The organism is Pantoea sp. UYEF8, from assembly GCF_040546285.1.
Classification (GTDB): domain Bacteria; phylum Pseudomonadota; class Gammaproteobacteria; order Enterobacterales; family Enterobacteriaceae; genus Pantoea; species Pantoea brenneri.
This window is the reverse complement of the sequence record NZ_JBEPNM010000014.1, coordinates 1-113,457: the sequence shown is the minus strand read 5'-3', so window position 1 is coordinate 113,457 and position 113,457 is coordinate 1. Positions and strand designations below refer to the sequence as shown.

The following is a 113,457-nucleotide window of genomic DNA, read 5'->3' as shown; positions in this document are numbered from 1 at the left end:
GGCGCAGCGATAAGAAGCGGCCGATGGTCTACTCTTTTGCGGTTTACTGGATGATCCTGACGCTCGGCCCGCTGCTGGCGGGCGCCAGCCTGGCCATCAGTTCCTATCTGCTGTCACTGCGCTGGATAAACGCCACCGGCGTGACCAGCCTGGTCGATCAGGTACTGCGCATCTTCCCGTTACTGCTCTCCTGGTTCGCCTTCTGGCTGCTCTACAGTATCGTTCCTACCCAACGGGTGCCGCCGCGCGATGCGTTGATTGGCGCGCTGGTGGCGGGCGCGCTGTTTGAGCTGGGTAAAAAGGCTTTCGCGCTCTATGTTACTATGTTCCCCTCTTATCAGCTGATCTACGGCGTACTGGCCGTGATCCCGATTCTGTTCCTCTGGGTCTACTGGACCTGGTGTATTGTGTTGTTAGGTGCGGAAATTACTGTCGCATTAGCCGACTATCGTCAGTTAAAACAACAGCACAGAGAAAAAGAACGCGAGGAAACATGATTGCATTGATTCAACGCGTGCAGCGCGCCAGCGTCAGCGTCGATCACGTGGTGACAGGTGAAATCGGTGCCGGATTACTGGTGTTACTGGGCGTGGAAAAAGGCGATGACGCACAGCGTGCGGAACGTCTCGCAGAACGCGTACTGGGTTATCGCATCTTCAGTGATGAGCAGGGCAAAATGAACCTGAGCGTCAAACAGGCAGGCGGCAGCGTGCTGGTGGTTTCGCAGTTTACCCTGGCGGCGGATACGCAAAAGGGGATGCGTCCCTCGTTTTCCGGCGGCGCGGAACCGGCGGAAGCTGAACGCCTGTATGAGTATTTCAGCGACTGCTGTCGTCGGCAGGGTATCACCACTGAAAATGGCCGCTTTGCTGCGGATATGCAGGTCGCGCTGGTGAATGATGGTCCTGTAACGTTTTGGTTGCAGGTGTGAGATCGTCAGCCGAGCGGCAAGGGATGAGCCACGCAAGCTCCGAACGAGAGAAACATTTTATGTATCATCTTCGCGTGCCCCAGACGGCGGAAGAGCTGGATATCTATTACCAGTTCCGCTGGGAAATGTTACGAAAACCGCTGCGTCAGCCGCAGGGTTCCGAGCGGGATGCCTGGGATGCCTTAGCCCATCATCAGATGGTGGTGGATGAACAGGGGCAGCCGGTCGCGGTAGGACGTCTGTATATCAATGCCGACAATGAAGCGGCGATTCGCTTTATGGCGGTCCATCCCTCGGTACAGGGCAAAGGTCTGGGTACGCTGGTGGCGATGACGCTGGAGTCGGTGGCGCGTCAGGAAGGGGCTAAGCGCGTTACCTGTAGCGCGCGTGAAGACGCCGTCGCCTTTTTCGCCAAGCTGGGCTACGTCAACCAGGGTGAGATTACCGCTCCACAGACCACGCCGGTACGCCATTTTCTGATGATCAAGCCGGTGGTGACGCTGGACGATATTCTGCATCGCGCCGACTGGTGCGGTCAGCTGCAGCAGGCCTGGTACGCGCATATCCCGCTAAGCGAAAAAATGGGGGTGCGCATTCTGCAGTATACCGGCCAGAAATTTATCACCACCATGCCGGAAGCGGGCAACCAGAATCCGCATCAGACGCTGTTCGCGGGCAGCCTGTTCTCTCTGGCGACGCTCACCGGCTGGGGATTAATCTGGCTGTTGCTGCGTGAACGTCATCTTGGTGGCACCATCATTCTGGCGGATGCGCATATTCGTTACAGCCAGCCGATCAGCGGTCGTCCGGGCGCCATCGCCGATCTCGGCTCGTTAAGCGGCGATCTCGATCGTCTGGCGCGAGGCCGTAAAGCGCGTGTGCAGCTTGAAGTGGAGCTGTTCGGGGATGAAGAGCGCGGGGCGGTGTTTGAAGGGGTTTACATCGTGCTGCCGGCCGATCCTGACGGACCGCTGGAAGAGGGCGGTTCCGGCGCGCGGATTAACTGATGAACAGGGCCGGTAAAACCGGCCCTGTTTTGTTATCGCACCTGACCAGCCCGCAGGGTCTGCTGTAACTGCTGGCTGTCGGTGGTCACCGACAAACTGCCATTGGTGGTCGGCCGCAGCGGCTGACCGGCTTTTAACGCGGCATTCAGCTGCAACTGCAGGTTGCTGTCACCGGTTAACGGCAGCGCCGGCCATCCCCAGTTCTGCAACACATTCACCGGCACGGCACGGCCCGTCAGCTGTAACGCCAGCGGACGATCGGGTTGCTGGCCAACTGTCGCATGCCCTTCCAGCAATCCTTTATCGCTGAAAGCACTTAGCTCAGTTACCTGAATCTGCTGCGGGTCAGCACTCAGCGTAATCGAAGGATGACGCAGATCGGTGCGATTAAAGGTCGATTCCGCCGCATTCAGGCTCAGTTTACCGGACCAGATGCCCCACTGATGCTGACGAGCCAGCAACAGGTTCTCGCCGCTGCCATCCAGCGACGTCAGCTGGAAAGGAAACGCCGGGTTAATATCGATAATCAGATTACGGTTTGAGGTGAAACGCGTCACCAGCACGCTGTCGAGCCAGTCAGGCAGGGGTGCCTGCCAGCGATCGCGCCAGTTCTGCGGCAGGGTATACTCCAGCCCGGCGACGGCAAGGGTCTTCAGCGTCAGGCGTTTATCGGCGCGCGACCAGTCACCCTCAGCCCGGATCACACCGTTGACCCAGCGTGAACTGAACTGTGTCAGCGCGATACCCTGCGGAGAAAAGTCCAGATTGACGATCGGATCGTTAAGCTCCAGCCCGCCGTTAATAAAGTTGCTGGCATTCAGCGCCAGCGAACCGTCATTGCTCTGCCAGTCATTGCCCTGCCAGTTAAGATTGCGCAGGGTCAGATCAAGATCGGTCACCGCCCAGTCAGGCCCCTGCAGACGCGCATCGGTAACATCCAGCCGGGTAATCGCAATCGACGGTACCGCGTCTGCATTACGCAGAAACTCTTTCAGGCTGCTGGCGGTCTGCAGGCGAATATCATTCAGCCGCAGCTGGTTAATTTTCCAGTTGCCCTGCGCGTCACGCTCGCCGTTGCCGGTCATCGAGCCTCGCGCCAGGTCGGCACCGACATTGTTGAACACCATCCGGCCCTGCGAGACGCTTCCCTGAATCAGCACATTTTCGCCGGGCACCTTATTCAGCGTCATGCTGCCTGCACTCATCTGGAAGCGGGCATCACGGCCCAGCATATCGCTGGCGGTGGGTTTCCACGGCAGAATACCGCCGTTCACCTGCTGTGCGAACAGCGGCAGCGCACTGTTGGGGCTGTCGATACGCATGTTGTTGAGTTGCAGGCGCTGAGCCTGAATCGGCAACGCGCTTGTGGGCGTCAGGTTGGCCAGATTAACTTCGCCGTCACGCAGTTCGATGCTGCTGAAGTGCAGCGGATCGCTGAACTGCACCAGTGCCAGGCCCAGATCAACGCGTTTTGCCACCAGAACTGCAGGCTGACCATCGTGACCAAAGCTGAAGTCATCCAGAATGACGTGAGAGGGTGAGGAGAAGTTGTGCTCAATTTTACTCAGGGAGAGATGCCACTCCGTTTTGTCGCTCACCCATCGGCTAAACCAGCCTGCACCCCACTGTGTTTGCAGCAGCACATAGATCACCACCAGGATGAACAGCAGCAGCAAAAGTAAGGTGAGGAAAAACTTTCCAAGAAATTTCATAGCATCCTTCCCGAGTTAAATCCGGTGAGAGGTTGTTATGCCTGAATTACCGTTACAGCTCAACAGCCTGGATGTAAATCCGACTAAATAGCAGACGGGCCGAAGCCCGTCGTGAGCCTTACTTCTCTTGCGGAAAAATCAGGTTAAGCACGATAGCGGTAATCCCACCCGCCGCAATGCCGGAAGAGAGCAGGGTTTTCAACCACTCAGGCGCAAATTGCAGGATCAGCGGCTGCTGCGATACGCCCAGTCCTACCGCCAGCGACAGCGCGATAATCATAATTGCGCGACGGTTGAGCGGCTCGCGTGACACGATGCGCACGCCGGAGGCGGCGATGGTACCAAACATCACAATGGTGGCACCGCCCAGCACCGGCTCAGGAATATGCTGCACCAGTCCACTGACCGCCGGGAACAGGCCCAGCACAATCAGCATCAGCGCCACCACAAAACCGACGTAGCGGCTGGCGACGCCGGTTAACTGGATGACGCCGTTGTTCTGGCCGAAGCAGGAGTTGGGGAAGGTGTTGAACAGCGCTGACACGCAGGAATTAAGGCCGTTAGCCAGCACGCCGCCCTTCAGACGCTTCATGTAGAGCGGACCGCTCACCGGCTGCTCGGAGACATCCGACGTCGCGGTGATGTCGCCAATGGTCTCCAGCGAGGTCACCATAAACACCAGCATCAGCGGAATCAGCAGGTTCCAGTCGAAGCCCAGCCCGTAATAGAGCGGCGTCGGCACCGCAATCAGCGGTTGATCGGCTGGCGTGCTGGCGGCGGGCAACATATTCAGCGCCCAGGCCAGCAAATAGCCGACCGCCATCGCGATTACCAGTGAGGCGACGCGCAGATAGGGATTTTTCTGGCGATTCAGCAGCACGATCACCAGCAGCACCGCACCTGCCAGCAGCAGATTTTTCGGGGCACCAAAACTGTGGTCGGCGATGGCGCTAAAGCCGCCGCCAATCGACGTCAGTCCGACCTGAATCAGCGACAGACCAATAATCATCACCACGATCCCGGAGACCAGCGGCGTAATAATCCGGCGCGCCAGATGCAGAACGCGTGACAGCACCATCTCAGTACAGGAGGCGACCATCAGCGTGCCAAACAGCGCCGCCATCATGGCAGGCACATCAGCACCGCCATTTTTCAGCGCCATCCCGCCCATAATCAGCGGCGTGACGAAGTTAAAGCTGGTGCCCTGAATCGATAACAGGCCTGAACCCACTGGTCCCCAGGTTTTGATTTGCAGCAGCGACGCCACGCCCGACGCGAACAGCGACATGCTGATGATGTGCTGGGTATCCTGGGCGGGCAAGCCCAGAGCCTGACAAATCAGCAGGGCAGGAGTGATCACGGCAACAAACATGGCTAACAGATGCTGACCGGCGGCGAACAGCGTTTGCGGCAGCGGTGGGCGATCTTCAAGACGATAGATCAGTTCACTGTGATGGGTAGAGGGTTGATCTGGCTGCGGATTGGTGGACATCTTCTACTGTTCCCGAAAAATAGTGTGGCGATTGTAATCATCCGCCGGCTAAAAGCAATCGTTTGCCCGGCGAGGATAAAAAACGCCGATCAGACGTTGGTGTAACGGGTGTTCTCCGGCAGCCAGCGTTCAATCAGGGCGCTGGCCTGTTCCGGATAGTGCTGGTGGATATGTCGCGCCACGCGCTGGACTTCAGGCACCATCGCCTGGTCACGCAGTAAATCCGCCACTTTGAACTCGGCGTTGCCGGTCTGGCGGGTGCCCAGCAGCTCGCCAGGCCCGCGAATCTCCAGGTCAAACTGCGCAATCACGAAGCCGTCATTGCTGTCACGTAACACCTGCAATCGCTTCTGGGCGGTTTTGCTCAGCGGGGCTTTATAGAGCAACACGCAATGCGAGGCAACCGCGCCACGGCCGACCCGTCCGCGCAGCTGATGCAGCTGCGCCAGGCCTAACCGCTCCGGGTTCTCGATAATCATCAGGCTGGCATTGGGCACGTCTACGCCCACTTCGATCACCGTGGTCGCGACCAGCAGTTGCAGCTGATTGGCTTTAAACGCCTGCATCACCGCCTGCTTTTCAGCCGGTTTCATCCGGCCGTGTACCAGACCGATATTGAGGTCGGGCAGTGCGGTTTTGAGGGCTTCCCAGCTGGCTTCCGCCGCCTGCGCTTCCAGCAGGTCCGACTCTTCAATCAGCGTACAGACCCAGTACGCCTGACGGCCTTCGCGACAGGCATGTTCGACCCGCGCAATGATCTCATCGCGGCGGGTATCGGGAATGGCGACCGTGGTAACCGGTGTGCGTCCCGGCGGCAGCTCATCAATCGTCGAGGTATCGAGATCGGCATAGGCGGTCATCGCCAGGGTGCGGGGGATCGGTGTTGCCGTCATGATCAACTGATGCGGATGGAAGCCCTGTTCCTCGCCCTTTTCCCACAGCGCCAGGCGTTGATGGACGCCAAAACGGTGCTGCTCGTCGATAATCACCAGCGCCAGACCGTTAAATTGCACCTGCTCCTGGAACAGCGCATGGGTGCCGACCACCATGGCAACCTGTCCGCTGGCAATGGCATCCTGCTGAGCCTGACGTGCTTTTCCTTTCTGTTTTCCAGCCAGCCAGCCGACTTCAATCCCCAGCGGCGCAAACCACTGGCGGAAGTTGCTGGCGTGCTGTTCAGCCAGCAGTTCAGTCGGGGCCATCAGGGCGACCTGTTTACCGTGCGCAATTACGTTCAGCGCTGATAATGCCGCCACCAGCGTTTTACCGGAGCCGACATCTCCCTGCACCAGCCGCATCATCGGGAAGTCATTGGCCAGGTCATGCTCGATCTCTGCCACCACCCGCTTTTGCGCGCCGGTGGGCGAGAACGGCAGCGCGGCCAGCAAGCGATCGCTCAGATCATGGCGCGCCGGCATCGGCAAGGCGTAATAGCGCTGCGCACCGGCGCGTACCGCCAGCATGCTGAGGTTATGCGCCAGCAGCTCTTCCAGAATCAGACGCCGCTGTGCCGGATGGCGACCGCTCTCCAGTTCGCTCAGTTTGAGATCGGGGGGCGGACGATGCAGCGTGCGTAGCGCATCGGGCAGGCTGATTAAGCCGCCGCTCAGCTCCTGAGGCAGCAGCTCGGCAATCGGGCAACTCTCCAGCAGCGTCAGCGCCTGATCGGTGAGATTACGCAGCGTAGCCTGTCGGATGCCTTCAGTGGTGGGGTAGACCGGCGTCAGCGTCTCCTCCAGCGCCACATTGCTGTGTTCGCCCTGGATACGGTATTCAGGATGGATAATCTCGGCACCGCGCTGGCCGCGTTTGATCTCACCGTAGGCGGTAACGCGACGTCCCGGTGCCAGGCTGTTTTTCATGCCGGCATTGAAGTTAAAGAAGCGCAGAGTCAGCACGCCGCTGCCATCGCTGATCTGACACACCATCATCCGGCGGCGGCCAAAAGTAATGTCGGAATGCAGCACTTCGCCTTCTACCGTGGCCCAGATACCGGGCAGCAGATCATCAATGGCGTAGAGTTGGGTACGATCTTCGTAACGCAGCGGGAGGTGAAGCAGCAGATCCTGAATGGTGTGCAGGCCAATTTTGGCCAGCTTTGCTGCCTGGCTGGCACCGACGCCGGTCAGGGTACTGAGCGGAATGGCATCCAGCAGGCGGCCTTTCATCTTTTACTTTTACCGGTTGATTGCATAGTGGCCCACCAGTTGGCGTCAGCTTCAATGTCACCTTCGGCGTTGATGCGCGGATAAGGCAAGCCTTTCTGCCGGGCGACGCGCGCCAGCACCGGAAAACCGCCTTCGAACAGCAGACGCTGCTGCTCATCCTCATCCAGCAGGCTGTAATCACGCTGGTAAAGGCCGGCGTTCTGCCGTTGGCGCTGGGCTTCATACAGGATCAGGGCGGAGGCCACCGAGACGTTCAGCGACTGCACCATACCGACCATCGGAATAATAATCTGCTGATCGGCCAGCGCCAGGGCTTCATCGGTAATGCCGGTTTTTTCCTGACCCATCAGGATGCAGGTGGGGCGGGTATAATCAATCTCGCGGAAGTCGACGGCGTCGGCTGACAGATGCGTGGCTAAAACCTGCATCTTCTGCTGTTTAAGCTGTGCTACGGCGTCGCCAATCGTGCGATGCGTCACCACCTTTACCCAGCTGTTGCTGCCGGCAGAGGCGGACGCCTGGGTGCGCATCCGCTGGCTCGGCCAGACCGCATGCACTTCATGAATGCCCACCGCATCGGCGGTGCGGATCACTGCGGAGACGTTATGTGGTTTATGCACCTGCTCCATGCAGACCGTGAGATCGTGCTGGCGCAGCGCCAGCATCGCCTGAATTCGGGCAAAACGTTGATCGTTCATGCACTAATTACGGTTACGGTGAACTTTGATCACATCCGGCATCACGCGAATTTTACGCATGATATTGGCCAGATGGACGCGATCGCGGGCGGTCAGACGGATAAAGGCGCTGTAAACCCGGCCATCGCGCTCTTCGGTGTTCAGGCTCTGAATGTTAGAACCGGCAGTGTTAATCGCCGCCGTCAGGTTGGCCAGCGCGCCCTGATGGTTAAACATATCGACCTTAATTTCGGCCACAAACTCCTGCTCAGTCACTTTGTCCCATTCAACCGGCATGAATTTTTCCGGCTCTTTCTGGTAACCGCGAATATTTCGACAGGATTCGTGATGCACCACCAGGCCTTTGCCGGGACTGACGTGCGCAACAATCGGATCGCCGGGAATCGGTCGGCAGCATTTGGCGAAGGTGATCAGCACGCCATCAGCGCCTTTGATCGGCAGCTTGCCGCGTTTGCTGTTGCTAATCGCTTTGCTGTCAGCCTGCAGCAGATTTTTCGCCACCACCACGCTCATCGCATTGCCAAGACCAATCTCCGCCAGCAGATCATCCAGCGAGGTCAGCTTCATGCGATCCAGCTCCTGCCTGATATTCTCAGGTGGGATTTCCGCCAGTTTACGACTACCGCCCAGCGCATGGCTCAGCAGGCGACGGCCCAGATTGACCGAGTCTTCGCGTTTGAGGTTTTTCAGTAACTGACGGATTTTGGCGCGGGCTTTGGAGCTGACGACAAAGTTAAGCCAGGCGGCGTTAGGTCGGGCGCCCGGTGCGGTGATGATCTCAATCGTCTGGCCGCTGGCCAGTGACTGCGACAGCGGATAAGGCTGGCGATCGACACGAGCGCCAACGCAGGCATGGCCAATATCCGTGTGCACCGCATAGGCGAAATCCACCGGCGTGGCGCCTGTCGGCAGCTCAACGATGCGCCCTTCAGGCGTGAAGACGTAGATCTCATCAGGGAAGAGATCGGACTTCACGCTTTCAATAAATTCAAACGAACTGCCGGCGCTCTGTTGCAACTCCAGCAGGCTTTGCAGCCAGCGCTGAGCACGAATCTGTGCCGTGGTGCCACTTTCGCCCGCCTGTTTGTAAGCCCAGTGCGCAGCGACCCCCATTTCCGCCATCTGATCCATATCCTCGGTGCGAATCTGCACTTCAACCGGCACACCATGTGGACCGATCATTGAGGTATGGAGCGATTGATAGCCGTTCGCTTTGGGGATGGCGATGTAATCTTTGACCCGGCCCGGACGCGGCTTATATAAGCTGTGCATCTGGCCCAGAACGCGATAGCAGGTATCCAGATCTTTCACGATAACGCGAAAGGCATAGATATCCATGATCGAGTGAAAACGCTGCTCTTTCAGCGTCATTTTGCGGTAGATCGAGTAAAGATGCTTTTCACGACCGCTGACGCGGCAGGGAATGCCCGCTTCCTGCAGACGGCCATCGATCTCAGAAAGAATCTTCTGGATCATCTCTTTACGGTTACCGCGTGCCGCCTTCACCACCTCTTTGATCACCCGATAACGGTTCGGATAAAGAGCTTCGAAACCGAGTTCTTCGAGTTCTGTTTTGAGGTGATGAATACCCAGACGATGCGCCAGAGGACTGTAAATTTCCAGCGTTTCCAGCGCGATACGGCGACGTTTATCCGGGCGTAATGCGCCGAGGGTGCGCATATTGTGAGTGCGGTCAGCCAGCTTGATGAGAATGACGCGGATATCCTGCACCATCGCCATAATCATCTTGCGGAAGTTCTCTGCCTGAGCCTCTTTCTTGTCGCGGAATTTCAGCTTATCCAGCTTAGAAACACCTTCGACCAGCTCCGCAACGCTCTTACCGAAGAGTTGTTCCATATCCTGGTAAGTGGCGGGCGTATCTTCGATTACGTCATGCAGCAGCGCGGCCATCAATGTTTCATGGTCGAGCTTCATTTCCGCCAGAATACAGGCCACGGCAACCGGATGGGTGATATAAGGCTCACCGCTGGAGCGTGTCTGTCCCTCGTGGGCATCACGTGCGACAAGGTAAGCTTGCTGGAGGCGCTTGATATGCTCCTCTGGCAAGTATTTTTCAATCAGTTGATTGAGGCTTTCAAACAGATACAAGGGTGACCTGCAGGTGGCTGTTAACGACGACCTTCAGCGATAGCGGTAACGGCCTGTAATTCAGCGGCTTCCTGCTCTTGCTGTTCCTGACGATCACGCACATCTAAAATCTGATTGGTGACCAAACCTTCTTCGATTTCGCGCAGAGCGATAACGGTAGGTTTATCGTTCTCTTCCGGAACCAGCGGATCTTTGCCGCCTACCTGCATCTGACGTGCACGACGTGCAGCGACCAACACCAGGTCAAAACGATTACCAACTTTTTCTACTGCGTCCTGAACGGTTACGCGTGCCATAGGTGTGCTACTCCACAGATGAAGAAATGACTGGGCATCATACTGAAACTGAATTCAGACTGCCAACAGTTTGCTGATTAAAGCATCATGACGCGCCTTCTGACGCGCCATACGCAGACGTTCTGCGCGAATAATGGTTTTCAGATCGGACAGCGCCAGATCAAAATCATCATTCACAATTAAATAATCATATTCGGCATAGTGACTCATTTCCGCCACGGCCTGTGCCATGCGGCGGGTGATCACCTCTTCGCTATCCTGGCCACGGCCGCGCAGACGGCGATCGAGCTCTTCTTTCGAAGGCGGCAGGACAAAAATACTCCGGGCGCTGGGCATTTTGGCGCGAATCTGCTGCGCACCCTGCCAGTCGATGTCGAGAAATACGTCAACACCGGTCGAAAGAACCTGCTCAATAGCCTGGCGTGAGGTGCCGTAATAATTGTCGAAAACTTTAGCATGTTCGAGGAAAGCGTCTTCCGCAATCATCTTCTCAAATTCATGTTTTTCAACAAAAAAATAGTGTTCGCCATGGGTTTCACCCGGCCGCATGCCGCGGGTGGTGTGCGAAACAGACACCTGCGTATCATACAACGGCTGGGTCTTTAACAGAGCCTGAATCAGGCTGGATTTACCTGCGCCGCTGGGAGCAGAAACAATATAGAGCGTGCCTTGAGCCATGGTTTTCTTGAATTGGTTAAAAGCGGAGTCGATTTCCTGCACAGTATACACAGCTTCCCGGCGCCACGCAGCGTTTGCGCAGCGGCAACGGCTAAACTTTTGCGCGTTGCTGCGCAAATCAGTGTCGACTGAACGTAATGAGTGACGGATTACGCGGCGATCTGTTCCGGATTGGATCACTGTCTCTGGCTGACGCTTACGTCTCTGTGTTGAATGACGCAAAACGTCAGGAGACACATTATGAAAGGATTTGGCGGATTGCTGGTTGCTCTTTTGATTGCGGTGATGCCCGCTTACAGCGCGATGTGTCCCGCCTGGACGCCGGCGCGTGCAGCGACTGAAATCGGCCAGCTGCAGCAGCAACTTCAGCACTGGGATCAGGCTTATTATGGGCAGGGCCTTAGCGCGGTCAGCGATAAGGATTACGATAATCTGCAGTCGCGCCTCAACCAGTGGCTGCACTGCTTCCGCTCTCCCCAGGCAGGTTACGCGGCGCAGCTGCCTGATAACGGTGAGCATCTGCATCCTGTAGCCCATACGGGGGTAAAAAAGCTGCCTGACAAACTGGCGGTGGCCTACTGGATGCAGGATCGCCACGATTTGTGGGTCCAGCCCAAAGTGGATGGGCTGGCGGTTTCACTGGTCTATCGCGATGGCCGTCTGGTTTCACTGTTGAGTCGTGGCGATGGGTTGCGCGGTGAGGAGTGGCTGAATAAAGCCGCCCTGATTCCTGCCATTCCCCAACGAATAAACAGCGATCGCGCGGAGATTGTATTGCAGGGAGAACTGTTCCTGACGATGACCGATCACCATCAGGCGGAGGACGGCGGTAAAAACGCTCGCTCAAAGGTCGCCGGTGCCATGATGAGTAAACAGCCTGTTCCGCTGTTATCGCGCCTGAATATTTTTATCTGGGCATGGCCGGACGGCCCGGCGCAGATGCGCGATCGGCTGGCACAGCTGAGTCAGTGGGGACTGGGCATGGCCGCGCAGTGGAGTCAGCCGGTCAGGGATGAAGAACAGGTCGCGAGCTGGCGTGAGCGCTGGTTTCATGACGGGCTGCCGTTTGTCACGGACGGCGTGGTGATTCATCAGACGTCACGGCCTGCCGGCAAAAACTGGCGACCCGGAGAGGGAGAATGGGCGGTTGCCTGGAAATACCAGCCGCCTGAGATCGCTACCGAAGTGCTATCGGTCGATTTTCCGATTGGCCGCACCGGGAAAATCGCGGTGGTACTGAATCTGCAGCCCGTTCAGCTGGATGATAAAACGGTCAGGCGGGTGAATATTGGCTCGCTGCGTCGCTGGCGGGAAAGCGACGTTATTCCAGGCGATCAGGTGATTGTGAGCCTGGCCGGCCAGGGGGTACCCCGGCTGGATCGCGTTATCTGGCGGGTAGTGGAGCGTCAGTACCCGCAGCCACCCGACGAAACGCGTTATTCCCCGCTGAGCTGTTATCGCTTTAGCGCCGCCTGTCAGAAGCAGATGCTGGCGAAACTGCATTGGCTGAGTCGAAAGTCGGTGCTGAATATTGCGGATGTGCAGCGCAATACCTGGCTGAAGTTGCTGGAAAGCGGCAGCATGCCGCATCTGTTTTCCTGGCTCACCTTAACGCCTGAACAGATCGCTATGGCGGCAGGCATCTCTTCCGTGCGTGCCGGACAACTCTGGCACCGTTTCAATCTGACCCGCCAGCAACCGCTGCGACGCTGGATTAGCGCACTGGGCGTTTCACTGCCCCGCAAAGCCGCGGATGCGCTGCCCGATCAATACTGGGACGACCTGATACAACGGGATGCGGCGGCATGGCAAACTTTACCGGGCGTCGGCGCTGCGCTGGCTCAGCGCCTTGTCGACCAGTTTCACCATGCTGGGCTGCAATCACTGATCGCCTTTTTGCAGCAGCAGGGCATTCCTGCCGCCTCAGTGTTCCGGGTGGGGATAGTTGAAAATCGGCAGGCCGAGGCGGAAACGCAGCGCCAGTAAACGGGCAAAAAAACCGAACAGCAGCGTAATGATGATCACCGCTTCGTGCGCCAGCGTGGTTTTCAGCAGCAGGATGTACATCCAGCCTGAAACGAAGGCGATACCCGCATACAGCTCTTTCTGAAACACCAGGGGAATGCGGTTGCAGAACATATCGCGCAGAACGCCGCCGAATACGCCGGTAATTACGGCGCTGATGGCGGCAATAATCATTGCATGACCGGAATCCAGCGCAACCTGAGCGCCAATAATAGAGAAAACCACCAGGCCAAGCGCATCCAGTACCAGGAACACTTTGCGCAGATGCGTCATTAACGGCGCAGTAAAGGTAGTGATCACCGCAGCAGCGGCAACAATCATGATGTATTCGGGATGTTTAACCCAGCCCAGCGGATAGTGACCGAGCAGAATATCGCGAACTGAACCGCCGCCAATCGCGGTGACTGAGGCGATGATGATGACGCCGAACAGATCCATCTTACGGCGGCCAGCAGCCAGCGCACCGGTCATGGCCTCGGCGGTGATGCCGATGATGTAGAGAACAGTCAGTAACATAGCAGGCTCCAGTTAGACGGCGGCTAGGCTAAGGTATAGCGTAATAAACGGCGACTGAGATTTTATGGTGTCAGGCAGTTGGGATTAGCTGAGTTTATGGGTGCGCCATGTAAAATCAGTTATATCAGCTGAGTGGCTGGAGGCGTGTCCCGTGATGGATAAGAAAAATTCATCAGCCGTAATCCACCGAGCGAGCCGTTATCTCTGCGGTTCACTGAACCCGACGTAGCAGGCTGTACGACAGAGGTCTCTGTCATCCTGCTTCAATCTGAAATAGCGGTGAAGAGCGGACGCTGCGTTCTGGCGCATATCGGTACGCTGACTGCGATGAGTACGGTTGAGAACGGGAAGGGCGTGCCTGAATGGTAAAGCGGGAATCCGATACGACGGCATGAGCCTGGTTTATTAATGCCCGACAGCGGGTGCAGGGATTTTATAACGTCATCCGTGGGTCTGCAGGTCAGCGAGAACGATTATTCTTAGCCGCGGAATAATACCGTACATTAAAAAAAGAAAAAGCGTGCTGGTTCACAGCACGCCAACGCATCCCTGAGGATGCTCAGAGCCCACCATACAGACTTGCTTTATTATTTGTTTCTTGCACGAATCTGAGAGAATTTTTTCAGGCTAAAACGGTATTCCGGTTGGAACCATGAACGACCATAGTAGCAATAAATCAGCATGCGAATTGATGCCATCGCCAGATAACCCCAGATTGCGCAGAGTACTGAGGGAGTCAGCCAGACGGTAAATAAAGTGACGCTCAGCCCGGCTAATACCGAAGAGGTTTCAGCAAATGCGATACGGGTATATTGTTTTTCACGTTGTAATATTGCACGGTACTGCTGGCCCTGGGGGATAATAATAAACACCACAGACACCATCTCCAGCATTAAAGCCAGTTCAGGCTGATCAAACATCCGATTAAGCAGATGGCTGCTGACAAATAACAGACCAAACACCGCTGCACCCATCAACATATTGCCCCAATACAGGATCGAGAGATCGTTGATAGAGAGCATACAACGGCGGATTATCGTATTCGAGAAGCCCCGATCGGCCAGGGTATCGATAGCCAGTAACGCCAGCACTGCAATGGCCAGCAGGTTCAGTTCATTTGCCTGCAGAATTTGCGCCAGTAAAGAAAGCTGCAACACGCCAATGCCAATAATCTTAATCGAAGAGAGGAGAGACCATTTTGCGCTATTCAGACTGCTTTCACGTATTGCCATAATATGCTCGTTAGAGTAGAGGTACTCTGTGAGAATTAAATGTTCGTGTAACGGCAATGAGGTTGCTGTGACACCGTTAGTTAGTGCAACTTTTCCGGCCGAAGTCCTGAAATACCTTGCCAGGCTTGCCATGTTATTATGGATTCAATCAAATGATGCTCGGATAAAAAATAGATATCCCTGGAATATTCGCGGTTTCGTGTCATGGCGGAATCTCCCGCTGTTAATAAGAAGTCCGCCAGATCACGAATAAATCCTGTTGTAGTTTTATATTCTCCTGCCAGCATCCTGCCGGCAATCTCAACAAATTCTTTTTCTGATAACAAAGGATAGGTCGAGCGGTCCATGTCTTTTTTCCTGCTTTATCATTATGGGTATTGCTGTGTGTGGAGTGATTTATACATTGTTTTATTTAAATTAACACCATAAGAAAACTCTGATAACGCGACCGCAGGAATTAATGGTTTCACTCTATGCATGATAAATATTAAATACCTGACAGCAGCGTAATAAATATTTATTAAGGATTAATGTATATCACCGGCAAAGGATGCGACGGGTGTCTGAAAAAACGGCATGAAATCAGGCATTGCAAGGGAGATTGTGGTGATACTGCCAGGAGTTTTCCTGGCGACAATGCTTAAGAATAACTGTTGATAGATTGATAAACAGTACAGGTAATCAGCTAAGGGCTTTATGCTTTTTGACGCAATATTTTTGTATTTTTTTTCATTAACGGCCAGCCTTAAATACAGCAGAAAAAACGCGCTAACTCCTTGATTTACTGAGTCAGCAATTGATTGAGCTTTTCGAGATCTTTGCTAACCCATTCAATATCCTGCTTAAATTTTTCTTCTGAGGTTAATGGCTGGCGGTAGACCGTCACCACCACTTCGGCACCCTGTTCGTTAGCGATCACCCGCATCGGCATATAAATCTCCTTGCCAAAGCCGGTGTCAATCCAGTGATCCATTACGCCAAACGGATTATGGGGAGTGAAGCGAATCTTCACCGTGCCTTGTGGTCCTTTGGCGCGCCAGCGATTTCCTTCAGGTTCGAAGGTGCTGCTGGTTAAGCCGGATGCCCATTTTGGAAAGAACTCGGGTTTCCAGATGGTTTCATACAGATCTAACCAGTGTCGTGGAATCGTCAGGCTCAGAGTACGAGAGGAGAGCATGTTACCTCCGGCAGGGTAGTGGAAAAGGGCATTAAAGCATGCGGCTACGCCAGGTAAAATGTTGCGACGACAGAAGTGTGGGGTGAACAGGGTTTCGTACAAACCGCAGGCAACAACGTGGGCTGTTGCCTGCGATGCAATCAGATGAAATTGCCGCGCGCGGAAACGGCGTGTTGCTCTGCATCACCCTGTTCATGGCGCAGGATAAACGCATCTGATTGCGCCATCACCGCACAGCTGTGGTTCGGGAAGATGCGCACTAAGCTGCCGACTTCAGGGCGGTGCTGCGGACAGAGCAGAAAACCATGCTCTTCGGATAGTTTGGCGATTTCATAGGTCTTGCCGATTGCATCAACCGCGATGCCGAACCCGCTGGCGTTGGTGCCGTGAGGGCCTTTATCTGAACTCAGCATTTTCGAGCCGGCATCTATAATCGCGAAATGCTCGTTTACCGCCACTACCCGGCTGATCACACTCAGCGCCAACTGGTCGACCCGGCTCAGGCCGAGGCGGCAGGCGGTAAGATCGAGCAGTGCATAATTGCCGGGACGGATTTCATCAATGCCGGGAGCAACATTAGCTGCCAGCGCAGTGGGGGTGGAACCGACAGAGATCGGACAGTCGGTAAAAACCGCAGCCTGAAGCGTCGCCTGTAGCTGCTGCATCAACGCCGCCTCCTGGTGGGCAATCTCCGCGATGGCTGCCGGGTTGCCGGCGCCATAGGCGTGGCCGGCATGAGAGATCAGCCCGGCAAAACGTAATCCTTTCTCTCGCAGCGCCTGTGCAATCACTACGGCCTGATCGGTATGCGGATTAACGCCGATACGATGTAATCCGACGTCAACTTTGATCGCCACTGACAGGTCGCAGTCGGGTTGCTGTTGCCTGGCATCCGCAATAGCCGCAACGCCCTGTAGCGTATCGGCAATCAGGGTGATTTTCGCCTGATGCTGTACCGCCAGGCGCAGTAGTTCTGCCACGCTCTGCGCCTGCACCACCGGATAGGCCAACAGCAGATCACGAATGCCGCCCAGAATAAAACTGACACCTTCACTCGGTTTAGAGACCGTTACGCCCCGGGCACCCAATGCCAGCTGACGCCGGGCAATCCAGACGCTTTTGTGGGTTTTGATATGAGGACGAAATGCGACGCCGGCTGCATCAGCCTTGCGCTGCATCTGTTGCAGGTTCTGCTCCAGACGTGCTGCGTCTACTTCGATGTAAGGTGTCAGGCGGTCATCAATCAGTGGGCGCTGCCACTGCTCAGCGGTATTGATATCCATATGATATTTCAACTCTGGCTTGCGGGTGAGTATTCATCATTCCTCAAATAGAGGTCTGATGCCAGCGCGTCATTCAAAGCTAAGAGCGTGGGAGTCATGCAGTGAGACGCGGGAGAAAAGGGAGGGGTGAGCGGAGGTTGGCTGCGAGATAAAACAACAAAGCAGGCGCGGGGCCTGCTTTGGGATCGGACTCAGACGTAGAGTGATGCTTCACCCGGCGGACGGGTTTTAAAGCGGCGATGCAGCCAGAGGTACTGTTCTGGTGCGCGCAGAATCTGGTTTTCGATCACCTTATTCATATAGGCAGCCGCAGCCGACTCGTCGGTGTGAGGATAATTTTCCAGCATCGGTTCGATAATCAAATGGTAGCCATCGTTACCAGGATTACGGATCAGCATAATCGGCACCATTGCCGGTTTAGCCAGACGCGATAACACGAAGGTGCCGTTGGTGGTTGCAGCTTTCTCCACGGCAAACAGCGGAGCGAAGGTGCTGCCTTTCGGGCCGTAGTCCTGATCGGGCGCAAACCACACTGATTCACCCTGCTTCAGCGCATGCACCATACCGCGCAGGTCGCGGCGATCGATCATCGCTTTATTAGAGCGCATCCGGCCTTTGGTCTGAACATACTCCATCGCCAGATTATTGTGTGGACGATACATCGCCATCATTGGCTGACACAGACCACTGATGCGACCGCCCAGTTCCAGCGACATAAAATGCACGCCAATCAGCATCACGCCACGCTTTTCATTCTGCGCAGAGTGTAAATTTGCCAGACCGGAGACGGTAAACAGGCGTTTGACCGCGCGATCGGACCAGAACCAGGCAATGCCGGTTTCGGCCAGCGCCATGCCCAGTGAAGCAAAGTTGCCCGCGATCATTCGCTCGGTTTTCTCTTCACTGATACCGGGGAAGCAGAGTTCGATGTTGCGACGGGTAATGCGCTCGCGGCGCTGCAGGAAATGACGGGAAATTTTACCGGCACCGGCACCAAGGCGCATAAGAACAGGGTAAGGAAGCTGAACCAGCAGCCAGAGTATTCCCAGGCCGAACCAGGTAAACCAATAACGCGGATGCAGCAGCGAACTGCTAAATTTTCCGGTGTTTTTCATTACTAACCTTCATGAGATAAATGGATGTATCGCATAAAGAACACTTCCATAAGTCTCCAGGCGGTACAGCTGTACTGATTTCGACCAACACTTTATCAAAAAGTGCCTTGAAAGACAGGTAATACCAGGAATCTACAGGATTGACCTGTTTCATGGATCGACGGGAAAAGGGGCTAAAAAAAGAGGTTTTAGGAAAAATAATAATTGAATTCAGCCAGTTAATCGAAACGTAGATAAAAATTTTTCCATGAATTTTTGGGCTGGCAGAACAGTCTGGAAATTATTATTTATCTAACTTTACGTAATTATTACGCGGATAGCGCCGAAAAAGTGACCAGCAGGCAAAAAGGCGTTATCGGCTTTTGAGGCAGATCGCTTAAAGGAAACAAAGCGCCCCGGCGGGCGCTTTGATAAGGGAAACGTTACTCGATATTCTGAATCTTCGTATGGTTTCATTTATATGTTGATGATTTTTATGATATTTAATTTTATTTTGTTTTTATTGGTACAGGTTTTGGTACGCGGAATTTTGGTAATGCTTGAGTTTGGCCATTTTGAATATGATGCTGTCAAAGGTATGTTCTTTCAATATGCAAGATTTTTTCAAAAAATCTCAAGCTTTTCTGATTAGGGCCTAGGCTAGGATCTTTGATCACAAGAGTCTTTTTATCCTAGCTCAATGGAAAAAAATAAAAATTGCTTTTTTATTAAAAATACACCCAAACAGTACGTCCAAAGAAAATAAATTCTTTTAACGAGATAATCTAAATGAGCAGGATACAAACATGCAAGTCATCCGTTTTTATAGATAACTTATTGATATTAATTGATTTTTTACTGTATGAAATAAAAAGCCAAGCTTTATCGCTTGGCTTTTCATTAATTGGCGATGAAGAAATGCTCAGATTTATGAGGCCAGTACATACCCTCTACTGAAGTGTAGACCTTAAAACCATGCTTTTTCAGCAATGGTTGTAGTTCTGCGGTGCGATCTTCAGAAACAGAAATTATCGGGCAGTTATCAAAGCGTTCTAAAGATAGACGCATCATATCATCTGCCAGCCCTTGCTCTCGCGCATCAGGGTGAACAAAAAATGTACAAATCTTGTTCTCATCTGACGATACTTTGAGCAGAGCGCATCCATAAACTCGATTCCCATCGTGCGCCACTATAGCTTGACGTTTACCTTCGCCCATTTGACGTACGAAAGTGAAATTAAGCCAAGCCTCAAAATTCGGATATAAGTACGAGACAGGCTTAAGAAAACTACGCATACGCAGTTTTGAAAAACGGGCGGCGGAGAACGCATCCTCAAAAAGGATGTCAACTTTATCTTGCTTTTTCAGCCAGATAGCTCTTTTTTGGTTCATTTCAAACCTCCAACCGTTCCATATGTGACGATACCATTTTAAACAATCTTGCTTTAGATTCGGTTCGTACGTTAAGCATTATATGTTATTTAAAAAACCAGTCACTCAATTTATTCGCAAAAACACTCAAAATGAGAGCAATCACGATGCTTCTCAGTATGATAAACAAGGAGTAGCGCGGATATCGGAATTTAGCAAAGGCTGAAAAGTTATTCAGTCGTTTAGGAGTGCTGCTTACGCTGTCGGGGTTGATAGGTTTTTCTATCTCTTTCCAGTGAAAAATCAACATCTTAGGGACTTTTTGGATAGGCTTAAGATGCTTGGTTTGAAGATATTTCTTCCACAAATCCCCTTCAAGAAAGCGGCACCGCGAATAGCCCTTGTCAGACATAACATATTCTGACTCAACTTCTCTGATTATGAAAAAATGTACAGCATTTAGAGGGACTTTTTCAGTTAAAAAGCAGTTTATACTTTCCGGTGTATTGCGCACTTCGTTTATTCTGAAGTCAATTACTTCAACTGTTTCCTCTGTAGTGAGGAGGAAGCGGTCTGAGGGCTTATAGTATGTTGAAAGTGCTTTTTTGTTTGCACCTTCTAAAATCAATCTGAATCTAAAATACCCGCTGGTTTTTTCTTTTAAGTCAAAATTGCTCAAAGGAAAGCTAATAATAGTACCCTCATCCTCGACATTATGAAGCTCAACACCGTTACCAAAGGAATTGGAATTTACTAGCTCAATATTTGTGAAAAAGCGTATTTCTTCACCATCAGAAAAGGTTATGTCAGAGTGATGATACCTACTGTCACTAAATGTGATGTTTTTTATTTCGGTGTTAAAAATAGCTGAAAGTAATAATACGTCATTGGCAACTTTTAGCCCCATCTGACTATCGTAGCTATTTTCATGAATAATAAATGGAATGTAAATGTTAATTCTAGAATCAATGTTTTTGAATTTAACCCCAATATCTAAAAATGAGCTTGCTTCTCTTTCTTTTAAAAAGCTCGATATATATTTGAATGGTTTTTTTATCATTCCCCATAACATGGGTATGTACTTTATTGGGTAAACCCATTCATTCTCACCTGAAGCTTCTTCCTTGCGAATAATCTCTTTGCTATTAAGTAACCAATAATTGAAATGTAGCTCCAAATGCTGTTTTTCTGTAATTGGATTCATACCTACATCAGGAAGCGGGCCAACAAAACGATTAAGCCAATCATTACAATTCTCACAACATTGGTGAGCTGTGCTGGAGTTGAAGAGACTGTGGCCACAATTTTGACAAGAACCGTGTGTAGAGGATACGTTCTTGGCATCACCAGTCCATACTGCTAAGCTTTTTGCCATGTGAAAATCCACGAAGATTAAGATGGTTAAGATGATTTTATTGAGTGTTAAACCCTTTTATCTCGACAAGATATTAAATTGCAAAAAAATCATCGAGTTAAGAAAGAGAGTGGGCGTTGCATTTCAACCCAACACTAAAATTTATCTTTATGCTTCGTCACCTGTCAAGGCAATTGTTGGTACCGCCAGCTTGAAAGCGGTGGCAAAAGTCCCCTTAGATGAAGCTACTAATGAAAAAAATGATATTTTTAATAAAGCGTGTATAAGCCAATCTGATTTCAATGACTATTTTTTACACGCTGATTTCTGTTATTTCCTTCACCTTGAATCTGTCAAAAGAGCGATTTCACCAGTCTCTTTAAAAACATTACGCTCAATGGGTATTACTCCACCGCAATCATTTTGTTATCTGGTAACGGAAAATATCACAGCAATTGATAGTATTTTGGAGGGTAAATGATAATTGGCGTGTTTGGTATTCCAGGTGTTGGTAAAACTACTTTGTGTAATAAAGTTTCAGATGTATTGCCGGAAGTGCAGGTTTATAGCGCCTCTCAATTGATTAAGATGTTCGATGGTGAGATTTCATATAATAAATTATCTCGGGACAAAGTGAATTCCAACCAAATTAAACTCATCTCTGTAACTAGAGAGTTGAAAAAAAGAGTGTCTTGCTCTTCATATATATTAGATCTCCATAATATTATCGAGACTGAGTTTGAAGATGTTTATATCCCTAAGTGGGTTTTTGAAAGTTTAGGGCTTGATAGGGTGATTTTCTTATATAAATCGCCTTTTCAAATCTTAATGCAAAGAAGCCTTGATCAGAAAGAAAGGTCATTCAAAAATCTTGAAGAGTTAAAGAAGTTACAACTGAAAGCCTTAGATTATTTTAGGGAGATATTTCCTGATGAAATTGCGAAGGTTTTATTTCTTAGTAGCTTAACCATCGGCGAAGCGACTAATGTTCTTTATAAGGAAATTGAGTCTTATCTAACGTAATAAGACATCCTTGGCGCGCAATGCTATCCCCGCCACGCCTGCCCGCTTAACGTATCGCTTTTCATGCAAGTGCAAGTACAAGCTCAGACCGCGTCAGTACTGGCCGTGGTCATACTTCTGACCTGCATCTTTTTCATGCAAATCCATGCAGCTCTTGCATGCATCACTATTTATACTCGTCACTGTGTAGAAAATCTTTAGCTTTGCGCACAAAAATCCCCGCCAGATGGCAGGGATTGAGCAGAATTTTGGTTCAGTGCCGGAAGGCGCTTCCGTAGCGTCCCAGCGTATGCGGCTGGCGCTGAGGCGGCGGGGGAGGCGGCGCCTCGCAGGTTTCTGGTAGCGGCGGTGCGGTAATCACCTTTGTAATGCTCTCGCTGGTCTTGAACGCACATGAGCAGTCGAGATTGGTACACTGATGATAACGTTCCTTAACCTGTTCGGACATATAGCGGCTCGATTTGGCGTGCGCCGGGCTTTTGCAGTACGGGCAGTGCATCATGACCGGTTCTCCTTCTGCTGTATTCCTTCATGCTTTTCCTTACGCACCTGCATCAGCTTCTGGACGGCGGCCGGACTGTTATACAATTGCATATCCACACCGGTCAGTGCGGGGCGATAAATGCCAATTTCCGAGAGCACCGGCTCAGTATTCATATCCAGTCGTGCGCCCTCCGCCTTATTGGTCAGCAGCTTCCCGACTTCACGTGCGAGTATCACTTCCGGCTCTTCATGCTGCGGGTCGGTATGGCGTCCATGGTCATTGAGCCTGAGCGACAGCAGCTTCAGCCGGATGGCGCGTATCAGGGTTGGGCTGACGTTGCGCATGGCGGCCTCCCACTGGCCCTCAACATACTGCGTAAAAGCCATGTTGTGTGCGTTAACGTAAGCGCGGCCGGTATGCACGGCTGCTATCATCTCCCCCTCATGCTCGAATTCCAGCTCCTTAATCAGGCCGGTAAACTCTTCAGCCAGCTCGCGACTGGCGATGCGCTGGCTGTGCTCGGCGCGAAGCTCCGGCGTAATCGCTCCACGCAGGTCACGAAAACGGGTGCGCCAGTTCGTTTCTGCTTCCTTCCCGTTCTCAATGGCTGCCTCTCGCTCTTTTTTGCTGCGGGCAATGGCGGTCGTAATGTCGTTGATTTTCAGCATCTGCGCCGTGTGGGCGGCTCTGGCTTCGGTCAGGCGGGTGACGGCGGGGCTTTTGTTCTCGCTCATGATAATTCTCTCTCTGTAAAGGATGTTTGTATTCTGCCGTGGCCCAGCGGACAACGCCTGCTTTCCCCGTCTGCTCATGGCTCAGCAAACAAACCCGATGGCCCGCCAGGAAAAAGGCTCTGAAGGGGGTGTCGCCTGCGTCTCTGTCGGCAGCGGGGTGTAACAGAGGTAACACGGGTTACATCGATGTTTTAAAAGCGTTTTAAGAAAATAGTTCTGTGTAACAACACGGGTTACAACGGGTAACAGATACGGTGTTACACCTGTTACCCTTTTGCTTTTATGGGGTGTAACAGCGCCAGCGCCCGGCTGACGCGGTTGTTACACCTGTTACCTCTGTTACCCGTAAGAAATAAGACTCACGCGTATTAACCCGGCACCTCGCTGTTAAAGACGTAGAGCCTGCGCACGTTCATCTCTGGGGGGCGAATGCTGGTCTGTAGCTTGCCGTCGTTGGCCGCCAGCAGGTAACCCTTGTCCGCACAGAGTCGCGCCACCTTACGCGGGTCAAAGCCCCGGCAGATCTCCTTCCAGCCCGACGGCATGACGTAGAAGGTGGTCACCGTTTCCCGGCCCTGCGCGGCGTTGCCTTTCTCCACCCTGCGCCAGCCCACCATGTTGCCAGGGCGGTTGCGCTCGTCGTGCCAGTCGGCAAAGCGGCTGTACTGATTGGCGGTGAAGAACGTACGCACCTGCTCCAGCGCGGCCATGTCTTCCTGGTTGGCCGTGTGTCCCCGGTCTTTCAGCCAGGCGTTAAGGCAGACCCGCGTTGCCCGCAGCGCTTCGCCCTCCGGCCAGCCGGTGATACCCATGCGCGTTGCCAGCTCTCCGGCCATTGCTACAAGGGCAAAACGGTTGACCGCGCGACCCACCTGGTTGCCCGCGTCCTGCGGCGCCAGCGCGGCGGTGTATTCTTTCATCAGCGCCTTTGCCTGCGCCGTCAACCCGTTCAGGTCAGCGGTCAGCGCCTTCAGCCACTCGCGGAACGGCGAGCCGTAGTAGCTGGCCGTGGCCCACTCCAGATGCTCCGCCAGCGCTTTGCCGCTTTCAAAACCGTGCAATTCCTCAAACACGCCGAACTTACCGGAGTCGCTGGGTATCTGTATCATCCTGACCTCCATCCCGGCGAAGGTGCGCTCGCCCGCTTTCGCGGCGTGCTCCGTCAGTGACAGCTCGCCCGTGGAGAGGAACAACAGCCGCCACTGCTTGCGGGTGCGCAGTTCGCCGTCCGTTCCGGCCCGCCCTTTGCCCTGACCGTTTGCCAGCATGTAGGCAATATTGCCCGCCTCGCGTCCGTCCACCTCGCGGATTTCATCGAGCATCATCGCCGCGTCGTTGCGGCGGCTGGCGGAGCCTTCCAGCGAGTTGCCGGTAGCTCGCCACGTCTGCCAGTAGTCCGGGCCGCCGCATACCGAGGTGGCCGCCTTCATAGTGGTAGTTTTGCCGTCGGTGGATTCGCCCTTCAGGTGGTAGCCGCCGCCGTCCATGCCAATCAGGCGCAGCAGCGGCGCGGCAAAGGCCAGGCTCACCGCAAAGGCCACGCGGGAGTTGCCGGTGCAGTAGCGGGAAACATGCTCGCGCCAGTCTCCGATCGTACCCGCCACCCGGAAGTCGCGTCCCTGCACCGAAGTGGTCTGAAGAATCACGCTCTCCGCGTGCTCGCCGTTCACCTCGTCCTGCAACACGTAAACCTGCCCGTGCCAGCCGGTACGGCTTACACAGGTAACACGCCGCTCCGGCTTGCACAGCGAGATGTATTCCATCAGACGGGCGCGGGCCTCGCCGGTAGTGCTGATGTATGAGAGGCCGTTAACCAGCAGCACCCGGCGCAGCTCCTCGCCGCTGCCGCTGAGCATCTCCATCGGCATCGCCCACTTGCGGCGCTCACCCCAGGTATCCTCCCACTCCAGCAGGCGACCGAAATTGCCGCCGTCGGCGTCGCAGGTAATTGCAGTCACGCGCAGCGGGTTGCAGATTTTCACGTTCTGGATTTCCGTTTCGCCGTTACGCTGTACCTGCTTTTCATACCAGAGGTAATCCTGGGTCAGCCGGAACCCCTGCGGCAGACGCGTGCGGCCCTCACCGCACATCACCAGATTATTACGGAAGGCTTCACGGGCACGGGTCACACCGTACTCCCGGTGAAAGTCGTTCCAGTCGGCGCGAATCTCGCCCGGCGGCAGCGTTATCCAGCCACCTACTGCCTTCGCCGCCTTTTCCGCGAACGCCTTACCGGGATTGTCGCCGCCATCCTGAAAGTCGTTGTCCCCGGCGAGAATAATTTTTACCTCCGGCCAGCGGGCGCGCAGTGCCTGCGCAACGTTCGGCAGGTTCCCGGCTGACACGGCCGCCACCACGTACCCGGCGGTCAGCTGGCTCACGGTCAGCGCCGTGGCCCAGCCTTCGGTAATCACCGCCTGCACCGGCGGCTCTGCGGGCAGCGGGGCGATCGTCACGAACGCGCCTTTCATGGTACTGCCCGGCAGCAGGCTTTTTTCCCCGCCGGGCGCTATCAGCTGCGCACCGGTTATCGTACCGTCCGTGGTCATCAGCGGCAGCAGTACCGAACCCGCCGGGAACGTTGTGTCGCTGATGCGCTGCGCCCTGCCGGTCAGCGTGACCGGATGGCCGGGAAAGCCTTTTGCTCCCAGATAAGCGCTCTCGCCGTTGTGGCTGTCTGTCAGCAGCGCCTTCACCGCGGCGGCCATGTCGCGTTTCGGGGCTTTTTCCCTGGCAGGCTTAACTGGCATGTCCTGCACGTCGCGGAACTCCAGCACTTGCGCCACAGCCTGTGCCGCTTTCTTCACGCCGTCGCCCGTGACCCGTTTTACCAGGTCAAGGCCATCGCCGTTGCCGCAGTGGCTGCAAATCCACGTCCCGCGCCCCTCGATATCATCAAAGCGAAAGCGGTCGTCTCCGCCGCAGTGCGGGCAGGGGCCATGGCGCCCGTTGTCCGGCACCGTAATGCCCAGCAGCGGCAGGATAACCGGCCAGCGGCCCCGTGCGGCCGTGACAATCTGTGTCACAGTCATAGCTCCCCCTTACCGGACGTACAGCGAAACGCCGGTATCACAAAAATCATCGAAGGCCGCCGGTAATACCTGATACAGCTCCGTCATCACCTGCACGCCGCGATCGGTGAGTACCGGTGGCATGGTCAGCAGCTCCGACCTGACCATGTCGCTCATGAGCGCCAGCGCAGCCGCCGCGCCCTGCGCCTCGCCGTACTCGTTCACCATCATGCTTTCAATATGCAGGGCCACGGCCATTTCGATGCGCTCTACCGACAGCCTGTGCGGCCCCAGAATCTCGCTGCCTGTGTCAGCCAGCACCTTTGCCCGCCAGGCTGAAGCGATGGCGCGACGGTACAGGGCGGTGGTCAGCTCCGCCGGAAAAACCGATACGTGATGGCTCATATCTTTGCCTCCGTCAGCGGAGCGCAGTGGCGCGCTACCTCTTTCAGGTCGGCGTACAGATAGTCCATCAGCGCGGCCACGCCCGGCACGCTGCCGCCGAACGGCAGGCCGTCATTTTGCGGGTGCTGCGCAAACAGCTGTTGCAACAGGTCACAGGCATCTTTGGCCCGCTCCAGTTTCTCGAAAGCGCTTTCCGGCATGCCGTAGGCGTAAAAACGGCGGTTTAACGGCAAGGGGCAGCCCTGAGCAGCATGCTGCCCGTTTGGTGTGTTCATGGATAACTCCGTTACTGAATGTGGTTAAGGCTTACAGAAAGCGTGAATAGTGATCGGCGTCCGGCTCCGGGCGCGGATTGATAAGCCTCTCCCGGTAACGCACAAACGTCACGGATGGATGAAGATACAGAGGGCCGGCACCGCCTTCACCGCCAGCTGCGGCTGGCTGCTGACGGGGAGGCGCAGCAATACGTCGATAACACGCCTCAAACCACGCCAGCGGGCCGGAGGTAAGCTGCCCGTCGCTGTCATAGCGATACAGCACCTCATGACTGAACTCCGGATTGACGGCCGTTACGGTAAACGGGGCCGCCGTCAGGCGGATGATACTGACCGTCCAGCCCTGCTTGTGCTGCCAGCGCTCGCCGGGTTGCGGATACTCACGCATGACGACCTCCCCGGCACGGCAGACGACCAGCAAAAAACAGCACGTAATCGGCGACCAGACGACGGCGGGCGCTGCGCTCGTCGTTCGCCGTTACCCGCAGCATCACCGGACGGCAGGAGCGCTGCGCACGGTTGATTGCGGCAAAGATCCAGGTACACTTTGATGTAGCCATGTATGTGACTCCCAAGTTCATTTGTGGTCAGGCTTTGTGAGGTATTGCGAGTACCTTACAGAGCCGCTTGTTTTCATATGCTTTGTTGTATAAGGTACGTACCTTATAGTGCTTATTAAAGTAAAAGGTACGTACAATGTCAAGAGCAAAAGATCGCACTCCTAAAACTGGCGGCAAGTCGCCGACCTTCCAGATCCGCATTAACCCTGAACTAAGAGAGCAACTCGATCTCGAAGCAGCCAAAGACCAAACTACACTCGGTAACTGGTTTAAAGAGGTTGCCAGACAAGAACTTAAGCGTCGTGGTATTGAACCTAAAGGATGATGTTTTGCGGTGACTCGTCGCCGCATATTTATCAATGCGCACGCTGTTGGCCTATCCATTCTTTTACCTCCTCGGCGCGCCAGGCAGTAATACGAGCGGAAATTTTTATTGGCTTTGGAAACGATCCAGATGCAACCCGCCTCCATAGCGTTGCTGATGAAAACGGCAGGCAATGCATTAACTGTTTTTGTCTGACAAACCCGGTTTCGGGGATGATTCCGTAGGGCGTTTGATTCAAAGCAGGATCTCCTATCTCATTGATTACTATTGAGGTGGAATGAGACTAACGGAGATACATTGATGTATTCCACTGAAAATGGAATTCCATTAAGAAAATTAAAATTCCACTAAAAAAAGTGAATTCCGCCGATTCATTACTGTTAAAGAGGTAAGGGTGAAAGTTTTAAGCTTATGATTTATAAGTGCCTTATTTGAAAGGGGGTTATATTGCCCTTCATTGCCCCTCATTACCCTTTATATACGCATAGGTTCAACATTAATGGCTAATATTGGCAACTGAAAGGCTAATGTTGGCAACTGAAAGGCAAATGTAGGCAATACAAAGGCATTGTTTGGCACATTTCGATATCGGACATGATGCCAAGGCATTCTGAAGCCAGGCGCTATAGCATCATTACTCGTCATAGAGTGAGGTAAGCGACGTCCGCAACTTGTCGTAAAAAGAAGATTTACCCATCCCCTTTTGGCTTATGCCGTTTGATTCTGCATAGTCGCTTAATAGCTTGTGCAAAGGCTCAATGCTTGGAGAACCGGCTTTATTAATCCACTTCGTTGATCCACTGGCTGATTTCTCCATAGCAAGATTGATTGCGAGCAAACCTATAATCTTATGAAGCGATGCATTTTCCTCATTTTTTTTATGGGCGCCACGCTTATCCTGAGCATTTTCTTTAGCGATTAGAAGTGCTTTTTCGCCACCACACTGGAAAACGAGTGCTTCTCCATATCTCTTATATATTTGACTTAGGGATTGAACGCATCTTTCTACCAGAACAGCTGGAGTTACATCTTCCTCAAGAAGGATAAAACAGGATGAGAAAAGGATGGTTGCCTCTATGGGGCAATTAGTCGCGATAGGTTTTGGATAAAATAGATCCAATTCCTTTTGCTTTCCTTGCGATTTAAGGAAAGCATATAAATTCCTGTTAACCCTAACAAGATAATCACAATAGGCCCCAATGATGCGGGTTTTATCTTCCGGTAAATCATCGTTTCTGATGTTAGGATCAACATTAGCTAATGCCCTTGCTAACTCCTTTATTTCAATTTGAGGGTAGTGAGTAAGCCTTTCAATGGCGCTACCCTTTGAGAAACTAAAATGCATTATACTGCCGCCTCTATTTTAGCCAGAAAATCAGCCATTTTATCTAACGCCAATTTCCTTTCATTAAAGTAATTATGTCGGTTGTAGATACCTTCAACGCCTTTGATTCGATGGTTAAGGCAACGCTCTGCCACCACTGGGTCGATACCTAAAAAGGCCAGATGTGTTCTGGCGGTTCGCCTGAAGTCGTGGATAGTAAAGCTTTCAACTCCCTCCATATGCGGTTTAAGCTTTGCCAGCGCTACGGGAAGGGTGCTTTCTGCAATATGAGGTATCATCCTGTTCTGCATCTTTCTTGCAGGGAGAACCCATTCACTGCCTAAAGAGAGTTGCTTTAGCTCATTCAGCCAAACCAAAGATAATTTAGGGAGAGGAATATCTAAATTATCGCCATTTTTAGTGTTCTTTAAATACCAGACACCTTCTTCAAGGTTAAAATCTTCCCATTTAGCTGAACACAGTTCCATTTTCCTACAGCAAAGAAGTAAAAGTAACTTAAAAGTTATTTCATTCTGTCGGCTAAAGCCTTTAGCTATTTTCATCGCGCGGAAAAGTAACGTAATTTCTTCTTCTGAAAGAAAACGATCTCTGGATTTTTCCTGCCCACCTGCATCATTATTATCAAAGGCTGCTGCTGGGTTAACACTTAAATAGTGACGTTTTATGCCATAGTTAAATATGCGCTTTATCCAACGTAAAACATCATTAGCGATAGTTGGCGCGCCTCGTTGAACAATGCTCTGCAACATCATATCAATATCCCCAGGCTTAACGTCTTCTACCTTTATGTTGCCTATGTGAGGATTAATATCTTTTTCAATGCGCCTGCGAAGAATATCGGGGTGTTTCCAGCGTCCAACAATTTGTTTCTCGTAGTACTCAAACGCAAGGTCAGAAACACGACGAGCATTCTTTTCTTTCTCGATCTTAGCAAGGGTAGAGGCCTTACGCTCCTGCTTCTCTCCGGCGACGTCATAGCCTAAAGCGACTCGTGCCGATAGCTCTCTGGCTCTTTCACGTGCTTTTGCAAGAGACAGGTCACCATAAGAACCGATCCACATTGCACGCGCCTTGCCTCCATAGCTGTAGCGAAAACGCCATTTTGGTATTGAGAACTCTTTTCGGTAGCACAGATACAATCCGTTTCCGTCAGAGCGACCCTCAAAGCGTTCCTGCGACCTTAGCCAGGCTTTTATCTGTATGTCTGATAGCTTTCCCATTCTTCCTGCTTGTACCAAAACGATAACGGTAAAAAATGTAATTGGTACATCGTATGGTACAGCAAAAGCGGGAGATTTGGCGAGAGGTGATGATTCTTTGTGAGACAATAAAACCCGTAAAATACGGGTTTTATTACTATTATGACATCATATGAAATCTGATGAGAAGTTACTCAATATTCTGGATCTGTTCGCGCATCTGCTCAATCAGCACCTTCAGCTCAATCGCGGAGGTCGTGATTTCTGCATTGATAGACTTCGATGCCAGCGTATTCGACTCGCGATTAAACTCCTGCATCATGAAGTCCAGACGACGGCCAACTGCCTCTTTCTTCTTCAGAATGTTATAGGTCTCTTTAACGTGAGCATCCAGCCGGTCCAGCTCTTCGGAGACATCAACACGCTGCGCCATCATCACCAGTTCCTGCTCAAGGCGATTATTTTCCAGCTGCACTTCGGCATCTTCCAGCTTGGCGACCAGCCGTTCACGCTGCCATTTGATCACTTCAGGCATCTGCGCGCGGACTTTGCTGACTTCCTGTGAGACGCCTTCCAGACGCTGCTCAATCATCGCTTTCAGTGCGGTACCTTCGCTTTCGCGTGCCGCAATGAAATCATCCAGCGCGCCGTCCAGCGCCTGCAACAACTGCTGGTTGATCACGTCCAGGTCCTGCTCCTGAGCAGACATCACACCCGGCCAGCGCAGAATATCCAGCGGATTAATCGCGCCTTCATCGCTTTGCATCTTCACCCAGTTAGCGGCCTGCACCAGCTGTTTCGCCAGCGCTTCGTTCAGCATCAGTTCGCCCTGAGCACTGGGATCGGCATCATAACGCAGGTTGCACTCAATCTTGCCGCGCGTCAGACGCTGGCGAATGCGCTCGCGGATCACCGGCTCCAGTCCGCGGAACTGCTCCGGCAGACGGATATAGGTTTCCAGATAACGTTGGTTCACGGAACGCAGCTCCCAGGCGGCGCTGCCCCATTCGCCTTTAGCTTCGCGGCGGGCATAAGCGGTCATACTGCGGATCATAAGCGGTACTCATTTTCGGAAAGATGAGGGGAAGTATAGCGAGGGCAGCCACGGCATAACAGGCATAAGCGTCTCACGGCGAAATAACGAATCATTTCCGCTTTATACCACAGGCACTTATGATGATGGCTGGCCGACTATGTGAGGATGCCGATCTATGTTTCGCGTTATTGCTGTTCCCGTTGCGCTGGCTCTGATGCTGGCGGGTTGTCAGGCTCCCCCTTCACCGCCAACTAAACCCCAGCCGATTTGCGCCGGCGGTGACGTCATGATGCAGACCACGCTGTGGTTTGGTCTGAGCAAGCCACAGGGGGGAACGGTGAGTTCACTTGAGTGGATGAACTTCGTGGATAACGAGGTAACACCACGCTTCAGAGCGGGGTTATCGGTATATGACGCCAGGGGACAGTGGCTGGGCGACAATGGCCAGCTGGCGCGCGAAAACAGCAAAGCGCTGATGCTGATCCACGGCTTTGATTCGACTGCGAATGCCAATATTGAAGCGCTACGCACCCTGTATAAAAAGCGCTTTGGTCAGGAGTCGGTGATGCGGGTTGATGCACCCGTCTGTGTCGGGTTCTGAGGCGGGAAACGGCGGCAGACTTGCCGCCGTTGGCTATCAGATAAACAGACCGGCAAAGGCGGCCGACAGCAGGCTCACCAGTGTCGAGCCGTACACCAGTTTCCAGCCAAAACGTGAGACCACGTTGCCCTGCTGCTCGTTCAGTCCCTTGATCGCACCCGCTACAATGCCAATAGAGGCGAAGTTAGCGAACGAGACCAGAAACACCGACAGAATACCCAGTCCGCGTGCGCTCATGCCTGACGCGACTTTTTGCAGTTCAATCATCGCCACAAACTCATTCGCCACCAGCTTGGTCGCCATAATACTGGCCGCCTGCAGTGCATCGGCAGTCGGAATGCCAATCAGCCAGGCAAATGGATAAAACAGGTAGCCGAGCAACTGCTGGAAGCTGTAACCGAACACGGCGGCAAACAGCGCATTCACGGCCGCGATCAGCGCAATAAAGCCGATCAGCATTGCCAGAATAATCATCGCCACTTTAAAGCCAGCCAGAATGTATTCACCCAGCATCTCAAAGAAGCTTTGATCTTCATGCAGTTTATCGAGAGCGATGGGCTGCTGATCCGGGCTCTTCATCGGGTTAATGATCGACAGGATAATGAAGGTGCTGAACATATTAAGCAGCAGCGCCGCGACCACATATTTGGCTTCGATCATCGACATATAAGCGCCAACAATCGACAGCGAGACGGTGGACATAGCGGTCGCCGCCATGGTGTAAAGCCGGCGCGGCGGAATATCGCCCAGAATACCTTTATACGCGATGAAGTTTTCCGACTGGCCGAGGATCAGCGTGCTGACGGCGTTAAAGGACTCCAGCTTACCCATGCCGTTAATTTTCGACAGCAGGGTCCCGACAAACCGAATCAGCAGCGGCAGGATGCGCCAGTGCTGCAATATGCCGATTAAGGCCGAAATAAACACAATCGGGCAGAGGACGCCGAGAAAAATAAATGCCAGCCCCTGTTTGCTCATCCCGCCAAAGACGAATTCTGTGCCCTGTGCGGCAAAGCCGAGCAGTGTTTCAAAGAAGCCCGCCACCGATCCGACCAGCGCCAGGCCACTGGCTGAATGAAGAAAGAACCAGCCGAGTGCGGCTTCTGCCACAATCAGCTGAACGATATAGCGCAGGCGAATCTGTTTACGGTCATGACTGACCAGCAGCGCAAGGGCAAAGATCACCCCCAGCGCCAGCAGGAAATGAAGAATGGCGGCCATAATTTATTTAATCAGAGAGAAAGGAACGCGCATTTAGCCACAGTCAGCCGGGAATTTCATCTGATGATGCGGCGGACCAGCGCAAGAGACAGCGGGCAAGGAAGTCCGTATAATGCGCAGCCAATCATTAGCAAGCCGGAGATTACCCATGCGTCCAGCAGGCCGTAGCGCACAACAGGTGCGTCCAGTCACATTGACCCGCAATTACACCAAACACGCAGAGGGTTCCGTTCTGGTGGAATTCGGTGAAACCAAAGTGCTCTGCACTGCCTCCGTAGACGAAGGGGTTCCGCGTTTCCTTAAAGGCCAGGGCCAGGGCTGGATTACCGCCGAATATGGCATGCTACCGCGTTCAACCCACAGCCGCATGGCGCGTGAAGCCGCAAAAGGCAAGCAGGGCGGACGTACGCTGGAGATTCAGCGTCTGATCGCCCGTTCACTGCGCGCCGCGGTGGATTTGAAAGCGCTGGGTGAATTTACCATTACGCTCGACTGTGACGTGATCCAGGCCGATGGCGGCACGCGCACCGCATCAATCACCGGAGCCTGCGTGGCGCTGGCCGATGCGCTGAACAAGCTGGTCGCCAGCGGCAAGCTGAAAGCTAACCCGATGAAAGGGATGGTGGCGGCAATTTCGGTCGGCATCGTTAAGGGCGAAGCGCTGTGCGATCTGGAATACGTTGAAGACTCTGCAGCAGAAACCGACATGAACGTGGTGATGATGGAAGATGGCCGCATGATCGAGGTGCAGGGCACTGCCGAAGGCGAGCCGTTCAGCCATGAAGAGCTGCTGACGCTACTGGCGCTGGCACGCGGCGGAATTGAAGAGTTAATTCAGGCGCAGAAAGCAGCGCTGGAAAATTGATGTAACAGGCGACCACAGAGTCGCCTTTTCTTTATTTGAGGAGTGAGAAATGAAAGCCTGGCAGCGTCAGTTTATTGACTTCGCCCTGAACAAGCAGGTGCTGAAGTTCGGTGAGTTCACTTTAAAGTCCGGGCGTAAAAGCCCCTATTTCTTTAACGCCGGTCTGTTTAACAGCGGACGGGATTTAGCGCTGCTGGGACGCTTCTACGCGCAGGCACTGGTGGATGGCGGCGTCGATTTCGACCTGCTGTTCGGTCCGGCCTACAAAGGTATTCCGATTGCGACCACCACTGCGGTCGCACTCGCCGATCACCACGACCGCGATGTGCCTTACTGCTTTAACCGTAAAGAGGCCAAAGATCACGGCGAAGGCGGATTACTGGTTGGCAGTCCCCTGCAGGGCAAAGTGATGCTGGTGGATGATGTGATCACCGCGGGTACCGCGATTCGTGAGTCGATGGATATCATCGGTGCGCACAACGCGACGCTGGCTGGCGTGCTGGTTTCGCTTGATCGCCAGGAGCGTGGACGGGGTGACATGTCGGCGATTCAGGAAGTGGAACGTGATTATCGTTGCACCGTGACCGCAATCATTACGCTGGCTGATCTGATTGTGTGGCTGGAAGAGAAGCCTGAGATGGCGGATCATTTAGCCCAGGTGCGGGCGTATCAAAAAGCCTACGGCATTTAAACAGAGGGCGGGCGTGATGCCCGCCTTCCCGTTATACCATCTGGGCAGCAATCAGCGGCCAGCGAGCTTCAAAGTCTGCGGTCGGACTAAAGCGAAACTCCGAGCGGACATAACGCGACAGTAAACCTTCACAAAACGCCAGTAGCTGGCTCGCCAGCAGCGTCTCATCAGACTGAAAGCCTTCACCCTCACGCATTTTGCGCTCACGCATCACCTGGCGCAGCTGCACTTCAATCCGCTCAAACAGTTGATTGATGCGCCCCTGCAGGCGATCCTGCTCAAACATCAGCGCATGACCGGTCAGAATACGCGTCAGCCCCGGATTACGCTCACCAAATCCCAGAATCAATTGCACGATCAGACGCAGGCGCGTCATGGTCTCTTTCTCATCTTTCAGGATCAGATTGATGCGGGTAATCAGACTGTCTTCGATAAACTCAATCAGGCTGTCGAACATCCGTGTCTTACTGGGGAAGTGACGATAGAGCGCCGCTTCTGACACGCCGACCGTGGCTGCCAGTTTGGCAGTGGTAATCCGTTGACTGCCATCACCCGACTCCAGCATTTGCGCCAGCGCCTGCAAAATCTCTTCGCGACGATTTCGCTTCGCGACTTTTTTTTCTGCCATGACCTAAAAGACCCCTGAAATTCACCTTAAACAGGCAACACCTACGCATCTGCCACAAGCACACGTCTCATGGCGATGAGAAAAAATAATTGGCGTAAGTGAAAGTCGGTAGCGTTGGTTATTGACGGCCTGAGTGACCGAAGCCGCCTTCGCCGCGCAAGCTGGCGTCGAAGTCTTCCACCAGATTAAACTCGGCCTGCACCACCGGGACAAAAACCAGCTGTGCCATGCGGTCGCCCGGCTGCAGCGAGAAGCTTTCCTGGCCACGGTTCCATACTGAGACCATCAACTGTCCCTGATAGTCGGAGTCGATCAGTCCCACCAGATTACCCAGCACGATGCCGTGTTTATGGCCGAGGCCCGAGCGCGGCAGGATGACCGCAGCCAGATCAGGATCGGCAATGTGAATCGCCAGGCCGGTCGGAACCAGCGTGGTGGTGCCTGGTGCGATGTCGAGAACATCGTCGATGCAGGCGCGTAAATCTAACCCAGCGGAACCCGAGGTGGCGTAGGTCGGCAGCGGAAATTCTTTACCGACGCGCGCATCAAGGATTTTAACGTCTATTTTTTTCATCATAACGGCTGACAATCTCGTCTAATAATTGTTGGCCAAGGAGAGACTTATCGCTGAGCGGTAAGCGCTTTTCTCCATCCTGCCAAAAAAGGTGAAGAGCATTGGTGTCGCTATTGAACCCTTGTCCGGCTTTAGCAACGTCGTTAGCGCAGATCAGGTCCAGATTCTTGCGCACCCGTTTTTGCCGGGCGTATTCTTCCACATTCTGGGTTTCAGCAGCAAATCCAACCACGAAAGGCCGGTGCTCCTGTAACGCGGCGACGCCGGCAACAATATCGGGATTCTTTATCAGTTGCAGCGTGACGTTATCATCGCCGCCCTGTTTCTTGATTTTTTCGGCCGCAATGTCGACCGCCCGGTAGTCTGCCACGGCTGCGCTTGCAATGAAAATATGTTGTTTATCTATCTCGGCCATCACCGCCGCCTGCATTTCCAGCGCGCTGGTGACATCGACCCGTTTTACCCCCGCAGGCGCAGGCAGCGTCACCGGCCCGCTGACCAGCGTAACGGTGGCACCGCGTCGGGCCGCTGCGGCTGCGATAGCAAAACCCATTTTGCCGGAGCTGTGATTGGTGATGTAACGCACCGGGTCCAGTGCCTCGCGGGTGGGACCGGCGGTAATCATAATGTTGAGATGTTGCAGATCGTTGACGGGCGTGGCCCACTGTATTGCATGGTCGACGATTGCCAGCGGATCGAGCATCCGGCCCGGTCCGACGTCGCCACAGGCCTGGCTGCCGCTGTCAGGTCCCCAAATCAGTACGCCGCGCTGCTGCAGCGCCTGCAGATTTTGCTGGGTCACTGCCGCGCGATACATCTGTTGATTCATCGCCGGCACCACTGCCACCGGCGATGCGGTGGCCAGTACGGCGGTGGTGACCAGATCGTTGGCCATGCCGGCGGTAATTCGGGCAATCAGGTCGGCGGTTGCCGGGGCCAGCACAATTAAATCAGCCCATTTGGCCAGCTCAATATGCCCCATTGCCGCTTCTGCCGCCGGGTCGAGCAGATCGTTAAATACCGGATAACCGGAAACCGCCTGCAGGCTGAGCGGCGTAATAAACGCTTTAGCGCCGTCCGTCATCATCACGCGGACATCGGCACCGCGATCGCGCAGGCGCCGCACCAGCTCAGGTGCTTTGTAGGCGGCAATCCCGCCACTCACGCCAAGAAGAATTTTTTTACCGGCTAATCCTATCATGATGTTGGCCTCACTAAACTGTCTGCCGCCTGCCGCGGCGAATGCACGGACTTTATCACAAAAGCAGTGACGCGCCTTTTCACTGCCTGCGTTTGCGAGCCATCTCGTAAAAAGTCACGCTGCTGATGGTGGCGTTGCGCCAGATGGGTCACTCTGACGTTCGCCACAGGGAGAATGCAGATGAAAAGTATGGCACCGCGGGAGAAGCTAAAGCAGCAGGGCGCACAGGCGCTGAGTGACGTCGAGCTGCTGGCCCTGTTTCTGCGAACCGGCACGCCGGGACAGAACGTGATGGCGCTGGCGCAGCAGATCGTGCAGGAGTTTGGCTCGCTCTATCACATTATGACCGCCAGCAAAGCCGCTTTCAGCGGCATCAAGGGCGTCGGTGATGCCAAGCTGGCACAGCTGCACGCGATTGCGGAACTGGCGAAGCGCTTTTTTGCCAGCCAGCTGGCCCGCGAAAGTGCGATGGAAAATCCTCAGGTCACGCGGCATTACCTGCAAAGTCTGTTAGCCCGTCAGGAGCGTGAGATCTTTATGGTGCTGTTTCTTGATAATCAGCACCGGGTGCTGGTGGCGCAAAAGATGTTTTCGGGTTCCATCAACAGCGTAGAGGTCCACCCGCGCGAGATCGTACGGGAGGCGCTTAAGGTCAATGCAGCCGCACTGATTCTGGCGCATAACCACCCTTCCGGGATGGCGGAACCGAGCCGGGCTGACCGCGATGTGACGCGAAAAGTCAGCGAAGCCTGCCAGTTGCTCGACATCCGTTTGCTCGATCATCTGGTGATAGGTCATGGCGAATATGTCTCGTTTGCTGAGCGAGGCTGGCTTTAACACAGCAAAAATTCGCGCCAGGTGGCGGCTTTTTACCCGATCATTCGGGATCTTTATCTGTTCGGGACTTGAGCACTTGGGCTGAGCGGCGTATACTACGCCACCTTTGAGAATCTCGGGTTTGGCGGTTAGGCCAGCTTAGCGGGTTCCATGGAACTCGCCTGGCGGGCTGCAAGCCTGACGAGGCGGCCAAAACCTAATTTTTAAAGCTCGAGCTGATTTGATTTTTGGAGAATAGACATGTCACGAGTCTGCCAGGTAACTGGAAAGCGTCCGGTGACCGGTAACAACCGTTCCCACGCAATGAACGCGACGAAACGCCGTTTCCTTCCGAACCTGCACTCACACCGTTTTTGGGTTGAGAGCGAGAAGCGCTTCGTTACTCTGCGTGTATCTGTAAAAGGTATGCGTATTATTGATAAAAAGGGCATTGATACGGTGTTAGCCGACATGCGTGCCCGTGGTGAGAAGTACTAAGAGTACTAAGGAACTGAATCATGGCTAAAGGTATTCGTGAGAAGATCAAGCTGGTTTCCTCTGCTGGTACAGGTCACTTCTATACCACCACGAAGAACAAACGTACTAAACCAGAGAAGCTGGAACTGAAAAAGTTCGATCCGGTTGTACGTCAGCATGTGATCTACAAAGAAGCTAAAATTAAGTAATTTTAGTGTTCTGCTAAAAACCCGGCTCCGGCCGGGTTTTTTGTTTGTGCAATCCGCTGAGGAGAGGTTATGCCAGAGTTGCCAGAGGTTGAAACCAGCCGTCGCGGTATCGAACCGCATTTGGTCGGTGAAACCATCCTTCACGCCGTGGTGCGTAATTCACGTCTGCGCTGGCCAGTTTCACAGGAGATCCTGTCGCTGAGCGATCAGCCGGTACTCAGCGTGCAGCGTCGGGCAAAATATCTGCTGCTGGAGCTGCCGCATGGCTGGATCATCATCCATCTCGGGATGTCCGGCAGTTTACGTGTGCTGCCAGAAGAGTTGCCGGCCGCCACCCATGACCATGTTGATTTAGTGATGAGCAATGGCAAAGTGCTGCGCTACACCGATCCGCGTCGCTTTGGCGCCTGGCTCTGGAGCAGCGATCTGGCCGGCAGCAGCGTGCTGGCGCATCTGGGACCGGAGCCGCTCAGCGACCAATTTGATGGCGCTTATCTGTTCGAAAAGTCGCGCGGCAGACGGACGCTGATTAAACAGTGGCTGATGGATAACAAAGTGGTGGTCGGCGTCGGCAATATTTACGCCAGCGAGTCGCTGTTTACTGCCGGGATCCTGCCCGATCGACCTGCCGGCAGTCTGTCGCAGTCAGAGGCCGGAGTGCTGGTCAATACTATCAAAGCGGTGTTACTGCGTTCCATCGAGCAGGGCGGAACCACGCTGCGTGACTTCTTACAGAGTGACGGTAAGCCGGGGTATTTTGCGCAGCAGCTGCAGGTTTATGGCCGGGCCGGGGAACCGTGCCGGGCATGTGGTACGCCGATTATCAGCGGCAGACACGGGCAACGCAGCACTTACTGGTGCCCGAATTGCCAGCACTAAGCTAATTTAGCCAGTAACGCCTGATAGACTGGCGCGGGCAGGAAGGCGGTAACATCGCCACCGTGACGCGCCACCTCTTTGACCAGCGAAGAGGAGACAAAAGAGAAGCCTTCCGACGGCATCAGAAACACGCTCTCCAGCGTCGGCAGCAGGTGACGATTCATGTGCGCCAGCTGCATTTCATATTCAAAGTCCGACACCGCGCGCAGTCCACGAACCAGCACGTTAGCCTGTTGAGAGCGGGCGAAATTTGCCATTAAATCGCTGAATCCGACCACCTCAACGTTAGGCAGATGTGCCACTACCTGGCTCGCCAACGCCACACGCTCGTCCAGACTGAACATCGGCTTCTTGCTGGGACTGGCGGCAATCGCCAGCACTACCCGATCAAACATCTGCGCGGCCCGCGTCACAATATCGAGATGTCCCAGCGTAATGGGATCGAAGGTGCCGGGATAAATGGCTTTAGTACTCATACTCGCCCTTTTGCCGATGCGTGATTCAGCGCCCACAGCGCCGAATACTTGTTAAAGGTATATTGTGCGTTAACCACCGCCAGGATCCAGCCCTGTTTGCCATCCAGAAAGCCCGCGCGTAACAGCAGGGTTTTTACAAATGCACCCAGCGTATGGCTGAAGATAGAAAACAGGCCGCAGCGTTTACCGCGCTGATAACGTTCCGTCGCCCAGGCTTCGGCATACGCCAGTTGCTTGCGCTGAAAGGCGATCAAATCACGACAGGTCAGGTGTTGCAGATCTCCCTTCAGTGCCACCACCGGCGCGTCTTCGGCGTTCAGCGATTCATGCACCAGGTTGTCATTGTAGTGCAACGTCGGGGGGTAAAGCCGCATGACGCGGTCAGGATACCAGCCGCTGTGGCGCATAAAGCGGCCCAGAAACAGGTTGCTGCGGCCAAGGCTGTAAACCGTGCGGCTGGGTGGGGCGATCAATACCTGCTCAATGGCGGCGCGCAGCTCTGGCGTCACGCGCTCATCGGCATCGATCATCAAAATCATGTCGCCGCTGGCGTAACGCTGCGCGCGCTGGCGTTGTATGCCGTAACCCTGCCAGTTATCGCTGCGAAACACCTGCGCGCCCGCCTGGGTGGCAATTTCCACGCTGTTATCTTCGCTACCGGAATCCAGCAGGATAATCTCATCGGCCCAGCTGACGGAGGCCAGACAGTCAGGCAGCAGTTCCGCTTCGTTTTTGGCGATCATCACCACTGAAAGACGTTGGCGTGTTGGCATCAGTGGGCCCGTGGCGGTAAATGGGGTTCGAGTAACTGCAGCAGACGTTGCAGCGCGCCCTGGTTCTGATGCAGCACGTCCACCGCGTGGCGTCCGTAATAACGACGATAGTCATCATCCTGCAACAGGTTGGTGACCTCTTTTTCCAGCGAAATCACGTCGGTGACGGTAATCAGGCCCTGGCCCTGTTGCAGTTTGCTGCAGATATCTTTGAAGTTCCAGGTGTGCGGCCCCATCAGAACCGGAATCGCATGTGCAGCAGGCTCCAGTGGGTTATGTCCGCCCCGTTCAACCAGGCTGCCACCGACAAATGCCAGATCGGCAATACCGTACAGCAGCATCAGTTCACCCATCGAGTCACCAATCACCACCTGAGTCGAGCCAGAAGGGATCTCACCGCTGCTGCGCAGGATAAAGCTGAAGTTACGCTGCTGGGTCAGTTCGCGCGCATCGTTGAAACGTTCGGGATGGCGGGGAACCAGAATCAGCAGTAAATCCGGGAAGGATTGCAGCAGTCGGCGATGCGCATCGAGCACGATCGCCTCTTCGCCTTCATGGGTGCTGGTGGCAATCCACACCGGACGCCGCGGTGCCCACTGACGGCGCAGCGTGACGGCTCTGGCCGCCAGCTCTGGCGTCACTGAGATATCAAATTTCAGGCTGCCGGTAATCGCCAGTTGCGAGCGCTTCAGGCCCAGCTCAAGGAACCGGTCGCCATCTTCACTATTCTGCGCCGCAATCAGCGTGATGCTCTGCAGCAGCTGGCGCATGAATTTGCCCAGCTTGCGGTAGCCTTTTGCCGAACGCGCCGAAAGACGGGCGTTGGCGATCACCAGCGGAATATTGCGCTGATGCAGAATGCGGATGATATTGGGCCACAGCTCGGTTTCCATGATGATCACCAGCCGTGGGTTGACCGTATCGAGGAAACGATTAATCGAGCCTGGCAGGTCATAAGGCAGATAAACGTGATGCACATCTTTGCCAAACGCCGATTGCGCCCGCTCTGAACCGGTTGGTGTCATGGTGGTGACGGTAATCGGCAGGGTAGGATAACGATGACGCAACGCACGCACCAGGGGGATCGCCGCCAGCGTTTCGCCGACCGACACCGAGTGCAGCACAATACCGTCTGGCTTAACTTTGCCGACACAATAGCCATAGCGCTCTGCCCAGCGTTTGCGATAGGCCGGCGCTTTACGACCGCGCAGCCACAGGCGCAGCCAAATCAGTGGCTGAATAAGATAGAGCAGTGCGGTGTAAATGGTCGTCATAGTTACCGTTACGACACGTTCGCGTCTAAAACCAGATTAAAATCAGATGGCGGCATGTTATCAGAAACCCTGCATCCACTCATCCCACATTGTCAGTTGCTTCGCAGCACCTGTTGATACAGCGAAGTCAGCGAGCTGGCCAGTCGCTGCGGCCCATAAGGTTCAATTCTGCGCCGTGCCGCTTCGCCCATGCGTGAGTCGACTGAAAGCGACGGTATCGCCTGAATCGCCTGATTCAGTCCATTGATATCCAGCGCATCACAGACGAAACCTTCCTGACCGGCAGTAATAAATTCCGCGCCGCCGCAGCCGGTGCTGGTAATTACCGGCAGGCCACAGGCCATCGCCTCCAGCACCACATTCGGGAAAGGATCGTAGAGCGTGGGCAGCAGTAAACCATCGGCCGCATGATAGAACGGCTGCACATCCTGCTGTACGCCGACAAAACGCAGGCGATCCAAGCAGTTAAGCTGATTCGCCAGCTGCTGATAGCGCTGCAGCTGTTTATCCTGACCGACCACAATCAGATAGCGATCGCTGCCGGCCAGCGCTTCAATCGCCGCTTTCAGCCCTTTACGCTCAAAACCAGATCCAACATAGATCAGCACAGTCGCGCTATCGGGCAGCGATAACTGCTGACGGGTCGCGTGGCGGGTGGCGTCAGTTGCGGGCTGAAAACGGCTGCTGTCGATGGCGTTATGGATGACGTGGATTTTTTCGGCACCGAGTGAGAAGCAGCGCAGGATGTCGCGTTTTACCATCTCAGAGTTACAAATGACCGCTTTCAGCGTGGGCGAATTAAACATCTCCGCTTCCGCCTGCAGCACATAGCGATGGTAAGGGCTGAGGCTGGCGCTCAGGCGCTGCCAGGACGAAACGATACGCGCACGCTGTTCCAGCCAGACGCGGTGGACACCATCGCCGGCCCGAAAAATATCACAACCGGCGATGCGCTCATGGCTTTGCACAATGTCGAATTTTTCCCGTTCCCAGCAGGCGCGGGCCGCACGGGCAAATCCACGTTCGCGAGAGACCCGTCCCAGTTTAGGTGGGTTACAGATGTGCAGGTGCCAGTCAGGATTCGGCGTGCCCTGCCAGCTGCGCGTGATGATGTTGAGATCCAGCTGTTCGCTGCCCAGCGCTTCCAGCGCTCGCGAGATAAAACGCTCAGCACCGCCATCAGGCCGGTATTTCTGCCGGACAATCGCCAGCCGTAATTTACTCATTCAGATAGCTCCTTGCCGCCGCGACCACATCCTTAACCGGGATGGCAGACAGATAACGCTGGTCAGTTTTGGTATCAATCGAGTCCGGTGACGGCAGCGGACCATAATCGCCCGCCCAGATGACGTGATTATTGTCGCCCCACGGCCGCCAGTGCTGCAGCTTGGTCGGGCCAAATAGCGCAATACAGGGCGTGTTCAGCGCGGCCGCCATATGCATCGGGGCGGAGTCGACGCCAATAAACAGCCTGGCATGATCGATCAGCGCCGCCAGCTGCGGCAGTGTGAACTGGCCTGCTAATGACACCACATACGGCGAGGTGCACAGGGCCTGAATGCGCTCGATCATCGCCAGTTCGTGTTTATCCGGCCCGGCGGTCAGCACCACCGGACGTTCTGGCTGCGCCAGCTGGTCGATGGTGGCGGCAACGCTCTCCTCTTCCCAGCATTTAAAGCCCCAGCGGGAGGTCGGCTGCACCACGATAAACGGCGAGGCGATCTGCTTCTCCGCCAGTCTGGCGAGCACGTGTTGACGATCGGCTTCGCTGTAGTGCATCGAAACCCGCGCGCCCTCGCTGCTGATGCCGAGCGGGGCCAGCGCGGACATATTCTGCTCCACGGTATGCAGTTTGCTGTGATTGAGAGTGGGCACCAGCTGGTTATGGCACAGCCGCCAGAACAGGTTGTCGCGCTTTTTAAACGCGAAGCCGATGCGTATCGGCGCGGCGGAGAGCAGGGTGATCAGGGCGGCACGCCATTGATCGGCCAGATTAATCACCAGGTCGTAATGGCAACCCCGTACCGCACGAATCAAGGCATATTCATGGCCCAGCTTGCGCCAGCCACCTTGCTGCTTCCACTTACGGTCAATCACGTGCAGATGGCGGATATCCGGATGCGCTTCCAGCATCGGACGCGTTTCCTGATAAAGCAACACGTCGATACTGGCCTGCGGATAACGCTGGCGAAGGGCGTTGATCGCCGGCGTCGTCAGCAGCATGTCGCCATGATGGCGCAGCTTGATGAGCAATATATTTTGCGGAGAGACGTTTGCTGGAATCGGACTGGCCATAAACAATTGTTCTCAAATTTTAGTGAACCGATTGTAGGGCAAACCCTTTTTAGGATAAAGCCAGCCTCAAGGGTTATTTGTAACGCCAGCGATAGAGACGACTCAGCCACAGCAGTAGCTGATACCACTGCTTAATCCCGCGGGCATTGCGTAGCATTCGGCGATGCGTCTGGCTGGCAAACAGGTCGGCGATAATCGCCCGGCGTGCGTCACTATCCGGCTCCCGACGTACGCTATGACAGACGCTGAGCGCTTCATGCGTCACCTGATAATGGAACGATGGATAGATTTTTACCTTGCCGCGGTAGCGATGATTCAGCGCTTCCAGCATAGCGGCAATCTTCAGATAGTGACGCTGGTATTCGACATTACGCTGGCCGGTGCGCTTGCGGTTGCTGATTGAGGCGTCATGCATGTAGTAGCGGTACAGCACCGCATCGGTATAGCGCACGCGTTTCGCCAGCAACATGAATTCAGTGGTCCACGGAATGTCCTGATGGTGCAGCCCTGGCTCAAACAGCAACTGATGCTGTTCAATCAGCGCACGACGGTAAATGCCCAGCCAGACCACATGCATATAGCGGTGGGTTTTTAACGCGGTATTCAGCCAGTCGGGACCGCTCAGTACGCCGGTACTGCGCAGGCGGTCCAGCGGAATCAGCGGCTTCACCCGCTGGCTATGTTTGAAATACCATTCGGCATTGCACTGTGCCGCATCCAGATCGTCCTGTTCCGCCAGCGTCACCAGCGTCTGGTACATTTCCGGTTGCATGGTGTCATCAGCATCCGGAAAGGTGACATATTTCCCCTGCGCGATCGCCAGGCCAGCATTACGCGCGCGTGAGACGCCGCCGTTTTCCTGATGAATGACCCGAACGTGGGAGTGATGTTGGGCGTAATAGTCGGCGCGCTCACCGGAACCGTCGGTTGAACCGTCATCGACAATGATGATCTCCAGAGACGTCAGCGTTTGCGCCAGCAGCGACTGCATGAATTCATCAAACATGCTGCCCGCGTTGTACATAGGCGTAATGATACTCAACAGGGGAAGGGTACTCATGACAACGTTTGCACCTGTGCAGAGTGAAAAGCGAAAGGGTTTTGCCTCATCATCATAAACCAGGTCCAGGCCAGCAAAATAAAATAGGGTAACTGATGATTATAAAACTGACTCGGACCCAGGCTGAAGTAAATCACCGGAATTGTTAACAAAAACGCACGCAGAGTCCCTTTTTCCTGAAGCGGTATGCCTGAAACGAGGAATAGCGAACGCCCGTCACGTCACAGATACGTCAGGTGACACAACCGGTAGCAAAAAATGTCCGCGCCGCGCTAACCGAGAAACTTGTGCCGGACATAGTTCATCATCCAGCTGACGCTTTCCGCATATTGCTTCTGATACCACTTAATCTGCGCGAAGCGCTTCATCTCTTTATAATGTTTAGGTAAATCAAGCGACTGTGAAGCCCAGGGTGAGCGCTGGTAATAGTCGTAATAGAGCAACGAAAGATCGCTACCGCCCCAGGCATGCCAGGGTTTGCATTTACCGGTGTAGTGAATCATCACGGTATCGTCCGGAACCTGGAAGCGGTGCCACACCTTGTTCGCGATGATGTCGTAAATGTGGTTGTAACGCTCCGGCAGGATCAATACTTCATCTTCCAGCACAATGTTCAACGCATCCTGATCGGGAAAACCAAACTCCGCTCCGCGGGTGACGAGCACCTCGGTAATGCGGGCCGTGGTCTGACGCGCCATCCAGCGTGGAATATTGATCAGCATAAAGCCGGAGTTGAAGTAGTTGTTGCCCTTGAGACCGAGCTTCGGACACTGATTCTGACGCGCCCGTGGCGTGTCGTTACAGGCACACAGCGTGTAATCGGCAATATCCAGGGTGAATAACGGCGAATAGTCACCCACCACCAGCGTATCGGCGTCGATGTAGATCACCCGATCGCTGAAGCGCGCCACGGTTTCGGGGATCAGAAAACGATAATGGATGCTTTTTGGGTAGCGTCCGACCGCCGGCAACTGATCGACCCAGGCACTGTTGAAAATGTGCAGCGTAATCGCCAGCCGATGACCGGCTGCCAGCGAGCGTAATTTTTCAACATCCTGTTCGCTTAGCGAGTCTGAAAAGATATGGACGTGGAAAGCGGTATCAGGATGATGGCTGAGTAGTGAATATAACGTAATGCCCAGACCACGCGCATAGGCGTGGTTAATGCCAAAGGCAACGTGCACGGGATTTACATCCGTATCAGAGAGCGTGTTGACCAGAAGCTTACTTTGCTGAACAGCATCAGCAACAGGGGTAATTGCCATTACGCTTCACTATTCCAGATTATGAGTAATAAACGTTTGTATTCTAGTCAGTTTATCGTGATCCAGCTCGAATAATTTTTCAGCGGGCTGATCAAACGCATAAGGGGCGGCAAAAATGAACGACGTTGCAGCAATATTATCGGGTCCGATAAACAGTGCATTATGAACCGGGCGCTGTTCTCTGATATCACAAGGGCCATAAAGCACGATTAACGGTATCTGCTGGGCATCAGCAATATAGGCATTGCCGGAGTCAGATGAGATATAGAAATCCATCTGCGCGATGGCCCAGGGCACCTCTTCTAGTTTTAGCTCACCAATCAGGCTCACGATATTTTCTTTCGGGCCGGTTAAGCTCAGCAATTCATCCAGCCACGGCTGTTCAGCAGGCGGCCCGAACACATAAAAGGTACAGGGCAGGTCGGCCAGCGCTTCCATCAGTTGCTGCCAGACACTGGCGGGAATAGTTTTCGCCCGGTTGCCAGCGGAAATACTGATGCCGATTTTAATGCCTTCACGCGGAGTCAGCAGCGCAGCGGGCGGCGCGGGCGGCTGCCATAGCGGCGACGTGGCGTGCTTAGGAAAATCGGTATAGCGGTACTCGCGATTAATCAGTTTCAGGTAGCTGTCGAGGGTTAAATCGGTTTTAGCATGATCCACAATGCCGCTGGCGCTGCGATAGAACACCGCGTGGTAGGACTTACGCACATAGGTGCGCAGAAACTGTTTGTTCGGCGCGTTACACAGCGATGCAAAAAACAGGTTTACGCTGTTGGGCTGCACCAGATAAACATTGTCATAGCGGTTCATCAGGATGAACGCCAGTTTAAGCTTGGCAAAGAAGCTGCGCTTCGCCTCTTCGATCAGAAAATAGCGGCTGACGGTATCATCATGGCGCACCAGCGGTTCTACCGCCTTACTGATCAGCAATTCGGACTGACCCAGCGCGCGCAGCATCGGTGTGATATTAATGAAATCACCGATTTTTGCCGTCTGGATGATTAGATTGCGCCCGGTAGGCCGGTAAAACAGCCGCATCAGCGTGCGAAACGGCACCAGCAGCAGATAGATCAACACATAGTTCATGGCCTGTTTTCCGTAATAACGGCCTGCAGTTTCTCTGCCACCGCGTCGGCAGTCAGCTCCGCCAGATTATGATTCGGGGCGCTCAGCGCCTGTTGATTCTGACCGTAACCGCCGATCAGGCTTGGGTCGGTCGGGCCATACAGCGTCAGGTTAGGGCGATCCAGCGCGGCGGTCAGGTGACTTAATCCGGTATCGACTGACACTACCGCACGCGCGCCAGCCAGTTGCCGGGCAATCGCCTCCAGCGTCAGTTTCGGCAGCACATCGACGTGGTCAAATCCTTCAGCCAGGCGCTGCGCACGCTGGTGCTCATGTTCTGCGCCCCATGGCAACTTAACCCGCAATCCGCTCGGTTGCACCCGGTCAATCAGCTGTCGCCAGTGCGACTCTGGCCAGTGCTTATTGTCACGCGTCGTGGCGTGCAGAAACACCAGATAGTGCTGGGCATCGGCAGGCAGGTGATGCAGGAAATGTCCGGCAATCGCATAGTCGCCCTGGCCGTGCGGTTTCTCATAGCCGAGACTTTTAGCAAACAGTTCGCGCGTCCGCTCGACGGCGTGCTGTTGCTTGTTGACCTCGTGCCGCACGTCATACCACCAGCTGGCAAACGGTTCACGGGCGCTGCGGCTATCCTGGCCATGCTTAACGCCTTTTGACAACCGCGTCACCAGGGCCGCGCTTTTGATCAGCCCCTGCGCATCAATCACAATATCGTACTGACGTGACTGTAACGCGCGCTTAAACAGCACGCGCTCTTCACGTTGCTGGCTGCCAAACCAGTGTTTGCGCCAGCGGCGGATCGCTACCGGCAGCACCTTATCCACTGCAGGATGCCAGCCGGGGATCTGGGCAAAGTTCTCTTCCACCACCCAGTCAAAACGGATGCCAGGAATAGCGTGCATCGCATCGGTCAGCGCTGGCAGTGAATGCAGCACGTCGCCCATTGAAGAGGTTTTAACGATCAGGACGTGCATGGCACCTCCTGCGGCGCGTCGAGTAATGCGGTAAGGGTCTGATGCACGCGCTCAGGTTGAATGTCGATCAGGCTCTGATGATATCCCTGTTCGGCATCGCCTTTGCGTACTTTGTGATAGCCGCTAATCAGGCGAATAACCCGCGCCTGGCGAGCCAGCGGTGGCGTAAAGTCGGGGCTGCTTGGCCCGTAGAGCGCGACCAGCGGACGGTCCAGCGCGGCGGCGATATGCATCAGCCCGGAGTCGTTACTGACCACTGCCCGGCACTGTGCCAGCAGTATTACCGCCTGCTCCAGCTGGGTTTCACCGGCCAGATTACGGCAGTGAATGCGGGCTTCTTGCGGCAGTGCGGCGATAATCTCCTCACCGGTCGGCCGATCTTTTGCCGAGCCAAACAGCACAATCTGGAATCCTTCTGCGATCAGCTGTCGCGCCAGCGCAGCGTAGTGGTAGTGCGGCCAGCGTTTTGCCGGACCAAATTCGGCGCCGGGACAAAAACCGATGATCGGACGCGTCGCCGACAGCTGAAACTGCGCGGCGGTTTCAATTTTCTCCTGCTCCCCGACCTGCAGCTTCGGCCACAGCAGCGGTTGCGGCAGCTGCTGCGCCGACGCGACCGGCGTGTCATAGGCCAGCGCGACGTAGCGTTCGACCATCAGCGGGAAAGCGGCTTTATCCAGCACCCGCAGATCGTTCAGCAAGCCATAGCGCATTTCGCCGCGCCAGCCGACGCGACGTTTGATCCCGGCGAAGAACGGCACCAGCGCCGACTTAAACGAATTCGGCAGCACATAGGCGCGGTCATAGTGGCTGGCGCGCAGCGTTTTGCCTAACCGGCGACGCTCGCCAATTTCCAGCGCGCCATGGCCAAGCGGCATCGCCAGCGCCTGATTCACTTCCGGCATGCGTGACAACAGGGGACGACACCAGGCCGGTGCCATCACATCAATCACCGCATCGGGATGCTCGGCCTTGAGCGTGCGATAGAGACTTTGCGACATCATCATATCGCCGACCCACGACGGGCCGATTACCAGAATTTTCATCGCCGGAGCAGCTTCCTTTATGCGTTACGGTTAAGCCAGGCCATATATTCAGCGACGCCCTGCGCCACGGTTTTGAACGGCTTGTCATAGCCTGCGGCACGCAGCCGGGTCAGATCGGCCTGGGTATATGCCTGATAGCGTCCTTTGAGTTTTTCCGGGAACGGAATGTACTCAATCTGGCCTTTCTGATGGAATTTCAGTACCGCATCTGCCACTTCCTGGAAGGATTCTGCGCGGCCGGTACCACAGTTATAAATGCCGGAGACGCCGTTCTCCCAGCACCACAGGTTCACTGCGGCCACATCATCCACGTGGATGAAATCGCGTTTGAAACCGTCGCTGCCTTCAAACAGTTTTGGATTTTCATCGTTGCTGATTTGGGTGTTGAGATGGAAAGCGACGCTCGCCATGCTGCCTTTGTGGCCTTCACGCGGTCCGTAGACGTTAAAGTAGCGGAAACCACACACCGGAGAGTTCGCTTCCGGCAGCATCTGACGGACGTAGTGATCGAACAGCATCTTCGAGTAGCCGTAGACGTTAAGCGGCTGCTCATACTGGCGCTCTTCAATGAAATTTTCGTTGCGGCCGCCATAGGTGGCTGCTGAAGAGGCATAAAGGAACGGGATCTCGCGCTCAAGACAGAAGTGCAGCAGCTCTTTGGAGTACTGATAGTTGTTCTCCATCATGTACTTGCCATCCCACTCGGTGGTGGAGGAGCAGGCACCCTGATGAAACACCGCTTCGATCGGGCCTAAATCATCGCCCGCCATCACGCTCATCAGGAACTCTTCTTTGTCCATGTAATCGACGATATCCAGGTCGACTAAGTTGGCAAACTTGGTGCCATCCTTCAGATTATCCACCACCAGAATGTCGGTGTGACCGCGATCGTTCAGCGCTTTGACGATGTTGCTGCCAATCATTCCTGCGCCGCCAGTTACGATAATCATGTTGTTACCTTCAACGTTGTGGGGTGAAACAGGAGGTTTCACACACGAATACTTCACATCATAACATTTCATCAGGGTGCAGACAGCCAGATGACTCTGTAACGATTTGTGCGGTATGCGCCATGGCGTGAACTATGCTGCAAAAATGACATTCTGTTGGGTGATTTATCGTGGTCAGGCTCGCTGTTCAGTAAGATGTGCCAAATTTTTGCCATCTGAGGAGAGCAATAATGCCCGCGCAATTTTATCAACAACTTCGTCAGCAACTCGATACTGCCCATCAGGAAGGCCTGTTTAAACAGGAGCGGATTATCACTTCTGCCCAGCAGACGGAAATCGCCGTCGGCAGCGATCCGGCGGTGATCAACTTCTGCGCCAACAACTATCTGGGGCTGGCTAACCATCCCGCCCTGATCCAGGCGGCAAAAGAGGGGATGGACTCGCACGGATTTGGCATGGCATCAGTGCGCTTCATCTGCGGCACCCAGGATAACCATAAGCTGCTGGAAAAACGGCTGGCGGAATTTCTGGGAATGGAAGATGCGATCCTCTACTCCTCCTGTTTCGACGCCAATGGCGGACTGTTTGAAACTCTGTTTGATGCGCAGGACGCCATCATTTCTGACGCCCTGAATCATGCCTCGATCATTGACGGTGTCCGGCTGTGTAAAGCGCAGCGCTATCGTTACGCCAATAACGATATGGGACAGCTGCGGGCGCGTTTACAGGAGGCGCGTGCTAACGGTGCTCGTCACATTGTGATCGCGACCGATGGCGTGTTCTCAATGGATGGTGTGATTGCTAACCTGCCGGCGATCTGCGATCTGGCCGATGAATTCTCCGCGCTGGTAATGGTGGATGATTCGCATGCGGTGGGTTTTGTGGGCAATGCCGGGCGCGGGACCCATGAGTATTGTGAGGTGATGGGCCGTGTCGACATCATCACCGGCACGCTGGGAAAAGCACTGGGCGGCGCATCAGGCGGTTACACCGCGGCGAAAGCGGAAGTGGTCGAGTGGCTGCGTCAGCGTTCGCGTCCTTATCTGTTTTCCAACTCACTGGCACCTGCAATTGTTGCCGCCTCTCTGCGGGTGCTTGATCTGCTGAGCGAAGGCGACGGCCTGCGTCAGCGGCTGTGGGATAACGCCCGCTTCTTCCGTGAGCAGATGACTGCGGCAGGCTTTACCCTGGCCGGTGCCGATCACGCCATTATCCCGGTGATGCTGGGCGAAGCCAGCGTGGCGCAGGAGTTTGCCCGCCTGCTGCAGCAGGAAGGCATCTACGTCACCGGCTTCTTCTATCCGGTGGTGCCCAAAGGTCAGGCGCGCATTCGCACCCAGATTTCTGCTGCCCATACTCAGCGGCAACTGGAACGCGCGGTCGCGGCCTTTACCCGAATCGGCAAACAACTGGGCGTTATCGCCTGAGGAAATGACCATGAAAGCACTCGCCAAACTGAAAAAAGAAGCGGGCATCTGGATGGTGACTGATGCGCCTGTTCCTGAGCCGCGCCATAACGACCTGCTGATAAAAATCCGTAAAACGGCCATCTGCGGGACCGACGTACACATCTACAACTGGGATGACTGGTCGCGAAAAACGATCCCGGTGCCGATGATTGTTGGCCATGAATATGTGGGTGAAGTGGTGGCGGTCGGCCAGGAGGTCAAAGGTTTTTCTATTGGCGATCGGGTGTCAGGCGAAGGCCACATCACCTGCGGCCACTGCCGCAACTGCCGTGCCGGACGCACCCATCTGTGCCGCAATACCATCGGGGTGGGCGTTAACCGTCAGGGCTGTTTTGCCGAATATCTGGTGATCCCGGCATTCAATGCATTCAAAATTCCTGACAACATTTCCGATGAGCTGGCGGCGATTTTTGACCCGTTCGGGAATGCGGTACATACCGCGCTGTCGTTTGATCTGGTCGGTGAGGACGTGCTGATCTCCGGAGCCGGTCCTATCGGCATTATGGCGGCGGCGGTCTGTCGTCACGTTGGCGCGCGCAATGTGGTGATCACCGACATTAATGAATACCGACTGGCGCTGGCGCAGAAAATGGGCGTTACCCGGGCGGTTAATGTGGCAAAAGAAGATCTGCGTGAGGTGATGCATTCGCTGGGGATGACCGAGGGATTTGATGTCGGGCTGGAAATGTCGGGCGCGCCGCCGGCTTTCCGCACGCTGCTTGAGGTGATGAATCACGGTGGGCGGATAGCGCTGCTGGGTATCCCACCGGGTGAGATGGCGATCGACTGGAACCTGGTGATTTTTAAAGGTCTGTTTATTAAGGGGATCTACGGTCGCGAGATGTTTGAAACCTGGTATAAAATGGCGGCGCTGATCCAGTCGGGGCTCGACTTAACGCCGATTATTACCCATCGCTATGCGATTGATGATTTTCAGCAGGGCTTTGATGAGATGCGTTCCGGACGCTCCGGCAAAGTGATCCTCAACTGGGATTAAACATAAAGCGGCCGTTGCGCGGCCGCGTTATTACGCCTGCTTTTTCTCTTCATCGGTCAGGTAGCGCACCTTGCGGGTGTAATCCTGACCTTTGAACATCAGCGGCTGGCGGGGATCGCTAAGGTATTTTTGCCATTCCGACAGTGGGAAGCCGCCGTGTGCGCCCACCACCTCTGCCGGGATGACGGCTGACTGACCGCCCATTTTCTTCGAAACCGGCCAGTTAGCCCATTCACCCAGATTAACGGTCCTGAGATCCAGCATATCCAGCAATACCGCCAGCGGCAGCTGATCGGTCGGCGGCTGGCTGTCATTCATTAAATGCCAGGTATCATTAAACAGCGTCAGCCACAGCGGTGAAATACGCTGCCAGACCGCCCGCGTCGCCGCCAGATAAGCGCCATTGACGTGGTCAACCAGGTAAGGGCGGATGCTGGGCGGGTAATAGGCGGGAATCGCCTCTTTTGGTGCACCTTCCAGTTTGGCAATCATTTTGCCCTGACGGAAGCTGGAGTAGAGATGGCCTGGCTTCATTCTGATGTCAGGCATCTTAAGCAGATTGAGGTCAGAATCGATCATCAGAATGCCGTCGCCTTTGGCCTGCAGGGGGGCCTGCAGTTTGATCAACCGGCTGCGATAGATCTGCTTATAGCGATAGTTTTCCTCGCGATGCGGAACGTCCAGCGTCGCAACCCGGGTTTTAGCCGGCAGTTCACCAAAGGCCGCCGCGGGTTGATCGCTGACGATAACAATCTCTTCTATCTGCGTCGCAAAGCGCGCGGCAAACGTGGCGCTGAGCAAGGCTTCTTCAATGTAATCCGCGCCGGTGCAAGGGATCACCACCGAGGTCACCGTCACCTCACCCTGTACGCCCGCCTGATCGTAGGGCAGGTTATGGCGCGCCCGGATATGGCGATAGCGAGGATTTAAAAAATTAAGCATGGGGTTTTTCTCTGACGACGCTCTGAAGAATATTTTCGACGCCGCTGACGTAGGTTTCAATAGCATATTGTTCGCGCACGCGCTTGCCTGCCGCATTGATCAGTCGCTGACGTAAATCCGCATCCTGCCATAACGCAGTAAGATGCTGGGTCAGTTGCACCACATTGCCGTAATCAAACAGCAACCCGGTTTCATCATGACTGATCAATTCGGCAGTACCGACCACGCGCGAACCGACGACGGCGGTGTTCACCAGCATCGCTTCCAGCACCACCCGTGGCAGACCTTCACTGCGCGACGCGAGAATAAACGCATCGAAGGCGGTGAGATAATCCAGCGCGTTATTCTGGAAGCCGGTAAACACCACGTGGTTCTGAATATTTTCCGCCGTCGCCAGCTGCAGCAGGTGCTGTAATTCAGGCCCGGCACCCACAATAACCATTTTCCAGTCGGCATCCGGATTGGCACGTTTGAAGCGGCCCAGCGCCTGCAACGTATGATGATTGGATTTACGCAGGATCAGCGAGCCGATGGAGCCAAACACAAAGGTGCCAGGAGCCAGTTTAAAGCGCTGACGCACCTCAAGGCGGTCAGGCAGCGGCTGGTGAATATCGATGGCGTTACTGACGGTAAAACAGCGATCTGCATTCACGCCGTGCTTACGTAACGTGGCGTTCACGCCCTCGGAGACCGCAATCACCGCCTGGCAATCCTGATTGACCATTTTTACCAGCCGCGGCTCCAGCAACGGATCAATACGACAGTGCTGGACCACAGCCACATTCAGGCCTCGCGCCGCCAGATACCCTTCAATATTGGTGCTGGGCTGGTTATTCATGTACAGGGTGTCGTACTTGCCGAGCTGTAACAACGAGTTAATTTTGCTGGCGTTGGGGATGATACGCCAGCGCTCATCAATCAGATCGATGGCGCGCTTCTTGAGTTTTTTATTGAAAAACAGCAGCGCGCGCGCCACTTCTTTGACGATTTTGGCCCAGCGCGGTTGTTTGATTTGTGGAATAAAGAATACCGGAATATCCAGTGCAAGCAGCGCGGACTCGATGGTTTCGCCGTTGCCGCGACCGTAGTTGTGGTAGAAGCAGCAGGTGATATCAAATTTTTGACGATCAATACGCTTCAGCAGCTCCAGCATGCTGTTGGTGCCGCCTCCCCATTCTCTGCCGTTATCCAGCAGCAGAATTTTTTGTTTATTAATCGTCATCCGTCTCAATATTCCACACAGCACCTCATGGCCCGACCCGGGATTATAGTAATTTCTACGTAGAAGTGAACGCTAAGCTGCATACTTAGCATTCATAGCAAATTCAGAACAGACTTTTTACCTGCTTAAACAGCGGACTCTGGCTCACGCTTTCACCTACCGCTTCCAGTGCTCGGGTCGCCGGAACAGGTGTCAGCGGCCGTTTCGGCTTACACAGCCCTGGCGGCTGGAAGCGCGGAGAAGCGGGCTTGGTTGGCGCTACCGATGTGGCTGGCGGGCGAGTGCCATTATGCAGCGGCTCGTTCAGCAACTGGCTGGGACGGACTAAAGTAATTTCAGCTGGCAGCGTGGGTAACATCTGCTGCAGCACCCGGACCGTGTTGGGATGCGGATGACCAATTGCGATGGCGTAGCCATCACGCTGCGCCAGCTTTACCGCGCGGCTAAACTGCTGGCGAATGGCGTTAATATCCTGGCTGTCATCCAGAAAAACTCTGCGCTTCAGCACTTTGACCTGGGTACCCTGCGCCGCCGGCACTGCCTGGCTGTTGGCGATGGTCATGCTATCCAGGAAGTAGAGGTTGTAGTGGTTCAGCGCCTGCATCACTTTTTGCATGCCGGGCAGGCTGGAGGTCATTCTGCTGCCCATATGGTTATTGAGACCCACCGCATAAGGCACGTTGCTGACTGCATTACGCATGATGCGTGCTACCTCTTCACTGCTCATCTCCGGCGTTAAGGTATCTTTCTCCAGCGGCTGCTTGCTGAGCGGTGCCATCGGCAGATGGATCAATACCTCGTGGCCACTCTGATGCGCTTTGGTGGCCATTTCACGCGCGTGCGGCGCATTGGGCAGCACGGCAACCGAGATCGCCTGCGGCATCTGCAGAACCTTGTTCTCTTCGGTCGGACGATAACCGACATCATCAATCACAATCGCGAGTTTGCCGGCGTGGGCAGCGTAGCTGAGCAGCAAACTGCTCAGCAGTACGGAGATTTTTCGAAGTTGTAGCAAAACTTATTTTCCTAACCACGGGAGTGGGTTGACGGCCTGTCCCTGACGTCGAATTTCAAAATAGAGCGACGGTGTGCCACGGCCGCCGCTGGTACCGACCAGCGCAATAGGCTGACCGGCTTTCACCTGTGCACCGACGGTCACCAGAGCGCTTTGGTTGTAGCCATACAGGCTCATATCGCCTTTACCATGCTCCAGTACCACCACCAGACCATAGCCCTGTAACCAGTCGGCCATCAGTACGCGACCGTCGGCGATGGCTTTCACCTCGGTGCCTTCGCGCGCATCAATCACCAGCCCTTTCCAGCGCAGCTCACCCTGTAGCTGTTCGCCAAAGCGATGCTCAATACGTCCGCGTACCGGCCACAAGGCCTGACCGCCCGCGCGACCCAGGCCGCCGGTTCGGGCGACCAGCTCGCGTTCACTCTGGGTCGGCTGATAGCTTGATCCTTTGGCTTTCGCCTGCGCCTGACGCTGACGCACTTTTTCCGCTTCACGCGCTTCGCGGGCAGCACGTTCCCGTGCTTCACGCTCTGCCCGGGCGATTTTGTCCTGCAGGCGGGTTTCGTTCTGGCGCATCTCCACCAGATCGGCCTGATCTTTTTCCAGCGCGCTTTCCAGTACCGACAAGGTTTTCTTACGTGCTGCGCTCGCCTGCTGCAGTTTCTGCTGCTGGCTTTGCTGCTGGGCTAACAGGCCTTTCTGCTGCTGTTGCTTCTGCTCCAGCGAGGCCCGCTGCTGGTTCAAATCCTGTCGCGTCTGCTGCAGCGCCTCAATGCTCTTCTGGCGCGCGGCATTCAGGTAACCGAAATAGGCCAGAATGCGCTCGCTGCGCTGACTTTCTTCGCCACCCAGCAACAGTTGCAGGCCATTATGCTGGCCCTGGCGAAACGCGGCGTCGAGCTGCTGTGAAAGCAGCTTTTCCTGTTGTGTCTGCTGCTTTTCAAGCCGGGCGATCGAGCTGGCGAGCTGGCTGATGTCATTGTTCAATGCTGTCAGGCTATTCCGGGTTTCGCGCAGCTGACGGCTGGCCTGAGCGATGATTTTTTCCTGACTCTGCAACTGATCCAGCAGTTTGCTGCGCTGTAGTTTTTGCGCTTTAACGCTTTTCTCTTTTTCGGCGATGTTTTGCTGAATAGATTGCAGTTGAGATTTGCTGTCTTCCGCACTGCGCGCGGCGGTTGGCAATAACAGTACGCCCGCACAAAGCAGGCTAAGGGAGAGGGTGGACAGATGTGTGGACAACGGCAGGTTATCGCCGTTGCGACGGGTCCTTGTGTGCGAAACGGTTGTTTTTCCCTTCATAGGCCAATGATTATTCCACGATGAACCGCCGCTTACCAGTAAACCGCACCGGCATTTGCTTTTCCAGTTATGTCCGGTTTTTACAGGACATCGCCTAAGCGTTACGCCATTTTTGTGCTTTAGCCAGATTTTTTTGGAAAATGCTACTCAAATTGCCACTCTGGCCGCTTAGCATCTGTACATGAGAAGTGGCGCAGGTATACTCAGAACCCTTGTTTTAGCTTATTAGCCCGGTCTGGAGTCGTTACCCCTCATGCAAGAAATTATGCAGTTTGCAAGCAATCACCCCATCCTCAGTCTGGCATGGGTTGTTTTACTCATTCTGGTGATTGTGACTACCGTTAAAGAAATGTTCTCTAAGGTAAAAACCATCAGCCGCGGTGAAGCAACCCGCCTGATTAACAAAGAGGACGCGGTAGTTGTAGACGTGCGTTCGCGCGACGATTTTCGCAGAGGGCATATCTCAGGCGCGCTGAATGTGGCAGCCGCAGAGATTAAAAAAGGCAACTTAGGCGAACTGGAAAAACATAAAGCACAGCCGATCATCGTGGTGTGTGCGACCGGACAAAGCGCGGCCGATCCTGCTGCCCATCTGAGTGCTGCTGGCTTTACTCAGGTATCGGTGCTGAAAGACGGCATCAGCGGCTGGAGCGGTGAAAATCTGCCGTTAATTCGCGGTAAATAATCTTACTGAGGTGCTAAATCATGGCAAATGTTGAGATGTATACCAAAGCGACCTGCCCTTACTGCCATCGGGCGAAGGCGCTGTTAACGCAAAAAGGCGTATCGTTCCAGGAGATTCCCATTGATGGGGACATGGCGAAACGTGAAGAGATGATTAAGCGCAGCGGTCGTACTACCGTGCCTCAGATTTTCATTGATGCGCAGCACATTGGCGGCTGCGACGACTTATTTGCACTCGATAATCGCGAAGGTTTAGATCCTTTACTGCAGGCGTAATTTTACGCCGGACATTCTCACTTATAGGACCTGGTCACATGTCAGAACACAACACTAACGAAATGCAATTCCAGATTCAGCGCGTATACACCAAAGATATCTCATTTGAAGCGCCTAACGCGCCGCAGGTTTTCCAGAAAGAGTGGGAGCCGGACGTAAAACTGGATCTGGATACTGCATCTTCTCAACTGGCTGACGAAGTTTATGAAGTCGTGCTGCGTGTGACTGTAACCGCAACCGTGGGTGAAGAGACCGCTTTCCTGTGTGAAGTTCAGCAGGCCGGTATTTTCACTATCAGCGGTATCGAAGGCACGCAGATGGCCCATTGCCTGGGTGCTTACTGCCCGAACATCCTGTTCCCGTATGCCCGCGAATGCATTACCAGCCTGGTTTCACGTGGTACTTTCCCGCAGCTGAACCTGGCGCCGGTTAACTTTGATGCGCTGTTCATGAACTACCTGCAGCAGCAGCAAGGTGAAGAAGGCGCCGAACCACATCAGGATGCCTGATGACTACTCACGCTTCGATTAGCGTCATCGGTGCCGGCTCGTACGGCACCGCTTTGGCGATTACCCTGGCCCGTAACGGCCATCCGGTGCTGCTGTGGGGACATAACCCGGCGCACCTGGCGCAACTTCAGTCTGACCGCTGTAATACCGCCTTCCTGCCCGATGTGCCGTTCCCTGATAATCTCTCCCTTGAGCCGGACCTGGCGAAAGCCATTGCGGCCAGCCGCGATCTGTTGATTGTGGTGCCGAGTCACGTCTTTGGTGATGTGCTGCAGCAGATCAAGCCGGAATTGCGTGCCGATTCGCGTATTGTCTGGGCGACCAAAGGGCTGGAAAAAGAGACCGGACGTCTGCTGCAGGATGTGGCGCGTGAGATCGTTGGCGAGGCGATTCCGCTGGCAGTGATCTCTGGCCCGACCTTTGCGAAAGAGCTGGCGGCAGGTTTACCGACCGCGATTGCACTGGCGGCGACCGATGCGCAGTTTGCTGACGATCTGCAGCAGAAGCTGCACTGTGGTAAAAGTTTTCGCGTTTACAACAACCCTGACTTTATCGGCGTACAGCTGGGCGGGGCGGTGAAAAACGTGATTGCTATCGGTGCCGGTATTTCGGATGGCATCGGTTTTGGTGCCAATGCACGTACCGCATTAATTACGCGCGGGCTGGCGGAAATGAGCCGTCTTGGCGCGGCGCTGGGTGCCGATCCCACTACCTTTATGGGCATGGCGGGATTGGGCGATCTGGTACTGACCTGTACCGATAATCAGTCGCGCAACCGTCGTTTTGGCATGATGCTGGGACAAGGTGAGGATGTAGATAGCGCGCAACGCATTATCGGACAAGTTGTAGAAGGCTACCGAAACACCAAAGAAGTCAGAGCGTTAGCTGCGCGTGTCGGCGTCGAAATGCCGATCACCGAGCAGATTTATCAGGTGTTGTATTGCGAAAAACCCGCGCGGGATGCAGCATTAAGCCTGCTGGGGCGGACAAGGAAGGACGAAAACAGCAATAGCTAAAGCAGGAAGCGTAGCGTCATCACCTGTAGCGCCCATTCAGGCGCTTTTTTTATCGGGAGAAAACAGCAATGTCGTCTGATGAGTTAGAACTGGTCTGGAATAATATCAAAGCAGAAGCGCGAGCCCTGGCTGATTGTGAGCCGATGCTGGCCAGCTTTTACCACGCGACATTGCTTAAGCATGAGAATCTCGGTAGTGCCTTGAGTTATATGCTGGCTAATAAGCTGGCCAATCCGATTATGCCCGCGATCGCCATCCGTGAAATTGTCGAAGAAGCGTATCGCGAAGACCCCACGATGATTCTGTCAGCCGCCTATGATATTCAGGCGGTCCGTCAGCGCGATCCGGCGGTGGACAAATATTCCACGCCGCTGCTCTATCTTAAGGGCTTCCACGCCTTACAGGCCTACCGTATCGGCCACTGGTTGTGGAACGAGGGACGCCGTGCGCTGGCGGTTTATCTGCAGAATGAAATTTCCGTCTCATTTGCGGTTGATATCCATCCTGCCGCTAACATTGGTCACGGCATCATGCTCGACCATGCGACCGGCATTGTGATTGGTGAAACGGCAGTGGTTGAGAATGATGTCTCGATCCTGCAGTCAGTTACGCTCGGCGGGACCGGCAAAACCAGCGGCGATCGTCATCCAAAAATCCGTGAAGGGGTGATGATTGGTGCCGGGGCGAAAATCCTCGGCAACATTGAGGTCGGACGCGGAGCAAAAATCGGCGCGGGTTCCGTGGTCCTGCAGCCTGTGCCACCGCACACCACCGCCGCAGGCGTGCCTGCGCGCATCGTGGGTAAACCCGGCAGTGATAAGCCGTCAATGGATATGGATCAGCACTTCAACGGCAGCCTGGCGGGCTTTCAGTTTGGCGACGGCATCTAGCCTTTAATCAGTGCGCCAGCGTAATCGAGCTGGCGCCACGCTTCATACACCACCACCGAGACCGCATTCGACAGATTCATACTGCGGCTTTCGGCCTGCATCGGTATACGAATCTTCTGCTGTGCCGGTAAGGCCTGCAAAATCTCAGCCGGCAATCCGCGGCTCTCCGGACCAAACAGTAAATAATCCCCGGCCTGATACTGCACTGCGCTGTGCGCTGGCGTGCCTTTGGTGGTCAGGGCAAACAGCCGCGCGGGCGATTCTGCCGCCAGAAATGCCGCATAGTCTGCGTGGAATTTGATGGCGGTAAATTCGTGATAATCCAGACCGGCACGACGTAAGCGTTTGTCATCCCAGGCAAAGCCGAGTGGCTCAATCAGGTGGAGCTGAAAGCCGGTATTGGCGCACAGGCGAATGATATTGCCGGTATTAGGCGGGATTTCTGGTTCAAACAACACAATGTTAAGCATAAGGCCCCCGATAACGAGGGCCGAAGCATAGCAAATTATTGTCGACCGGAGGAGTAGAGCGGTAACCAGATCGTCAGGCGCAGGCCGCCAAGCGGGCTGTCATCGGCCTTAACCCAGCCGCGATGTTGCTGCACGGCGGTTTCGACGATGGCCAGACCGAGGCCGGTGCCGCCCGATTCGCGATCGCGCGCTTCATCAGTACGGTAAAACGGTCGGAAAATCTGTTCGCGATCTTCCGGGCTGACGCCAGGACCATCATCATCGACATGTACCGTGATACCGGCGATATCGACCGAGAAGCTGACGCTGATGTGGCTGTTTGAATAACGCAGCGCGTTACGCACGATATTCTCCAGCGCACTCTCCAGCGCGTGCGGATTGCCGTAAAGCGGCCATGGACCCGGCGGATAAGGTATGTCCATCTTCTTGCCCATCTGCTCGGCTTCGAAGCGGGCATCTTCCAGCACCCCGTTCCACAGCTGATTCGCCTTCATCGCCTCACTGACCAGCGCATTTTTATGCTGGGTGCGCGACAGCACCAGCAGGTCGTTAATCATGCCATCCAGACGCTGCGCTTCCATCTCAATGCGCTCCAGCTCTTTGCCCTCGCCCTGACGACGACGCAGCAGCGCCGTTGCCAGCTGCAGTCGGGTAAGCGGCGTACGGAGCTCATGGCTGATGTCTGACAGCAGACGTTGCTGACCGGTCATCATCCGTTCCAGCGCACTGACCATCTGATTAAAGCTGGAGCCGGCAGCCAGGAACTCCTGCGGGCCCGATTCCAGTTCCGGATGCTGACGCAGGTTACCGCTGGCGACTTCATCGGCAGCATATTTCAGCTTACGTGCCGGACGAGCCAGGCTCCAGGCCAGCCACAACAACAGCGGCGAACTGATCAGCATTGTCACGATCAGCAGCAATAAGGGGCGATCAAACAGGAGATTGATGAAATCGAGCTGAGAACTGTTGGCTGGACGAATCATGTAGAGCTGATAGTTATCTTCACCGTCCCGAACCGCAAACGGCCCCACCAGTTCAACCCGACCATACTTCTTTTTCTGCGGATGATCCGCATTATCGGACTGGCCGATAAAATTGCGGATAACCTGCATTTCATTATGCTGCGCGCCGATTACCCGGCCTTCGCTGGTCACTAACAGCAGCCGCTGACCCGGCGGCGCCCATTTTTCTACTGCACGGAATAACCGGCGCCACCACATCAGATCGTTAGGCGGATCCTGTGACAACTCGGCTTCAACGTGCTGCTCAATCATGATGCCCTGCCGCTGTTCACTTTCAAGCAGCGAGGTCATCTGTCGGGAATCGAGTTTGGGCACCATTAGCACCAGCATCAATACCAACGCCAGGGTTAACCAGAAGATGGCAAAGATGCGGGTGGTCAGACTGCCAATCATGATGCCGAAACCATCAGGTAGCCCCGGCCGCGTAAGGTTTTAAACCATGGATGACCATCACGACGCTCAGGAAGCTTACGGCGCAGGTTGGAGATGTGCATATCAATCGCCCGGTCAAACGGCGTCAGGCGTTTACCCAGCACTTCCTGACTCAGATGTTCACGCGACACCACCTGACCCAGATGCTGTGCCAGCAGATAGAGCAGGGTGAATTCGGTGCCGGTCAGATCCAGCGTCACATCATCAAAGCTGGCCTCCTGGCGACCCGGATTAAGCCGCAGGCAGTCGACTTCCAGCGTCGGTGAGCTGTTGTCCTGCTGCTGTTGCTGTTCACTCCAGTTAGAGCGGCGCAGAATAGCGCGGATACGGGCCACCAGCTCACGATCGTTAAACGGTTTAGGCAGATAGTCATCCGCGCCCAGTTCGAGGCCCAGTACGCGATCCAGCTCGCTACCGCGCGCGGTCAGCATGATGACCGGAGTCTGATGTTGCTGTCGCAGTTCTTTCAGGGTGTCGATACCGTTCTTTTTCGGCATCATCACATCCAGTAACAGCAGATCAACGGAGTTATCAAGCAGGTTCAGCGCTTGTTCACCGTCGCTGGCTACCACCACCTCAAACCCTTCCATTTCTAACAGTTCTTTTAAAAGCGAAGTTAATTCGCGGTCATCATCTACCAACAGGATTTTATTCATTTTTGTAGCCCTCCGCAGGCAAAATACCGTGTTCCTGGCGCACCTATCCATCGCTTTACGTAGTTTTACACCCCCTGACGGATGTTTGCAGCTATCGCCGTACACTGGCTCTCGTTGAATCGCAAAACGGAACGAACTGGAGTAAACGATGCGCACATTAACCGCCGTCGTCCTTGCCTCAGCGATGGCTCTCAGTCTCGCCAGCGCAGGTGCAAAAGATACGACGACGATTGACGAGATGCATCATGGCGGATTGCCGACAGGCAGTATGACGCAAAATCCGCAAAGCCACATGTTCGAGGGCATCGAGTTGACCGAACAGCAGCGTCAGCAGATGCGTGACCTGATGCAACAGGCCCGACACGAACGCCCGGCGGTCCGTCTTGATGATATCGCCGCTCTGCATGAGTTAGTGACTGCAGACAAATTTAACGAAACGGCCATCCGCGAGAAGGCGGAAACCATCGCCAGAGTTCAGGTTGAACAACAGGTCGAGATGGCGCGTGTACAGAATCAAATGTTTCATCTGCTAACGCCGGCCCAGCAGGCCACGTTGCAGAAGAACTACCAGCAGCGACTGAATGAGCTGCGTCATTTATCGAATTTGCAGTCAGCATCATCACTGCAAGCAGTGAGTAGTACCAGCAGTAACCAGTAACATAGTATCCCTGTTTTCCTTGCCATAGACACCATCCCTGTCTTCCCCCGCATGATGCGGGGGTTTTTTTTATCTTTTTACTGGTTTTTTTGCTTTGACAGTAATCATCACTCCGCAATAAAAACGCCATTTGATTAGCGCTTAGTCAGCCTGCGCTACCGATCACCGCCGTTTAACTCTGTTTACGCACGATGACTGCGCTTAAGCGCACCGGGAGTATTTGCCGCTGCAGGTAATTTATTAACGCATTGATATATATGAACTTATGCGCGGAAGTCATCAGATTAACCTGGGTTTTCAACGGCCTGCATTCCCCGCGTTGCGCTTGCTGGATCAGGTCCAGCTTCTACACTTAATCCTGTCACTGCAGGGAAGTGAAGTGTCTTCGCGAAGTCTCAGGGAGCAACAACCACATTATGTCGTCCTGAATGAATCTATTAACGGAGTAAGTTATGGCAGAGCATCGTGGTGGTTCAGGTAATTTCGCAGAAAATCCGCAGAAAGCATCTGAAGCTGGTAAAAAAGGCGGCCAGAACAGCGGCGGCGGAAATTTCAAAAACGATCGTGAAAAAGCATCAGAAGCAGGAAAAAAAGGCGGCAAAAAGTAATTGCTGTCTCACGCCCTGACGCGGCTGGCAGATGAAATAATGCTGGCCCTGATGTGTTAAGCACTGTGCCCCGTCCTCCTGCTGTGGTCGGGGCTTGTTTTTATTATCGCGTCCTCCCCGGCCGACATCCCTCTCTTTGATCACAATTAAGCGGTCTTCTGACAGCAGTGTTAAACTTTAGCCATTCTTTCATTTGGGTGCGCATCTCCCTTGATGCTGCATACGGAACCTGGCATGCAACCCTCTTATGGTCGACTGGTAAAGCGTGCTGCTCTGGCCGCGACTATCCTTGCGTCTGTGCTGTTAATCGTAAAGATTTTCGCCTGGTGGTACACCGGTTCAGTGAGCTTGCTGGCTGCGCTGGTCGATTCACTGGTCGATATCGCCGCCTCGCTGACCAACCTGCTGGTGGTGCGATATGCGCTGCAACCGGCGGATGAAAACCACACCTTCGGACACGGCAAAGCGGAATCGCTGGCGGCGCTGGCGCAAAGCATGTTTATCTCGGGCTCCGCACTGTTCCTGTTTCTGACCGGCCTGCAACATCTCGCTTCACCAAACGTACTCCGTGCGCCTGGCGTCGGCATCGTGGTAACCGTGGTGGCACTGGCCTCGACCCTGATACTGGTGGCCTTTCAACGCTGGGTGGTGCGCAAAACCCGCAGCCAGGCGATCCGGGCCGATATGCTGCACTATCAGTCAGATGTAATTATGAATGGTGCCATCCTGATCGCGCTGGTGCTGAGCGGTTACGGCTTCGCCCGCGCGGACGCGCTGTTTGCGCTGGGCATTGGCGTGTTCATTCTCTACAGCGCGCTGCGGATGGGATATGAGGCGGTACAGGCGCTGCTGGATCGCGCGTTACCGGAAGAGGAACGGCAGCGGATTCTGACGATAGCGACGCAGTGGCCGCGGGTTCAGGGGGTACACGATCTGCGTACCCGCCAGTCCGGACCCACCAAATTTATTCAGCTACACCTGGAGCTGGAAGATCAGCTGCCGCTGGTGCAGGCACACCGTGTTGCCGACCAGGTTGAGAAAGCATTACGCAAAGAATTTCCCGGTTCGGACGTAATTATCCATCAGGATCCCTGTTCTGTGGTACCGTTCGAGAGAGAAGATTCTTTAGGTTTTTAACTTAAATGAATCAAGCTGATACGAAAGGCATGACGTAACGCTAACATTGCTGCAAAAAATAGTGAAAAGTTGTCTGACCTGAATCAATTCAGCAGCAAGCCTTTGATATACTATCTGCCATCACGTGTCGCGCTAATCGCAAGAATGATGCTCAGCAGCGATCGACAGGCAGGATTAACCCTTAGTTTTGAACAATCCAGAGGTTGTCATGATCAAAAAAATTGGTGTATTGACCAGCGGCGGCGACGCCCCAGGCATGAACGCAGCTATTCGTGGAGTGGTACGTTCCGCGCTGAGTGAAGGACTGGAAGTTTTTGGGATCTATGACGGTTATCTGGGTTTGTATGAAGATCGCATGATCAACCTCGATCGCTATAGCGTCTCCGATATGATCAACCGCGGCGGCACCTTCCTCGGTTCTGCACGCTTTCCTGAATTCCGTAATGAAGATGTGCGTCAGGTCGCGATTGAAAACATGAAAAAGCGTGGCATCGATGCGCTGGTGGTTATTGGCGGTGACGGTTCTTATATGGGCGCCAAACGCCTGACCGAGATGGGCTTTCCCTGCATCGGTTTACCCGGCACCATCGATAACGACGTAGCCGGTACCGATTACACCATTGGCTATTTCACCGCGCTGGAAACCGTGGTCGAGGCGATTGACCGTCTGCGCGATACTTCTTCTTCGCATCAGCGTATTTCGATTGTTGAAGTGATGGGCCGCTATTGCGGTGACCTGACGCTGGCGGCGGCGATTGCGGGCGGCTGCGAATTTATCGTGTTGCCGGAAATCCCTTACACCCGCGAAGAGCTGGTGGCGGAGATCAAAGCCGGCATCGCCAAAGGTAAAAAGCACGCTATCGTGGCGATCACCGAACATATCTGCGATATCGACGATCTGGCACGCTTCATCGAAACCGAAACCAAACGCGAAACCCGTTCAACCGTGCTGGGTCATATTCAGCGTGGCGGCGCACCCTGTGCTTACGACCGTATTCTGGCGTCACGCATGGGAGCCTACTCCATTGAACTGCTGATGCAGGGTTACGGCGGACGTTGCGTCGGCATCCAGAACGAGAAGATGGTGCATCACGACATCATCGACGCGATTGAAAATATGAAGCGTCCGTTCAAGCGCGACTGGCTGGATACCGCTAAACAGCTTTACTGATCCCTTCTGCGGGCGTGCAGCACAGCACGCCCGATCTGCTCGCCTGTATATTCCGCACGGTTATAACAGCTTATTTTTAATTCTTTTAGCTCTGTAATGGTTTATGTCACGCTTAGCCCATAACGATATTGGGAGAGTGCGTAATGAACAAGTGGAGTATCGGAATTACCCTGTTGCTGGCCTCAACCAGCGTGCTGGCGAAAGACATCCAGTTATTAAACGTTTCCTACGATCCGACACGCGAGTTGTATGAGCAATACAACAAAGCGTTCAGTGCGCACTACAAACAGGAAACCGGCGATAACGTCGTGGTCCGTCAGTCTCATGGCGGTTCCGGTAAGCAGGCTACCTCGGTCATCAACGGCATTCGTGCCGATGTGGTCACCCTGGCGTTGCAATCCGACGTAGATGCGATTGCCGAGCGTGGTCGTATCGACAAAAACTGGCTTCAGCGCCTGCCCGACAACTCCGCACCGTACACCTCGACCATCGTCTTCCTGGTACGCAAAGGCAACCCCAAAGGGATCCATGACTGGAGCGATCTGATCAAGCCGGGCGTATCGGTGATTACCCCGAACCCGAAAACGTCTGGCGGCGCACGCTGGAACTATCTGGCCGCCTGGGGCTGGGCACTGGATCACAATAACGGCGATCAGGCTAAAGCACTGGCCTACGTCCGGGCGCTGTTTAAAAACGTTGAAGTGCAGGATTCCGGCGCGCGTGGCGCAACCAATACCTTTGTTGAGCGCGGTATCGGTGATGTGCTGATCGCCTGGGAAAACGAAGCGTATCTGGCGGTTAACAAGCTGGGTAAAGACAAGTTCGAGATTGTTACGCCGAGTGAATCTATTCTGGCCGAACCCACCGTATCGGTAGTCGACAAAGTGGTGGATGAGAAGGGCACTCGCAAGGTGGCGGATGCGTACCTCAAATATCTCTACTCGCCAGAAGGCCAGACCATCGCTGCGCAGAACTACTATCGCCCGCGTGATGCTGAAGTAGCGAAAAAATTCGCCAGCACCTTTGCGCCAGTGAAGCTGTTTACCATTCAGGATAAATTTGGCGGCTGGACCCAGGCACAAAAAGCGCACTTCGCCGATGGCGGCAGCTACGACCAGGTAATGAAACCGTAATCGGGTGCGGCCAGCGCGCCCTGCGCTGGCCGCGTCTCTGTGCTCTCCCGTTCATCGCCATTTGCTGGCCCGCCCAAACAATTCTCCGTGACATTAGCGTATCGCCAGGCGAGGATGCAGGCTGCTGAATCCCACAGGAAGCATTGTTATGCGGCCACGTCGTCGCGCAGTCGGTCTGATTGCGTTTCTGCTGATACTGGTGATTGCGGGCATGCTGGCCGCCGCCCTTCATTTCAAAAAAAACGCCGATGCGCTGTGGCAAATCGTCAGCGAAAAGTGCCTGCCCAATCAGCTGCGGCATGGCGAGCCGGCTCCCTGCCAGCGGGTTGATCTGCAGCATCGCTACGCCACGCTGAAAGATATTCACGGCCCGCTGCAATATCTGCTGATCCCGCTCGATAAAATTACTGGCATTGAAAGCCCGCAGCTGTTGAAGACCACCACGCCCAACTATTTTGCTTTCGCCTGGCATGAACGCCAGTTACTGGCGCAACGGCGCGGCTCACCGATCGACGATCGGGTGCTTTCGCTGGCGATCAACGCACAGTACGGCCGCACCCAGAACCAGCTCCATATTCATCTCTCCTGTTTACGGCCGGATGTGCGTCAGCAGCTTGATCAGCTGATGCCGCAGCTTACGGCGCGGTGGCAGGCGACCACGCTGCGCAATCATCGCTACTGGCTGCGCACGCTGACGCCCGCAGAGCTGGCACAGCAAAGCGTTTTCATCCGTCTGGCGGATGAGGTGCCACAGGCACGTACGGCGATGGGAAAATATGGTCTGGCGCTGGCGGGTTTATCTGACGGACGGCTGGTGTTGATGGCGATTGAGCGTAACTGGCTGCTGCTGAACCGTGGTTCAGCGGAAGAGGTGCAGGATCATCGCTGTCAGATGATCTCGCCAATAAAAAAGGCGGCTTAATTAGCCGCCTTCAGGGTGCGCATTAGCGCTTAGGCATTTTTCGCCGCTGCTGCCGCTTTAACAATCACGGCAAACGCATCGGCTTTCAGTGACGCACCGCCAACCAGCGCGCCATCAATGTCGGGCTGGGTAAACAGCTCAGCAGCATTTTTATCGTTGACCGAACCGCCGTACTGAATGATGACCTGTTCAGCGATCGCCGCATCTTTCTTCGCGATATGATCACGAATAAATTTATGCACCGCCTGCGCCTGCGCAGGGGTCGCTGATTTACCGGTACCGATAGCCCAGACTGGCTCGTAAGCGATGACCGCGTCTTTAAACGCTTCGGCGCCCTGCGTTTCCAGCACGGCATCCAGCTGACGCGCGCAGACTTCTTCGGTTTTACCCGCTTCGTTTTCTGCTTCGGTTTCGCCAATGCACAGCACCGGTACCAGACCCACTGACTTCAGCACTGCGTATTTCTTCGCAATGAATTCGTCGCTTTCTTTATGGTAGGTGCGGCGTTCGGAGTGACCGATGATGATGTATTTCGCACCGATATCTTTCAGCATCTCGGCAGAAACTTCACCGGTGAAGGCGCCAGACAGGTTAACGTCTACGTTCTGCGCACCCAGTGCGATGTGGCTACCAGAGATGGCATGTTTCGCCTGCTCGAGATAGACGGTTGGCGGTGCAATGGCAACGCCACACCCATCAACGCCGGACAGTTCCTTGCGCAGACCGTCGATCAGTTCGGCTGTCATCTGCTTGCTGCCATTCAACTTCCAGTTACCCATAACCAGTGGATGTCGCATTCTATCCTCCGCATAACGCGATACATGAAAAATCACTGCCAGCTGGCAGCGTTGTCTGCCAGACAGTATAGAGATCAAATGTGGCGATGGCTTTGCTTTTCGTCATTTTTGCCCACATCATCAGGGGGTCGCGAGCGCCAGTTTGACCGGTTCAATCGCAAAGGTTAATCCCTTGTCGCCATTGTCAGCCACCACAAAACGCAACGCGCCTTCGACGTGAGCATAGTAGGGCGATCCCTTACCTTCTTTCAGCAATCCATCCAGCTTTTTACGCCCCTCTTCAGCGCTTAAACCCGGGACGAAGAAGCGCAGCGAAGCGGTCATATAGGCCAGCGCTTTCTCCTGTGACGCACTCTGATCCGGACCGGGCAGCGGCAGCCAGGTAATCTGCAGCGTTTTGATTTTGCCGGTTCCCGGCTCCAGCGCCGTCGAGGCATACAGGGTTTCGTTAATCTTGCTGGCGGCGCGCGTCAGGTTGCTTTTGTCACCGCGATTATCGATGGCGCGATACTCCAGCAGCGGCAATGCCGGGTTAGCCAGATTGTACTTTTCGCGAAACTGGCCGATCGTCATATCAAAGGTGGGCGCACCCGCCAGCAGATAAGGCGCAGCGGGCAGCGCGTCGGCCCGATCCTGCGGTTGCGGATCGGCGGCAAATGCCGGAACCGTCAGCGCAAGCGATAACAGCAGTGCGCCAGGCAAATTCTTCATTTTGTCGACCCTAACCAGTAAACTCAGGCCCAAATTAGAACGGTTTTTATCCGCGAGGTCAAAAGCGCGGCGGCTTTAATTTCTGCTGGGACAATAATGCATGACGTTACAACAATGGTGTTTTTCTTATCGTGGCCGGCTGGGGCGACGTGACTTCTGGATCTGGCAGGCGGTCTGGCTGTTGACGACCACCTTATTATTCGTTTTAGCGGCGAATGAGTGGCTGGATACGCAAATGGCCGCATTCGGCGTGGTATGCCTGCTGTGGCCCGCCAGCGCGGTGCTGGTAAAGCGTCTGCACGATCGTAATCGTCGCGGCTACTGGGGATTTTTACTGATTGCAGCCTGGCTGTTGGTGGCGGGAAACTGGAGCATGTTAGACGGCATCCTACCGTGGCTGGTGGGACGGGCCATTCCATTTGTGATACTGGCTGGACTGCTACTCGATCTCGGCGTGTTCCGCGGCACCCCCGGCGATAACCGGTTTGGTGCCGCGGCGCAGCCTGTGCGTTACTGGCAGGCGGCTCACCAGTAATGTTCGCTGGTGATGTGGCCCGGTTTGCGCTTCAGGTGTTTGCGCATCTCGCGCGTCTCCTTAAGCAATTGCTGGGTATCACGCACCATCTGCGGGTTGCCGCACAGCATTACGTGGCTGCTGTCGGCATCGAGCGGTAATCCCACTGCGCGTTCCAGTTCGCCATTTTCAATCAGCGCAGGCACCCGGCCGGTGAGTGAACCGGCGATCTGTTCGCGGCTGACTACCGTCTGGATATGCAGCTTGCCGTGATAAACCTGCTGTAACTGCTGCATCAGCGGCAAAAAACTCAGGTCAGCAGCGTAACGCGCCGCATGAACCAGCACGATATTTTCAAACCGGTCCAGACCTTCGCCCTGCTGGAGCATAGAAAGATAAGGACCGATGGCGGTGCCGGTCGCCAGCATCCACAAGGTCCGGCAGTCCGGTACCTCATCCAGCACAAAGAAACCGGCCGCCTCTTTGGTCACCATTACCTGATCGCCAGGACGCAGCGCGTGTAAATGCGGGCTGAGCTTGCCGTCCGGAACGGTGACCAGATAGAACTCCAGCAGGTCATCTTTAGGCGCATTGACGTAGGAGTAAGCACGCTGGACACGTTCGCCATCAATTTCTAACGCCAGCTTGGCAAACTGGCCGGCGATAAACGGATCGACTGGCGCCTGAACCCGAAGGCTGAACAGCGCATCCGTCCAGTTTTTAACTTCCTTCACTTGAGCATTGACCCACTCGGCCATAATCACTCCCTGGTTGTTGATTATTCAGGCAGATGGCTATTTTCGCGACTGTGCCGCGAGATTGCTACCCTGCGTCCGGACAAAGGCTCTAATCGACAAACTGTTGCGTTACCTTTACAAGCTGGTGCATAAACTTGACGGGCGCAAGTCCGACCCTTTTTCGCTGCCTCTCGCTTTGTCATTTAATCCTGATATTTTTCACGCCATAACGAAACACTCAGCTGGTTAACGGCTGTTTTAACCTCTTTTCTCAGACAGATATGTTACTCAATCATGATGAATAAACTGGGAAATCGCCGCTTGCTGGTGATGCTGATTGTGCTGGTGGCAGTCGGGCAGATGGCGCAGACCATCTATGTACCGGCGATGGCTGCCATGGCTGACGCGCTAAACATACGCGATGGTGCGCTGCAACGGGTGATGGCAGCCTATCTGATGACCTACGGTGGATCGCAGCTGATCTACGGTCCCCTGTCGGACAGTGTCGGACGCCGGCCGGTGATCCTGGCGGGCATGATGATCTTTATGATCGGCGCGATCACCGCATTGATGGCCACGTCGCTTAATATGCTGGTGCTTGGCAGCGCGGTGCAGGGACTGGGAACCGGCGTAGCGGGCGTAATGGCCCGTACCATGCCGCGCGATCTCTACGAGGGACACGCGCTACGCCGGGCCAACAGCCTGCTTAATATGGGGATTCTGGTCAGCCCGCTGCTGGCACCGGTGATTGGCGCTCTGCTGACTCAGCTGTTTGGCTGGCATGCCTGTTTCGCCTTCCTGCTGCTGCTCTGCCTGGCCGTCACCGCCTCTATGGCGCGCTGGCTGCCGGAAACCCGTCCCTACAGTGCGGAAGTCACGCCGTTCTTTAAGCGCTATGTCCGTTTGCTGAGTGACGCCAATTTCGTTCGCTATATTGTGCTGCTGATTGGCGCGCTGGCGGGGATTGCGGTGTTTGAGTCGAGCTGTGGCGTACTGCTGGGCGGCGTGCTCGGCCTGAACAGCCTGACCGTCAGCATTCTGTTTATCCTGCCGATTCCGGCGGCCTTTTTTGGCGCCTGGTTCGCCGGACGCGAGCAGGGCTCCTGGCACTGTCTGATGTGGTGGGGCGTTAATAGCTGCCTGCTGGCTGGGGTGCTGATGTGGGTGCCGGCCTGGTTTGGCGTGATGAATATCTGGACGCTGCTGGTGCCGGCGGCGCTGTTTTTCTTTGGTGCCGGCATGCTGTTCCCGCTGGCAACCTCAGGCGCAATGGAACCTTACGCCTGGCTGGCTGGCAGCGCGGGCGCACTGATTGGCGGGATGCAGAATCTCGGATCCGGTCTGGTGGCGTGGCTGTCGGCGCTGATGCCGCAGCACGATCAGTTCAGCCTCGGAATGCTGATGTTCTTTACTGCGCTGGTGATGCTGCTGTGTTGGTTGCCGCTCTCACGTCAGCCGGAGCGCGGCAACCAGCCGGTTACAGGATAAACGGATGGAGCGCCGGATCTTTACGGTCGAGGTAGTGAATCGACTGGATGCGGCGAATGGTGCGTGACTTACCGCGAATCAGCAGGGTTTCACTGGTGGCGATATTGCCCTGACGCGTGATGCCCTTCAGCAGGTCGCCGCTGGTAATGCCGGTGGCGGCAAACACCACATTGTCGTTGCGCGCCATCTCATCCAGCGGCAGCACTTTACCCGCTTCAATACCCATCTCAGCACAGCGCTGTAGCTCCTGTTCGCCCAGCCGCCGGTTCTCTTCACTGTCACCTTTAACCTGATGACGCGGCAGTAACCGGCCCTGCATATCGCCGTCCAGCGCGCGGATCACCGCCGCTGAAACCACGCCTTCCGGTGCGCCGCCGATGCCATACATCACATCCACTTCACTGTCCGGCATGCAGGTCAGGATTGAGGCCGCGACGTCGCCATCCGGGAAGGTAAATACCCGCACGCCAAGCTGTTGCAGCTCGCTGATGACCGCGTCATGGCGCGGCTTCGCCAGAATCGACACGGTTAACTGTGCCAGCGGTTTATTCATCGCCGCGGCAATATTTCGCAGGTTAGTTTCCAGCGGCAGGTCGAGGTTGATCTGCCCACGCGCAGCCGGACCCACAATCAGCTTTTCCATGTACATATCGGGTGCATGAAGAAAGCTGCCCTTGTCGCCGACGGCCATTACCGCCAAAGCGTTTGCCTGGCCGAGGGCGGTCATCCGGGTGCCCTCGATCGGATCGACCGCGATATCGACCGCATCGCCGCGCCCGGTACCGACTTTCTCACCGATGTAGAGCATCGGCGCTTCATCGATTTCGCCTTCACCGATCACAATCTGACCGTCGATTTCAATCGAGTTCAGTACGTGGCGCATAGCATGGACAGCGGCACCATCGGCCGCATTTTTGTCGCCGCGTCCTAACCAGTGATAGCCTGCCAGCGCGGCAGCCTCGGTTACGCGGGAAAATTCAATCGCAAGTTCTCGTTTCATGGCATCTACCTGACAAAAAACAGGCAGGCAGTGTAACACAGCGGGGGAGAGCGGCGGGGAAAAGGCCCGCGACAGCAACGGTCGCGGGCGTTGATCTTACTCTTGATCTTCCCATGCCTGAGCACGGGCGACGGCTTTCTTCCAGCCGGCATAACGGAAGTTACGCTCGGTGGTTTCCAGGCTTGGACGGAACTCACGTTCAATCACCGCTTTAGAGCGGACTTCATCCAGATCCTGCCAGAAGCCGACTGCCAGACCTGCCAGGTAGGCAGAGCCCAGCGCCGTGACTTCACGCACTTCCGGGCGCTCAACGCGGGTGCCGAGAATGTCAGACTGGAACTGCATCAGGAAGTTGTTGGCAACCGCACCGCCATCCACACGCAGCGCCTGCAGACGGGTATTGGCATCGTTCTGCATCGCTTCCAGCACATCGCGGGTCTGATAGGCGATAGACTCCAGCGTCGCACGGATGATGTGGTTGGCATTGGCGCCACGCGTCAGGCCGAAGATGGCGCCGCGGGCATACGGGTCCCAGTAAGGCGCGCCCAGGCCGGTAAAGGCCGGGACCATGTAAACGCCGTTGGTATCTTTCACCTTCATGGCGAAGTATTCAGAGTCAGCCGCATCGCTGATCAGCTTCATCTCATCACGCAGCCACTGAATGGAGGCACCACCGATAAACACTGCGCCTTCCAGCGCATAGTTCACTTCACCGCGTGGACCGCAGGCGATGGTGGTCAGCAGGCCGTGCGTGGAGGTGACCGCTTCGGTGCCGGTGTTCATCAGCATAAAGCAGCCGGTACCGTAGGTGTTTTTCGCCATGCCAGGCTGAACGCACAGCTGGCCATACAGCGCGGCCTGCTGGTCACCGGCAATCCCGGCGATAGGAATACGCGTACCGCCTTTACCCCCGATGTTGGTCTGGCCGTAAACTTCTGACGATGATTTCACTTCCGGCAGCATTTCACGCGGGATATCCAGGATATCCAGCATGCGCTGATCCCACTCCAGCTTGTGGATATTGAACATCATGGTACGTGAGGCGTTGGTGTAATCGGTGATATGCACCCGACCCTGCGTCATTTTCCATACCAGCCAGGTATCAACGGTACCGAACAACAGCTCACCACGTTTTGCACGCTCACGCGCGCCTTCCACATGGTCGAGGATCCACTTCACTTTGGTGCCGGAGAAGTACGGGTTAATCACCAGGCCGGTGGTGTGCTGGATATACTCTTCCAGCCCCTCTTTCTTCAGCTTGTGGCAATAATCAGCGGTACGTGGATCCTGCCAGACGATGGCGTTATAGATTGGCTTGCCGGTCTCTTTGTCCCAGACGATGGCGGTTTCACGCTGGTTGGTGATACCAATGGCTGCGATCTCATCAGAGCGAATGTCGGCGTGCGCCAGCACTTCAACCAGCGTCGAGCTTTGTGACGCCCAGATATCCATCGGGTCATGCTCAACCCAGCCCGCTTTCGGGTAGATTTGGGTAAATTCACGCTGCGATACCGCTACAATGTTGGCGTCGTGATCGAGGATCACCGCACGTGAACTGGTTGTGCCCTGATCGAGCGCGACAATATATTTTTTATCGGTGGTAGTCATAAATTCTGTCCTGATGATAAAAGGTGAAACTTACGCTTTACGCTGCTGAGCGCGCGCAACCGGTTTTTCTGCTGGAACGCTGGCCGGTTCCTGAGCTGTGCCTGGCAGGTAACGGGCAATCAGTACGCGATAAGCGACTGCACCCAGGCAAGCACCAACCAGCGGGCCAAAAATCGGCACGAGGAAGTAAGGGATGTCACGACCGCCGGTAAAGGCAACGTTACCCCAGCCTGCCAGCCATGCGAAGATCTTCGGTCCGAAATCACGTGCCGGGTTCAGGGCGAAGCCGGTCAGGGGACCCATCGCGCCGCCGATAATCGCTACCAGCAGGCCGATCAACAGGGGTGCCAGCGGACCCCGTGGAATGCCGTTGCCGTCATCCGTCAGGCCCATAATGACCGCCATTAATACTGCAGTGATCACCATCTCAACCAGGAAAGCCTGACCAACACCGATGTGCGGGTTAGGGTAGGTAGAGAAGATGCCCGCCAGGTCGAGACTTTCAACCGTGCCGCGCACCATCTGATGGCTCTGCTCGTAGTCGATAAACAGGCTGTAGTAGAGACCGTACACCAGCGCGGCAGCACAGAAAGCGCCGGCAACCTGCGCCACGATGTAGGGAACGACTTTACGCCCTTCAAAATTGGCGAACAGGCAAAGCGCAACGGTAATAGCCGGATTCAGATGCGCACCTGAAATACCGGCAGTAAGGTAGGCGGCCATGGAAACACCCAGGCCCCAGATAATACAGATTTCCCACTGACCGAAGGCGGCGCCGGCGAGTTTCAGCGCAGCTACACAGCCTGCACCAAAGAAAATGATCAAGCCGGTCCCCAGAAATTCGGCAATACACTGACCTTTGAGCGTGTTAGTTGTCTGACTCATAATAATTGTTCCTGAAGCGAGGTTAAATTTTATCAGTTTTTGTTCTCAGTCCATGAGTCACCCAGCTTTATTGTAGGGCTGATGTAAATTTATCGTTAACGAACATAAACGAGAAATAGCGAAATCGTTTTTTGTGTACTGCGTCATAAAAATGCGCGTTTTCGCGTATTCTGGCTTTCTTAAATCATCATTCAGCACTTACTGCCGCGGCCGGTGCAGGCGGCAAAAGTGCAGCCGCGCTAAGCGCAGCGGAATCTTAGGGATTGGCTGAAAAGTGTTACAGACTGCGCCCGGCGCGCCCGCGTTGCTGGACTTGCGGGGTGAGGCTACATACAATCGGGACAACGTTGCTGGCTTACGCTGGCATCATCAACGCCTTGCAGGAATTTAGGAGAGGTCAGAAAGATGTCATTTGAAGTGTTTGAGAAACTGGAAGCGAAAGTACAGCAGGCGATTGATACCATCACCCTGTTGCAGATGGAAATCGAAGAGCTGAAAGAGCAGAACAACGCACTGCGTAACGATGCGCAACAAGTCGCGGGCAACCACGATGCGCTGATGCGTGAAAATCAGCACCTGAAAGAAGAGCAACACGTATGGCAGGAACGTCTGCGCGCATTGCTGGGAAAAATGGAAGAGGTTTGAAGCCTCAGCTGACGTGAAAACGGGTGCTCAGGCACCCGTTTTTCATGGCTGGCGTTATTCGAGGTCCAGCGCGTCTTCTGACAGAATGATACCGGTGTTATCGGCATAGAGATGGTCGCCGGAAAAGAAGGTGACGCCGCCAAAATTGACGCGCACATCGCTTTCACCAATCCCTTCACCGGCTGCGCCAGCCGGGATCGCCGCGATCGCCTGAATGCCAATCTCCAGCTCTTCCAGCTCATCAACCTGACGAACTGAACCGTAAATCACCAGGCCTTCCCACTCGTTAGTGGCCGCCAGGCGCGCCAGCTGGGCATCGACCAGCGCCCGACGCACTGAGCCGCCGCCGTCAATCACCAGCACCCGACCCCGGCCATTTTCTTCCAGCAGGTCGTAAAGTAAGCCGTTGTCTTCAAAGCATTTCACTGTGGTAATCTGACCACCGAATGAAGTGCGCCCACCAAAGTTTGAAAAAAGCGGTTCAACAACATTCACTTCTTCATGGTAGATATCGCAGAGTTCAGATGTATCGTATTTCATAAGGGTTTCGTCTGTTTGCCACAGGAGCGGTAAGTATATCGCTTTATGCTGATTGTTGGCAAAATCATCAGTGGAAAAAAGCAGCGTTGCATCAAGAGCATGCATAAAAAAGCCCAACCGGATGGCTGGGCTTCAGAAAAGTGCTGATCGCGCCGATTAGAGGATAAAGCGGCTCAGGTCTTCGTCGGCCACCAGTTCATCCAGATGTTTACCGACATAGTCAGCATCAATGGTGACGGATTCGCCGTGACGATCGCTGGCGTCATAAGAGATATCTTCCATCAGACGTTCCAGCACGGTATGCAGACGACGCGCACCGATGTTTTCGGTGGTCTCGTTCACCTGCCAGGCCGCTTCAGCGATACGACGAATACCGTCGGCGGTGAAGTCGATGTTAACGCCTTCAGTGTTCATCAACGCTTTATACTGCACGGTTACCGACGCGTTCGGTTCAGTCAGAATGCGCTCGAAATCGTTCACGGTCAGCGCCTGCAGTTCAACGCGAATCGGCAGACGACCCTGCAGTTCCGGAATCAGATCTGACGGACTGGCCACCTGGAAAGCGCCGGAGGCGATAAACAGAATGTGGTCAGTTTTCACCATGCCGTGCTTGGTTGAAACAGTACAGCCTTCAACCAGCGGCAGCAGGTCGCGCTGAACTCCTTCACGTGATACATCCGGGCCGCCGGCATTCTGGCCGCCGCGCTTACAGATTTTGTCGATCTCATCGATAAACACGATACCGTGCTGCTCGACCGCCTCAATGGCTTCCTGCTTCAGCTCTTCCGGATTGACCAGTTTGGCCGCTTCTTCTTCTACCAGCAGCTTCATTGCTTCTTTGATCTTCAGCTTGCGTGGCTTCTGTTTCTGGCCGCCGAGGTTCTGGAACATCGACTGCAGCTGGCTGGTCATCTCTTCCATGCCCGGAGGTGCCATGATCTCAACGCCCGGACCGCTGGCGGCCAGGTCGATCTCAATCTCTTTGTCATCCAGCTGACCTTCGCGCAGTTTTTTACGGAAAGACTGGCGGGCGGCTGACGGCTCAGGTGCCTGCTCTGGCTGGCCCCAGTTATTTTTCGCCGGTGGGATCAGCACATCAAGGATGCGCTCTTCCGCCATCTCTTCGGCGCGGTATTTGTTCTTTTCAATCGCCTGACTGCGGACCATTTTGATGGCGGAGTCAGTCAGGTCGCGGATGATCGAGTCCACTTCTTTACCGACATAACCTACTTCGGTGAATTTGGTCGCTTCGACTTTAATAAACGGCGCGTTCGCCAGTTTAGCCAGTCGACGGGCGATCTCGGTTTTACCGACACCGGTCGGACCGATCATCAGAATGTTTTTCGGTGTTACTTCATGACGCAGTTCTTCGTCAAGCTGCATGCGGCGCCAGCGGTTACGCAGCGCAATGGCCACGGCGCGCTTAGCGCTGTCCTGGCCGATGATAAAACGGTTCAGCTCGCTGACGATTTCGCGCGGAGTCATCTCAGACATGTTTTAATCCTTACGCCTTGGACGGTAATTCTTCGAAATTAACGTTATGGTTAGTGTAGATGCAGATATCACCCGCGATGTTCAGCGATTTTTCGACGATGTCGCGTGCACCCATCTCAGTATTTTCCAGCAGCGCACGGGCGGCTGCCTGGGCGAAAGGACCACCGGAACCGATGGCGATCAGATCATTTTCAGGCTGGATGACATCACCGTTGCCGCTGATGATCAGCGACGCTGACTCATCGGCGACCGCCAGTAATGCTTCAAGGCGGCGCAGCATGCGGTCAGTACGCCAGTCTTTGGCCAGCTCAACCGCGGCTTTCACCAGGTGGCCCTGATGCATTTCCAGTTTACGTTCGAAGAGTTCAAACAGGGTGAAGGCATCTGCAGTACCGCCAGCGAACCCGGCGATCACTTTATCGTTGTATAAACGACGCACTTTTTTAACGTTGCCTTTCATCACGGTATTGCCGAGCGTAGCCTGGCCATCACCGCCAATCACTACCTGGCCGTTGCGTCGTACACTTACTATTGTTGTCACGGGCAGACCCCTTGTTGCATTCGGAAAAAGGCTCCGCGCACCAGGCGCGGAGGATCATGCAAACAGATATGGGGCAGGTTTGTCGGGTTTCAACCCCCGACGGCGAGCGGAATACAGCTGGAGTGACCGGAACTGCGCAGGCGTTTCAGGGTGCTATCGGCGGTGGCGCGGTCTTTATAAGGCCCGATAACCACACGATTCCAGCCGCCGCCGGTAGTAATCCGGCTTTCAAAACCTTCGAAGGCTAAGCCAGCACGTACCGATTCCGCCTGGTCAGTGCCTTTGAAGGAGCCACACTGCACCATCCAGCGCTGAGAAGAGGCTTTCTCGGCGGGCTTGGCCTTCGCCGTTTCCTGCGGTTTCGGTTGTGACACCGGCTCACGCGTAATCGGTGCAGGCTGCGTCTGGCGCTGTACATTTTGCTGCTGCTGCTGCTGCTGCTGCTGCTGACGCTGTTGTTGCTGCTGCAATTGTTGCTGACGTTGCTGCTGCTGTTGCGCCTGCAACTGCTGGCGTTGTTGTTGTTGCTGTACCTGCTGCTGTTGACGTTGCAGTTGCTGCAACTGCTGCTGATGTTGCAGCGTTTGCTGACGCTGAGCCGGTGTCTGTTCGTTCCACGGCACTTCGTTCAGCTGCGTTGGCTGCTGACGCATGTCGGCCTGCATCTGCTCCAGCAACTGGCGCTGCTCGTCGGTCAGCTGCGTCTGCGACTTCACTTCACCGCCTGATGAGGGCTCGATAGGCGTCGGCACGGTGACCTGGCGATTTTCCAGCTCTTTGATGTACTTCCAGCGCTCTTCTGGCTTAGGCGGTAAGCCATTACCGTTGGCTTTATGATCCGTAATGACCGGCACGTCCTCTTTCTTGTGATGCGCCAGGAACCATAAACCACCGGCAAAGGTCACCAACACCGCAACCGCCAGTACAATCATCAATTTTGATGTTCCCGAACCGCCCTTACTCTTCTTGCCACGGCTGGGGCTTTTTTTGCGACGCGTCCCTGTTGAACGCCCGCGGCCTACATAATCTTTTTGTGCCACTCTCGTTCTGATACCCTTCAAAAAATAGTGCCAAATGGGCGAATCGATGGTTTTTACGCGCCCGGCAAGGAGTCCGCCATGTTACTTAAGGGCCGGAACTTTGACCAGCAGTGTTCGCCTTAAGAATCTACTGAAAAAAGTGCCAGATTTCGCTTATTTTTCACGCTTTTTTGCTGGCGCTGTGCTGCCACGAATGGTCAGCCCGGCATCCAGCAGCCGCGATCCACTGCTGACGCGTTTGCCGTGCAACTCATCCAGCAGCAGCAACATCGCTTCCCGGCCGATCTGATAACGCGGCTGCGTCACGGTGGTCAGCGGCGGCTCGCAGTAACGCGATAGCTCAATATCATCAAACCCGACGACTGACAGATCGTCCGGTATCCGCAGTCCGCTGCGTCTGGCCTGATTCATCGCCCCGAGCGCCATGATATCACTGTGGCAGAACAGGGCGCGTGGCGGTTGTGGCAGCGACAGCAGTTGTTTCATCGCCGCCACGCCCGCTTCAAAGGTAAAATCACCCCGTACAATATAGGTGGGATCGACGGTTAAGCCGCTGCGGCGCATCGCCTGGACGTAACCCTGCAGGCGATACTGACAGAGCGGCATCTCTTCCGGTCCGGCGATACAGGCGATTTGCCGGTGTCCCAACTGCAGCAGATGATTGACCGCTTCAAACGCGGCGGTCAGGTTATCGATGTGTACGGTGGGCAGTGACATTTCCGGCGCAAACTCATTTGCCATCACCATCGGTGGCAAATTGCGCTGTTCATCGACGCTGGCATCAAAGGGGAGCTGTGAACCCAGCAGCACCATGCCATCGATCTGCCGCGTCAGCATCAGGTTCAGAAAGGTTCTTTCCTGCTGATTCTGGTGCGCGCAGTCGCCAATCAGGACCAGATAGCCCTCTGCGGCCGCCGTGACTTCGACGCCGCGAATGATTTCGCTGAAGAAGGGATCGCAGATGTCGGGAACAATCACCAGAATGGTCTGGGTATCGTTACGGCGCGCGTTGCGGGTCAGCCCATGCGGCGCATATCCCACCGCCGCAACCGCCTGCTCAACTTTCTGCCGGGTGGCGGCAGAGACTTTCTCCGGGTTCATCAGCGCACGCGAAACGGTGGCGGTTGAGACGCCCGCTTTTTCCGCTACGTCTTTCATGGTGGCGGCGGGCGGTTGTTGATTCTGCTCCAACACATGCTCCTGACGCGTTATGGCGCGTTCGATTCTGTTTTGCCTGACCTAAAAGCAAGCCGGGCAACATTGTTAACGATTGCCCGGCTGGTTGTTACTTAATTTGCATAAAAATTGTGACTTATGCGACTTTTTTCGATCTGGCTCGCAGTGTCAGCCGTATCAGCTCTCGGTGGGATCGATATCCAGCGTCCATTTTACTTTGCGCGCGGCGGGCAGGGTCGAAACCAGCGGCAATGAGCTGCTCAGTAACTGTTGCAGACGCTGGCGTGAAGGATGCTGCACCAGCAACTGCCAGCGCCAGCGGCCGCTGCGTTTTGGCTGCAGGGCGGGTAGTGGTCCCATAAACCACATCGCGCTGTCATTCAGCGGGCTCGATTCCAGCAGATTTCGCAGCTGCTGCAGAAATTCCGCCGCCTGTTGGTTATCCATATCTTCCGCCCGGAACAGTGCGTGGCGGCTCCATGGCGGCAGGAACACCGCCTGGCGCTCCAGCAGCGCCTGCTGGGCAAAGGCAAAATAACCTTTATGCAGCAGGGTCTGCAGCAACGGGTGTTCCGGATGGTGGGTCTGCAGCAGCACTTCGCCCTGTTTACCGGCCCGGCCGGCGCGACCGGCAACCTGCGTGTAGAGCTGGGCAAACCGTTCTGCCGCGCGGAAATCAGCCGAGAAAAGGGCACCATCCACATCCAGCAGCGAGACCAGTGTGACGTCGGGGAAATGGTGGCCTTTTGCCAGCATCTGGGTACCGACCAGGATGCGGGCGCCGCCGCGATGAACATCGGCCAGATGCTGCTCCAGCGCACCTTTGCGGCTGGTGGTATCACGATCGATGCGCGATACCGGGATGCCGGGAAACAGCGTGCCGAGCTGCTGTTCCAGCTGCTCGGTGCCGACGCCCACCGGCAGCAAATGGGTCGAGCCACATTGCGGACATTGATTAGGCAGCGGTCGCTGGCTGTCGCAATGGTGGCAGCGTAGCTGGCGGTGATGCTGATGCAATGTGTAGTAGCGGTCACAGCGCGAACATTCGGCAATCCAGCCACAATCGTGACACAACAGGGCCGGTGAAAAGCCGCGGCGGTTCAGAAATAGCAGGACCTGATTGTCGGCCTGCAAATGATGACGCATTTTGCCGATCAGCGCCGGTGCCAGGCCGCCAGTCAGCTGCACGCCTTTCAGATCGATCAACTGTTGCAGGGCCGGTCGGGCATTGCCGGCGCGTTTCGTCAGGTCGAGCTGACGATATTTACCGCTGCGTACGTTGTGCAGCGTCTCCAGCGCCGGTGTCGCCGATCCCATCACTATCGGGATGTTCTCTTCATGCGCGCGGAATACTGCCAGATCGCGTGCCTGGTACCGCCAGCCTTCCTGCTGTTTATAGGAGCTGTCGTGCTCTTCATCAATGATGATTACCCCAGGACGCGCCAGTGGAGTAAACAGGGCCGAGCGGGTGCCGATCACGATAGCCGTTTCGCCCCGTCGCGCGCGCAGCCATACCGCCAGCCGTTCACTGTCATTTAAGGCAGAGTGGAGCACATCGATCGGCGCATCAAAGCGCTCACGGAAACGGGCAATGGTTTGCGGGGTTAGGCCAATTTCGGGTACCAGCACCAGCGCCTGCTTGCCGCGTGACAGCACATTCTCCAGCACGCTGAGATAAACCTCGGTTTTGCCGGAGCCGGTGATGCCCGCCAGCAGCCACGCGGCATACTGTTCATCTTCTGCCCGGATTGCGCCGACCGCCATCGCCTGATCGGTATTCAGCCGCAGGCGTTCGCCTTTGATCGCGAAGGTGGTGCGCCAGTCATGCATCTGCGGCTGATGTTCATGCAGATCGCACAGACCTTTAGCCCGCAGCGCCTGCATTGCCGCATCCGTCAGATCGTGTTCGCTGACCTGATGACGATAGAGCGGCCGCTGACGTAAGGCGGCCAGCGCCTGCTGCTGTTTCGGTGCGCGTTTTAAGCTTTCGGGTGCTGTAGCGCGACCCTGCTCGGTGATCACCCATTGCCATAATGGATTGTCCTGCGCCGGTTTACCCTGACGCAGCAGCACCGGTATCGCATGGCTCAGCACTTCGCCAGTCGGCGAATGGTAGTAGCTGGCCGCCCAGTTGAGAATGCGCCACAACGACGGCGGATAGAGTGATTCGCTGTCCAGCACCTCCGCAACGCGCTTCAGTTGCGCTTCCGGCAGATCGCTGTTGTCACGCAGCGCAACGACAATGCCGATCATTTTGCGATTGCCGAAGGGCACGCTCACACGACCGCCAATTACTGGCTGCGCACCCACAGGAGGCAGATAGTCAAACAGGCGGGGCAAGGGGACGGGCAGGGCAACCTGAACAACGGGCATAGCAATCTCTTTCCGGCTCAATCATCGGGGAAGATAGTGTACACGCTGGCCCCGATGGCGGGTATCTCAGCAGAGATTTGCAGCAATCAGAAGTTAGCTGTATAATGTTGCGCCTTCGGTGAGAAAGATCTTGCCGGAGTCCACCCTTTATTGTTCAACCGCGTGTGGTGCTGTGCGGGTTACGACCTGGCACGGAGAGCGACACGGCCTTATCTGAGGTTTCCCATGAAACAAGGTATTCACCCGAAATACGAAGCAGTTACTATCAAATGTACCTGCGGCAACGAGATTCACACCCGTTCAACACTGACTCACGAACTGAACCTGGACGTTTGTGGTAAATGCCACCCGTTCTATACCGGTAAGCAGCGTGAAGTGGCAACTGGTGGCCGTGTTGACCGCTTTAACAAGCGTTTCAGCGTGCCAGGCGCTAAAAAATAAGATTAAAAGGCACCTGAACCTGCGGGTTCGGCGGCAAGAAAAACCCAGCTTCGGCTGGGTTTTTTTATAGCGTTTTTTTACTGGCGGGTAGGTTTATTACAAACTGGTGCCCGGTTCTGATGGTGCTACAGGCTTATTCAGTTCAAGGGTCTGCGTCGTATAGTTGCCATCCAGCTCACGCAGACTCGCGATCTTAGGCGCAGTAATGGTGATTTTATCGGCCTTCATGGTGCCTTTGGTGCAAAATACCCACCATACGCAGGATGAATTACTGATTTTCTCATCGGTAATCAGCGCCAGCGTTCCCGCTTCCATGCTGCCGGTATTATATATCCCGTTTTTGCCCTCTACGCTTAACAGTCCGGTAGTCTGCATCACCCCGCTATTCCGCACCTCTTTAGCCGCGACGGAAGCGCTCTGTCCGATGAGGGCCGCGTCGTTAGAGACTTTTGCAGCAGAAATATATGCTGCACCTTGCGCGGTGACGTCTCCACCTGACAACAGATTAATCTCGTTTACCGCGAGCAGGCTGATATTATTGGCCTGCATTGAGCCGGAATTAAGCAGACTGGTGTTGAATTTAGCTTTAACTTCTTCACCAACCGGTCCAAAGCCGGTCAGCATTGTCAGATCTTTCCCGCTGGTGATTTTACCGGCGTTATCAATATTACCGGCCTGAGCAATGATACCGATATCTCCAGCTGCATCGATTTGCCCATGACTGCTATTAAAGACTGCCCCATCACTGATGATATCAATAGAATCAGTGGCTTTAATTGTGCCATTGTTAGTGAACGAGCCGGCTGTCTGCAGCACTGTCTGATGGGAAGAAAGCTGACCATTATTAATAATTCCGCTGCGAGTTTTGGCGTTAATAAAGCCACTTTCAACGGTGCCGTTGTTGATCAGCGCACCATCAGAGGTGATAGAAAGGCCGACGGCATTTAGTATGCCGTTATTATTTACCCCGGCACCCGCCTCAGTGGTTTGCAGTTGAATGATCCCCGCCGTTACGCCACCCAGCGCGCTGACATCAATACTGTTAGCGTAACGCACGCTGTTTTCCGCTGCCGTCACCTGGCCGGAAGCAATATTGTAATCATAGCTACCGGCGATAGCGTTCAACTGGCTGGTCTCTACCTGACCGCGGATGTTAATTTGCTGCGCCAGCAGGTCGGTATAATCTGCCCCTTTCAGGCCATCACCGCTGACAGCAAGCGAACCCTGTGCCACGTTAAAGCCGGTAAATGCACCATCGCTGAAGGTTGGCGTGCCGGTGGTGAGCGTGGCCCGGCCGGTATTAATAAAGCCGCAGCCAGAACAGCTAATGCCGTTAGGGTTGGCGATAATCACATCAGCCTTCTGGCCAGCAACTTCTATATAACCGTTGAGATAAGATGGATTTTTTGAAATGACCTCATTAAGAATCAGGCTGGCAGGGCCGTCCAGATTACTGTTGTGAGAAAGATTACCGCTTTCACGGATTAAATCGGTGGTGCTGTTATTGATGACCATGCCCTGAGTAGGGACATTGAATTTTTGGTACATATTATGCGAAAGACCATTCGCATCGGCTTTATTGATATTAACCACCGTTGCACCATTTGCATGGGTGTAAAGATCAAGTGCAGCAAAGGAAGACTGACTGCTGAGCGTAGCTAACGTCGCCAGAAATAATAAATTAATTTTAAGACTTTTCATTTTTATCCCTTTAAGTAATGATGTTTTTAAACTCTGTTTAACGGTAGTGATGGTAAAACTTTGCTCCTTTTCTCAGTATTTCCATTGCAGAGAGAAACCCAGCGTAAGGGGATCCGTGTGAAAGCCCTGTGGCTTTTTAAGAGGCGTGCCGGAAAAAAGATCAAGGTAGGTTTGCTGATATTTACCTCGCAAGCCAACGACGCTGCCGATAACCGTTTTCCCGTTGTAATATTGTTGACTCTGATGGCCATAAACCTGACCTGCATCAACGCCGATATAAGGTTGTATGGCCTTGTCGGGAAATATCCAGCTGATGTCGTTGCGCCAGTACCATCCCTTATTATCCTGAAGCGAATTTTCACCATCGAATCCGCGTACCGTCCAGCGATTTGCCAGTGAAAAACGACTCAGCGAAGAAACATTATCGGGTGAATATTGCAGGCTAAAATGGGGAGAATAGTTCAGCCAGTTACCGTAAAAAAGGAAGTTCACGGAGCCTTGCAGATCTAAGGTAACAATCCTGCCTTCTTTATCGATGAGTTTATATTCCTACTCAACAGTCTGATGACTATTAAACCATGGCATCTTTTTTTGGTAACTCAGGCTGGCTGCCAGACCGGCATTATCGTAACTGAGCTGATGTTGCAGTACGGCTTTCCATCCCGCATTTTTCTTATGCATGCTGACGAGATCGAAACCATTGAGCGCATAGCGGGATTCGGTATTGAATATTTGCAGGCCAGCCGTCGTAGTCTGATGTTCGGTACGCGAGAGCAGGCGATTAAGTTGCGCGCTGTAGTAGCTGTTTTTGTTATTCAGCCGCCAGTTGGTCCAGTTACCGATCATATATTGTTGATACTGGCTCTGGCTGGCGTACAGATCGAGCCACCAGTAACCCCATGGAACAGAATAGCCAATCGATTTATTACTGTTACCTTTTACGGTATGTTTTGGCGCGATGTCGTGGCCATAGGAAGCATATAGCGTGTCACTCAGTGAGGTGATGTTATTTAAATAGAGTGCTGCGCCTCCCTGATAACGCCCGGTTGAGACCGAACCCGCATCATTGATCCACGCCCCCACCTGCCAGTATTTATCTTGTTCGCGCTGGATATAAAGATCACTTTTATTTTTCTCACGGCCAGGTGATACATTGATCCTGACCTGCGAACCCGGTACGCGCTGCAGATTAAAACTGCCCTGTTCGAGATCGCTTAGTTCGAGGATGTCGCCCGCTTTCAGCGGCAGGGTATTACGCAGACTGATATAATCGCCGCTGGCTTTATTAACCACGATATTGCCAATTTTACCGGCATTGATTTCAAAGGTTAACGCATGATCCGATAAATTCTGATTGGGTAAGTTAACCCGTGTGGTGATATAGCCCAGCCTGATAATTTCGTTTTGCAGGGTTTTTGCCAGCAGATTTATGCCCGCAATACCCAGACATTGACCTTCGGCCTGAGAGGTAAAATAACGTAATTTTTCAAGGTGAATTTTTTTGCTATCCTGACGTAAATAAACCTTATCAATTTGGTAGCAATTCGATTCGTGTGGAAAACGGATCGCCTGACGTTCAATACCCTTTTTCTCAGATACGCTTTTTTGTGGTTTGGGGATTAACTGTTGTTTGCGAATCTGGTCCTGTAAAAGTGCATTAGCTTCGCTGTTTTTTTCTGCCACCGGCAGCACCGCATTTGCCAGGCCGGAAAAGGAAAAGGCCGAAAGGGTAAACAGATTAATAATTAAAAATAAGCGCTTTTGTTTTTTTGTTATAGATTTCAGTGCCATCATGCTTCCTGCAGACTCATTGCTTTGGCGGAAATCTTACGGAGTCAGCTAATCAGGAACAATAGTAATTCCTCCATTCAGTAATTGAATATAATCTCATCCTGGAATGAAAATATCCCGATAATATAAAAATGCGATGGATGTTATTACTATACGAATAAATCGTACTGAAAAAAGTCAGAATGGCGGGGCAGGCGGGAAGATAGAAAATGCGTCACCACAGATTAAGGTCAGATGAGCGGCACCCTTGCGGAGACTGCTCATCTGAAACAAAGCGATGTTAAGCGAAACAGGCCTGACGGATTAATATTCCCAGGTATCTGGATCGATACCCATGTCGCGCATGATCTTTTTCGCTTCTTCCGGAATCTCATCGCTGCGCTCTTTACGCAGGTCAACATCATCTGGCAGTGGCTGGCCGGTAAAAGCATGCAAAAACGCTTCACACAGTAGCTCACTGTTGGTGGCGTGACGCAGGTTGTTGACCTGACGACGGGTACGCTCATCCGTTAAAATCTTCAGCACGCTCAATGGGATAGAAACCGTAATCTTCTTGACCTGCTCGCTCTTCTTACCGTGCTCGGCGTACGGGCTGATATATTCGCCGTTCCATTCAGCCATGGGATACCTTAATTAATAAACGTTAAAAGTGAGGAAATCAGCGAATTATGCCTGATTTTTCCCTGCCTGACCCCTGATATGGCGGGTTTTCTTCGCTCACAGCGTCTGAATTATCGGGTGAGCGCCAGGCGATGACGCATAATTTTAGCGGTTATTGCGTTTCTGCTCAATCTATACGCAAAGACATTTAGATGTCCAGATGTATTGACGTCTAATTAGAGGGTGATATCCTGTGCCTCAACATTTCACATTTCAGGAACAATAAGCCCCATGACGCGCAAACAGGCAACCATCGCAGTACGCAGCGGTTTGAATGATGACGAGCAATATGGCTGCGTTGTCCCACCGATTCACCTCTCCAGCACCTATAACTTCCTGGATTTCAACGAGCCACGCGCACATGACTATTCACGTCGCGGTAATCCAACCCGCGATGTGGTGCAACGGACGCTGGCCGAACTGGAAGGCGGGGCAGGCGCGGTATTAACCAATACCGGCATGTCGGCTATTCACCTGGTGACGACGGTGTTCCTGAAGCCTGGCGACCTGTTGGTGGCACCACACGACTGTTATGGCGGCAGCTACCGGTTGTTTGACAGCCTAAGCAAGCGCGGTGCTTATCGGGTGAAATTTGTCGATCAGGGTGACCTGAATGCGCTGCAGGCGGCGTTGGATGAAAAACCGAAGCTGGTGCTGATCGAAAGCCCCAGCAATCCACTGTTGCGCGTGGTCGATATCAGTGCGATCTGCGGCGCCGCACGCGCTGCTGGCGCCCTCAGCGTAGTGGATAACACCTTTATGAGTCCGGCGTTACAGAATCCGCTGGCACTGGGCGCGGACCTGGTGATCCACTCCTGCACCAAATACCTCAACGGTCATTCTGACGTGGTGGCGGGCGCGGTCATTGCCAAAGATCCTCAGCTGGCGACCGACCTGGCGTGGTGGGCTAACAACATTGGCGTCACCGGTTCGGCGTTTGATAGCTATCTGCTGCTGCGCGGCATCCGTACCTTAGCGCCACGCATGGCTACGGCGCAACGCAACGCATTAGCAATTGTTGATTACCTGAAGCAACAGAAGCAGGTGAAAAAGTTGTATCATCCTTCGCTGCCGGAAAACGCCGGACACGAACATGCAGTGCGTCAGCAGCGCGGTTTTGGTGCGATGCTGAGCTTCGAGGTCGACGGTGATGAGGCCCTGCTGCGCCGCTTCCTGAAAGCGCTGCGGCTATTTACGCTGGCGGAATCACTGGGCGGGGTGGAGAGTCTGATTTCCCACACCGCGACCATGACGCATGCGGGAATGTCGGCAGAAGCACGGGCCGCAGCCGGCATCTCCGACACGCTGCTGCGTGTTTCTGTCGGCATCGAAGATCACGAAGATTTAATTGCCGATCTGGATAATGCATTCCGGATCGCAGCCGAGGGTTAAGCATGACGATTTCAGCAGGCGCGGGAACGCCGGATATCAGGCAGTTGCATAAATTTGGCGGCAGTAGCCTGGCGGATGCACGCTGCTATCAGCGTGTGGCCAGTATTATGGCGGACTACAGCCAGCCGGGCGACATGATGGTGGTGTCGGCGGCAGGCTCGACCACCAACCAGCTGATTAGCTGGCTGAAGCTCAGCCAGAGCGATCGGTTGTCTGCGCACCAGGTGCAACAGGCTTTACGGCGTTATCAAAGCGAGCTGATTAGCGCGCTGCTGCCTGCTGAGATCGCTGAACCGTTAGTCTCGGCATTCATCCGCGATCTGGAGAAGCTGGCCGCCCTGCTGGATGGCACGCTGACGGACGCGGTGTATGCCGAAGTGGTCGGGCACGGTGAAATCTGGTCGGCCCGCCTGATGGCCGCGGTGCTGAGCCAGCGTGATATGCAGGCCTGCTGGCTGGATGCGCGCGATTTTCTGCGTGCTGAACGGGCCGCGCAACCGCAGGTGGATGAAGGCAAGTCGTGGCCACTGCTGCAAACCCTGCTGGCACAACATCCGCACAAGCGCATCGTGGTGACCGGCTTCATCAGCCGTAACGACGCCGGTGAAACGGTGCTGCTCGGACGTAACGGTTCCGACTATTCCGCGACGCAGATTGGCGCGCTGGCGGGCGTCGGTCGCGTCACCATCTGGAGCGATGTGGCCGGCGTGTACAGTGCCGATCCGCGTAAAGTGTCGGATGCTTGTCTGCTGCCGTTGTTAAGGCTGGATGAAGCCAGTGAACTGGCGCGCCTTGCCGCCCCGGTGTTGCATACCCGCACACTGCAGCCGGTCTCGGGCAGCGACATTGATCTGCAACTGCGCTGCAGCTACCAGCCGGAGCAGGGTTCAACCCGCATTGAGCGCGTACTGGCTTCCGGTACCGGCGCCCGTATCGTGACCAGTCACGATGACGTTTGCCTGATTGAGATTCTGCTGCCGGAACAGCACGATTTCAGCCTGCTGCATAAAGAGATCGATCTGCTGCTGAAGCGCGCCCAGCTACGTCCGCTGGCGGTGGGTGTACATCCCGACCGCCAACTGCTGCAGCTCTGCTACACCTCAGAAGTGGTCAACAGCGCTTTTTCGCTGCTCCAGGATGCCGGTCTGCCGGGCCATCTGCAACTGCGTGATGGGCTGGCTCTGGTGGCGCTGGTGGGCGCGGGCGTCACCCGCAATCCGCTGCATACCCACCGTTTCTGGCAGCAGTTAAAAGACCAGCCGGTAGAGTTTATCTGGCAGTCAGAAGAGCACATCAGCGTGGTGGCGGTGCTGCGCGTCGGTCCGACCCGTCATCTGATCCAGGGATTGCACCAGTCGCTGTTCCGGGCGGAAAAGCGCATTGGCCTGATGCTGTTCGGTAAAGGTAATATCGGTTCGCGCTGGCTGGAACTGTTTGCGCGTGATCACGAAAACCTGTCGGCCCGTACCGGATTTGAATTTGTGCTGGCCGGTGTGGCCGATAGCCGCCGTAGCCTGCTGAGTTACGACGGACTGGACGCCAGCCGGGCGCTGGCCTTCTTTGATGATGAAGCGGTAGAACGTGATGAAGAATCGCTGTTCCTGTGGATGCGGGCGCACCCGTTTGACGACTTAGTGGTGCTGGACGTCACGGCCAGCACGCCGCTGGCGCAGCAGTACCTCGATTTCGCCAGTCACGGTTTTCACGTCATCAGTGCCAATAAGGTAGCGGGCGCGTCGGACAGCCAGACGTGGCGGCAAATCCGCGATGCCTTTACCAAAACCGGCCGTCACTGGTTATATAACGCCACGGTAGGGGCTGGCCTGCCGATTAACTACACGGTGCGCGATCTGCGCGACAGCGGCGACACTATCCTGGCGATCAGCGGCATCTTCTCTGGCACGCTGTCGTGGCTGTTCCTGCAGTTTGACGGCACGGTGCCGTTCACCGAGCTGGTGGATCAGGCGTGGCAGCAGGGTTTAACCGAGCCCGATCCGCGCGTCGATCTCTCCGGACAGGACGTGATGCGTAAGCTGGTGATTCTGGCGCGTGAAGCGGGATATGACATCGAACCGGATCAGGTTCGGGTTGAATCTCTGGTGCCGGATAACGGCCAGCAGGGTTCGATCGACCATTTCTTTGAAAATGGTGAAGAGCTGAATGAGCAGATGCTGCAACGACTGGAAGCTGCGCAGGAGCTGGGCTTAGTGCTGCGCTATGTTGCCCGTTTTGATGGCAACGGCAAAGCCCGGGTCGGCGTCGAAGCCGTGCGACCGGAGCATCCGCTGGCCGCATTGTTGCCGTGCGATAACGTTTTTGCCATTGAAAGCCGCTGGTATCGTGATAATCCGCTGGTGATCCGCGGTCCGGGTGCGGGACGTGATGTCACAGCGGGCGCCATTCAGTCAGATATCAATCGCCTGGCGCAACTGCTGTAATCCTTTCTTCTCAGGCGCTTCGGCGCCTGTTCTCGTCTTTAATCCTCACCCATCATGAATTTCCTTCAGGTTGAATGAAAATTTATCACCGCCGTTGATCATTTTTTAGTTGACGCTGATGCCGGATTCGGTCATTTTGAACATCTGGACGTCTAAACGTATGGATGTTTACAGATCGACAGTTAACCGATGTGATCGATGAGGATGCAGGATGAGTTTCTTTCATGCCAATCAGCGCGAAGCGCTAAACCAGAGCCTGGCAGAGCTGAACGGGCAAATTAATGTCTCATTTGAATTCTTTCCGCCGCGTACCAGCGAAATGGAAGCGACGCTGTGGACCTCAATCGATCGCCTGAGCAGCCTGAAACCAAAATTCGTCTCTGTCACCTACGGCGCGAACTCTGGCGAGCGCGATCGTACCCACAGCATCATCAAAGGGATTAAAGATCGCACCGGTCTGGAAGCCGCGCCGCACCTGACCTGTGTCGATGCCACGCGAGAAGAGTTACGCACCATCGCGCAGGATTACTGGAACAACGGTATCCGCCATATCGTGGCGCTGCGCGGTGACCTGCCACCAGGCGGCGGTAAGCCAGAAATGTATGGCTGCGATCTGGTCTCGCTGCTGAAAGAGGTTGGTGATTTTGATATATCGGTTGCGGCTTATCCAGAAGTCCATCCGGAAGCCAAAAGCGCGCAGGCCGATCTGATTAACCTGAAGCGCAAAATTGATGCCGGCGCGAACCGGGCGATCACCCAGTTCTTTTTCGACGTCGAAAGCTATTTACGCTTCCGCGATCGCTGTGTGTCGACCGGCATCGACGTAGAGATCGTGCCCGGTATTCTGCCGGTCTCAAACTTTAAACAGCTGCAACGCTTCGCCACGCTGACCAATGTACGCGTGCCGGGCTGGATGAATGCAATGTTTGCCGGGCTGGATGATGATGCTGAGACGCGCAAAATGGTAGGTGCCAACATCGCGATGGATATGGTGAAGATTCTGTCGCGCGAAGGCGTGAAAGATTTCCACTTCTACACGCTGAACCGTGCCGAAATGAGTTATGCCATCTGCCACACTCTGGGGGTGCGTCCCGCCGTCGCGGCCGCCTGATTCGACCGCTCCAGCCAATAAAAAAGTCGGGCTTATCCCGACTTTTTTGTTATCAGTAGCAGGCGCGAATACCGCGCCTGCACCGGCTTAACCGGTATTACGCATGCCGGCTGCCACACCCGCAATGGTCACCATTAATGCCTGCTCTACGCGTGCATCCGGCTCATCACCACGGGCTTCCTGAGCACGTGAACGATGCAGCAGTTCCGCCTGCAGCACGTTAAGAGGATCGGTATAGACGTTACGCAGCGCAATCGACTCAGCAATCCACGGCTGATCGGCCATCAGGTGAGAGTCGTTAGCAATGGTCAGTACCGCTTTGATATCCGCATCCAGCTGGTCGCGCAGCTGTTTGCCCAGCGGCCAGAGTGATTTTTCGACCAGCCGCTGATCGTAATATTCCGCCAGCCACAGGTCGGCTTTCGAGAACACCATCTCCAGCATGCCGAGGCGAGTGGAAAAGAACGGCCAGTCGCGGCACATCGCTTCCAGCTGATCCTGATGGCCCGCCGCCATCGCCTGTTGCAGCGCCGCACCGGCACCCAGCCAGGCAGGGAGCATCAGACGGTTTTGCGTCCAGGCGAAAATCCATGGAATCGCACGCAGCGACTCTACGCCGCCGGTCGGACGACGCTTGGCCGGACGTGAGCCCAGCGGCAGTTTACCCAGCTCCTGCTCCGGTGTCGCTGAACGGAAGTAAGGCACAAAATCTTCGTTTTCACGCACATAGCCACGATACATCGCACAGGAGTCGGCAGAGAGCTGATCCATGATGTCGCGCCATTCGCGTTTTGGCTCCGGCGGCGGCATCAGGTTCGCTTCGAGAATCGCGCCGGTGTAGAGCGACAGGCTGGCGATGGTGACTTCCGGTAAACCATATTTGAAGCGGATCATCTCGCCCTGTTCGGTGACGCGCAGGCCGCCACGCAGGCTGCCCGGTGGCTGTGACAGCAGAGCCGCATGTGCCGGTGCGCCGCCACGGCCGATGGTGCCGCCGCGTCCGTGGAACAGCGTCAGCGAAATCCCGGCCTTTTCACAGGTTTTGATCAGCGCATCCTGCGCCTGATACTGCGCCCAGCTGGCTGCCATGACGCCGGCATCTTTCGCTGAGTCAGAATAGCCAATCATCACCATCTGTTTGCCCTGAATAAAGCCGCGATACCAGTCAATGCTCAGCAGCTGGCTCATCACGTCGTTGGCATTATTCAGGTCATCGAGCGTTTCAAACAGCGGTGCCACCGGCATGGCATAGTTGATGCCCGCTTCTTTCAGTAACAGGTGGACCGCCAGCACGTCAGACGGCGTTTTCGCCATTGAGATAACGTAAGCGGCGATCGAGCCCTGTGGGGCTTCAGCCGCAACGCGGCAGGTTTCCAGCACTTCGCGCGTCTCATCGCTGGGTTCCCAGCTGCGCGGCAGTAGCGGACGTTTTGAATTCAATTCGCGGATCAGGAAGGCCTGTTTGTCCGCTTCGGACCAGCTTTCATAATCGCCGAGGCCGAGATAGCGGGTCACTTCCGCAATGGCTTCGGTATGACGGGTGCTCTCCTGGCGCAGGTCGATACGTACCAGCGGCACGCCAAAGCACTTCACGCGGCGCAGCGTATCCAGCAGCTGGCCGTTGGCGATGATGCCCATGCCGCACTGCTGCAGTGACTGATAAATGGCATACAGCGGATCCCACAATTGGTCGTTGGAGACCAGCAGGTCCGCCGGACGCGGCAGACGTTCGCCTTTCAGTCGACGTTCAAGGAATGCCTGCGTGGTCATCAGCTGACTGCGCAGACGTTTCAGGATCATCCGGTAAGGTTCCAGCGCGTCCGGATCGCCGCTCAGTTCGCGCACTTCTTCGCTGCACTCCGACATCGACAGCTCAGAGATCAGCACGCCAATGTCACGCAGGAACAGATCGGCCGCTTTCCAGCGACTCAGTTGCATCGCGTGGCGGGTAATGGCGGCTGTGACGTTAGGGTTGCCGTCACGATCGCCGCCCATCCATGAGGTGAACTGCACCGGCACGAAATCGACCGGCAGTTTAATCCCGAAGGCTTCTTCGACCTGCTCGTTCAGCTCGCGCAGAAAAGCCGGAACGCCTTCCCATAAGCTGTTCTCGACCACGGCGAAGCCCCATTTGGCTTCATCAATCGGGGTCGGACGATATTTGCGGATCTCGTCGGTATGCCAGGCCTGCGCCACCAGCTGGCGCAGACGGCGCATAATCTGGTTACGTTCGTAATCGGAAATGTCACTGTGATCGAGTTGCTTGAGGCAACTGTTGACCTCCACCAGCTTGTGAATCAGCGTGCGGCGGGTGATTTCGGTCGGGTGCGCAGTCAGCACCAGCTCCAGCGACAGCGACTCAATCGCCTCACGGATCGCGGTTTCGCTGATGTCTTTCTGCTGTTTCAGGGTTTCGAAGGTCTTTTTCAGCAGTTCAGGATGGTTTGCGCCTTCACCGCTGTGCGAGATGGTCTGGTACTGCTCAGCCACGTTGGTGAGGTTCAGAAACTGGCTAAACGCGCGGGCCACCGGCAGTAACTCGTCATTGGAGAGGTTTTGCAGCGTATTAAGCAGTTCCTTACGATGAGTGTCATTACCTGCACGGGATGACTTGGAGAGCTTACGGATGGTTTCCACCCGGTCGAGGATGTTCTCGCCCAGCGCATCCTTAATCGTATCCCCGAGCAGTTTGCCGAGCATACTGACATTACTTCGCATTGCGGAATATTGTTCGTTCATTGGACCCTGACACCCTTATCGTCTTGAAAAACTTCTACACCCGACCCTTTTCAGGCAGCAGAAAAAGCAGCAACTTTATCTTCCCGGTAATGTACGGGGAATTTGCTCAGTTGCCGCCTGTCTGCAATCTGAAAATATCTGGATAGTTACCCGGTGGGCATAACAACGTCTTTTATCTAGCCACGTAAACCTGTCCACGTCAAATGCGTTAAAGTGGGGCGAACGTGCGGCTAACTAACCGAAATTCATGGAATTTATTTGGGACGGAGCGGGATAAGTTATTCTTATTGTTAAATCCCGCAGAATGACCGGGCATTTTACTGATATCACAGTGAAATGCCCCATTTGCTGTTAATCAGTGACAAAAATGCTGCACAACCTGACTGATAAGCGCCCGCGTCGGCTTAATAAATGCGGTATCAATAAATTCGTCTGGCTGGTGCGCCTGATTGATTGAGCCCGGACCCAGTACCAGCGTCGGGCAGAGCTGCTGAATAAAGGGTGCCTCGGTGCAGTAGTTCACCACTTCGGTTGGCGTACCGAGTAATTTCTCGACCACGCTGACCAGTTCATGGTTCGCCGGGCATTCGTAACCCGGAATCGGCGGATGCAGCTCTGCGACCGTCACACGGCCAGGCCAGCGCGCACTGACCGGGGCCAGCGCGTCGTTCAGCAGTCCATCCAGATCGCTGAGCGATAAGCCCGGCAACGGCCGGATATCCATATGCAGTTCACAGCAGGCGCAAATGCGGTTAGCCGCATCGCCACCGTGAATATGCCCGAAGTTCATCGTGGGATAGGGAATAGCGAAACCATCGTGGTGATAGCGCTCTTTTAGCGTATTGCGCAGTTGCATCAGATGGGTGATCGATTCATGCATCAGTTCAATGGCGTTGACGCCGCGCGCCGGATCGCTGGAGTGGCCCGACTTGCCTTCAATACGGATCACGTTCGACAGGTGCCCTTTGTGCGCGCGAACCGGCTTGAGTGAGGTCGGTTCGCCAATGATGGCGCAATCCGGACGCAGCTGGGTCGATTCAGAAAAGTATTTAGCGCCGGCCATGGTGGTCTCTTCATCGGCGGTGGCGAGGATGTAGAGTGGCTTGCTCAGCGTCGTGACATCCACATCCCGCAGCGTATCGAGAATAAAGGCGAAAAAGCCTTTCATATCTGCGGTGCCGAGGCCGTAGAGTTTGTTGTCGTGCTCGGTCAGGGTAAAGGGATCGCGGGTCCAGCGGCCATCGTCGAACGGCACGGTGTCAGTATGACCGGCTAACAGCAGCCCGCCTGCGCCGTCACCGGTCCGGGCCAGCATATTAAATTTATTGCGGGTGCCGGGCACCGGCTGAACTTCAACGCTGAAGCCGAGGTCGCGAAACCAGCCAGCCAGCAAATTGATTAAAGTTTCATTACTCTGGTCCAGTGCGGCATCGGTTGCGCTGATTGACGGTGTGGCGATCAACTGGCGGTAGAGTTCGATAAAAGGCGGTAATTTTGTCTTCACTGTTGACGGTCCTTGAGTTAGGATGTATCAATATTCATGCATTAATAGTGAATAAAAATACATTAACGTCGTCTGCATGTGAACCTTAAATCGCTGCAAACGACATTGTGGGCAACGGGGCAAGGCCGCGACCCGGAACGTGTGACTGTAAAAAGGGTTACAGCCTGATGTTGAATACGCTGATCGTGGGTGCCAGTGGTTACGCTGGCGTAGAGCTCGCCACCTTCCTGAATCGCCATCCAGATATCAACATAACCGCTTTAGCGGTTTCGGCGCAAAGTCCCGATGCGGGTAAGCGCTTGTCCGATCTGCATCCGCAGCTGAAAGGGGTAGTGGATCTGCCGCTACAGCCGTTGAGCCATGCGGCGGAATGGGCAGATAAAGTGGATGTGGTTTTTCTGGCGACGGCCCATGAAGTCAGCCACGATCTGGCTCCGGAATTTCTCAAGGCCGGTTGTGTGGTATTCGACCTGTCCGGTGCCTTCCGCGTCAATGATCCCGCGTTTTATACCCGCTTCTATGGCTTCACCCATCAGCATGGCGACTGGCTGGATAAAGCGGTCTATGGCCTGGCGGAATATCAGCATCAGCAGATTAAGCAGGCACAGCTGGTGGCCGTGCCGGGTTGTTACCCGACGGCGGCCCAGCTGGCGCTGAAACCGCTGGTGGAGGCGGGCCTGCTGAATACGGCACAGTGGCCGGTGATCAACGCCACCAGCGGCGTGAGCGGCGCAGGGCGTAAAGCCAGCGTCGGCACCAGCTTTTGCGAAGTCAGCCTGCAGCCTTACGGTCTGTTCAACCATCGTCATCACCCGGAAATCGTGGCGCATCTTGGTACGCCGGTGATTTTCACGCCGCATCTGGGCAACTTCCCGCGCGGTATTCTGGCGACGATAACCTGCCGGTTAAATCCGGGCGTGAGCCGCGAAGACGTGGCGGCAGTGTTCCAGCGCGCGTATCACGATAAGCCACTGGTCCGGCTCTACGAGCAGGGCGTTCCGGCACTGAAAGCGGTGGTGGGTCTGCCTTATTGCGACATCGGTTTTGAGGTACAGGATGAGCACCTGATTGTGGTGGCCGCCGAAGATAACCTGCTGAAAGGCGCCGCGTCGCAGGCAGTCCAGTGTCTGAATATCCGCTTCGGCTTCCCTGAAACCACCTCACTGACCTAACGGACGAGTAAACCATGACCAATCCATTGATTATCAAGCTGGGCGGTGTGCTGTTAGACAGCGAAGAAGCGCTGGCCCGTCTGTTTGATGCGCTGCTGACTTATCGCAGTGCCCATCAGCGTCCGCTGATTATTGTTCACGGTGGCGGTTGCCTGGTGGATGAGCTGATGAAAAAGCTGGCGCTGCCGGTGAAGAAAAAGAACGGCCTGCGCGTCACGCCGGCCGATCAGATCGACATTATTACCGGTGCGCTGGCGGGAACTGCCAACAAAACCCTGCTGGCGTGGGCCAAAAAAACCGGCATCAACGCGGTTGGCCTCTGCCTTGGCGATGCCGGAATGGTTAACGTTACCCCGTTTGATGAAGAACTGGGCCACGTGGGTCACGCCATGCCGGGTAACCCGGCGCTGATGAACACCCTGCTGGCCGCTGGTTATATGCCGGTCGTCAGTTCTATCGGCATCACTGACGACGGCGAACTGATGAACGTCAACGCCGACCAGGCTGCGACGGCGCTGGCATCGACCCTTGGCGCTGATTTAGTCTTGCTGTCAGACGTCAGCGGTATTCTCGACGGCAAAGGTCAGCGCATCGAAGAGATGACCGCCGACAAAGCTGAGCAGCTGATTACCCAGGGCATTATTACCGATGGCATGATTGTGAAGGTGCACGCTGCGCTGGATGCGGCGCGTACGCTGGGCCGCCCGGTGGATATCGCCAGCTGGCGTCACGCTGAGCGGTTGCCTGACCTGTTTAACGGCGTGCCGATTGGCACCCGGATTCTCGCTTAACGACTCTGATTCAAGGATTACGAAATGCAAACGCAAGGCATCAAAAAAATCGTTCTGGCTTACTCCGGTGGTCTTGATACTTCCGCCATCATTCCGTGGCTGAAAGAGAACTACGGCGGCTGTGAGGTGGTGGCGTTTGTGGCCGATATCGGTCAGGAGCGCAGCGATCTTGAAGGCGTAGAGAAGAAAGCGCTGCAGTCCGGTGCCTCTGAGTGTCACGTGGTTGATCTGCGTGAAGAGTTCATCAGCGATTACGTTTACCCGGTGCTGCAGACCGGCGCTCTGTATGAAGGCACCTATCTGCTGGGCACCTCGGTGGCGCGTCCTATCATCGCGAAAGCTCAGGTTGAGCTGGCGCTGAAAGTGGGCGCGGATGCACTCTGTCACGGTGCAACCGGTAAAGGTAACGATCAGGTGCGTTTCGAAACCACCTACACCGCGCTGGCCCCGCAGCTGAAAGTGGTCGCGCCATGGCGTGAATGGAACCTGCGGTCACGTGAAGCGCTGCTGGACTACCTGAAAGAGCGCAACATTCCGACCACCGCGTCGCTGGAAAAAATCTACAGCCGCGATGAAAACGCCTGGCACATCTCCACCGAAGGCGGCGTGCTGGAAAGCCCGGCTAATGCACCGAATAAAGATTGCTGGGTCTGGACCGTCGATCCTTTAGAAGCGCCGGATCAGCCGGAAGAAGTCACCGTGACCGTTGAAAAGGGTCGGGTAGTGGCAGTGAACGGCGAAAAACTGAGCCCGTTCCAGTGTCTGGAAAAACTCAACGTGATCGGTGCGAAACACGGTGTGGGCCGGATCGATATCGTTGAAAACCGTCTGGTCGGCATCAAGTCCCGTGGATGCTATGAAACCCCAGGCGGCACCATCATGGTTAACGCGCTGCGTGCGGTTGAGCAGCTGGTACTGGATCGCGATAGCTTCAAATGGCGTGAGCAGCTGGGTCAGGAGATGTCTTACGTGGTCTACGACGGCCGCTGGTTCGCACCGCTGCGTAAGTCAATTCAGGCCGCTGCGGAATCACTGGCTGAAGAAGTGAATGGCGAAGTGGTGTTGCAGCTCTACAAAGGTCAGGCCACGGCGACGCAGAAGCGTTCACCGAACAGCCTCTACTCCGAAGAGTTCGCAACCTTCGGCGAAGACGAAGTTTACGACCATCGTCATGCTGGCGGATTTATCCGTCTGTTCTCGCTCTCTTCGCGCATCCGCGCCCTGAACGAGCAGAAGAAGTAATTCTCAGGCGAGGTACGCCTCGCCTCACCGTTTGAGATCAGGGGCGGCATTTATGCCGCCCTTTGTTTAACGATTTGAAGGAGTTTTCCCATGGCACTTTGGGGTGGACGGTTTACCCAGGCAGCAGATCAACGTTTCAAACAGTTCAACGATTCGCTGCGCTTCGATTACCGCCTGGCGGAGCAGGACATCATGGGTTCTGTCGCCTGGTCCAAAGCGCTGGTGACGGTGAATGTCCTGACCCAGGATGAGCAGCAGCAGCTGGAAGCAGCATTGACTGCCTTGCTGGCGGAAGTGCGCGCCAATCCTGAGCAGATTTTGCAGAGCGATGCTGAAGATATCCATAGCTGGGTAGAAGGTCAGCTGATCGACAAAGTCGGTGCGCTGGGCAAAAAACTGCACACCGGCCGTAGCCGTAACGATCAGGTCGCTACCGATCTCAAGCTGTGGTGCAAAATGCAGGTCGACGCGCTGCTGAGCGCAACGCGTGAGCTGCAGCAGGCGCTGGTTGCGACCGCAGAAGCGAACCAGGATGCAGTGATGCCGGGTTACACCCATCTGCAGCGGGCGCAGCCGGTTACGTTTGCGCACTGGTGTCTGGCCTATGTCGAAATGCTGGCGCGTGATGAAAGCCGCCTGCAGGATACCCTGAAACGGCTGGATGTCAGCCCGCTGGGCTGCGGCGCGCTGGCGGGTACCGCCTACGAAATCGATCGTCAGCAACTGGCGGGCTGGTTAGGTTTCGCCTCGGCGACCCGCAACAGTCTGGATACGGTTTCTGACCGCGACCATGTGCTCGAGCTGCTCTCTGACGCCGCGATCGGCATGGTCCATCTGTCGCGCTTCGCCGAAGATATGATCTTCTTCAACACCGGTGAAGCGGGCTTTATCGAACTGTCCGACAAGGTGACCTCCGGCTCATCACTGATGCCACAGAAGAAAAATCCGGATGCGCTGGAGCTGATCCGGGGCAAATGCGGCCGGGTACAGGGCGCACTGACCGGCATGATGATGACGCTGAAAGGTTTGCCGCTGGCCTACAACAAGGATATGCAGGAAGACAAAGAGGGATTATTCGACGCGCTCGATACCTGGCTCGACTGCCTGCATATGTCGGTGCTGGTGCTGGATGGCCTGCAGGTGAAGCGTCCACGTTGTCAGGAAGCGGCCGAGCAGGGCTACGCCAACTCGACTGAACTGGCGGATTATCTGGTGGCCAAAGGGGTTCCGTTCCGTGAAGCGCACCACATTGTCGGAGAAGTGGTGGTAGAGGCGATCAAACAGGGCGTGGCGCTGGAAGCGCTGACACTGGCGCAGTTACAGCCGTTCAGTGCAGTCATTGAGGAGGATGTCTATCCGATTCTGGCGCTGCAATCCTGTCTGGATAAGCGTAATGCGCTGGGTGGCGTTTCACCGCAGCAGGTTGCTCATGCCCTCAGCGAGGCAAAGCAGCGCCTGGCATAAAAATACAGGCTGGCAAAGCGCTTGCTTTGCCAGCCTTGCAGCAGTCAATCCTCTCCCGTGCCTGATCACCATTCTTATCTTTTATCTGCAGTTTACCCCCACACTTATAACGCACCCCCGGCACAGTACTTAACTGAATGTCAGGAGAATGTGGTTTGCGTATAAACGCGCTCTTTTAACACTCGAAATAACATTTGCCCGTTTTATGGAGTTTTTACTATTTCTTAAGCTAAAAAATGAAGCTACTTTATCAACGCATCGAACAGGTGTTTATTTAATGTATTTTTTGAGCCAGGAGGGCTTATGCGTGAATTAACGATTGATGAGACGTTTGCTATTTCAGGTGCGACAACTACACCTAATGATATTGCGTTTTTTATTGGCGATCATCTGGCCAGCGCAATTCTCGGCGGCGTAGCCGCTGCTGTTGGCGGCGGTGTAATTGGCTTTCTGCACGGCGGTGATGCAATGGGAATCTTTGGGCTGGGATTCATTGGTCAGATAGCAGGCGCTATTGGCGGCGCAATAATTGGCGGAGTAGGTGGCGTTATTGCTGGCTAGCTGGTTTCGCTTTCTTACAGTCTTCCTCTGGCTAATCTGCTGGCGCAGACGATTATTTCCGGTGGAGTTAAATAATAATTACATTCATTTTTTTATAATTAAACAGGAAATAGTGTATGCGTGAATTAAATGCTTTTGAAGTCAGTTCCGTTTCCGGTGCTTATGGTGATAACTTTCTGGCCAATATTGCAGAAGGTGCAGTATGCGCCATTGGCGGCGCGGTCATAGGGGCCTGGACGTTAGCCATTTTAGGTGGCCGTGGTGCAAGCTCTTCGGATGTGATCGGTATCGGTGGTGGCCTGACTTCTCTGGTCGGCATGATCGGCGGGGCGATTGCCGGCGCAGTCGCAGGTGCTGTTTATGGCACTTATGTTGGCTATGAAGCGGGGCTGGTTATGGCGCAGGACCTGCTGACTGATATAATGAAGGGAATGCCTGGGGCCTGATATCTGCCGCCCGGGGATGTTCGCAAGGCAAAAAAAAGCGGGCATGTTACATGCCCGCCAACCTCTAGCTTCAGAATTACTACTTTTTTTATAGGCACATCATCAAAGGGCCAGCACTCCCGGCTGACACAGAGATAGGTTTACGCTGACAGCAGGAACTGCTCCAGGTCATCACTGCCGCCAATATGACGGCCACCGATAAATACCTGCGGCACCGTTGCCCGGCCAGAAACGGCACGCAGGCTGACGGTCGTGGCATCCTGTCCCAGCACGATCTCTTCGTACTGAATTCCGTGGTCCATCAGCAGCTGTTTTGCTTTGGTGCAGAACGGGCAGCCTGGCTTGGTAAAGACCGACACTGACTCCTGCACTTTAAATTCCGGCGCCAGATAACGCAGCATGGTATCGGCATCTGACACTTCAAACGGGTCGCCTGGCTTGTTCGGCTCAACAAACATTTTCTCAACTACGCCGTTACGCACCAGCATCGAGTAACGCCATGAGCGTGGGCCAAAGCCGAGATCGGCTTTCTCAACCAGCATCTCCATGCCGCGGGTGAACTCGCCGTTGCCATCAGGGATAAAGGTAATGTTTTCTGCCCGCTGTTCCGCTTTCCATGCATTCATCACAAAGGTGTCATTAACGGAGACACACAGAATGCTGTCCACGCCGTGCTGTGCAAAAACACCTGACAGCTCGTTGTAACGCGGCAGATGGCTGGATGAGCAGGTAGGAGTAAACGCGCCCGGCAGAGAAAAAACGATCACCGTATTGTTGTTAAACAGCTCATCGGTGGTTACATCGACCCAGCGATCGCCCTGGCGGGTGTGAAAAGTGACCTGCGGAACGGCTTTACCTTCCTGACTTGCAAACATTTTTTCTCCTTAATGGCGAACCGCTTATTTTGATGCGTGCATTATTCCCGCCCACCCTTGATAGGGCTAATCGTTCATTGCTATTCTATCTATCGCCACGGACTATCGTGGTCTGGAGGGTAATAATGAATATTCGTGATCTTGAATATCTGGTTTCGCTTGCTGAACACCGTCATTTCCGCCGCGCTGCGGATGCGTGTCATGTCAGCCAGCCCACGTTAAGCGGGCAGATCCGTAAGCTTGAAGATGAGCTGGGTGTGATGCTGCTGGAGCGTACCAGCCGTAAAGTGCTGTTCACTCAGGCCGGCTTGCTGCTGGTGGATCAGGCACGAACGGTGCTGCGTGAAGTGAAAGTGCTGAAAGAGATGGCCAGTCAGCAAGGGGAAGCGATGTCAGGCCCGCTGCATATCGGCCTTATTCCAACCACCGGTCCTTATCTGCTGCCACAAATTATTCCGATGCTGCACCAGACGTTTCCAAAACTGGAAATGTATCTGCATGAGGCGCAAACCCAGCAGTTGCTGGCACAACTCGACAGCGGCAAGCTGGACTGCGCAATTCTGGCGCTGGTCAAAGAGAGTGAAGCCTTTATCGAGGTGCCGCTGTTTGATGAGCCAATGAAGCTGGCGGTCTATGCCGATCATCCATGGCGCGATCGCGATCGGGTGCCGATGTCCGATCTGGCTGGCGAGAAACTGCTGATGCTGGAAGATGGCCACTGTCTGCGCGACCAGGCGATGGGCTTCTGCTTTGAGGCGGGCGCGGATGAAGATACCCATTTCCGGGCCACCAGTCTGGAAACGCTGCGTAATATGGTGGCGGCAGGCAGCGGCATTACGCTGCTTCCGGCGCTGGCGGTACCGCCAGAACGTATCCGCGATGGCGTGTGTTATCTGCCTTGCTACAAACCGGTTCCTCAGCGCACCATCGCGCTGGTCTACCGGCCGGGTTCACCTCTACGCAGCCGTTATGAACAGCTGGCAGAGGCAATTAAAACCCACATGCAACATCATTTCGACACGGCGTTAAAACAGGCGGTTTAAGCCGTTTAATGCCGCCACGCGATAGGCTTCGGCCATGGTAGGGTAGTTAAAGGTGGTATTCACGAAGTACTCAATCGTGTTGCCACCGTTCTTCTGCTCCATGATCGCCTGACCGATGTGGATAATTTCGGCCGCCCGCTCGCCAAAGCAGTGAATACCCAGAATCTCTTTGGTTTCGCGGTGGAACAGAATCTTCAGGCTGCCAACGTTCATACCCACAATCTGCGCCCGCGCCAGATGCTTAAACTGCGCACGACCCACCTCGTAAGGCACTTTCATCGCTGTCAGCTGCTGCTCGGTTTTACCCACGGAGCTGATTTCCGGAATGGTATAAATGCCGGTCGGGATATCTTCAATCAGGTGCGCGGAGGCTTCCCCTTTGACGATGGCCTGTGCGGCAATCCGGCCCTGATCATAAGCAGCCGACGCCAGGCTCGGATACCCAATCACATCACCGACCGCATAGATGTGCGGCTGTGCAGTCTGGTACATGCTATTCACTTTCAGCAGGCCACGGCCATCCGCTTCCAGTCCGACATTTTCCAGTGACAGCGAATCGGTGTTACCGGTACGGCCGTTGGCGTACAGCAGACAGTCAGCTTTGACCTTTTTGCCCGATTTCAGATGGATAATCACGCCATCTTCCACTCCTTCAATCTTCTCGAACTCTTCGTTGTGACGAATCACCACGCCGCTGTTCCAGAAGTGATAAGAGAGGGAGTCAGACATCTCCTGATCCAGGAACGCCAGCAGACGATCGCGGGTGTTGATCAGGTCAACCTTGACGTTCAGGCCGCGGAAAATCGACGCATACTCACAGCCAATCACCCCGGCACCATAAATGATTACGTGGCCCGGTTCGTGATGCAGGTTAAGGATTGAATCTGAGTCGTAGACACGCGGATGGGTAAAGTCGACGTCATCTGGATGATAAGGACGCGAACCACAAGCGATGACAAACTTCTCCGCAGTCAGCCGTTCACGCGTGCCGTCAGGTTGTTCAATCTCAATAGTGTTGGCGTCAACAAAACGGGCATCCCCCTGATAAAGCTCACAGCGGTTACGCTCATAAAAACCCTGACGCATCGCCGTTTGCTGGCTGATCACGTTTTCAGTGTGATTAAGAATGTCAGCGAAGGAGGAGCGGAGCAGTCGGGTGTGGTCGCTGTAGAGCGGATTCTGGTTGAATTCGATGATGCGACTGACGGCGTGGCGAAGTGCTTTAGAAGGAATGGTGCCCCAGTGCGTACAACCGCCGCCGATGTTGTGGTAGCGTTCGATCACTGCGATGCGCGCTCCCTGCTTCACCAGCCCCATCGCCGCACCTTCACCGCCGGGTCCTGAGCCAATCACAATGGCATCGTAATCGTAAGACTTTTGCATACCGATACGTCCTATTATTTATACATTTTTACAACGAGATTCTAACATCTCGCCGCGCACTTCTGAATTCTATCAGCGATTTTCATCACAGTTTGGCAAAGAGTGAGGTTCACAGGCGGTGACAAAGTTTGCTGCTCTGTACGCTGAAAATTTTGTTATAGTGCCCCCTCAACACCGCAAAAGGCTGAGAGAATGGGCGTCAGAGCGCAACAAAAAGAACGTACACGACGTACACTGATTGAAGCAGCTTTCAGTCAGCTCAGCGCCGAACGCAGTTTTGCCAGCCTGAGTTTGCGAGAGGTTGCCCGTGAAGCGGGCATCGCCCCGACCTCGTTTTATCGTCATTTTAAGGATGTTGATGAACTGGGTCTGACTATGGTGGATGAAAGCGGGCTGATGTTGCGACAGCTGATGCGCCAGGCGCGCCAGCGTATCGCCAAGGGCGGCAGCATCATCAAAACCTCGGTTTCCACCTTTATGGAATTCATCGGCAATAACCCCAATGCCTTTCGCCTGTTACTGCGTGAACGCTCCGGCACCTCTGCCGCTTTCCGTGCTGCGGTCGCGCGTGAAATTCAGCATTTTATCGCTGAACTGGCGGATTATCTTGAGGTCGAAAATCGCATGCCGCGCAGTTTTACCGAAGCGCAGGCCGAAGCGATGGTGACTATCGTCTTCAGCGCCGGGGCAGAAGCGCTGGATGTCGATGCCGAACAGCGCCGTAAGCTGGAAGATCGTCTGGTGCTGCAACTCCGCATGATCGCCAAAGGCGCCTATTACTGGTACCGCCGGGAACAAGAAAGACTGGCGGTCACCCTGGAAAAACCCGAAGAGCATTGAATAAGGATCAGGCCATGACCCACCCGAGTTCCCGCGATAAAGGCACATTGTTACTGGCTTTTATTACCGGTTTAGCGATTAACGGCTCGTTTTCCGTGCTGTTCAGCGCTTTTGTTCCGTTTTCGATTTTTCCGCTGATCGCGCTCGGCCTGGCTGCCTGGTGTCTGCATCAGCGTTATCTGAACACCAACATGCCTGACGGTATGCCGGGACTGGCGGCGGCGTTTTTCCTGCTGGGGATCCTGGTTTATAGCGCACTGGTGCGGGCAGAATATCCGGATATCGGCTCGAACTTCATTCCGACCATTTTGATGGTGGCGCTGCTGTTCTGGATTGCGACGCGCTTCAAGCGCAAACGCAATCAGTAAAGGCGAGAGATGAAACAACGGGAACCTCAGGGTTCCCGTTTTTTTTCAGGCTTTGCGCGTCAGAAGTACGCCGCATTCCATATGGTGGGTATAAGGGAACTGATCGAACAGCGCCAGCCGTGTCACCTCATGCGTCTGCGACAGCGTCTCTAAGTTGTCGCTCAGCGTTTGCGGATTGCAGGAGATATAAAGGATGCGCGGGTAACCCTGCACCATCTTCACCGTCTCGTCATCCAGTCCACTGCGCGGCGGATCGACAAAAATGGTTTCACATTCATAACTGGTCAGATCAATCCCTTCCAGTCGATTAAAACGGCGTACGCCGGTCATCGCCTGGGTGAACTCTTCGGCGGCCATACGGATGATCTGCACATTATCGATCTGATTAGCGGCGATGTTGTACTGCGCCGACGCTACCGACGGTTTGGCAATTTCAGTCGCCAGCACCCGGCGAAAATTACGCGCCAGCGCCAGTGAGAAGTTGCCGTTGCCGCAGTAAAGTTCCAGCAGGTCACCCTGCGAACCCTGAGTGACATCCAGCGCCCACTCCAGCATCTGAATATTCATCGCAGCGTTTGGCTGGGTAAAGCTGTTCTCAACCTGACGATAGATCATCTCACGTCCCGCCACCGGCAAACGTTCATCCACATAATCCCGATCGAGGCAGATTTTGGTTTTGGTGGCGCGGCCAATCAGCTGCACATCCAGGCCTTCGGCGCGCAGTTGATCGCGCAGTTCGCTGGCGGCCAGCTGCCACGCGTCATCCAGCTTACGGTGGTAGAGCAGCGAGATAACAATCTGATTGCTCAGAGTCGACAGATAGTCGATCTGAAACAGCTTATGGCGCAGCGTGCGATTGTCGCGGATCGCCGCGATCATTTTTGGCATCAGCTGGTTGATCAATTCACTGGCGGCAGGGAATTGATCGACGCGGATCCGCTCGCGGGTCTGCTGATCAAAAATGATGTGATAGATGTCATCGCCATCGTGCCACAGGCGGAATTCCGCACGCATGCGATAGTGGCTGACCGGTGAACGGAACACCTCCACCTCGGGCGCAGCAAACGGCGTCATCATCGTCTTTAAACGACTGACTTTTTCCGCCAGTTGCGCGTCATATTGTTCAATAGGGAGATGTTCGGGTGTCATGTTCCGTCCTGATTAATAGCTTACCAGCGGGCGATTGTAGGGATTCACTTGCTGATGTCCAGTCCCGCAGCGATAAGAAGTTTGGAAGTCTGGACTTCCGTATCGCCACTCCGTAGACTGCGTTCGCCGGCCTCAAGCCCGAGTTAATAGGGAATCCAGTGTGAATCTGGAGCTGACGCGCAGCGGTAAGGAATGTCGTGGTGAGTGCATTTGCAGACACTGTCCTGCGGGATGGGAAGTCATCACCACTTATGGTTCCCAGCCCGAAGACCTGCCGGTGTCCGTCGCTACTCGTACGATCATCGCGTGCTATTGATTGTATGCCTGCGGCATCCTGTTTTGTTTTTTGGATGCGATTAAAAATGACTAAAACGACCGCATCGCTGTTCGCCTTTAGTGCAACGGCGGTTTCTCTCTGGGCGCAAAATGGTTTTGCTCAGGGGAATGATGATACGCAAATAGTAACCGCCAATCGTTTCGCTCAGCCGGTATCCAGCGTGCTGGCCCCTGTCACGGTGGTGACGCGTGACGAGATTGACCGCTGGCAAGCCAAAAGCCTGACGGATGTGATGCGCCGCCTGCCCGGCGTCGATATCACCCAAAGCGGCGGTATGGGGCAGCAAAGCTCACTGTTTATCCGTGGCACCGAGTCCCGGCACGTCCTGATTCTGATCGATGGTATCCGGCTCAATCAGGCTGGCATTACCGGCTCATCCGACCTCAGCCAGATTCCTCTTTCGCTGGTGCAGCGTATTGAATATATCCGTGGCGCGCGTTCGGCGGTCTACGGTTCGGATGCGATTGGCGGCGTGGTCAATATCATCACGGGCCGTGCGCAACCGGGAACCACGCTGACGGCAGGCGTCGGGTCCAACGGTTATCAATCTTATGATGGCTCTACCCAGCAGAAACTGGGCGACGCGACCAGGCTGACCCTGGCCGGTAACTATACCTATACCAAAGGGTATGACGTGGTGGCTGGCTATCCCAACGCGTATGGTCCGGCACAGCATGACCGCGATGGGTTTATGAGCAAAACCCTGTACGGCAATCTGGAGCATCAGTTCAGTGATGAACTCAGTGGCTTTGTGCGTGGATACGGTTTTGATAACCGCACCGCCTACGACGGGTCAGATAGCTATGATGCCAGCTACAGCAACATTATTGGCCTGGCTGATACCCGACAGCTCTATAGCCAGACCTGGGACACGGGGTTGCGCTTCAATCATGATGTCTATTCGTCCCAGCTTATCGCCAGCTATGGCCGTACCAAAGACATCAATTACGATCCGCGCAACGGACGCTACGGGGCGGCGTCGACTTTCGACGACGTGACCCAATACAATCTGCAATGGGGCAACAGCGTGCAGATTGGGCAGGGCACGATCAGCGCCGGTGTTGACTGGCAGAAAGAGACGACGGAACCGGGCACCAACTATCTGGCAGACAGTTATGAACAGCGTAACACCGGCCTCTATCTGACCGGCCAGCAGCAGTTTGGCAGCGTGACGCTTGAAGGCGCGGTGCGCGGTGACGATAACAACCAGTTTGGCTGGCATAATACCTGGCAGACGGCGGCTTCCTGGGAATTTATCTCCGGGTATCGCGCTTTTGCCTCTTACGGTACCGCGTTTAAGGCACCGAACCTCTCTCAGGTCTACAGTCCTTTTTATGGTAACCGCGATCTCGATCCTGAAAAAAGCAAGCAGTGGGAAGGTGGATTTGAAGGTCTGACCGGGCCGCTTAACTGGCGGGTCTCCGGCTATCGTAATGACATCGATAACCTGATTGATAGCGACCCGTCGACCTATCGCTACTACAACATTAAGCAGGCGCGTATTAAAGGTGTGGAAGCGACCGCTTCATTTGATACCGGGCCGCTGGCGCACCAGCTCTCTTACGATTATGTCGATGCTCGTGATGGCAGCACTAATCAGCCGCTCATCCGTCGTGCTAAACAGCAGGTGAAGTATCAACTCGACTGGACGCTGTATGATTTTGACTGGTCAGTGACTTATCACTATCTGGGCGACCGTTATGATACCGACTTCAACAGTTCGCCCAGCCGTCGGGTGAAGCTGGGCGGGGTTAGCCTGTGGGATCTGGCCGTCTCATATCCGCTCACTTCACAACTCACGGTTCGTGGTAGAATTGCCAACCTGTTCGATAAAGATTACGAGACAGTGTATGGCTATCAAACCCCAGGACGAGAGTATTACCTCAGCGGCAGCTACAGCTTCTGATTTGCGACCCACCGTGCTGGTATTCGACTCCGGCGTCGGTGGGCTTTCCGTCTATGATGAGGTCCGGCAACTGCTGCCGGATCTTCACTATTTTTATGCCTTTGACAACGCCGGCTTTCCTTATGGAGAGAAAAGCGAAACCTTTATTGTCGAGCGCGTGGTGGCGATTGTTGATGCCATTACCCAGCGCTACCCGCTCTCTTTAGTCATCATCGCCTGTAATACGGCCAGCACCGTCTCACTGCCTGCTTTGCGTGAGCGCTTTGCTTTTCCGGTAGTCGGCGTAGTGCCGGCGATCAAACCGGCGGCGCGTATGACGCGCAATGGCGTGGTGGGCCTGCTGGCAACGCGTGCTACGGTGCGTCGTCCTTATACTCACGAGCTGGTGGCGCAGTTTGCTGGCGCCTGCAATATCGAAATGCTGGGCTCGGCGGAGCTGGTGGAGCTGGCTGAAGCCAAGTTACATGGCGAAGAGGTTTCGCTGGAAGCCGTTCGCCGGATTGTTCAGCCGTGGCTGCGAATGGCGGAGCCGCCGGATACCGTGGTATTAGGCTGTACCCACTTTCCTTTATTGCGTGAAGAGTTGCAGCAGGTATTACCGGAAGGCACCCGTCTGATTGATTCAGGTGCAGCGATAGCGCGCCGTACGGTCTGGCTGCTGGAACACGAGGCGCCTGAAGTACGTTCTTCGCAACAGAATGTGGCTTTTTGTACCGAACTGGATGGCGAAGCTGTTCAGTTATCACCCGTTTTACAGCGTTATGGCTTCCCGTTGCTGGAAAAACTGGCGGTTTGACGGCTTTTAGTTGAAAAAATCAGCACTCAGAATTTTATTTGAAATTAGCACTTGTCAGCCTCCGGAAACTCCCTATAATGCGCCTCCACTGACACGGCACAACGGCTTACGAAGCGCTGGGTTAAGTAGGTTCGAAATCATACGAACCAGTGAGTTAAGCAGAAATAAACGCTTGACTGACAATGCGGAAAGCGTATTATACGCAGCCCGCGCCACACGAAGTATGTGGCACTGCTCTTTAACAATTTATCAGACAATCTGTGTGGGCACTCGCAGGATTGATATCAGCGTCTCCGGACGTAAAAAATATCAAGTCTCACGAG

Annotated in this window: 112 protein-coding genes, 1 pseudogene and 1 riboswitch (1 of these 114 only partly in view); of the genes and pseudogenes, 45 read left to right on the top strand and 68 right to left on the bottom strand. The window is 54.8% G+C overall.

Annotation, left to right across the window (positions count from 1 at the left end; genetic code table 11):
* The 3 genes in view from ABIB18_RS20735 to fabY are tightly spaced (at most 59 nt apart) and all read left to right on the top strand, a layout consistent with a single transcriptional unit that may run on beyond the window.
* Positions 1-497: the 3' portion of a virulence factor BrkB family protein gene (locus tag ABIB18_RS20735; protein WP_031375169.1), read on the top strand. It extends 373 nt beyond the left edge of the window; the window shows 497 of its 870 coding nt (coding positions 374-870); the start codon falls outside the window, past its left edge; it ends in the stop codon at positions 495-497.
* Positions 494-931: a D-aminoacyl-tRNA deacylase gene (gene dtd / locus ABIB18_RS20730; protein WP_031375168.1), complete on the top strand. Its 438-nt coding sequence runs from the start codon at positions 494-496 to the stop codon at positions 929-931. The genes ABIB18_RS20735 and dtd overlap by 4 nt, the downstream gene beginning before the upstream one ends.
* A gap of 59 nt (positions 932-990) precedes the next feature.
* Positions 991-1,938 carry a fatty acid biosynthesis protein FabY gene (gene fabY, locus ABIB18_RS20725; protein ID WP_046289509.1) on the top strand — a complete coding sequence of 316 codons (948 nt, stop codon included), beginning with the start codon at positions 991-993 and terminating at the stop codon, positions 1,936-1,938.
* Between the two features lie 32 nt (positions 1,939-1,970).
* On the opposite strand, the gene ABIB18_RS20720 is transcribed toward fabY, so the two are convergent.
* The 7 genes from ABIB18_RS20720 to gmk form a co-directional block, all read right to left on the bottom strand.
* On the bottom strand, positions 1,971-3,650 hold the full coding sequence (locus ABIB18_RS20720; RefSeq protein WP_354475522.1) for an AsmA family protein: 1,680 nt from the start codon (positions 3,648-3,650) through the stop codon (positions 1,971-1,973).
* A gap of 118 nt (positions 3,651-3,768) precedes the next feature.
* Positions 3,769-5,142: a nucleobase:cation symporter-2 family protein gene (locus ABIB18_RS20715; RefSeq protein ID WP_094106101.1), complete on the bottom strand. Its 1,374-nt coding sequence runs from the start codon at positions 5,140-5,142 to the stop codon at positions 3,769-3,771.
* Between the two features lie 89 nt (positions 5,143-5,231).
* Positions 5,232-7,310 carry an ATP-dependent DNA helicase RecG gene (recG, locus tag ABIB18_RS20710; RefSeq protein WP_031375165.1) on the bottom strand — a complete coding sequence of 693 codons (2,079 nt, stop codon included), beginning with the start codon at positions 7,308-7,310 and terminating at the stop codon, positions 5,232-5,234.
* Positions 7,307-8,008, bottom strand: a complete 702-nt coding sequence (trmH, locus tag ABIB18_RS20705; protein ID WP_354475519.1) for a tRNA (guanosine(18)-2'-O)-methyltransferase TrmH — start codon at positions 8,006-8,008, stop codon at positions 7,307-7,309. The genes recG and trmH overlap by 4 nt, the downstream gene beginning before the upstream one ends.
* Before the next feature lie 3 nt (positions 8,009-8,011).
* Complete coding sequence (spoT, locus tag ABIB18_RS20700) at positions 8,012-10,117, bottom strand: bifunctional GTP diphosphokinase/guanosine-3',5'-bis pyrophosphate 3'-pyrophosphohydrolase (protein ID WP_031375163.1); 2,106 nt, start codon at positions 10,115-10,117, stop codon at positions 8,012-8,014.
* Between the two features lie 20 nt (positions 10,118-10,137).
* On the bottom strand, positions 10,138-10,413 hold the full coding sequence (gene rpoZ, locus ABIB18_RS20695; RefSeq protein ID WP_003851346.1) for a DNA-directed RNA polymerase subunit omega: 276 nt from the start codon (positions 10,411-10,413) through the stop codon (positions 10,138-10,140).
* A gap of 54 nt (positions 10,414-10,467) precedes the next feature.
* Positions 10,468-11,091, bottom strand: a complete 624-nt coding sequence (gmk, locus tag ABIB18_RS20690) for a guanylate kinase (protein ID WP_031375162.1) — start codon at positions 11,089-11,091, stop codon at positions 10,468-10,470.
* A 240-nt stretch (positions 11,092-11,331) separates the two neighbouring features.
* On the opposite strand from gmk, the gene ligB reads away from it, so the two are divergent.
* Positions 11,332-13,077, top strand: coding sequence for an NAD-dependent DNA ligase LigB (gene ligB, locus ABIB18_RS20685; protein WP_354475517.1), 1,746 nt, complete (start codon positions 11,332-11,334; stop codon positions 13,075-13,077).
* On the opposite strand, the gene ABIB18_RS20680 is transcribed toward ligB, so the two are convergent.
* The 8 genes from ABIB18_RS20680 to ABIB18_RS20645 form a co-directional block, all read right to left on the bottom strand.
* Complete coding sequence (locus ABIB18_RS20680) at positions 13,015-13,632, bottom strand: trimeric intracellular cation channel family protein (protein ID WP_031375160.1); 618 nt, start codon at positions 13,630-13,632, stop codon at positions 13,015-13,017. The genes ligB and ABIB18_RS20680 overlap by 63 nt on opposite strands.
* Positions 13,633-14,219: 587 nt before the next feature.
* A complete protein-coding gene (locus tag ABIB18_RS20675) occupies positions 14,220-14,864 on the bottom strand; it encodes an oligosaccharide flippase family protein (protein ID WP_031375159.1) in 645 nt (214 codons plus the stop codon).
* Between the two features lie 80 nt (positions 14,865-14,944).
* Positions 14,945-15,211 (bottom strand): hypothetical protein, encoded by a 267-nt coding sequence (locus tag ABIB18_RS20670; protein WP_031375158.1) that lies wholly within the window; start codon positions 15,209-15,211, stop codon positions 14,945-14,947.
* Between the two features lie 434 nt (positions 15,212-15,645).
* Positions 15,646-16,041 (bottom strand): hypothetical protein, encoded by a 396-nt coding sequence (locus tag ABIB18_RS20665; protein ID WP_046289511.1) that lies wholly within the window; start codon positions 16,039-16,041, stop codon positions 15,646-15,648.
* Between the two features lie 140 nt (positions 16,042-16,181).
* Positions 16,182-17,324 (bottom strand): alanine racemase, encoded by a 1,143-nt coding sequence (locus ABIB18_RS20660; protein ID WP_031375157.1) that lies wholly within the window; start codon positions 17,322-17,324, stop codon positions 16,182-16,184.
* 191 nt (positions 17,325-17,515) lie between these two features.
* Entirely contained in the window at positions 17,516-18,439 is a 924-nt protein-coding gene (gene lpxP / locus ABIB18_RS20655) for a kdo(2)-lipid IV(A) palmitoleoyltransferase (RefSeq protein WP_031375156.1), read from the bottom strand.
* Positions 18,440-19,318: 879 nt separating this feature from the next.
* Positions 19,319-19,810 (bottom strand): GNAT family N-acetyltransferase, encoded by a 492-nt coding sequence (locus ABIB18_RS20650; RefSeq protein WP_354475513.1) that lies wholly within the window; start codon positions 19,808-19,810, stop codon positions 19,319-19,321.
* Between the two features lie 85 nt (positions 19,811-19,895).
* Positions 19,896-21,164, bottom strand: a complete 1,269-nt coding sequence (locus ABIB18_RS20645; RefSeq protein WP_354475511.1) for a hypothetical protein — start codon at positions 21,162-21,164, stop codon at positions 19,896-19,898.
* Positions 21,165-21,186: 22 nt separating this feature from the next.
* Here ABIB18_RS20645 and ABIB18_RS20640 point away from each other — a divergent pair, with 22 nt between their 5' ends.
* Together ABIB18_RS20640 and ABIB18_RS20635 are read left to right on the top strand one after the other, a co-directional pair.
* Positions 21,187-21,624, top strand: coding sequence for an ASCH domain-containing protein (locus ABIB18_RS20640; protein ID WP_354475509.1), 438 nt, complete (start codon positions 21,187-21,189; stop codon positions 21,622-21,624).
* Positions 21,621-22,166 carry an ATP-binding protein gene (locus ABIB18_RS20635; RefSeq protein ID WP_354475507.1) on the top strand — a complete coding sequence of 182 codons (546 nt, stop codon included), beginning with the start codon at positions 21,621-21,623 and terminating at the stop codon, positions 22,164-22,166. The genes ABIB18_RS20640 and ABIB18_RS20635 overlap by 4 nt, the downstream gene beginning before the upstream one ends.
* 253 nt (positions 22,167-22,419) lie before the next feature.
* Here the strand turns inward: ABIB18_RS20635 and ABIB18_RS20630 are convergent, their stop codons facing one another.
* The 7 genes from ABIB18_RS20630 to ABIB18_RS20600 all read right to left on the bottom strand — a co-directional run bounded on the left by ABIB18_RS20630 (position 22,420) and on the right by ABIB18_RS20600 (position 27,635).
* Positions 22,420-22,668, bottom strand: coding sequence for an ogr/Delta-like zinc finger family protein (locus tag ABIB18_RS20630; protein WP_354475505.1), 249 nt, complete (start codon positions 22,666-22,668; stop codon positions 22,420-22,422).
* Positions 22,665-23,384, bottom strand: a complete 720-nt coding sequence (sid, locus tag ABIB18_RS20625) for a capsid size-determining scaffold Sid (RefSeq protein WP_354475503.1) — start codon at positions 23,382-23,384, stop codon at positions 22,665-22,667. Before sid ends, ABIB18_RS20630 begins: the two co-directional genes overlap by 4 nt.
* Before the next feature lie 368 nt (positions 23,385-23,752).
* Positions 23,753-26,416 (bottom strand): DUF927 domain-containing protein, encoded by a 2,664-nt coding sequence (locus tag ABIB18_RS20620; RefSeq protein WP_354475501.1) that lies wholly within the window; start codon positions 26,414-26,416, stop codon positions 23,753-23,755.
* 9 nt (positions 26,417-26,425) lie between these two features.
* On the bottom strand, positions 26,426-26,800 hold the full coding sequence (locus tag ABIB18_RS20615) for a DUF5375 family protein (protein ID WP_354475499.1): 375 nt from the start codon (positions 26,798-26,800) through the stop codon (positions 26,426-26,428).
* On the bottom strand, positions 26,797-27,075 hold the full coding sequence (locus tag ABIB18_RS20610; RefSeq protein WP_354475497.1) for a hypothetical protein: 279 nt from the start codon (positions 27,073-27,075) through the stop codon (positions 26,797-26,799). The genes ABIB18_RS20615 and ABIB18_RS20610 overlap by 4 nt, the downstream gene beginning before the upstream one ends.
* A gap of 31 nt (positions 27,076-27,106) precedes the next feature.
* On the bottom strand, positions 27,107-27,463 hold the full coding sequence (locus ABIB18_RS20605; protein WP_354475495.1) for a hypothetical protein: 357 nt from the start codon (positions 27,461-27,463) through the stop codon (positions 27,107-27,109).
* Positions 27,456-27,635: a host cell division inhibitor Icd-like protein gene (locus ABIB18_RS20600; protein WP_354475493.1), complete on the bottom strand. Its 180-nt coding sequence runs from the start codon at positions 27,633-27,635 to the stop codon at positions 27,456-27,458. Before ABIB18_RS20600 ends, ABIB18_RS20605 begins: the two co-directional genes overlap by 8 nt.
* 136 nt (positions 27,636-27,771) lie before the next feature.
* Here ABIB18_RS20600 and ABIB18_RS20595 point away from each other — a divergent pair, with 136 nt between their 5' ends.
* Positions 27,772-27,960, top strand: coding sequence for a toxin-antitoxin system HicB family antitoxin (locus tag ABIB18_RS20595; protein WP_105630452.1), 189 nt, complete (start codon positions 27,772-27,774; stop codon positions 27,958-27,960).
* A gap of 31 nt (positions 27,961-27,991) precedes the next feature.
* On the opposite strand, the gene ABIB18_RS20590 is transcribed toward ABIB18_RS20595, so the two are convergent.
* The 4 genes from ABIB18_RS20590 to ABIB18_RS20575 form a co-directional block, all read right to left on the bottom strand.
* Complete coding sequence (locus ABIB18_RS20590; protein ID WP_137764772.1) at positions 27,992-28,198, bottom strand: helix-turn-helix transcriptional regulator; 207 nt, start codon at positions 28,196-28,198, stop codon at positions 27,992-27,994.
* A 396-nt stretch (positions 28,199-28,594) separates the two neighbouring features.
* A complete protein-coding gene (locus ABIB18_RS20585; protein WP_354475491.1) occupies positions 28,595-29,305 on the bottom strand; it encodes a hypothetical protein in 711 nt (236 codons plus the stop codon).
* Positions 29,305-30,525 (bottom strand): tyrosine-type recombinase/integrase, encoded by a 1,221-nt coding sequence (locus tag ABIB18_RS20580; RefSeq protein ID WP_354475535.1) that lies wholly within the window; start codon positions 30,523-30,525, stop codon positions 29,305-29,307. The genes ABIB18_RS20585 and ABIB18_RS20580 overlap by 1 nt, the downstream gene beginning before the upstream one ends.
* A gap of 169 nt (positions 30,526-30,694) precedes the next feature.
* Entirely contained in the window at positions 30,695-31,558 is an 864-nt protein-coding gene (locus tag ABIB18_RS20575; RefSeq protein WP_031375155.1) for a YicC/YloC family endoribonuclease, read from the bottom strand.
* A 157-nt stretch (positions 31,559-31,715) separates the two neighbouring features.
* On the opposite strand from ABIB18_RS20575, the gene ABIB18_RS20570 reads away from it, so the two are divergent.
* Positions 31,716-32,141 carry a DUF3574 domain-containing protein gene (locus ABIB18_RS20570; protein ID WP_031375154.1) on the top strand — a complete coding sequence of 142 codons (426 nt, stop codon included), beginning with the start codon at positions 31,716-31,718 and terminating at the stop codon, positions 32,139-32,141.
* Between the two features lie 36 nt (positions 32,142-32,177).
* Here ABIB18_RS20570 and ABIB18_RS20565 read toward each other — a convergent pair whose 3' ends face one another.
* Positions 32,178-33,362 (bottom strand): NupC/NupG family nucleoside CNT transporter, encoded by a 1,185-nt coding sequence (locus tag ABIB18_RS20565; protein ID WP_354475488.1) that lies wholly within the window; start codon positions 33,360-33,362, stop codon positions 32,178-32,180.
* A gap of 148 nt (positions 33,363-33,510) precedes the next feature.
* On the opposite strand from ABIB18_RS20565, the gene rph reads away from it, so the two are divergent.
* Together rph and pyrE are read left to right on the top strand one after the other, a co-directional pair.
* Positions 33,511-34,227 (top strand): ribonuclease PH, encoded by a 717-nt coding sequence (gene rph / locus ABIB18_RS20560; protein ID WP_031375152.1) that lies wholly within the window; start codon positions 33,511-33,513, stop codon positions 34,225-34,227.
* Positions 34,228-34,276: 49 nt separating this feature from the next.
* On the top strand, positions 34,277-34,918 hold the full coding sequence (gene pyrE, locus ABIB18_RS20555) for an orotate phosphoribosyltransferase (protein ID WP_046289512.1): 642 nt from the start codon (positions 34,277-34,279) through the stop codon (positions 34,916-34,918).
* A gap of 31 nt (positions 34,919-34,949) precedes the next feature.
* On the opposite strand, the gene slmA is transcribed toward pyrE, so the two are convergent.
* The 3 genes from slmA to coaBC all read right to left on the bottom strand — a co-directional run bounded on the left by slmA (position 34,950) and on the right by coaBC (position 37,321).
* On the bottom strand, positions 34,950-35,546 hold the full coding sequence (gene slmA, locus ABIB18_RS20550; protein ID WP_031375150.1) for a nucleoid occlusion factor SlmA: 597 nt from the start codon (positions 35,544-35,546) through the stop codon (positions 34,950-34,952).
* A 118-nt stretch (positions 35,547-35,664) separates the two neighbouring features.
* Positions 35,665-36,123 carry a dUTP diphosphatase gene (gene dut, locus ABIB18_RS20545; protein WP_031375149.1) on the bottom strand — a complete coding sequence of 153 codons (459 nt, stop codon included), beginning with the start codon at positions 36,121-36,123 and terminating at the stop codon, positions 35,665-35,667.
* On the bottom strand, positions 36,101-37,321 hold the full coding sequence (gene coaBC / locus ABIB18_RS20540) for a bifunctional phosphopantothenoylcysteine decarboxylase/phosphopantothenate--cysteine ligase CoaBC (RefSeq protein ID WP_354475485.1): 1,221 nt from the start codon (positions 37,319-37,321) through the stop codon (positions 36,101-36,103). Before coaBC ends, dut begins: the two co-directional genes overlap by 23 nt.
* A gap of 180 nt (positions 37,322-37,501) precedes the next feature.
* Between coaBC and radC the strand changes: the two genes are divergently transcribed.
* The 4 genes from radC (at position 37,502) to mutM (ending at position 39,702) form a co-directional block, all read left to right on the top strand.
* Positions 37,502-38,158, top strand: a complete 657-nt coding sequence (gene radC, locus ABIB18_RS20535; RefSeq protein ID WP_031375148.1) for a RadC family protein — start codon at positions 37,502-37,504, stop codon at positions 38,156-38,158.
* A gap of 240 nt (positions 38,159-38,398) precedes the next feature.
* Entirely contained in the window at positions 38,399-38,635 is a 237-nt protein-coding gene (rpmB, locus tag ABIB18_RS20530) for a 50S ribosomal protein L28 (RefSeq protein ID WP_006121249.1), read from the top strand.
* Between the two features lie 20 nt (positions 38,636-38,655).
* Positions 38,656-38,823 (top strand): 50S ribosomal protein L33, encoded by a 168-nt coding sequence (gene rpmG / locus ABIB18_RS20525; protein WP_001051798.1) that lies wholly within the window; start codon positions 38,656-38,658, stop codon positions 38,821-38,823.
* A 69-nt stretch (positions 38,824-38,892) separates the two neighbouring features.
* A complete protein-coding gene (gene mutM, locus ABIB18_RS20520; RefSeq protein WP_031375147.1) occupies positions 38,893-39,702 on the top strand; it encodes a bifunctional DNA-formamidopyrimidine glycosylase/DNA-(apurinic or apyrimidinic site) lyase in 810 nt (269 codons plus the stop codon).
* Here the strand turns inward: mutM and coaD are convergent.
* The 11 genes from coaD to rfaD all read right to left on the bottom strand — a co-directional run bounded on the left by coaD (position 39,699) and on the right by rfaD (position 50,901).
* The gene (gene coaD / locus ABIB18_RS20515; RefSeq protein WP_031375146.1) at positions 39,699-40,178 is read right to left on the bottom strand and encodes a pantetheine-phosphate adenylyltransferase; all 480 of its coding nucleotides are present in this window, start codon (positions 40,176-40,178) and stop codon (positions 39,699-39,701) included. The two genes, mutM and coaD, sit on opposite strands and share 4 nt — an antisense overlap.
* A complete protein-coding gene (locus tag ABIB18_RS20510; protein ID WP_031375145.1) occupies positions 40,175-40,951 on the bottom strand; it encodes a glycosyltransferase family 2 protein in 777 nt (258 codons plus the stop codon). Before ABIB18_RS20510 ends, coaD begins: the two co-directional genes overlap by 4 nt.
* Entirely contained in the window at positions 40,951-42,225 is a 1,275-nt protein-coding gene (waaA, locus tag ABIB18_RS20505; protein WP_031375144.1) for a lipid IV(A) 3-deoxy-D-manno-octulosonic acid transferase, read from the bottom strand. Before waaA ends, ABIB18_RS20510 begins: the two co-directional genes overlap by 1 nt.
* Before the next feature lie 92 nt (positions 42,226-42,317).
* Positions 42,318-43,451, bottom strand: coding sequence for a glycosyltransferase family 4 protein (locus ABIB18_RS20500; RefSeq protein ID WP_279810181.1), 1,134 nt, complete (start codon positions 43,449-43,451; stop codon positions 42,318-42,320).
* Complete coding sequence (gene rfaQ, locus ABIB18_RS20495; protein ID WP_031375142.1) at positions 43,444-44,520, bottom strand: putative lipopolysaccharide heptosyltransferase III; 1,077 nt, start codon at positions 44,518-44,520, stop codon at positions 43,444-43,446. Before rfaQ ends, ABIB18_RS20500 begins: the two co-directional genes overlap by 8 nt.
* Before the next feature lie 73 nt (positions 44,521-44,593).
* The gene (locus ABIB18_RS20490) at positions 44,594-45,643 is read right to left on the bottom strand and encodes a glycosyltransferase (protein WP_407719897.1); all 1,050 of its coding nucleotides are present in this window, start codon (positions 45,641-45,643) and stop codon (positions 44,594-44,596) included.
* Positions 45,644-45,852: 209 nt separating this feature from the next.
* On the bottom strand, positions 45,853-46,845 hold the full coding sequence (locus ABIB18_RS20485; RefSeq protein ID WP_354475480.1) for a glycosyltransferase family 8 protein: 993 nt from the start codon (positions 46,843-46,845) through the stop codon (positions 45,853-45,855).
* A gap of 9 nt (positions 46,846-46,854) precedes the next feature.
* A complete protein-coding gene (locus ABIB18_RS20480) occupies positions 46,855-47,931 on the bottom strand; it encodes a glycosyltransferase family 9 protein (protein WP_354475478.1) in 1,077 nt (358 codons plus the stop codon).
* Positions 47,928-48,905, bottom strand: coding sequence for a lipopolysaccharide heptosyltransferase RfaC (gene rfaC / locus ABIB18_RS20475; RefSeq protein WP_354475476.1), 978 nt, complete (start codon positions 48,903-48,905; stop codon positions 47,928-47,930). The genes ABIB18_RS20480 and rfaC overlap by 4 nt, the downstream gene beginning before the upstream one ends.
* The gene (rfaF, locus tag ABIB18_RS20470; RefSeq protein ID WP_089562340.1) at positions 48,893-49,951 is read right to left on the bottom strand and encodes an ADP-heptose--LPS heptosyltransferase RfaF; all 1,059 of its coding nucleotides are present in this window, start codon (positions 49,949-49,951) and stop codon (positions 48,893-48,895) included. Before rfaF ends, rfaC begins: the two co-directional genes overlap by 13 nt.
* A 17-nt stretch (positions 49,952-49,968) precedes the next feature.
* Positions 49,969-50,901, bottom strand: a complete 933-nt coding sequence (gene rfaD, locus ABIB18_RS20465; protein ID WP_031375590.1) for an ADP-glyceromanno-heptose 6-epimerase — start codon at positions 50,899-50,901, stop codon at positions 49,969-49,971.
* A 230-nt stretch (positions 50,902-51,131) separates the two neighbouring features.
* On the opposite strand from rfaD, the gene ABIB18_RS20460 reads away from it, so the two are divergent.
* Together ABIB18_RS20460 and tdh are read left to right on the top strand one after the other, a co-directional pair.
* Entirely contained in the window at positions 51,132-52,328 is a 1,197-nt protein-coding gene (locus ABIB18_RS20460; RefSeq protein WP_354475474.1) for a glycine C-acetyltransferase, read from the top strand.
* A gap of 10 nt (positions 52,329-52,338) precedes the next feature.
* A complete protein-coding gene (gene tdh / locus ABIB18_RS20455; protein WP_354475472.1) occupies positions 52,339-53,367 on the top strand; it encodes an L-threonine 3-dehydrogenase in 1,029 nt (342 codons plus the stop codon).
* A 30-nt stretch (positions 53,368-53,397) separates the two neighbouring features.
* Here tdh and ABIB18_RS20450 read toward each other — a convergent pair whose 3' ends face one another.
* The 4 genes from ABIB18_RS20450 to envC all read right to left on the bottom strand — a co-directional run bounded on the left by ABIB18_RS20450 (position 53,398) and on the right by envC (position 57,851).
* Positions 53,398-54,309, bottom strand: a complete 912-nt coding sequence (locus ABIB18_RS20450) for a hypothetical protein (RefSeq protein ID WP_159223093.1) — start codon at positions 54,307-54,309, stop codon at positions 53,398-53,400.
* On the bottom strand, positions 54,302-55,531 hold the full coding sequence (locus ABIB18_RS20445) for a glycosyltransferase (protein ID WP_069729268.1): 1,230 nt from the start codon (positions 55,529-55,531) through the stop codon (positions 54,302-54,304). Before ABIB18_RS20445 ends, ABIB18_RS20450 begins: the two co-directional genes overlap by 8 nt.
* Positions 55,532-55,634: 103 nt before the next feature.
* Positions 55,635-56,546, bottom strand: coding sequence for a divergent polysaccharide deacetylase family protein (locus ABIB18_RS20440; RefSeq protein ID WP_354475469.1), 912 nt, complete (start codon positions 56,544-56,546; stop codon positions 55,635-55,637).
* Positions 56,547-56,549: 3 nt separating this feature from the next.
* Positions 56,550-57,851 (bottom strand): murein hydrolase activator EnvC, encoded by a 1,302-nt coding sequence (gene envC / locus ABIB18_RS20435; protein WP_069729270.1) that lies wholly within the window; start codon positions 57,849-57,851, stop codon positions 56,550-56,552.
* 253 nt (positions 57,852-58,104) lie between these two features.
* Here envC and ABIB18_RS20430 point away from each other — a divergent pair, with 253 nt between their 5' ends.
* The 5 genes from ABIB18_RS20430 (at position 58,105) to cysE (ending at position 61,226) form a co-directional block, all read left to right on the top strand.
* A complete protein-coding gene (locus tag ABIB18_RS20430) occupies positions 58,105-58,536 on the top strand; it encodes a rhodanese-like domain-containing protein (protein ID WP_354475467.1) in 432 nt (143 codons plus the stop codon).
* Positions 58,537-58,556: 20 nt separating this feature from the next.
* Positions 58,557-58,811: a glutaredoxin 3 gene (gene grxC / locus ABIB18_RS20425; RefSeq protein WP_008926942.1), complete on the top strand. Its 255-nt coding sequence runs from the start codon at positions 58,557-58,559 to the stop codon at positions 58,809-58,811.
* Positions 58,812-58,849: 38 nt separating this feature from the next.
* Positions 58,850-59,320 carry a protein-export chaperone SecB gene (secB, locus tag ABIB18_RS20420; RefSeq protein WP_031375597.1) on the top strand — a complete coding sequence of 157 codons (471 nt, stop codon included), beginning with the start codon at positions 58,850-58,852 and terminating at the stop codon, positions 59,318-59,320.
* Positions 59,320-60,336: an NAD(P)H-dependent glycerol-3-phosphate dehydrogenase gene (gene gpsA / locus ABIB18_RS20415; protein WP_031375598.1), complete on the top strand. Its 1,017-nt coding sequence runs from the start codon at positions 59,320-59,322 to the stop codon at positions 60,334-60,336. Before secB ends, gpsA begins: the two co-directional genes overlap by 1 nt.
* Before the next feature lie 68 nt (positions 60,337-60,404).
* Entirely contained in the window at positions 60,405-61,226 is an 822-nt protein-coding gene (gene cysE, locus ABIB18_RS20410) for a serine O-acetyltransferase (RefSeq protein ID WP_046289519.1), read from the top strand.
* On the opposite strand, the gene trmL is transcribed toward cysE, so the two are convergent.
* From trmL to cpxR, 3 genes are read right to left on the bottom strand one after another with little or no spacing between them, the layout of a single operon-like run.
* A complete protein-coding gene (gene trmL, locus ABIB18_RS20405) occupies positions 61,223-61,696 on the bottom strand; it encodes a tRNA (uridine(34)/cytosine(34)/5-carboxymethylaminomethyluridine(34)-2'-O)-methyltransferase TrmL (protein WP_031375599.1) in 474 nt (157 codons plus the stop codon). The genes cysE and trmL overlap by 4 nt on opposite strands.
* Positions 61,697-61,731: 35 nt before the next feature.
* On the bottom strand, positions 61,732-63,111 hold the full coding sequence (gene cpxA / locus ABIB18_RS20400) for an envelope stress sensor histidine kinase CpxA (RefSeq protein ID WP_031375600.1): 1,380 nt from the start codon (positions 63,109-63,111) through the stop codon (positions 61,732-61,734).
* Entirely contained in the window at positions 63,108-63,806 is a 699-nt protein-coding gene (gene cpxR / locus ABIB18_RS20395; protein ID WP_031375601.1) for an envelope stress response regulator transcription factor CpxR, read from the bottom strand. The genes cpxA and cpxR overlap by 4 nt, the downstream gene beginning before the upstream one ends.
* A gap of 148 nt (positions 63,807-63,954) precedes the next feature.
* Between cpxR and cpxP the strand changes: the two genes are divergently transcribed.
* The 6 genes from cpxP (at position 63,955) to ABIB18_RS20365 (ending at position 69,435) form a co-directional block, all read left to right on the top strand.
* Positions 63,955-64,464, top strand: a complete 510-nt coding sequence (gene cpxP / locus ABIB18_RS20390; protein WP_031375602.1) for a cell-envelope stress modulator CpxP — start codon at positions 63,955-63,957, stop codon at positions 64,462-64,464.
* A 452-nt stretch (positions 64,465-64,916) separates the two neighbouring features.
* Positions 64,917-65,072 (top strand): con-10 family general stress protein, encoded by a 156-nt coding sequence (locus ABIB18_RS20385; RefSeq protein WP_031375603.1) that lies wholly within the window; start codon positions 64,917-64,919, stop codon positions 65,070-65,072.
* Between the two features lie 234 nt (positions 65,073-65,306).
* The gene (gene fieF, locus ABIB18_RS20380; protein ID WP_031375604.1) at positions 65,307-66,209 is read left to right on the top strand and encodes a CDF family cation-efflux transporter FieF; all 903 of its coding nucleotides are present in this window, start codon (positions 65,307-65,309) and stop codon (positions 66,207-66,209) included.
* A gap of 208 nt (positions 66,210-66,417) precedes the next feature.
* Positions 66,418-67,380, top strand: coding sequence for a 6-phosphofructokinase (pfkA, locus tag ABIB18_RS20375; protein WP_046289520.1), 963 nt, complete (start codon positions 66,418-66,420; stop codon positions 67,378-67,380).
* 143 nt (positions 67,381-67,523) lie between these two features.
* Positions 67,524-68,513 (top strand): sulfate ABC transporter substrate-binding protein, encoded by a 990-nt coding sequence (locus tag ABIB18_RS20370; RefSeq protein ID WP_031375606.1) that lies wholly within the window; start codon positions 67,524-67,526, stop codon positions 68,511-68,513.
* 148 nt (positions 68,514-68,661) lie between these two features.
* Complete coding sequence (locus ABIB18_RS20365; protein WP_354475461.1) at positions 68,662-69,435, top strand: CDP-diacylglycerol diphosphatase; 774 nt, start codon at positions 68,662-68,664, stop codon at positions 69,433-69,435.
* Positions 69,436-69,464: 29 nt separating this feature from the next.
* On the opposite strand, the gene tpiA is transcribed toward ABIB18_RS20365, so the two are convergent.
* On the bottom strand, positions 69,465-70,232 hold the full coding sequence (gene tpiA / locus ABIB18_RS20360) for a triose-phosphate isomerase (RefSeq protein ID WP_031375607.1): 768 nt from the start codon (positions 70,230-70,232) through the stop codon (positions 69,465-69,467).
* A gap of 120 nt (positions 70,233-70,352) precedes the next feature.
* Entirely contained in the window at positions 70,353-70,943 is a 591-nt protein-coding gene (locus ABIB18_RS20355; protein WP_031375608.1) for a DUF1454 family protein, read from the bottom strand.
* Between the two features lie 100 nt (positions 70,944-71,043).
* On the opposite strand from ABIB18_RS20355, the gene ABIB18_RS20350 reads away from it, so the two are divergent.
* Positions 71,044-71,478 (top strand): DUF805 domain-containing protein, encoded by a 435-nt coding sequence (locus tag ABIB18_RS20350; RefSeq protein WP_031375609.1) that lies wholly within the window; start codon positions 71,044-71,046, stop codon positions 71,476-71,478.
* On the opposite strand, the gene fpr is transcribed toward ABIB18_RS20350, so the two are convergent.
* Positions 71,469-72,215, bottom strand: a complete 747-nt coding sequence (fpr, locus tag ABIB18_RS20345; protein WP_031375610.1) for a ferredoxin--NADP(+) reductase — start codon at positions 72,213-72,215, stop codon at positions 71,469-71,471. The genes ABIB18_RS20350 and fpr overlap by 10 nt on opposite strands.
* Positions 72,216-72,488: 273 nt before the next feature.
* Here fpr and emrD point away from each other — a divergent pair, with 273 nt between their 5' ends.
* On the top strand, positions 72,489-73,682 hold the full coding sequence (emrD, locus tag ABIB18_RS20340) for a multidrug efflux MFS transporter EmrD (protein ID WP_354475458.1): 1,194 nt from the start codon (positions 72,489-72,491) through the stop codon (positions 73,680-73,682).
* On the opposite strand, the gene glpX is transcribed toward emrD, so the two are convergent.
* From glpX to ABIB18_RS20325, 3 genes are all read right to left on the bottom strand, one after another.
* Positions 73,672-74,682, bottom strand: coding sequence for a class II fructose-bisphosphatase (glpX, locus tag ABIB18_RS20335; protein WP_031375612.1), 1,011 nt, complete (start codon positions 74,680-74,682; stop codon positions 73,672-73,674). The two genes, emrD and glpX, sit on opposite strands and share 11 nt — an antisense overlap.
* Before the next feature lie 96 nt (positions 74,683-74,778).
* Entirely contained in the window at positions 74,779-76,290 is a 1,512-nt protein-coding gene (gene glpK / locus ABIB18_RS20330; protein ID WP_046289522.1) for a glycerol kinase GlpK, read from the bottom strand.
* A gap of 30 nt (positions 76,291-76,320) precedes the next feature.
* Positions 76,321-77,175, bottom strand: a complete 855-nt coding sequence (locus ABIB18_RS20325; RefSeq protein ID WP_031375613.1) for an MIP/aquaporin family protein — start codon at positions 77,173-77,175, stop codon at positions 76,321-76,323.
* Between the two features lie 405 nt (positions 77,176-77,580).
* Between ABIB18_RS20325 and zapB the strand changes: the two genes are divergently transcribed.
* Positions 77,581-77,820: a cell division protein ZapB gene (gene zapB, locus ABIB18_RS20320; protein WP_031375614.1), complete on the top strand. Its 240-nt coding sequence runs from the start codon at positions 77,581-77,583 to the stop codon at positions 77,818-77,820.
* 54 nt (positions 77,821-77,874) lie between these two features.
* Here zapB and rraA read toward each other — a convergent pair whose 3' ends face one another.
* The 6 genes from rraA to priA form a co-directional block, all read right to left on the bottom strand.
* On the bottom strand, positions 77,875-78,360 hold the full coding sequence (gene rraA, locus ABIB18_RS20315; RefSeq protein ID WP_009088032.1) for a ribonuclease E activity regulator RraA: 486 nt from the start codon (positions 78,358-78,360) through the stop codon (positions 77,875-77,877).
* Between the two features lie 156 nt (positions 78,361-78,516).
* Positions 78,517-79,854, bottom strand: coding sequence for an ATP-dependent protease ATPase subunit HslU (hslU, locus tag ABIB18_RS20310; protein WP_031377652.1), 1,338 nt, complete (start codon positions 79,852-79,854; stop codon positions 78,517-78,519).
* Between the two features lie 10 nt (positions 79,855-79,864).
* Positions 79,865-80,395 (bottom strand): ATP-dependent protease subunit HslV, encoded by a 531-nt coding sequence (gene hslV, locus ABIB18_RS20305; RefSeq protein WP_031377651.1) that lies wholly within the window; start codon positions 80,393-80,395, stop codon positions 79,865-79,867.
* Positions 80,396-80,484: 89 nt separating this feature from the next.
* Positions 80,485-81,435 carry a cell division protein FtsN gene (gene ftsN, locus ABIB18_RS20300; protein ID WP_279810185.1) on the bottom strand — a complete coding sequence of 317 codons (951 nt, stop codon included), beginning with the start codon at positions 81,433-81,435 and terminating at the stop codon, positions 80,485-80,487.
* Positions 81,436-81,588: 153 nt separating this feature from the next.
* Positions 81,589-82,626 carry a DNA-binding transcriptional regulator CytR gene (gene cytR, locus ABIB18_RS20295; protein WP_354475455.1) on the bottom strand — a complete coding sequence of 346 codons (1,038 nt, stop codon included), beginning with the start codon at positions 82,624-82,626 and terminating at the stop codon, positions 81,589-81,591.
* 162 nt (positions 82,627-82,788) lie between these two features.
* Positions 82,789-84,984, bottom strand: coding sequence for a primosomal protein N' (gene priA / locus ABIB18_RS20290; RefSeq protein ID WP_031377648.1), 2,196 nt, complete (start codon positions 84,982-84,984; stop codon positions 82,789-82,791).
* Positions 84,985-85,209: 225 nt separating this feature from the next.
* Between priA and rpmE the strand changes: the two genes are divergently transcribed.
* Positions 85,210-85,425, top strand: coding sequence for a 50S ribosomal protein L31 (gene rpmE, locus ABIB18_RS20285; protein ID WP_003851227.1), 216 nt, complete (start codon positions 85,210-85,212; stop codon positions 85,423-85,425).
* A 96-nt stretch (positions 85,426-85,521) separates the two neighbouring features.
* On the opposite strand, the gene ABIB18_RS20280 is transcribed toward rpmE, so the two are convergent.
* From ABIB18_RS20280 to metJ, 3 genes and pseudogenes are all read right to left on the bottom strand, one after another.
* Positions 85,522-87,126, bottom strand: a complete 1,605-nt coding sequence (locus ABIB18_RS20280; RefSeq protein ID WP_354475453.1) for a two-partner secretion domain-containing protein — start codon at positions 87,124-87,126, stop codon at positions 85,522-85,524.
* A gap of 72 nt (positions 87,127-87,198) precedes the next feature.
* Positions 87,199-88,809: pseudogene (locus ABIB18_RS20275) on the bottom strand (ShlB/FhaC/HecB family hemolysin secretion/activation protein).
* A 411-nt stretch (positions 88,810-89,220) separates the two neighbouring features.
* Positions 89,221-89,538, bottom strand: coding sequence for a met regulon transcriptional regulator MetJ (metJ, locus tag ABIB18_RS20270; protein WP_003851225.1), 318 nt, complete (start codon positions 89,536-89,538; stop codon positions 89,221-89,223).
* 270 nt (positions 89,539-89,808) lie between these two features.
* Here metJ and metB point away from each other — a divergent pair, with 270 nt between their 5' ends.
* From metB to metF, 3 genes are all read left to right on the top strand, one after another.
* Positions 89,809-90,969: a cystathionine gamma-synthase gene (gene metB, locus ABIB18_RS20265; protein ID WP_354475451.1), complete on the top strand. Its 1,161-nt coding sequence runs from the start codon at positions 89,809-89,811 to the stop codon at positions 90,967-90,969.
* Positions 90,970-90,971: 2 nt separating this feature from the next.
* Entirely contained in the window at positions 90,972-93,407 is a 2,436-nt protein-coding gene (locus ABIB18_RS20260; protein WP_046289525.1) for a bifunctional aspartate kinase/homoserine dehydrogenase II, read from the top strand.
* A gap of 211 nt (positions 93,408-93,618) precedes the next feature.
* Positions 93,619-94,518, top strand: a complete 900-nt coding sequence (gene metF, locus ABIB18_RS20255; protein ID WP_031377644.1) for a methylenetetrahydrofolate reductase — start codon at positions 93,619-93,621, stop codon at positions 94,516-94,518.
* A gap of 87 nt (positions 94,519-94,605) precedes the next feature.
* Here metF and ppc read toward each other — a convergent pair whose 3' ends face one another.
* Entirely contained in the window at positions 94,606-97,257 is a 2,652-nt protein-coding gene (gene ppc / locus ABIB18_RS20250; RefSeq protein WP_046289526.1) for a phosphoenolpyruvate carboxylase, read from the bottom strand.
* A gap of 355 nt (positions 97,258-97,612) precedes the next feature.
* Positions 97,613-98,761: an acetylornithine deacetylase gene (argE, locus tag ABIB18_RS20245; protein ID WP_031377643.1), complete on the bottom strand. Its 1,149-nt coding sequence runs from the start codon at positions 98,759-98,761 to the stop codon at positions 97,613-97,615.
* Between the two features lie 167 nt (positions 98,762-98,928).
* Between argE and argC the strand changes: the two genes are divergently transcribed.
* The 6 genes from argC to ABIB18_RS20215 all read left to right on the top strand — a co-directional run bounded on the left by argC (position 98,929) and on the right by ABIB18_RS20215 (position 104,437).
* The gene (argC, locus tag ABIB18_RS20240) at positions 98,929-99,933 is read left to right on the top strand and encodes an N-acetyl-gamma-glutamyl-phosphate reductase (RefSeq protein WP_031377642.1); all 1,005 of its coding nucleotides are present in this window, start codon (positions 98,929-98,931) and stop codon (positions 99,931-99,933) included.
* 14 nt (positions 99,934-99,947) lie between these two features.
* The gene (argB, locus tag ABIB18_RS20235; protein ID WP_031377641.1) at positions 99,948-100,724 is read left to right on the top strand and encodes an acetylglutamate kinase; all 777 of its coding nucleotides are present in this window, start codon (positions 99,948-99,950) and stop codon (positions 100,722-100,724) included.
* A 24-nt stretch (positions 100,725-100,748) separates the two neighbouring features.
* Entirely contained in the window at positions 100,749-101,966 is a 1,218-nt protein-coding gene (locus ABIB18_RS20230) for an argininosuccinate synthase (RefSeq protein WP_354475447.1), read from the top strand.
* 90 nt (positions 101,967-102,056) lie between these two features.
* Positions 102,057-103,430 carry an argininosuccinate lyase gene (gene argH / locus ABIB18_RS20225; RefSeq protein ID WP_354475445.1) on the top strand — a complete coding sequence of 458 codons (1,374 nt, stop codon included), beginning with the start codon at positions 102,057-102,059 and terminating at the stop codon, positions 103,428-103,430.
* Positions 103,431-103,733: 303 nt separating this feature from the next.
* Positions 103,734-103,991 (top strand): hypothetical protein, encoded by a 258-nt coding sequence (locus ABIB18_RS20220; RefSeq protein WP_354475443.1) that lies wholly within the window; start codon positions 103,734-103,736, stop codon positions 103,989-103,991.
* Positions 103,992-104,107: 116 nt separating this feature from the next.
* Positions 104,108-104,437 (top strand): hypothetical protein, encoded by a 330-nt coding sequence (locus ABIB18_RS20215; protein ID WP_069729887.1) that lies wholly within the window; start codon positions 104,108-104,110, stop codon positions 104,435-104,437.
* Positions 104,438-104,577: 140 nt separating this feature from the next.
* Here ABIB18_RS20215 and ABIB18_RS20210 read toward each other — a convergent pair whose 3' ends face one another.
* Positions 104,578-105,312 carry a glutathione peroxidase gene (locus tag ABIB18_RS20210; protein WP_354475441.1) on the bottom strand — a complete coding sequence of 245 codons (735 nt, stop codon included), beginning with the start codon at positions 105,310-105,312 and terminating at the stop codon, positions 104,578-104,580.
* 125 nt (positions 105,313-105,437) lie between these two features.
* Here ABIB18_RS20210 and oxyR point away from each other — a divergent pair, with 125 nt between their 5' ends.
* Positions 105,438-106,355: a DNA-binding transcriptional regulator OxyR gene (oxyR, locus tag ABIB18_RS20205; protein ID WP_031377635.1), complete on the top strand. Its 918-nt coding sequence runs from the start codon at positions 105,438-105,440 to the stop codon at positions 106,353-106,355.
* Here the strand turns inward: oxyR and sthA are convergent.
* Positions 106,338-107,738 carry a Si-specific NAD(P)(+) transhydrogenase gene (sthA, locus tag ABIB18_RS20200; RefSeq protein WP_031377634.1) on the bottom strand — a complete coding sequence of 467 codons (1,401 nt, stop codon included), beginning with the start codon at positions 107,736-107,738 and terminating at the stop codon, positions 106,338-106,340. The genes oxyR and sthA overlap by 18 nt on opposite strands.
* 192 nt (positions 107,739-107,930) lie before the next feature.
* Between sthA and fabR the strand changes: the two genes are divergently transcribed.
* Both fabR and ABIB18_RS20190 read left to right on the top strand, forming a co-directional pair.
* A complete protein-coding gene (gene fabR / locus ABIB18_RS20195) occupies positions 107,931-108,578 on the top strand; it encodes an HTH-type transcriptional repressor FabR (protein WP_354475439.1) in 648 nt (215 codons plus the stop codon).
* 14 nt (positions 108,579-108,592) lie between these two features.
* Entirely contained in the window at positions 108,593-108,946 is a 354-nt protein-coding gene (locus tag ABIB18_RS20190; protein ID WP_354475437.1) for a YijD family membrane protein, read from the top strand.
* Between the two features lie 45 nt (positions 108,947-108,991).
* Here the strand turns inward: ABIB18_RS20190 and trmA are convergent, their stop codons facing one another.
* Positions 108,992-110,095 carry a tRNA (uridine(54)-C5)-methyltransferase TrmA gene (trmA, locus tag ABIB18_RS20185; RefSeq protein WP_031377632.1) on the bottom strand — a complete coding sequence of 368 codons (1,104 nt, stop codon included), beginning with the start codon at positions 110,093-110,095 and terminating at the stop codon, positions 108,992-108,994.
* A 110-nt stretch (positions 110,096-110,205) separates the two neighbouring features.
* A riboswitch (cobalamin riboswitch) is annotated at positions 110,206-110,388 on the top strand.
* A gap of 69 nt (positions 110,389-110,457) precedes the next feature.
* On the opposite strand from trmA, the gene btuB reads away from it, so the two are divergent.
* Both btuB and murI read left to right on the top strand, forming a co-directional pair.
* Complete coding sequence (gene btuB, locus ABIB18_RS20180) at positions 110,458-112,338, top strand: TonB-dependent vitamin B12 receptor BtuB (protein ID WP_031377631.1); 1,881 nt, start codon at positions 110,458-110,460, stop codon at positions 112,336-112,338.
* Positions 112,283-113,134 (top strand): glutamate racemase, encoded by an 852-nt coding sequence (gene murI / locus ABIB18_RS20175; protein ID WP_354475434.1) that lies wholly within the window; start codon positions 112,283-112,285, stop codon positions 113,132-113,134. The genes btuB and murI overlap by 56 nt, the downstream gene beginning before the upstream one ends.
* Positions 113,135-113,457: the final 323 nt, after the last annotated feature.

Excerpts from the sequence above, each read along its gene's own strand:
- ABIB18_RS20715 (WP_094106101.1), bottom strand. The coding sequence starts at position 5,142 with ATGTCCACCAATCCGCAGCCAGATCAACCCTCTACCCATCACAGTGAA.
- rpmE (WP_003851227.1), top strand. The coding sequence starts at position 85,210 with ATGAAACAAGGTATTCACCCGAAATACGAAGCAGTTACTATCAAATGT.
- tdh (WP_354475472.1), top strand. The coding sequence starts at position 52,339 with ATGAAAGCACTCGCCAAACTGAAAAAAGAAGCGGGCATCTGGATGGTG.
- ABIB18_RS20260 (WP_046289525.1), top strand. The coding sequence starts at position 90,972 with ATGACGATTTCAGCAGGCGCGGGAACGCCGGATATCAGGCAGTTGCAT.
- argH (WP_354475445.1), top strand. The coding sequence starts at position 102,057 with ATGGCACTTTGGGGTGGACGGTTTACCCAGGCAGCAGATCAACGTTTC.
- ABIB18_RS20365 (WP_354475461.1), top strand. The coding sequence starts at position 68,662 with ATGCGGCCACGTCGTCGCGCAGTCGGTCTGATTGCGTTTCTGCTGATA.
- trmH (WP_354475519.1), bottom strand. The coding sequence starts at position 8,008 with ATGAACGATCAACGTTTTGCCCGAATTCAGGCGATGCTGGCGCTGCGC.
- glpX (WP_031375612.1), bottom strand. The coding sequence starts at position 74,682 with ATGAAACGAGAACTTGCGATTGAATTTTCCCGCGTAACCGAGGCTGCC.
- ABIB18_RS20325 (WP_031375613.1), bottom strand. The coding sequence starts at position 77,175 with ATGAGTCAGACAACTAACACGCTCAAAGGTCAGTGTATTGCCGAATTT.
- ABIB18_RS20430 (WP_354475467.1), top strand. The coding sequence starts at position 58,105 with ATGCAAGAAATTATGCAGTTTGCAAGCAATCACCCCATCCTCAGTCTG.
- grxC (WP_008926942.1), top strand. The coding sequence starts at position 58,557 with ATGGCAAATGTTGAGATGTATACCAAAGCGACCTGCCCTTACTGCCAT.
- ABIB18_RS20630 (WP_354475505.1), bottom strand. The coding sequence starts at position 22,668 with ATGATGCACTGCCCGTACTGCAAAAGCCCGGCGCACGCCAAATCGAGC.
- trmA (WP_031377632.1), bottom strand. The coding sequence starts at position 110,095 with ATGACACCCGAACATCTCCCTATTGAACAATATGACGCGCAACTGGCG.
- pfkA (WP_046289520.1), top strand. The coding sequence starts at position 66,418 with ATGATCAAAAAAATTGGTGTATTGACCAGCGGCGGCGACGCCCCAGGC.
- slmA (WP_031375150.1), bottom strand. The coding sequence starts at position 35,546 with ATGGCAGAAAAAAAAGTCGCGAAGCGAAATCGTCGCGAAGAGATTTTG.
- ABIB18_RS20575 (WP_031375155.1), bottom strand. The coding sequence starts at position 31,558 with ATGATCCGCAGTATGACCGCTTATGCCCGCCGCGAAGCTAAAGGCGAA.
- btuB (WP_031377631.1), top strand. The coding sequence starts at position 110,458 with ATGACTAAAACGACCGCATCGCTGTTCGCCTTTAGTGCAACGGCGGTT.
- ABIB18_RS20720 (WP_354475522.1), bottom strand. The coding sequence starts at position 3,650 with ATGAAATTTCTTGGAAAGTTTTTCCTCACCTTACTTTTGCTGCTGCTG.
- ABIB18_RS20190 (WP_354475437.1), top strand. The coding sequence starts at position 108,593 with ATGACCCACCCGAGTTCCCGCGATAAAGGCACATTGTTACTGGCTTTT.
- ABIB18_RS20675 (WP_031375159.1), bottom strand. The coding sequence starts at position 14,864 with ATGGCAATACGTGAAAGCAGTCTGAATAGCGCAAAATGGTCTCTCCTC.
- metB (WP_354475451.1), top strand. The coding sequence starts at position 89,809 with ATGACGCGCAAACAGGCAACCATCGCAGTACGCAGCGGTTTGAATGAT.
- sthA (WP_031377634.1), bottom strand. The coding sequence starts at position 107,738 with ATGCAAAAGTCTTACGATTACGATGCCATTGTGATTGGCTCAGGACCC.
- ABIB18_RS20635 (WP_354475507.1), top strand. The coding sequence starts at position 21,621 with ATGATAATTGGCGTGTTTGGTATTCCAGGTGTTGGTAAAACTACTTTG.
- ABIB18_RS20480 (WP_354475478.1), bottom strand. The coding sequence starts at position 47,931 with ATGAACTATGTGTTGATCTATCTGCTGCTGGTGCCGTTTCGCACGCTG.
- gmk (WP_031375162.1), bottom strand. The coding sequence starts at position 11,091 with ATGGCTCAAGGCACGCTCTATATTGTTTCTGCTCCCAGCGGCGCAGGT.
- ABIB18_RS20350 (WP_031375609.1), top strand. The coding sequence starts at position 71,044 with ATGACGTTACAACAATGGTGTTTTTCTTATCGTGGCCGGCTGGGGCGA.
- dut (WP_031375149.1), bottom strand. The coding sequence starts at position 36,123 with ATGATGAAAAAAATAGACGTTAAAATCCTTGATGCGCGCGTCGGTAAA.
- coaBC (WP_354475485.1), bottom strand. The coding sequence starts at position 37,321 with ATGATAGGATTAGCCGGTAAAAAAATTCTTCTTGGCGTGAGTGGCGGG.
- ABIB18_RS20220 (WP_354475443.1), top strand. The coding sequence starts at position 103,734 with ATGCGTGAATTAACGATTGATGAGACGTTTGCTATTTCAGGTGCGACA.
- pyrE (WP_046289512.1), top strand. The coding sequence starts at position 34,277 with ATGAAAGCCTGGCAGCGTCAGTTTATTGACTTCGCCCTGAACAAGCAG.
- emrD (WP_354475458.1), top strand. The coding sequence starts at position 72,489 with ATGATGAATAAACTGGGAAATCGCCGCTTGCTGGTGATGCTGATTGTG.
- ABIB18_RS20445 (WP_069729268.1), bottom strand. The coding sequence starts at position 55,531 with ATGACGATTAATAAACAAAAAATTCTGCTGCTGGATAACGGCAGAGAA.
- radC (WP_031375148.1), top strand. The coding sequence starts at position 37,502 with ATGAAAAGTATGGCACCGCGGGAGAAGCTAAAGCAGCAGGGCGCACAG.
- rpoZ (WP_003851346.1), bottom strand. The coding sequence starts at position 10,413 with ATGGCACGCGTAACCGTTCAGGACGCAGTAGAAAAAGTTGGTAATCGT.
- ABIB18_RS20640 (WP_354475509.1), top strand. The coding sequence starts at position 21,187 with ATGGTTAAGATGATTTTATTGAGTGTTAAACCCTTTTATCTCGACAAG.
- ABIB18_RS20370 (WP_031375606.1), top strand. The coding sequence starts at position 67,524 with ATGAACAAGTGGAGTATCGGAATTACCCTGTTGCTGGCCTCAACCAGC.
- dtd (WP_031375168.1), top strand. The coding sequence starts at position 494 with ATGATTGCATTGATTCAACGCGTGCAGCGCGCCAGCGTCAGCGTCGAT.
- ABIB18_RS20450 (WP_159223093.1), bottom strand. The coding sequence starts at position 54,309 with ATGCTTAATTTTTTAAATCCTCGCTATCGCCATATCCGGGCGCGCCAT.
- ppc (WP_046289526.1), bottom strand. The coding sequence starts at position 97,257 with ATGAACGAACAATATTCCGCAATGCGAAGTAATGTCAGTATGCTCGGC.
- fabY (WP_046289509.1), top strand. The coding sequence starts at position 991 with ATGTATCATCTTCGCGTGCCCCAGACGGCGGAAGAGCTGGATATCTAT.
- coaD (WP_031375146.1), bottom strand. The coding sequence starts at position 40,178 with ATGAGTACTAAAGCCATTTATCCCGGCACCTTCGATCCCATTACGCTG.
- ABIB18_RS20660 (WP_031375157.1), bottom strand. The coding sequence starts at position 17,324 with ATGGATATCAATACCGCTGAGCAGTGGCAGCGCCCACTGATTGATGAC.
- ABIB18_RS20485 (WP_354475480.1), bottom strand. The coding sequence starts at position 46,845 with ATGGCAATTACCCCTGTTGCTGATGCTGTTCAGCAAAGTAAGCTTCTG.
- lpxP (WP_031375156.1), bottom strand. The coding sequence starts at position 18,439 with ATGAAAAACACCGGAAAATTTAGCAGTTCGCTGCTGCATCCGCGTTAT.
- ABIB18_RS20645 (WP_354475511.1), bottom strand. The coding sequence starts at position 21,164 with ATGGCAAAAAGCTTAGCAGTATGGACTGGTGATGCCAAGAACGTATCC.
- secB (WP_031375597.1), top strand. The coding sequence starts at position 58,850 with ATGTCAGAACACAACACTAACGAAATGCAATTCCAGATTCAGCGCGTA.
- ABIB18_RS20650 (WP_354475513.1), bottom strand. The coding sequence starts at position 19,810 with ATGAACCAAAAAAGAGCTATCTGGCTGAAAAAGCAAGATAAAGTTGAC.
- oxyR (WP_031377635.1), top strand. The coding sequence starts at position 105,438 with ATGAATATTCGTGATCTTGAATATCTGGTTTCGCTTGCTGAACACCGT.
- rfaQ (WP_031375142.1), bottom strand. The coding sequence starts at position 44,520 with ATGGCCAGTCCGATTCCAGCAAACGTCTCTCCGCAAAATATATTGCTC.
- hslU (WP_031377652.1), bottom strand. The coding sequence starts at position 79,854 with ATGTCTGAGATGACTCCGCGCGAAATCGTCAGCGAGCTGAACCGTTTT.
- ABIB18_RS20600 (WP_354475493.1), bottom strand. The coding sequence starts at position 27,635 with ATGGCTACATCAAAGTGTACCTGGATCTTTGCCGCAATCAACCGTGCG.
- ABIB18_RS20215 (WP_069729887.1), top strand. The coding sequence starts at position 104,108 with ATGCGTGAATTAAATGCTTTTGAAGTCAGTTCCGTTTCCGGTGCTTAT.
- ABIB18_RS20210 (WP_354475441.1), bottom strand. The coding sequence starts at position 105,312 with ATGTTTGCAAGTCAGGAAGGTAAAGCCGTTCCGCAGGTCACTTTTCAC.
- murI (WP_354475434.1), top strand. The coding sequence starts at position 112,283 with ATGGCTATCAAACCCCAGGACGAGAGTATTACCTCAGCGGCAGCTACA.
- rfaC (WP_354475476.1), bottom strand. The coding sequence starts at position 48,905 with ATGCACGTCCTGATCGTTAAAACCTCTTCAATGGGCGACGTGCTGCAT.
- waaA (WP_031375144.1), bottom strand. The coding sequence starts at position 42,225 with ATGACGACCATTTACACCGCACTGCTCTATCTTATTCAGCCACTGATT.
- ABIB18_RS20665 (WP_046289511.1), bottom strand. The coding sequence starts at position 16,041 with ATGCTCTCCTCTCGTACTCTGAGCCTGACGATTCCACGACACTGGTTA.
- ABIB18_RS20585 (WP_354475491.1), bottom strand. The coding sequence starts at position 29,305 with ATGCATTTTAGTTTCTCAAAGGGTAGCGCCATTGAAAGGCTTACTCAC.
- rfaF (WP_089562340.1), bottom strand. The coding sequence starts at position 49,951 with ATGAAAATTCTGGTAATCGGCCCGTCGTGGGTCGGCGATATGATGATG.
- cpxA (WP_031375600.1), bottom strand. The coding sequence starts at position 63,111 with ATGATTGGCAGTCTGACCACCCGCATCTTTGCCATCTTCTGGTTAACC.
- ABIB18_RS20385 (WP_031375603.1), top strand. The coding sequence starts at position 64,917 with ATGGCAGAGCATCGTGGTGGTTCAGGTAATTTCGCAGAAAATCCGCAG.
- rraA (WP_009088032.1), bottom strand. The coding sequence starts at position 78,360 with ATGAAATACGATACATCTGAACTCTGCGATATCTACCATGAAGAAGTG.
- argB (WP_031377641.1), top strand. The coding sequence starts at position 99,948 with ATGACCAATCCATTGATTATCAAGCTGGGCGGTGTGCTGTTAGACAGC.
- ABIB18_RS20355 (WP_031375608.1), bottom strand. The coding sequence starts at position 70,943 with ATGAAGAATTTGCCTGGCGCACTGCTGTTATCGCTTGCGCTGACGGTT.
- ABIB18_RS20615 (WP_354475499.1), bottom strand. The coding sequence starts at position 26,800 with ATGAGCCATCACGTATCGGTTTTTCCGGCGGAGCTGACCACCGCCCTG.
- ABIB18_RS20570 (WP_031375154.1), top strand. The coding sequence starts at position 31,716 with ATGTTTCGCGTTATTGCTGTTCCCGTTGCGCTGGCTCTGATGCTGGCG.
- rpmB (WP_006121249.1), top strand. The coding sequence starts at position 38,399 with ATGTCACGAGTCTGCCAGGTAACTGGAAAGCGTCCGGTGACCGGTAAC.
- ABIB18_RS20230 (WP_354475447.1), top strand. The coding sequence starts at position 100,749 with ATGCAAACGCAAGGCATCAAAAAAATCGTTCTGGCTTACTCCGGTGGT.
- ABIB18_RS20595 (WP_105630452.1), top strand. The coding sequence starts at position 27,772 with ATGTCAAGAGCAAAAGATCGCACTCCTAAAACTGGCGGCAAGTCGCCG.
- rph (WP_031375152.1), top strand. The coding sequence starts at position 33,511 with ATGCGTCCAGCAGGCCGTAGCGCACAACAGGTGCGTCCAGTCACATTG.
- cpxR (WP_031375601.1), bottom strand. The coding sequence starts at position 63,806 with ATGAATAAAATCCTGTTGGTAGATGATGACCGCGAATTAACTTCGCTT.
- tpiA (WP_031375607.1), bottom strand. The coding sequence starts at position 70,232 with ATGCGACATCCACTGGTTATGGGTAACTGGAAGTTGAATGGCAGCAAG.
- ABIB18_RS20580 (WP_354475535.1), bottom strand. The coding sequence starts at position 30,525 with ATGGGAAAGCTATCAGACATACAGATAAAAGCCTGGCTAAGGTCGCAG.
- ABIB18_RS20620 (WP_354475501.1), bottom strand. The coding sequence starts at position 26,416 with ATGACTGTGACACAGATTGTCACGGCCGCACGGGGCCGCTGGCCGGTT.
- sid (WP_354475503.1), bottom strand. The coding sequence starts at position 23,384 with ATGAGCGAGAACAAAAGCCCCGCCGTCACCCGCCTGACCGAAGCCAGA.
- zapB (WP_031375614.1), top strand. The coding sequence starts at position 77,581 with ATGTCATTTGAAGTGTTTGAGAAACTGGAAGCGAAAGTACAGCAGGCG.
- trmL (WP_031375599.1), bottom strand. The coding sequence starts at position 61,696 with ATGCTTAACATTGTGTTGTTTGAACCAGAAATCCCGCCTAATACCGGC.
- fpr (WP_031375610.1), bottom strand. The coding sequence starts at position 72,215 with ATGGCCGAGTGGGTCAATGCTCAAGTGAAGGAAGTTAAAAACTGGACG.
- fabR (WP_354475439.1), top strand. The coding sequence starts at position 107,931 with ATGGGCGTCAGAGCGCAACAAAAAGAACGTACACGACGTACACTGATT.
- envC (WP_069729270.1), bottom strand. The coding sequence starts at position 57,851 with ATGAAGGGAAAAACAACCGTTTCGCACACAAGGACCCGTCGCAACGGC.
- rpmG (WP_001051798.1), top strand. The coding sequence starts at position 38,656 with ATGGCTAAAGGTATTCGTGAGAAGATCAAGCTGGTTTCCTCTGCTGGT.
- ABIB18_RS20680 (WP_031375160.1), bottom strand. The coding sequence starts at position 13,632 with ATGTTACTGACTGTTCTCTACATCATCGGCATCACCGCCGAGGCCATG.
- ABIB18_RS20510 (WP_031375145.1), bottom strand. The coding sequence starts at position 40,951 with ATGCCAACACGCCAACGTCTTTCAGTGGTGATGATCGCCAAAAACGAA.
- ABIB18_RS20565 (WP_354475488.1), bottom strand. The coding sequence starts at position 33,362 with ATGGCCGCCATTCTTCATTTCCTGCTGGCGCTGGGGGTGATCTTTGCC.
- ABIB18_RS20460 (WP_354475474.1), top strand. The coding sequence starts at position 51,132 with ATGCCCGCGCAATTTTATCAACAACTTCGTCAGCAACTCGATACTGCC.
- ABIB18_RS20605 (WP_354475495.1), bottom strand. The coding sequence starts at position 27,463 with ATGCGTGAGTATCCGCAACCCGGCGAGCGCTGGCAGCACAAGCAGGGC.
- gpsA (WP_031375598.1), top strand. The coding sequence starts at position 59,320 with ATGACTACTCACGCTTCGATTAGCGTCATCGGTGCCGGCTCGTACGGC.
- ligB (WP_354475517.1), top strand. The coding sequence starts at position 11,332 with ATGAAAGGATTTGGCGGATTGCTGGTTGCTCTTTTGATTGCGGTGATG.
- ABIB18_RS20610 (WP_354475497.1), bottom strand. The coding sequence starts at position 27,075 with ATGAACACACCAAACGGGCAGCATGCTGCTCAGGGCTGCCCCTTGCCG.
- recG (WP_031375165.1), bottom strand. The coding sequence starts at position 7,310 with ATGAAAGGCCGCCTGCTGGATGCCATTCCGCTCAGTACCCTGACCGGC.
- ABIB18_RS20280 (WP_354475453.1), bottom strand. The coding sequence starts at position 87,126 with ATGAAAAGTCTTAAAATTAATTTATTATTTCTGGCGACGTTAGCTACG.
- cpxP (WP_031375602.1), top strand. The coding sequence starts at position 63,955 with ATGCGCACATTAACCGCCGTCGTCCTTGCCTCAGCGATGGCTCTCAGT.
- priA (WP_031377648.1), bottom strand. The coding sequence starts at position 84,984 with ATGCCCGTTGTTCAGGTTGCCCTGCCCGTCCCCTTGCCCCGCCTGTTT.
- glpK (WP_046289522.1), bottom strand. The coding sequence starts at position 76,290 with ATGACTACCACCGATAAAAAATATATTGTCGCGCTCGATCAGGGCACA.
- argC (WP_031377642.1), top strand. The coding sequence starts at position 98,929 with ATGTTGAATACGCTGATCGTGGGTGCCAGTGGTTACGCTGGCGTAGAG.
- fieF (WP_031375604.1), top strand. The coding sequence starts at position 65,307 with ATGCAACCCTCTTATGGTCGACTGGTAAAGCGTGCTGCTCTGGCCGCG.
- ABIB18_RS20670 (WP_031375158.1), bottom strand. The coding sequence starts at position 15,211 with ATGGACCGCTCGACCTATCCTTTGTTATCAGAAAAAGAATTTGTTGAG.
- metJ (WP_003851225.1), bottom strand. The coding sequence starts at position 89,538 with ATGGCTGAATGGAACGGCGAATATATCAGCCCGTACGCCGAGCACGGT.
- mutM (WP_031375147.1), top strand. The coding sequence starts at position 38,893 with ATGCCAGAGTTGCCAGAGGTTGAAACCAGCCGTCGCGGTATCGAACCG.
- rfaD (WP_031375590.1), bottom strand. The coding sequence starts at position 50,901 with ATGATTATCGTAACTGGCGGCGCAGGAATGATTGGCAGCAACATCGTC.
- ABIB18_RS20500 (WP_279810181.1), bottom strand. The coding sequence starts at position 43,451 with ATGAGTAAATTACGGCTGGCGATTGTCCGGCAGAAATACCGGCCTGAT.
- metF (WP_031377644.1), top strand. The coding sequence starts at position 93,619 with ATGAGTTTCTTTCATGCCAATCAGCGCGAAGCGCTAAACCAGAGCCTG.
- cysE (WP_046289519.1), top strand. The coding sequence starts at position 60,405 with ATGTCGTCTGATGAGTTAGAACTGGTCTGGAATAATATCAAAGCAGAA.